The sequence below is a fragment of the Alkalihalobacillus sp. BA299 genome (assembly GCF_017745675.1).
GTDB lineage: Bacteria > Bacillota > Bacilli > Bacillales > Bacillaceae_F > Alkalihalobacterium.
Map to the genome: position 1 here is coordinate 1 of NZ_JAFLJM010000015.1, position 115,343 is coordinate 115,343.

Genomic DNA, 115,343 nt, shown 5'->3' on the forward strand with positions numbered 1-115,343 from the left:
TTTTTAATTCTGCATCTTTGTCTGGACGATCTAAATGCTTTACATAGTAATAGTATGTACTACGTGGAATATCTGCCAACTTTATAAGTGCTTTCACCGAGAATTCATTCCTTAGTTCATAGACTACTTTCGCTTTGTCTTGTTTGGTGATTTTTCCTTGTTTTGAACTAAGGCATTCAACTTTTTTAAATAAGCATTCTCCATCCGTAGTTGTTCTATTTCTGCTTTTAGAGCTTCTAAAGATCCTTCTGTTGGTGCTACCTTTTTCTTCTTTTTATTATCTTCTTTCGTCATGAGTGTACGCTCCTTTTTCTTTGGTTCCAGGGCGTTCACTTCTCCTTTTTTGAAAAGGATCCTCCAAGTTCTAATCGTAGCTGGGGAGGGAATGTTAAAGATTACTGCCGTTTCATTTGGTGACGTCCCATTATCATTCATGTAATTGAGTACGTCTAGTTTAAACTGTGCTGTGTAATTTGTATAGGATTTCTTAGAAAGTCCCTCAATGCCATGATATTCAAATTGCTTAACCCAGTTCATAATCACACTTTCAGATGTCCCAATCGATCTCCCAATAGAAACAAAACTTTCTACACCCTCCAAATAGCGTGTAACTGCTGAAATTTTTTCCTCAAGGGTATATTTAGCCATAGAAAAACTGCACCTCCAATTGTTAGATAGTGTCCAACAATTGGGGTGCAGTTCAATTTATTCACATTGAACTGCAGTTCAATTCCAAGCGTTTTACTCTTATTCTGGATGAATCGTTGATAAAACAAGTAGGTTTATATATCAATATTTGTAAAAAATGCCAATATAAGTAAAAAAACGTGTTATAATGTTTTTATATTCGGAATACGAAATATATTTAGATAGTATTCCCAATGAACTAAAACAAGGAGATGGATTGAATTGACAAAGCGATTAGCTCGAACTGATGCACCAGTGGAACAAACGTGGGATTTACGTGATTTATTTTCTACTAATGAAGCGTGGGAAGCGGAGTTACATCAGCTGCCTGAAGAAATTAAAACGGTTACTCAATATAAGGGACGATTAGGTGAAGGTCCTGATGTATTACTTGCTTGTCTTAATGCTCAGGAGGAACTTTTACAACGAACGATCCGTTTCGCTACATATGCTCATTTAAATACGTCTGTAGATGGTACTAACCCTTTGTACCAAGCGAATGCAAGTCATGCTTCATCGACTGTCGCTTCGATCCATGCAGCATTATCTTTTGTGCAATCTGAAATTTTGGAGTTGCCTGAAGGTAAGATTGAAGAGTTTCTCGGTAAAGAAGAAGCACTTAGCACATATCGTAAAACATTAACTGAACTTCTAGAAACAAAACCCCACCGACTATCACCTGAAACCGAATCCGTATTAGCTTCGTTAGGTGAAGTGTTGGACGGCCCTTTTGCGATTTATTCACGAAGTAAATCTGCAGATATGCCGTTTGATCCAATCATTAATGAAAATGGAGACGAACAGCATGTCTCTCTCCCCTTATATGAAACTTTGTATGAGCAATCGTCAGATACAACTGAACGAAGAAAGGCGTACGCTTCATATACAAAGGCATTCAATCAATATAAAAACACATTTGCTACAACGTACGCAACCGAAGTTAAAAAACAAGTTGTCATGTCACGTGAACGGAACTATAAATCAGTAACAGATATGCTATTGCAACCTCAACAAGTAACATCAGAAATGTATCATAATATTTTAGATGTCATCCAAAGAGAATTAGCTCCACATATGAGACGTTTTGCAAAGCTCAAACAAAAGGTCTTGGGTCTTGATAAGATATACATGTGTGATTTAAAAGCACCACTTGATCCTGAATACAATCCGGATGTTACATACGATGAAGCAGCAAAAGAAGTGCTCGAAGCTTTAGAAGTTATGGGTCCAGAGTATATGGAAATTATGACAAAAGCGATCAATGAGCGCTGGGTTGACTACGCAGATACTGTTGGAAAACGAAGTGGAGCGTTCTGTTCAAGTCCGTATGGGGTTCATCCGTATATTTTAATGACTTGGGCAGGAAAAATGCGCTCTGCTTTTACGTTAGCACATGAATTAGGACATGCGGGTCATTTTGCGCTAGCTGGCCGGTATCAACGGTATCACAATACGCGACCTTCTTTGTATTTCATTGAAGCACCGTCTACTTTAAATGAAATGTTATTAAGTCATTCTTTATTAGCTAAATCTACTGACCCACGTAAGCGGTTAGCTGTGATCGTACAAGTGTTAGGTACGTATTATCACAACTATGTTACGCATCTGTTAGAAGGTGAAATGCAACGTCGCGTCTATGCTCATGCTGAAGCTGATAAGCCGATTACAGCCAACGTTCTATGTGATTTAAAAGGAGCAGTTCTTTCTGACTTCTGGGGAGATACGGTTGAAATAGACGAAGGGGCACGGCTTACTTGGATGCGTCAACCTCACTACTACATGGGCTTATATCCGTATACGTATGCCGCTGGATTAACGGCTTCAACAGCTGTAGCTCAAAAGATCCAAGAAGAGGGTCCAGTAACAGCTGAGCGTTGGCTCGACGTGTTAAAAGCTGGGGGAACTAAAAAGCCACTTGAATTAATGAAGCTGGCTGGAGTCGACATGTCAAGCCCAGAGCCAATTCGAAATACAGTAAAATTTATCGGGTCACTTATTGATGAATTAGAAAAAGGGTTTGAATAAAAAAGATACTAAAAGAAATATATACACTAATTACGTTTGGTGATTAGTATGGAAACATCAAATAAGGTAATGAATAGGGCTATAAATCACAATCGATTTATAGCCGTTATTTTATATTGGAAAATAACATATAGTCGATTTTACTGTTGAGTCAGTATCAATTTTTATTTACGAGTTACGCTGCTGTTTTCGTTGTATTTTTTCTAAAATACCATTTTAAAACGGTTGGAACAAACATAATGATGACCAGAATACGAGTAAGCTGCAGTGCGCTTACTATTGCTGGGTCTCCACCGACTATTGCAGCGGTTAGCACCATTTCAACAATACCACCAGGTGCCACACTTAAAACCGCTGTTGCGAAGTTAAGTGATGTAAAATGAGCGAGAACGGCACCTAATCCAAATGATGTTATGATTAGGAAAAGTGCAATACTAAAATAAACGAAACAGTACTTCCCTCCTAATTTTAAATCGGTAAAGGAAATGCTTTTACCAAGGCTAATACCAACTGCCATTTGAGCTGCAAGTAATACTAAGTTAGGTACGCTTGGGAGGGTTACAAAGCTGATGTTAATAAGTACAGTGGCAGCAAGTGGTCCAATGACGAACCCTGCTGGAATTTTATTTTGAACTAACATTCCAATAGCGATTGGAAGTATAAACCATAAATAAGACCACCTACTTGAAGCGATAACTTCTTGAACTACCTCTGTAGTTGGGATAGGGTTTTGTTCTGTCAAATAAAAGACAATCACAGTTGGAACGATAAAAAGAACCGTTAGTAGTCGGACGGTTTGAAAAATAATAACTAATGAAGGTTTTGCATTTAGTGATTCACTAGCAATGACCATTTCAGTTAAGCCACCTGGTATTGAACCGAATACACTTGTAATTTGGTCGACATTGATCCATTTCGTGACAACTGTACTTATAATAATACTTACACTAATGATTAGTATAGTGATGAGAAGGAAAGGTAAAAAATATGGTCCAATCGTAAGAAACGTTTCCGTTGTAAAATATAATCCGAAATATATACCAAGAATGCTCAATCCTGCGTTTTTAATAGGTTTTGGCCAATAGGCTTTACGTTTCGAAAACCCTTGCCAAAGCATGACAAAAGTTAACGGTCCTAACACCCACGGTAAGGGGAGGTTTGCAAGGCTAAACACGTACCCACCTAAGAAACCTAAAAAAGAGGTCTCTAACAACCGGTATAATCCTTTGTTGTTCATTATAAAGACTCCTTTAATTTTTTGGCTATAACGTAATTTTAACACATATTGATGATTTTAGCCTCTCGAAATATATTCAAAGTTGAACATTAGATTGATTTTTTAATTGATTATTAAGACAATCCGTTTCTAATTTGGATGTCATTTCCATAACATAGTATAATGCAATTAGAATTGCCTATAGGAAGAGTTGGTTTATAAATGAAATCGAAAATGGATTTGAGAATAACAAAATCTGAAATCAAAGATATGTTTTCTAATACAGTGTTTCGTAGAGGGCTAGTTTATTATAATGAAAATCGAGTAGTTGATTTATACTTTGATGCAGAGGAACAAGTATGGCATGCAACTGTAGTTGGTAGTGAGGAATACGATGTGGAAATTAGTATTAAAAAAAATAGGACAGTCATTGCCGATTGTAATTGTCCTGCTCATGCTAGTTATGGAGAATGTAAGCATAGTGTTGCCGTTTTAGTTAATTTAGCTGAACAAGGATCATTAATAGAAAGTGAAACGTTTTATCAAGAAGGACAAAAGCGGAAAATCTATAGAACAGCAAATGCCCTCATAGATTCCTTCACAAATTTACGTCCACTTGAAAAAAATGAGGTGACTTTACATACGAAGGAATTGTTGACGGTTGAATATTATTTAAAAATCCATAATTCTTATTCTTTACAAGATAAATACTTTTTTACACTTGAATTAAAGGTGGGGCCAAAAAGAGCTTATGTTGTAAAAAAGCTTGGTGAATTTTTAAAGCATATTCACGAACAAAAGTCATACTTCTTTACATCGAACTTTAGTTATGATCCATTTGATCATCAATTTGCTGCAAAGGATCAAAAAATATTAAAAATTCTTTATGACATGCATGAACAAGAACAATTGTATACGCGAATGTCATCTAATTATTGGTCTAAGACGTCAATCATAACTGACAGGGAGTTACTGATTGCTCCTTATATAGTAGATCATTTGTTTTCTACTTTTAAAGACACCAAAACGGATCTATTATATAGCAATGCACAAGGATCGTTCGAAAATGTGGCTATTCATCCTGATTTTCAGTTTCCTTCTTCAATTGAATTGTTAAAGGGAGATGAAAATGAGTTCATCATTGATTTTAGTAAACTACACGATATGTTTTATATGCAGATGTACGGGTATGTGTTCGACGAATTAAATTTATATAAACTAACAGAGGAACAGCAACTGTATATGAAAGAATTGGACGGATTTTTATCTCACCATCAATTATTGATTGCTAAAGATCAGATTGAACCGTTTGTTTCACATGTTGTTCCAAAATTAAATAAACTAACGACAATTCAAATGGATGCGACACTTAAAGATGAATTAATAAGTGTTCCGCTTCAGTCGTACGTTTATATTGATTATGATAACGAGAGAGTGATAGTAAAAGTAGAATATCATTATGGTGAAAACATCATCAATCCTTTTGAATTTAGAAACCAAAATGATCAGTTTGAAAATAAAATTATCATTCGAGATGTAGATAAAGAACAAAATGTCATGGACGTTATTGAAGGTTCATTGTTGAAAATTCATGGAAATGAATTATATGTAGACGGGGAAGCAGAGATTTACAACTTTCTTTTCCATACGCTTCCACTTTTTGAAAAGGAAGCTAATGTGTTTTTAACAAGTACAGCAAAAGCCTTGTTAGGTTTTGAACATTATGAACCAACAACATCGATCGATATTGATTCGAGTGGGAATTGGCTAGAAGTAAGCTTTAATCTTGAAGGCATTGATCAAGGGGCTGTACAGTCTATTTTACAAGCAGTTGTTGAGAAGAAACGATTTTATCGTTTACCAAATGGATCGTTCCTGTCGTTTGAAAACCAGTCGTTTCAACATATCGAGCAAATTTTTCGACAGTTGGATATTCAAAAAACACAGGTTGATGATGGTAAAGTAGAAATCCCGCTTTATCGTAGCATGCAAATTGAGCACATTATCGGACAAGATGAACAGTATAAAGCTAAATATAGTAAAGCATTTCGTAAACTCTTACAAAATTTGAAGCATCCAGACGAACTCGAGGTTCCATTACCTAACCATGTTCACGCTGAACTTCGTGATTACCAACAATTTGGGTTCCATTGGTTTAAAACATTAGCAACTTATCGTTTAGGTGGGATATTAGCTGATGATATGGGGTTAGGAAAAACATTGCAAAGTATTACGTTTCTTCTCTCAGAAAAAGAAGAAAATCGCTTACAGGCCCCTGCGCTTGTCGTTACCCCAGCCTCACTCATATATAATTGGAAGAGTGAATGTAATAAATTTGCACCTAGCTTACGAGTGATTGTTATCGATGGAACGCCGGAAGAAAGGAAACAGAAGCTTGAGGATTTAACCGAAGTGGATGTTTGTATTACTTCATATCCATTAGTCCGACAAGATTCTGAAATATATACCGAAAAAACATTTGATACGCTCGTACTAGATGAAGCTCAAGCAATAAAAAATCCACAAACGAAAACGTTCAAAGCAATTACGAAAATTCGTGCACCTAAGCGTTTTGCTCTAAGTGGAACACCGATTGAAAACTCAATCGAAGAGCTTTGGTCCATTTTTTACGTGTTACTTCCTGGTTTTTTTCCGAACAAGCAAGATTTTAGTAATTTAGAGCTAGAACACATTTCCAAAATGGTTAAACCGTTTATTTTACGACGAATGAAATCGGATGTATTAAAAGAATTACCAGATAAAATTGAAACGGTTCACATATCTGAGTTAACGAAAACGCAAAAAGAATTATATGTAGGGTATTTACAAAAGGTAAAACAAGAAACGTCAGAGATTTTACACACGGAAGGACTAAATAAAGGAAGAATTAAAATATTAGCGGCTTTGACGAGGTTGCGCCAGCTTTGTTGTCATCCGTCATTGTTTCTCGATAAGTACGAAGGCGGTTCAGGAAAACTTGAACAGCTCCTTGAATTTGTTCAAAATGCGATTGCTAATGGCAAACGAATTTTAATTTTTTCTCAATTTGCTTCTATGCTTAAAATGATTGAAGATCAAATGCAGCAAGAAGGCTATGAGTATTTTTATTTGGATGGGCAAACTCCTGGGAAGGATCGTGTCGAAATGGCAGAGCGGTTTAACAATGGGGAAAATAGCCTGTTCTTAATCTCATTAAAAGCAGGTGGAACAGGTTTAAATTTAACGGGAGCGGACACCGTTATTTTATATGACTTATGGTGGAACCCAGCTATTGAAGAACAAGCTGCTGGCAGAGCTCATCGAATTGGACAGAAAAGTGTCGTTCAAGTGATTAAAATGATTGCACAAGGTACAATTGAAGAAAAAATCTATGATATGCAACAAGCGAAGAAAGAACTCATTGAAAAGGTGATTCAACCAGGTGACACGATGCTGACAAGCTTAACAGAACAGGAGATTATGGAGTTACTTGGTTAATACTCGATTGAACGCTATAAAATTTCGTGAGGTGTAATTTATAGCTTACGAATATTCATGTAAGTAATTTGCAATCTGATTAAAGGAAACAAGGATGACTCAAAAACTAAGTGTCAGGCACCTTAATCACAAAATATAGTTGCTATAGAACATCGAGCAATCATTTTGTGTAAAAGGAAGGGGCAAAGACATTTATGAGTTACCCTTGTTTTTTTTTGTTTATTTAATGATATGGAGAAGCTAGTGATGAAGGTTTAAGTCTAGTCGAAATAAGGCATGAATGGATACCAGTTATATAAAATTATTCGGATATATACTATTTATTATTGTAATATAAAAATTTACTTTTCTGAATATAGGAAATAGCATTGTTTTAAATTGGACACTATGTAAAATAGGGATATACATTTGTGTTATTGACACGTACAAAATTGGAAGGAGATGTATTGAATGAAATTAATATTTAAATTAATCATCGGAATTATCGTCGGTATTATATTAGGGTTGATTGCCCCGGACCTAACCATTCGATTTTTAATTACTTTAAAAGTCCTGTTCGGTAGTTTTATAGGTTTTATAATCCCGTTTATTATTTTATTTTTTATTGCAAGTGGAGTAGCAGGATTAGGAAAAAGCTCGGGACGATTAGTTGGGATGACGGTTGGAACAGCGTACATTTCTACGATCTTGGCGGGGTTATTAGCTTTTATTATCGCTAGTATAATCGTTCCGCTTTTAGCACCAGAATCGGGTAATGTAACAGAGGGTACGGTAATTGAACCATTTCTTATACTAGAGTTGGCACCGATGATGGGGGTAGTAACCGCATTAGTAACTGCTTTTGTGTTTGGAATTGGTATTGCTAAAACGGAGGGAGAATGGTTAAAGAAGTTTTTTGATGAGGGAAAAACTATTATCGAGTTAGTGATCGCAAAAATTATTATTCCATTTCTCCCTGTTTATATCGCTGGTATTTTTGCTGAATTAGCAGCATCAGGAGAAGTGTTCGGTACATTAAAAGTGTTCGGTGTTGTATTAATCTTAGCCATTGTTACACATTGGGTCTGGTTAACTATTCAATATGTGGTTGCTGGTATTGTCGCTAAGAAAAACCCATTAATCTTATTAAAAAATATGCTACCGGCTTATTTTACAGGGATAGGCACGATGAGTAGTGCAGCTACGATTCCAGTTACCCTAAAATCAGTAAAGAACAACAAGGTCAAAGAAGAAATTGCAAACTTTGGTGTACCACTTTGTGCTACGATTCACTTATCGGGAAGTGTGATTACAATCGTTATGTGTGCCGTTGCAGTAATGGTATTATCACCTGATTTTATGCAACCTAATTTCGCGCAAATTTTACCTGTTGTATTCATGCTTGGATTAATAATGGTTGCAGCTCCAGGAGTACCAGGTGGAGCCATTATGGCAGCTTTAGGTGTACTCACATCGATGCTTGGATTTAATGAAGCTGCTATTGGATTAATGATTGCTCTTTATATGGCACAAGATAGTTTTGGTACAGCAACGAATGTCACTGGAGACGGGGCCATTAACGTGTTAATTGATCGATGGGCAAAGTAACTTTATAAATGATAGCTGACGAGTGTAGGTAATAAAATTTATTTCTATCTCGTTAGCTTTTTTTCATATTATCGATCATTTTGTGATTGCTCTTTTTCACCACTCAATTATTCTACACATAGCATAGAATCATGGAATAATTAGAACGGATATGAAGGAAGGGCTATCCAATGATGATTAATACAGAGGTAGTTTCAACGATTGAAAGTATTATAGAAAAGTTAAAAAAAGATCAAACATATGATGGTTCATGGAGATATTGTTTAGAAACCAATCCAGTGACAGACGTATATTTTATTATTTTATTACGCCTTTTAGAAATTGAAGAGGAAGAAGAACTGATCGAGCAACTTGTAAAGCGGATTAAAAGTATACAAGCAGGAAATGGTGCATGGAAACTTTATCATGATGGTGAAGGAGACTTAGATACAACGGTAGAAGCCTATTATGCGTTACTTTTCTCTGGTCTAAGTAACAGAGGTGATGAACACATGAAAAAGGCTGAGCAGTTTATCCGATCAAAAGGTGGGGTAGAAAAGATAACAAACTTATTTACACTGGTTTTACTTGCGATAACAGGTGAAATTCCTTGGCCGAAAAATCTCAAAATACCACCAGAGTTTATTCTCCTCCCGAACTGCTTTCCTATAAATAAATATGATTTGGTTGGCCATGCACGTATTCACTTTTTCCCGATTATGATTATGGCAAACCAAAAGTTTTCTATAAAAAATAAGTACACACCTAATATTCGTCATTTATATGTGAAAAAGAATTTTCCCAAAATGAATGCCTCATTATTTCATGTATTATTAAAATTAATAACTCTTCCAACGAAAGTAGTACCTCCTCTATCGAAGCATCTCTATAAAAAATCACTCCTTAAAGCTGAACAATATATGTTGAATCGAATCGAGCCGGATGGAACCGTATATGGCTTTGCCCCGGCAACAATATATTTGCTTTTTGCTTTGTTAGCAATCGGTTATAAAAAGCAATCACACATCATTTACCAGGCTATTTGTGGACTGAAATCACTAATATGTAACGCTCATTTACAAGTTTCAACGTCTACGGTTTGGGATACGGCTATAGCTAGTTTTAGTCTGCAAGAGGCAGATGTCAATTGTACAAATCCATTGATAACAAAAGCTAATACGTACCTAATTTCACGGCAACATGATATTCCTGGTGATTGGATCGTTCGCAATAAAAAAACTAAACCAGGCGGGTGGGCTTTCTCAGATATTAATACAATGTATCCAGATGTTGATGATACGGTTATCGTATTACGTGCGTTAAAAAGAAGTACACACATTGATCCTTTAATTACTCAGTCTTGGAATCGCGGTTTCAATTGGGTGTTATCTATGCAAAATGATGATGGTGGATGGCCGGCATTTGAAAAAAACATAGATAAATCATTCATAAAGTTTTTAGTTCCTTATGATGAAACAAAAGATTTTGCGAATGATCCTTCTACGAATGACCTAACGGGAAGAGTTCTTCAGTTCTTAGGCCATGATTGTGGAATGACTTTAAATCATCTCCGTATTAATAAAGCAGTCCGTTGGTTAAAAAAACAGCAAGAGAAAAATGGGTCGTGGTATGGGCGCTGGGGTATTTCATATATACATGGTACAAGTGCTGTTGTTTTAGGGTTAGTATCCGTCGGTGTTCCAATAGAAGACCCATCGATTAAGCGAGCATTCGAGTGGATGGTAAGTATTCAAAATAAGGATGGAGGCTGGGGAGAATCCTGTCGTAGTGATGTCAAAAAAAAATACGTCCCACTTAGATACAGTACTCCTACGCAAACAGCCTGGGCGTTAGAAATGCTAATTGAAGGCCATGATCAGCCTACACGAGACATCAATCGCGGTATTCGATATTTGATCCATTCACTTCAATCAAATGATTGGAAGACTGTTTACCCAACAGGAGGGGGAATACCTGGAAGGGTTTATTTTTACTATCATAGTTTAAATCATACGTGGGCGTTACTAACACTCGCTAAATATAAAAAGAAATATATTGAAAAGCAATAAAAAAATCATGAAATTTTCATTAATTGGTTTGATTTTCCGTATAAGAATACATTTCCCAGAGGAAAATAATTTAAGAAGTAATGCTATAGTAGGAGAATTGACACTTCTTAAACCGTATTAATATACAAAAGGCTAAATCACAGGGTGAGTATTATGAAACGGAAAAAAATAGGGAAAACTGGATCAATTTCTTCCTTAATCTCAAAAAAGAAAAGTGAGACGATCTACTACGTTGACGATAAATTAAATATTGGAGATACCTGTGTTTACGAAAGTTTGGAAAGCAATATTAGAAAAATGAATGAAGTGATGGGGAGAAGTCATGACCTCATAATGCGAGAATTACTAGTGAGTCAAAAACCTCCCATTAAAGGAGTCGTTTTTTATATCGCGGGGTTAGTTGATGAAAAGCTAGTCGGTGATTTTATTTTGAAAGCTTTAATTGAAGACCATATAAATCTGGAGGAACAAACGCTAACGTCGATGGAAGCTATACTAACCTCTATCAAAAATCAAGTACTTACGATAGCAAGCGTAAGTTCAATTAAAGATTGGAACAGGATTATCAATGCTTTACTTTCTGGAAAAACGATTCTTTTTATTGATGGAGTCAATCAAGCCATTATTGGAGGTACAAAAGGCGGAGAAAGGCGTTCAATCGAAGAACCAACTTCAGAAATAACGATTCGTGGACCGAAAGAGGGCTTTACTGAAGCCATTCAAACGAATATTTCACTTATTAGAAGGAGAATTAAAAGTCCTCACCTGCGGGTTGATATGATGCAGTTAGGGACAATTAGTCAAACGAATGTAGCGGTTGTTTATGTAGATGGTATTGTAAATGAAAAATTATTACAAGAAGTCAATGAAAGACTTGGCAGAATTGAAATTGATGAAATAACAAGTTCAGCAAATGTTGAAGAGCTAATACAGGATAGTACGTTTACAGTTTTTCCAACTATATTTAATACGGAGCGACCTGATATTGTCGCAAATACACTGTTAGAAGGAAGAGTGACTCTTGTTATCGATGGAACACCATTTGTCCTTATTGTACCGACAGGGTTTTCCCAATTCTTTAAAGCCGCAGAGGATTATTATCAACGATATGACTTATCAACACTCGTACGTATTTTAAGATATTTGGCCTTTAGTGCAGCTATGCTCGGTCCATCGATCTATATTGCTTTAATTACGTTTCATCAAGATTTAATTCCAACAACACTCGTTATTAGTTTAGCTGCTCAAAGAGAAGGTATTCCATTTCCAGCCTTAATTGAAGCACTCATTATGGAGATTACCTTTGAAGTTTTACGTGAAGCTGGAGTTCGAATGCCGCGTGCAATTGGACAAGCGGTATCAATCGTTGGGGCACTTGTAATTGGTCAAGCGGCTGTTCAAGCAGGTATTGTGTCAGCGGCTATGGTCATCGTTGTTGCCGGAACAGCGATCGCAAGTTTTACGACTCCTGCCTATAGTCTAGCCGTAGCTGGACGTATTTTAAGATTTGTTATGATGATACTAGCGGCAACGATGGGGTTGTACGGAATTATGCTAGGCCTTATTATTCTTGTTGCACATCTGAGTAGTTTAAGGTCGTTTGGCGTTCCATATTTAGCTCCGTTTGCACCATTAATTCTAGAAGATCAAAAGGACGGATTATTTCGTTTCCCACTATGGGCTAGAAGAAAACGCCCTCGACTAGTTAGTCAAAATAGAACAGTCCGAATGAAAGAAGGATTACGACCATCTCCTTCGAATGGAAAAGGTGATTCTAATGAAATCTAAATGGTATCTTTTATTAGGTTTTATAATCACATTCTTATTTTTATCAGGTTGTTGGAATGCAAAAGAACTAACGGAAATGTCACTTGTCTCTGCTGTAGGTATTGATAAAACGAAGGAAGAATATCGTGTATCATTTCAAATTATTAATGCTGGAGAAGTGGCGACAGGACAAGAAGGCGGGCAACGAAATGCAGCAACAACGATCGTTTATTCTTCAACTGGCAATACCATATTTGAAGCCATTCGAAAAACAACTCAAAAAGTGCCAAGGAAACTTTATTTCCCACACACAAATCTGATCGTAATAAGCGAGCAGTTTGCAAAAGAAGAAGGGATTGAAAAAGTGATTGACTGGTTTGAACGTGATCATGAGTTTAGGACAAATATTCAAGTGATCATTGCACGGGAAACAAAAGCAGAAGAAATATTAAAAATACAATCTCCAGTTGAACGAATATCAGCAAAAAAAATTACAACTGAACTTGAAACAACTGAAAAGGTTTGGGGAGAAAACCTCGTCATGGAAATCGATGATATTATTCAAGCGCTTATAAGTAAGGGAAAAGAAGTAGCGATGAGTGGCGTTAGAATTAGAGGTGATAAAAATTTTGGTGCAAAGGTTGAAAGTTTACAACAGTCATATCCTGCGGCTACTTTAGAAGTTAGTGGAACCGCAATCTTTAAAGATGGAAAATTGATCAGGTGGGTTGAAAATAAAGAGGCAAGAGGAACAAGCTGGATATTAGATAACATCCAAAGTACGATTGTTAACCTAGATTGTGACGGGCAAAAAGATGCGATAGCCATTGAAGTGATCCGTTCAAATACAAAAATTAATTCTTTGATTAAAAACGGTAAACCGACCATTCAAGTCATAATCAATGAGGAAGGAAATATCGGTGAAGCTAATTGTTCGTACGATTTTGAACAGCATAAAAATATTACTGAGTTGGAAAAACAACTAGAAGAGGAAATTAAAAGTGAAGCAATGAGGGCAATAGCGATTGCACAACAAGAAAAATCGGATTTTTTGGGGTTTGGAAATGTCATCCAAAGACAACATCCAAAACGTTGGAAAGAATATGAGAGTGAATGGCCAGATCTATTTTCAACGCTTGAAGTAGATGTTCAAGTTCACGCTTTTATTCGTAGAACAGGGATGCGATTTAATTCTTTTAGTGAGTAATTTTTTGATAGAAATGATAAGGAAAGGAGGTCCTCAGTGGAACAAGCAAAAATGAATGCATTTCAGATGTTTTCACTAATGGTTCTTTTTGAGTTGGGAAGCGCAATTGTTATAGCTATCGGCATAGATGCAAAGCAAGGAGCTTGGCTTGCGATTTTACTGAGTTTAAGTGCAGGCATGATGATGTTTTATGTTTATTTTTATTTATATAAACAATACCCAGATCAACCATTAACAGGATACCTTCAGCACATTTTAGGAAAATATATTGGGGGTCTGGTAGGAGTTCTCTACATGTTGTACTTTTTTTATATCGCAGCAAGAGTTTTACGTGACTTTGGGGACCTTCTGTTATCATCTACACTTGCTGAAACTCCTTTATTTGTTATTAATTTACTGATGATCTGTACGATCATGTATGTCATATATCTTGGCATTGAAGTATTAGCAAGGACAGGCGAATTTTATATATTATTATTACTATTACTCGGTTTTGTTGCGAATTTACTCATTCTTTTTTCTGGAATTATCGATGTAAAAAATTTACTTCCTATCTTAGGGGAAGGGTGGAAACCTATCATTCAAACTGCTTTTCCTGTCGGCTTTACTTTTCCATTTGGAGAAATTGTTGTTTTTTCGATGCTACTCCCTTATTTAAATAAACCAAAATCAGCTCTTAGAGTAGGTCTTACAGCGTTAGTTGTGAGCGGACTGACAATCGCGTTTAATACATCCTTAAACATAGCTGTACTCGGTGTAGATATTGCAAGCAGAACAACCTTTCCTCTCCTTACATCCGTTGGAAAAATTAGAGTGGGTGAATTTTTAGAGCGCTTGGATGCATTGGTCGTTATCACGCTAGTTATTGGAATGTTTTTTAAAATTGCTATCTTTATGTATGCGGGAATAATTGGCATTACAAAATTATTTAATGTCAATAACCATCAACATTTAGTCTTTCCTATAGGGATTATTATTTTGTTTAGCTCCCTTTCCATTGCGAGTAATTTTTCTGAGCATCTAGAGGAGGGTTTAAATATTGTCCCATATTATTTGCATTTACCTTTTCAAATTTATATTCCTTTATTGCTGTTTTTACTAACGCTAATACGAAAGAAGTTTTTAAAGCATAACTAATTTTTCTTTTTAGTAAAAAGTTTAAAATAATATTTTATTGGAATGGCAACTGAAATCATGATTAATATGACTAATATAGATAGTTCTCCAACATCCATCACCCAAAATGGATTACGAACATTGTTTATACTTTTGCTAAAAGGGATTCCTACAAATAGATCAATGAAAATAAGAAAAGCAGCCATTATGATTGAAAAGAAAACGAAAATCAAAATGATTTTAGTCATATCAGAAAACCTCAATTTTATGGATTTTTTGAACGATTAGTCATGAACCACTTTCCAATTATGATTGATAGTAGCTTCAACAACTTTTCTTTCTAAAATATAATTAGCGAGCAGTTCGGAAACATCAATTGGGATGTCTTGGACCACTTCTTTATTTTGAAACATCACATAGTCACCGCCTCCTCCAGCACGATAATTATTCATCACAACCTGATATTCCTTTGTAGGTTCAACCGGTTTTCCATTATAAAGAAGCAGAACAACTCTTTTTCCAAAAGGGCGAGATATATTGATCTCGTATTCAATGCCTTCCCACATATCGTAGTTATAGTGCTGTGGCTTAGGCGTTGTAAATTCTGGGTTTACTTTAATTTCTTTGCCGTTGAAATCGTCAAAGTAAGAAGCTGAACGTTCAAGAGCGTCTTTTATATCTTTTCCTGTAATTTTCAAAACCTTTAATGTGTTTGGGTAGATATAATTTGAGACAATATCCCTCATTGTCACTTTTGAATGTAAGCCAGGTGCTTCATCTGAAAATAAGGCGGTGTTTGATATATCTACTTTCGAAACGTCCATTTGTACTTTATTGATAAATTCAATTAGAGCATTATCCTTAGTACGAATTTCCATCGGATTACGAATTAACATATCTCCTTTAATTTGGCCTATCGGTTGATCTAGCCACTTTTGTGTTTTTTCTTCAAATATTTGTGTTAGTTGGAGTATTTTAGGGTCAGCTTTTGTTTTTTCATCGACTTTTATGATTTGAGCTGATTTTTCTAAAATCTGCCACTTGTCTCTTTGTTTTTCTAATATAATGTTAACTTTGCCTAATGCTTGCCCCTTATCACCAGGCTGAAGGATGGTGATATTATTGACTTCTCCTGTAAGGAAACGGTGCTGGTGTCCTGTTAAAAGCACATCAATTCCTTCAACCTCTTGACACAACTGATACCCTTGATTTTCACCTGTGAGGTGTTCAGTAACTTCTCCCGTAGTAAGGTTACGTTCAAACCCACCATGATAAGACACAATTAATACATCTACTTTTTCCTTTCTTCGTAAAAACGGCACCCATTTTTGTGCTGTTTGAATAACGCTCTCGAAGGACAAATCTTTAATATGATTTGGGTTTTCCCAATTGGGGATGTAGCTTGTTGTTAAACCTAATATGCCAACTTTTAAATCATGATCAAAATGCCTAATGGTATAGGGTTTGCCGTAATAGGGTTCTTTCGTTCCTTTATTTAAAATATTAGCGGAAATCCATGGGAATTGAGAATCACGAATCGATTTTTGTAAAATTTCCTGACCGTAATTAAATTCATGATTTCCAAGGACTGCTGCATCATATCCCATAGCGTTTAAAACAGAAATAACGGGATTTGTACCTTCACTATTAACTCGAGCATAGTAGTAGGTAAGCGGTGTTCCTTGAATGACATCACCGTTATCTATAAGAATTGTGTGTGATATGTTTTTGGCTTTTTGTTGTTTTATTAGCGTAGATAGTTTGGCTAATCCGAGAATTGCAGGCTCATTATTACCATAATTGATAGGAAGAATATGACCGTGTACATCGCTTGTTTCAAGAATAGAGAGGGTTACTTTTTCTGACATTAAGCTTCTTCCTTTCATAACTATTGTACCGCTTTTCATGAGTTTACCATTTAGTTTTATTTTTTTCACGAAATTCCATAATATCTTTAATAATTTCAATATGTAATGAAGCCCATGCTTTTTCGCGATAATGGAGTAAAATAAAAATAAGAGCAAAAAGAGTGAAGAAAGTAAGAAACAAAAAAATAAAATAAATATTATTGTCTGCCACCTTTTGAATTTGCTTTGAAAAAATTAATCCAAGCCAAGGTAAAATTGAAATTAGTACTGGGATCATGCCACTACCGTTTTGTTCTTTAATCATGCGATAATGTATGAGCTTTAATTCGTTAAGAGGAAGGGTTTCATAGAAGGTTTGGATCGTATTAATTTCATTAATTTCGCTTAAATTATGAATAGTTTGCTTTTTAGCAATTATATTTTTTATTTTTTTGTAAAATTTATGGGCGTCCCCGCGAAACTGTTCCATCAGTTTAGTTCCTCCTCACCTTTAGAACGTTTTTTAGTTAGTCTTTTGAAAAGTGAAGATTTTATGCCTTCTTGAGAAAACATTAGTCAGACGACAATAAATCGTATAAAATAACAAATAGATATCATCCTGATAGGCAAATGATAGCAGAGTGATTGGTGATCATAATTATTATTGGAGGTGGAGTGGTTGAGTGAAGAAAATAGAGTTCAATTAAATGTTAGAATAAGTAAAGAAACAGCAAATCGATTTGATGAGATTGTCGAGTATTACCAAGAAAACACTAAGCTTGGAAGAGTATACAAAGGTGATGTATTAACAGATATTATTGAAAAATCGTATCAAATCATGCAAAAACAGAAAGCTTTAAATAAATAAATGTAACTTATTGTAATGGAGTGGAATTCTCGTTTACATATTATGGTGGGCATCTACTAAAGCTTTTATGAATAAGTTTAGAATTGAAAATGGGAATAGAAGAAAGGAAGGCTGTCATGGAAATTACTGGACATTCGGTTGAAAAGCTTCAAGATACAACGGGTATTTTATTAGGAGACCGATATGAATTCCACCTGGACATTGAGGTACCAGAGGATGATGAACTGTATCAAGAAAAAGGGTTGTATTTACGTGTAATCTTTGCTGTTACGCAAAATGAAAGTCATATTGCACAATATCAATTTTATGAAAAAGGAACAAATGAATACATCGATTTTGCTTTAGAAGAGGATGAGAAAGAAATCATTAGTAATTATTGTAAACAACACATCGGGTAGGATGATTACTTTTAGCATAAGAATAAATTATTACTACAGAATAAGTAAAGTGAATAAAAGCATAACTTTATGAAGGATTAAACAAAGCAGGCAACCAAGCGATGTCTGCTTTTTATTGTGTTTTGGTTATTTATTCAATAAATGTAATCTCGCCCCTCTGAATACATGACATTTATCATGTGTTATACATGACATGTATGACTACAAAGCATGAAAGAAAACCATTATTCTAGAATTACAAATGAAAAAGTGGAAGGGAATTAAAAAATAATGGCAAACCAAAAACACAATCAATTAAGAAAACAAATTGCACCATATGAAAAGTCAAATACTAAGGAAAGTGTTTGGCAACTAATAAATACACTGGTACCATTTTTTGCCCTATGGATCCTTGCATATGTTAGTCTTTCTGTTTCCTATCTTCTTACTTTCGTGATATGTGCAGTTGCGGCTGGCTTTTTAGTACGGATCTTTATCATTTTCCATGATTGTTGTCATCAGTCATTTTTTAAAAATCGTCGAGTAAATCAAATTATCGGGACCATTACTGGTGTTATGACATTTTGTCCTTATGAACAATGGAAGCATAGTCATTCCGTACATCACGCAACGAGTAGTAATTTAAATAAACGAGGTACTGGGGATGTCTGGGTACTCACTGTAGATGAATATAATGCTTCTTCTTTTTGGAGAAAGTTAGCGTATCGATTATATCGCAATCCGTTTGTCATGTTTGTGTTAGGTCCAATTTATATATTTTTAATTGATTACCGATTTAATGAGAAAGATGCGCGAATGAAAGAACGATTGAACACGTATTTAACCAACTTATTAATTGTAGTAACGATCGCCATTTTATGTTGGACGATCGGTTGGCAAGCGTTTCTTTTAATTCAAGGTCCAATTTTCTTAATTTCAGGATCTATAGGAATTTGGTTATTTTATGTCCAACACCAATTCGAGGATTCATATTTTGAAAACGAGGAAGAGTGGGATTATGTCAAAGCTGCATTAGAAGGCAGCTCATATTATAAATTACCAAAAGTATTGCAGTGGTTAACAGGTAATATTGGGTTTCATCACATTCACCACTTAAGTCCGCGAGTTCCAAACTATAAACTTGAAGAAGTTCATAATAACCACCAAGCTTTACAAGAAGTACAAACGATTACGATTGGTTCAAGTTTAAAATCCCTTCGTTTTCGACTTTGGGATGAGAAAAACAAAAAGTTTATAGGATTTAAAGATCTTAAAAATGAACAGGTGAAACCAGTAGTTAAAAGGACAACTGTCTCAGCTTCGATGAAATCTGACTTATAAGGTTTTGCATTCTAGTTGCCTCTCTTTTTTACGAGTATTTACGTATTGTAGAAAAGTAGAGGCTACTTTTTTATTACCCCGATCTATTTATTGTTTGTTTACTGGAAACTTATGCTAAAATATCGAGGATGACACAATGGTTAAAAGAGGTTTCAGCATGTTAAAAAAGTTTAAGAACTTACAAAAAAATTCAGCGATATCTCCTTATATTTGGAGTATCTTTAGTATATTACCGTTTTATTTTATTTTTCAATCTTCATCGACGCTGGAAATTATTGCAGGGATTACACTTACGATAGTATTTTTTATCGCATATCGGTTTGCGTTTATGTCTAAAAAATGGCCTGTTTATGTTTGGACATGTATTTTAATCGCGATATCGATAACGATGACGATAGTGTTCCAATTTATTTATTTTGCTTTCTACATTGCATATTATAACGGAAATATTAAAAATCGAATTGCTTTTTTAACGTTATATATAATTCATTTAGTATTTACGACAATATCGATTAATTATAATATCGTTATTTTGAAAGATGATTTATTTTTAACACAATTGCCGTTCATCATTATTGTTTGGATCAGTGTTATTCTTCTTCCGTTCAACATATATAATCGTAAAAAGCAAGATCAGTTGGAAGAGAAGCTTGAAGATGCCAATAAACGAATAGCTGAGCTAGTCAAACAAGAAGAACGACAGCGGATCGCTCGTGATCTACATGATACGCTCGGACAGAAGCTATCACTCATTGGCTTAAAAAGTGATTTGGCTAGGAAATTGATTGATAAAGACCCAGGGCAAGCTAGAGATGAATTACTGGACGTACAACAAACTGCGAGAACGGCATTAAATGAAGTCCGGAAAATGGTCTCGCAAATGCGTGGGATTCGTATAAAAGAAGAGCTTGTACACGTGAAGCAAATTCTTAAAGCCGCACAAATTAAATTTGTCTATGATGAAGAAGTTCAATTAACAAATGTATCACTATTTATTGAGAACATTCTAAGTATGTGTATAAAAGAATCCATAACAAATGTCGTAAAACATAGTCAAGCTTCGACTTGCCAAATCTCAATCATTCAAAACTCTAATGAAATTTGCATTATAGTTAAAGACGATGGAATTGGGATTAATGAAGATCAAGACCTTTATAAAGGAAGTGGACTTCAAGGAATGAAGGAACGCCTTGAGTTTGTTAACGGGATTCTAGAAATCGAATCTAGTCATGGAACGACGATTAAGATGAGAGTGCCAAATGTGATTAAGGAGTCGGATAAGGAGGGTCCTTTATGATTCGAATTGTCATCGCTGAAGATCAGCGAATGTTATTAGGTGCATTAGGTTCATTACTTAATTTAGAAGATGATATGGAAGTCATTGGCAAGGCTTCAAATGGGCAAGAAGCGATTTCGCTTGTCGATGCACTTATGCCTGATGTTTGTATTATGGATATTGAAATGCCAGAAAAAAGTGGACTTGAGGCTGCGGAAGAACTGAAGGGATTGCAATGCAAAGTCATCATATTAACGACGTTTGCTCGTTCTGGATATTTTCAACGGGCATTAAAAGCGGGAGTAAGTGGATATTTGTTAAAAGACAGTCCTAGTGAGGAGTTAGCAAGTTCGATTCGAAGCGTTATGGATGGAAAACGTGTATATGCTCCGGAACTAATAGATGATTTATATAGTGAAGAAAACCCACTGACTGAGCGAGAAAAGGCTGTGTTAGAACTTATTGCTGATGGGAAAAATACAAAAGAAATTGCTGAAGAACTGAATATTAAAGCTGGAACGGTACGAAATTACATTTCTACGATTTTAGATAAACTTGATGTGAAAAACCGAATTGAAGCAATAACTCAATCCAAAGAAAAAGGCTGGTTTAAATAAAAGGCTCTTCACGCTTTACGTGAAGCTTTAAAAATGGTCCAAAAAGCAATAAGGTTTACGAAGACAGCCAAATAAAAAAAGGATCGCTCTAATCCATTAGCGCGATCCCTTTTTTTATACAATAACATCATTTTAAAGTTATCTCTGGACAGAAAAGGTGTCATTTTTATTACTGTCTAGCTAAATTTGTCTAATAAATAAACAATTCAAAGTATATATTTGTATATTTTTCATACACTTTTCTTCCATTCAAAACATAGATAAAAGATTTTAATAAAGCAGAAGGGTATTCTATTAGGTGATTTAGTTAATTGCTATCTATTATTATTTTTGGCATAATTTTTGCAATTCTCATTTTTATAGATAGATCAAGGTTATTTTCAAAGCGTAACGCAAAGTGTAGATAGTCGATGGTCTTCAAAATAATGATTAAATGAGGGGATAGTGTATATGCAAAAGTTAGTTCATTTTGATAAAGCGGATGGGGTGGCTACTGTTACAATAGATAACCCACCAATGAATGTATTAAGTAGTCAGGTGATAAGAGAATTAGGCGAAGTTTTCTCTTCTATTTCAGAAGATCCAGAAGTGATTACTGTTATTTTAACAGGGGCAGGTCAACGTGCTTTCATGGCAGGTGCAGACATTAAAGAATTTCCTCAATGGTTACATATGAGTAAAGAGGAATTAAAAGAAGTAAACTTACAATCTCATAAAGTCTTAAACCAAATCGATGATATGGAAAAACCTACAATTGCCATGTTAAATGGCATTACATTTGGTGGAGGTTGTGAGCTTGCATTAACGTGTGATATTCGCATTGCTGAAGATCATGCGCAAATTGGCTTGCCTGAAGTGAAATTAGGCCTTTTCCCGGGTGGTGGAGGTACGCAACGTTTACCGAGACTTGTTGGCGAAGCGAAAGCAAAGGAATTAATGTTCTTAGGAGACCCACTCTCAGCACAAGAAGCGAAAGAGATCGGTTTAGTGAATAAAGTCGTTGCTACTGGAGAAGGAATGGCAGCAGCACAACAAATGGCTCAAAGAATCGCTAGTTATTCATTGCAAGCACTAACTCGTATAAAAAAAGCAGTAAATGAAGGGATGGAACTTGAATTTAATGAGGCGATTGACCTTGAAGCAGAATACTTCGCGGGTGTTTTCCAAACAGAAGATGTAAAAGAGGGTGTTCAAGCATTTCTAGATAAGCGCTCACCAAACTTTAAGCATCGCTAAAAGAAAGCATCCTAAGCATGTAGTTTAGTTATACGATTGACTCGATTTTAGCTAACTTACAAATTCTAATAATTGGAGGACATTGGATATGATACAGAACAAACCAATACATCTACAAAAATATACAACAAAAGTCAAAGAAGGTATTTATCAAATCGTCCTTCCTACTCCTTTTCCTGTAGGACCAGTAAATGTGTATTTAATTGAAGGGGAAGTCTTAACTTTAGTAGATACGGGGCCTAAGACGGAAGAAGCTTGGGAAATACTTTTAAGGGGTATAAACGAAGCGGGTTATCAATTAAAAGATATACAGCAAATTCTCATTACTCATCACCATATCGACCATTGTGGCCTTCTTGAACGTGTAAGAAAGATAGCGGGTGCCAAAACGCTTGGACATCCATTACTTGCAAAATATATTGAGAAAGACCAAACGTTTAATCATTACCGCACTCATTTTTTTTATGAGTTTTCTCGCGAATGTAATGTCCCCCCTGAATATCAACACCATTATGCTAGGCAGTTAGAATATATGCAATCTCTAATGGAACCAAGTCAAGTTGATATTAAATTAGCGCATAGACAACAAGTTCCAGGGCTAAAAGAATGGGAAGTGCTATATACACCTGGCCATTCACAAGATCACTTGTCTATTTATCGAAAACGAGATGGAGTTTTTCTCGGTGGTGACCACATTATCGAACATATTTCTTCAAATGCATTAATTGAACCACCATTTGATCCATCTAACGAACGACCAATGACATTAGTCCAATATCGAACGGCGTTGGAGATGTGTGCAGATGAAAAGATAGAGATAGTTTTTTCAGGACACGGTGAGTCCGTTACGAATCATCGAGAATTAATTCATAATCGGTTAAAGAGTAACTGGGAGAGAACAGAAAATATACGTAACCTACTCAAAGATGGACCGAAAACGGTATATGAACTTACTACACTACTTTTTCCTACAATATTTCAAAAAGAATTGGATTTAACTTTATCAGAAACAATGGGCCATCTTGATCTTTTAAAGCTCGTTCATCAAGTAAATGTACAAAAACGAGATGGGATATCTATTTATTCAATCGAAAGTAATGAAAGGTGATTTTGAAAATCAAAAATGCTTTAGGGTAAATTCCTACAAGTACGGCAGTGTTATATTCAAGACGCATCCGACATAAAAAGGGGGTGGACTTTTTGTTGGAAACGACTATGCAAGCGATCCGATTATTTTTTGAGCGGAAATTAGCAGGTGCGAAAAATGTACAAATTTGTGATTTCCAACAACCGTCAGCAGGGTGGTCAGATGAAGCATTTACTTTTTCTGTTACATGGGAAATGAACGGGGAAGCGCATCATAAGGGATACGCGATCCGTAAACAAAACAAAGGTGGTTTAATGACAGACTATCAAAATTCGTACCGTCATTATAAGCTATTAGATCGGCTAAGTCAGAATAGTAAATTACCAATTCCACGGGTTTATTGGTATGAAACGGATGAGTCAATAATAGGGGGTTCTTTTTTTGTCATGGATAAGCTACCTGGTAAAAGCTATGTTCCTTGGTCAAAAGAAGGGAAACAATTTTTTAAACAAGCTCATGACGATGGAAAGATTCCATTACAGTTTGTTCGATATTTAGCAGATCTACATCTTATTGATTATAAGCAAATAGGTCTCGCTGAAGACTTAGAAGAGCCTGTAGGGGAATACGGCTATATTGATAGAAAAATAAATGAATTTGAAGAAATGTATTATAAGTATCAAATTAGTCCTGATCCGATTATGGTCGATGCTCTTGAATGGTTAAAAAAAAATAAGCCTGCGGCACAACGATTTTCAGTTGTACACGGAGATTACAGATCGGGAAACCTTTTATATCTTAACAATAGTATTACTGGAATTTTAGACTGGGAAGCAACGGAAATTGGTGATCCTATGGCAGATGTTGCCTATGTATGTACTAAGTCTAATCGAATGGACTCTCCACTATTAAACTATTTATTAGATAAAGACATGTTTCTTGAGAAGTATAGTGAATTTACAGGACTGTCGATTAATGAAAAAGTGCTCCATTATTACGAAGTCTTTCACCAATTGCGGTTTGTTCTCATTTCTCAATCAGCGGGAACTGACTTTGCTAAATTAAAAACAAAAGATCTCCGCATGGCAAGACAAGGATTCCGTTGGCCTTTAATGCGAGGGATGCTAGCAGAATTACTAGGCTACTAGGGGGTACATACATGTTAGATAAATCACTAACGATCCGTACGGTAAACGATGTATTAAAGGAAGTCATCATCCCAAATATAAATAATAGCATGGCAAAAGAACAAGCAATTGCGATCATTTCCGTACTTAAAAATGTAGATATGCACTCCGTTCAAAACGTAGGACCAAAAAAACAGCTAGTCGAACATATCCAAGAAACATTAAATGAAATGATTTTAAAAATAATAAATGACAAGCTTTCTTCAAGAATGGAAAGCATTGTGGGACAATTTAAAGATGAATTAATCAAAATAGAACGATTCGATGACGTTACTGAAAAATGTAATCGATTAAATGAATTACAATGTAACCTTATACGCTCCTTGTATGAAGAAAGTACTTATAACACCGAAGTTGAAAAGCTATATATCTTACCGTTACGAAAAAAATTTAGAGAGCAATTAATGATTGAGATGGCTCTTGTTCGGTAATGATAAAATATTTGCAAAAGCATTCCCTAATCAAAACTGTCCTTAAAGATATAATCGATATCTTAAAGAGCAGTTTTTTTGTTGTAATTATTTGATTATTCTTACAAGTAGTATGGTAAAATGGGGAATAATGAAATAGAAGTAATATGCATTGTACGGTTCAAATGAGCATTTTTGTGAAGGAGTAGATTAAATTGAATTCAGTAAAAAAGGTCATGACTCCAGTTAATGAGTGTCTATCTCCTAATAACACCCTAAATGAAGCGATTAATTTTATGAAAAAAACGAAATGGAATACTGTACCAGTTACTGATTCAACAGGAAAATTAATAGGTGTTTTTACTCGGAGTGCTCTCTATCAAATGTTGCTATTAGAATTAGATCAAAAGACTATGATCGGTAATTTTATAAAAGAAGATATTGGGACAGTAACACTTGATACAACATCTGAACAATTAGAAAAAATAATTGAAAATAGTGAAGTGGGAACAGGGGTTGTGATTGATGATAGCGAAAAGCCGATCGGTCTAATTACGACATCTTCAGCTGTTTTAAGCTTTTTACAAAGTACGCGTTTTTTAAAAAGACAGTTAGAAACGATTTTACAAACTTCTAACTTAGGTGCCTTATTGACAGATGAACGAGGTAAAGTTATTTATGTAAATGAAAAATTGAATAACATGCTTAAGCAAACGAAAGAAGAGTTGCTTTTTAAAGATTTACAAGAAATCATTCCAAGTTGGAAAAGTTCAACTTCTGAAAAAGAAATTCACACTCGAGTAAAAATACAATCTGATTATTTTGTCGTCCGTTTGTCCAACTATAAAAGACCAAATGGTTCAAAAGGATATATTGCTCTTTTTCAAAATGTAAATGAGCTAGAGAATATGGCTCAAGAACTACAGTCCGTAAAAAAATGGAAAAGTATTCTCCAAACAGTAATTGATAACGCTTACGATGGCGTAGTCATGATTAATGAAGATAGTCAAATAATTTTTATAAGTCCCTCACTAATCGAATTATTTGAACTTAATGAGAAAACCATTGAAAATTCGCCTGTTAATGAAACCCTTCCTCACCTTGAATTAACACCAACTCTTAAAACGGGTGTTTCGGATATAAGTGATTTTATGGATGTTAAAGGAATTAATTACATCGTCCATCGCATACCTGTCTACCAAGATGATCAAATCATCGGAGTCATCGGTAAAATTGTCTATCGTCAATTACATGAAGTAAGAGAACGTTTTAGGAGATATGAAAATATAGAAAAGAAAATGCATGTTTCTACTAGAAAGACAGAAACATCAAGGTTTACATTTAAAGAAATTCTTTCTCAGGATTCTCAGATGGAAAAATTAATGCGAAGTGGTATTAAAGCTGCAAAAGGTCGTACAACGATTTTAATTCGTGGAGAAAGTGGCACAGGAAAAGAACTGTTTGCACATGCGATTCATAGTTCAAGCTCATGCGGACAAGGTCCATTTATTACGGTCAATTGTGCTGCTATACCAGAACATTTATTAGAATCTGAGTTTTTCGGGTATGAAGAAGGAGCATTTACTGGAGCTAAACAAAAAGGGAAAATGGGCAAGTTTGACTTAGCAAATGGAGGGACGCTGTTCCTTGATGAAGTCGGTGATATGTCTCTCCAACTTCAAGCTAAATTACTACGTGTACTACAAGAGAAAGAATTTTATAGAGTTGGGGGCACCGAGCGAATTGAGGTCAATGTTCGGATTATAGCAGCGACGAATCGTTCTCTTGAAGAAATGGTAGAGGCAGGTGAATTTCGGGAAGACTTATTTTATCGATTAAATGTAATTTCATTTGAAATTCCCCCACTTCGAAAGAGAAAGAAAGATATTTTATTATTAAGCGAAACATTTATCGAAGAATTAAATAAACAAAATGGAACGAGTATCATCGGGTGGGATCCGTTAGTTCAGCAGGCGATGATGGACTATGATTGGCCTGGGAACATTCGCGAGTTACGAAATGTATGGGAGCGAGCGATGATATTCGCTGAAAACGGTAATGTCCAACTTGTTGATTTACCCGACTATTTATTAAAAAAAGTCGGTTATGATTTATTTATAGAGGAAGAAGAATCGGGGTTTGCCGAACAATCGTTACTAGAAAAAGCGGAGCAAATAGCTATTCAAAAAGCGTTAATTAAATCTAAAGGAAACAAGAGTCAGGCATGTAAATTATTAGGGATAAGTCGTTCTGTCCTCTATGATAAATTGAAGAAGTATGAAACGATTGAAGTAAAGTAGATGGGAGTGGAATATAAAGCCAATTGTAAGCGCAGTCACGCAAAATTATTGTGCATATCTTTTTTATCCCGTTTAATTAACTCTAAGGACTCTCACTTCAAGGCAATACAAGGCAGTTTAACTGGGAGATAAGCGCTAGTAACAACCAATTATAAAGAACTGTGAGCAGTATTTAAACATATTTGATTTTTCAATTGTCTTGTTTTCAGACACTTTTATGAATTATGCGTTGTATAAGACTTAAATAGAGCGTTATAAAATATGGCATAGTTTTTGCAATAGAAAAAAATGTGATCGTCATATACGAAACAATATTTACTATTATAGGGGGAATGGAAATGCGTGAAGTTGTAATTGTAGAGGCAGTTCGAACACCTGTAGGAAAACGAAAAGGAGTTTTAAGTACAGTTCGTCCGGATGATATGGCTGCGAAAGTATTAAAAGAGCTAGTAAATCGTTCAGGAATTGACCCTGCTCTTGTTGAAGATGTCATTATGGGTTGTGTATCTCAAGTAGAAGAACAAGGGTTAAATATTGCACGTACAGCTGTATTACAGGCGGGTTTCCCTATCAGCGTTCCTGGTACAACCATTGATCGGCAATGTGGATCAGGTCAACAAGCTGTGCACTTTGCTACGCAGGCGATAGCAAGTGGAGACATGGAAATCGTCATTGCTGGTGGAGTGGAAAGTATGTCACGTATTCCAATGGGAGCAACCAGACAAAATTCCGACTGGAGTGAAGAATTAACATCACGATACGAGATGATTCACCAAGGATTATCAGCAGAGCGAATTAGTGAAAAGTGGGGATATAGCCGGAGCCAATTAGACGAGTTTGCATTAGAAAGTCACCGAAGAGCTCTCCAAGCACAAGAAGAAGGACGCTTTGACCGAGAAATTATGCCTTTTAAAGTTACACTTGAAGATGGAACAACGACGGTTGTGACCCAAGATGAAGGTCCGCGTAAAGGGACATCTCTTGAAAAATTAGCATCATTGAAACCTGCATTTACTGAAGATGGCGTCATTCATGCTGGAAATGCAAGCCAAATGAGCGATGGCTCTGCGGCGATTCTATTAATGTCTAAAGATAAAGCACTTGAACTCGGATTAAAACCACGCTTCCGAGTAGTAGCACGTCAAGTTGTAGGGTCAGATCCGACCTTAATGTTAACAGGTCCAATTGAAGCAACAAAACAAGTACTTAATAAAGCTGGTTTAACGATTGAAGATATTGACCTCTATGAAGTTAATGAAGCATTTGCACCAGTGCCGATGTGTTGGTTAGATGAAATTAAAGCAGACCCAGCTAAACTAAATTCAAATGGAGGAGCTATTGCCTTAGGACATCCATTAGGTGCTAGTGGGGCGCGTGTGATGATTACTCTTATGCACGAGTTAGAAAGAACAGGTGGACAATATGGTCTTCAAGCGATTTGTGAAGGCGGCGGAATGGCTAATGCAACAATCATTGAAAGAATTTAATTAATAGATTTATAGAAAATAAACGAATAAAGAAAAATGGATGAGAGGAGTTTTTTCGATGAATATATCAGAAACAATAGCACTCGTAACAGGTGGAGCTTCAGGTTTAGGGGAAGCAACGGTAAGAAATATTATCGAAAATGGCGGAAAAGCAGCAATTCTTGATTTGGCAGAAGAGAATGGAAAGCGCCTCGTTGAGGAATTAGGGGAAAATGTAATTTATGTAAAAACGAATGTAACGGATGAAGCAAGTGTCCAAAATGCATTAAATGAGACGGTACAAAAATTTGGTAGCTACAATGCGGTCGTTAATTGTGCGGGGATTGGACTTGCACAAAAAACAGTAAGTAGAAACAAAGCACATGATTTACAAGACTTTGTCAAAGTGATTAACATAAACCTTATTGGAACATTTAACGTCATTCGCTTAGCTGCGGAACAAATGGTTGTAAATGAACCGAATGATCAAGGTGAACGTGGAGTGATCATTAATACTGCTTCAGTTGCGGCATTTGATGGACAAATCGGTCAAGCAGCCTACAGTGCTTCTAAAGGCGGGATTGTTGGGATGACGTTACCAATCGCTCGTGATCTAGCGAAGAGTGGCATTCGTGTTGTAACGATTGCCCCAGGACTTTTTGAAACACCATTATTTAATACATTGTCTGAAGAAGCTAGAGTGGCATTAGGTAAGCAAGTCCCATTCCCATCGAGATTAGGTGTGCCAGCAGAATATGGTCAACTGGCTCAGGCGATTATAGAAAACCCAATGCTTAACGGAGAAACCATTCGCTTAGATGGTGCGATCCGTATGCAACCGAAATAACTAAGGTTGCAAAAATCGTAATGCTAATTTAATCACTAATATCTTAGGGGCAGCTCAAATGGTTATTGTTTGAGTTGGCCCTTAAAAAACATAGAGGGGTGATTTTTTTAATGACAAAACCTTACTTAACAGAAGAACATGAAATTTTTAGAAAATCATTAAGAAAATATTTAGAAAAAGAAGTGATTCCCTATGTAGAGGATTGGGAAGAAGCTAGACAAGTACCCAAAACATATTGGAAACAACTTGGAGAGCAAGGATTTTTATGTCCATGGCTAGATGAAGAATACAGTGGTATGAATGCAGACTTCGGTTATTCCGTTGTATTAACTGAAGAACTTGAAAAAATTTGTACGGGTATTGGTGGTCCAGGGCTTCATAATGATATTGTCATGCCTTATATTGATTCCTTTGGGTCGGACGAACAAAAGAAAAGGTGGTTACCTCGAAGTGTAACGGGCGAAATTATTTCATCGATTGCGATGACTGAACCAGGAACCGGTTCAGATTTAGCTGCAATTAAAACAACAGCTGTAAAAGACGGAGATCATTATGTAATAAATGGGGAAAAAACGTTTATCACGAACGGTTATTCGACGAATTTCATCGTTGTAGTTTGTAAAACAGACCCTAAAGCAAATCCTCCTCATAAAGGAATTAGCCTTATTGTCGTTGATACGATTGATGGGGAAGTTCCAGGTTTTAAAAAAGGGAAAAAGCTGAGAAAGGTTGGGCAGCATACAGCAGATACAGCTGAGTTAATATTTGAAGATGTAAGAGTTCCGGTTAAAAACTTATTAGGTGAAGAAGGAAAAGGATTTTATTACTTGATGGATAAATTGCAACAGGAACGGTTAATGGTTGCGATCCAATCGATTACCTCAGCAGAACGGATGTTAGAAATGACAATTGATTATGTGAAGCAACGAAAAGCCTTTGGTAAGTCAATCAGTCAATTTCAAAATACCCAATTTAAAATTGCGGAAATGGCAACAGAAGTACAATTAGGGCGTACGTTCGTAGACAGTTTGATTGTAAAACATATGGCAGGAGAAAACGTAGTTACTGAAGTGTCAATGGCTAAGTGGTGGATAACTGATATGGCCAAAAAGATGGCAGGAGATTGCATGCAATTACATGGTGGTTACGGCTATATGGAAGAATATGAGATTGCTAGAAGATATCGTGACATTCCAGTTGCGACAATTTATGCAGGTACAAATGAAATCATGAAACAGATAATTGCTAAAAACATGGGGTTATAATCCTCCTAGGGGAGATTAACGGTAAATAGTGTAAAACGCAGAAAAAAAGACGTAAGATTACTAACCTATAAATATAGAATATGAGGAATGGAGAGAGACCTATCTAACTGATAGTAAGGTGCTAGCTTATAGAAGCGCTTTTCTATCAATGGGATTAAAATAGGTATATAATAAAATAGGTAATGAAAAATTTCTTTTGTTTTAAAGGCTTATATGTTTAAATAAAAGTCTTTTTTTTCTTAGAAGTAACGGTTTGAAGAAGAACTTATTTATGAAGGAGGTGTTTTTAAAATGAAAGATATCCGTAAAGAACCGCAATATTTAATTTCAGATGCTGATAAGAAAAAGCTTATTAGCTTGTTGTGTATTTTACTTTTATTTTCAATAATGAATTCTACGATGTTTATGGTTTCTGTACCAGATATCGCGTTTTACTTTGACCTCTTACCATCGCAAGTAAGCTGGGTTGTGACTGGCTATATTATTTTATATTCGATTGGTGCTTTATTATACGGAAAGTTAGGAGATATTTTTCCAATCAAAAACCTTTTAACGATTGGAATTATTCTGTTTGTAATCGGTTCGATTGTTGGCTTCTTTTCTCCTATTTATTTAATGGTTGTTATTTCAAGAATGATTCAAGCATGTGGAGCTGCTGCAGTTATTGCTATTGTATTTGTCATTCCATCTCGGTATTTTCCGGAAGAAAAAGGACGAATTCTCGGTATTTTATCATCAGCAATGGCTTTTGGTGCCGGCTTAGGTCCAGTTTTGGGTGGATTTATTGCTGGTTTTTTAGATTGGCATTATATTTTTCTCTTTTCTTTTGTTGTTGTTTTAACACTACCTATGATCAGAGTTTTACTTCCTCAAGAAGAAAAGAAAAGTGGTAAGCCAGATATTATTGGAGCCATTTCAATGGCTTTTGGCGTTGCACTTTTTATTTTGTTTATTACTACGTTTAACTGGGTCTATTTACTATTAAGTAGTTGTATAACTGGCTTCTTTTTTTGGTGGATCTATCATTACAAGCAACCTTTAATAGTACCTTCTATGTTTAAAAATAAAGTTTTTCGATTGACCGTTTTAACTAGTTTTTTTGGGACATTAATTATGTTTAGTAATTTATTTGTTCTTCCGCTCTTACTAAGAGAGGTACATGGTCTTAGTACAGTACAAATAGGGTTAGTGCTGTTTCCTGGTGCAATACTGGGTGCGTTAGTTGGACGTTTAGCTGGTGGGTTTACGGATCGTTTTGGAAGTCATTTAGTCGGATATATTGCGATCATTTTAATAATGATAGGATCACTTTTGTTATCAAGTATTGTTGGTTTTGCACCGTGGGTTATAAGTTTAGTGTTTAGTATTAATTTTTTAGCGTTCCCAATATTTCAAACGTCAATGGCTAATTTAATTTCTACGGCTCTTCTAGATGAGCAAATGGGTGTTGGAATGGGTATCTATAATCTAGGAAATTTAATATCTGGTGCAATAGGTGGTGCCGTTATTGGAAGAATATTAGATTATTCAATAGTGGGTATTTCATTAAATCCGTTTATAGAAAGTATTGGAGTTATTGTTGTTTATAGTAATATTTTTGTTGGATTAGCTCTTTTAACACTATTGTTTGGTCTTTACTTCTACTTTTCTAATCGAAGACAACAAGCAGCAATCATTAAGCATCAGATGCAAAAATGTTAAAAAAAACGTAGGTTTATATTTACAACCTACGTTTTTTTTTAGTTCAATAATTAATGATAATAGTGAGTTGAATTCTACTAACATACGTTATTTGTATGTACTTTTTTTATGTATTTTTTGATATAACAGAAAATACGGAAAATTTAAAATGAAAAGAAGGGTTTATGAAGTAGACAGAGAATAAATATAAATAAAGTAAATAAGTTCCAACCATCTAGTCTTTAAAATAATGTTTTACTCGGTGTCCATTAAAAATTTATCAACTTAGGGGGAGAATATGGGTACGATTCGAAAAAGCGGAATTTACGAGAACATTAGTAAAAAAAGATGGGAATACTGGCTAGTGAAGAATCAAGATATAAAAATCATGGTGTCTTGGTTACAATGGGGTTCTTCAGAAGAAGAATATAAAAAGTGGGAGGAAGCTTGTCTCGTATCTAGAGCGGGATAATCGGATAGAGTATATTTAGGGGTGTTACTTATTTCTATAGGTAATGCTTCTTTTTTGCAGTTTTTACCAGGAAGTTACTACTGCCGTGGTAGTTAATTTTCCATCCTACATATGATAAAACTTGTTTTGCTTTCAATGAAAGCGTATTATGAATCAGTGTAGTGCTAATATGATTGAAACAAATATTGTTTATATTAATGACATAGAATGAGGTTTTTTTATGAGTAATCATAGCTTTAAACAGTATAATTTAAGTGCTGAAATTTCTAGAGCACTTATCCAATTGGAATATTTCCAACCGACTAACGTTCAACGTAAAGTCATTCCAGTTGCACTAAATCAAAAAGACCTAGTTGTAAAGTCACAAACTGGAAGTGGTAAGACAGCAGCATTTAGTATTCCTATCTGTGAATTAATTGATTGGGAAGAGAATAAGCCTCAAGCATTAATTCTGACGCCAACACGTGAGCTTGCGGCTCAGGTGAAAGAAGATATTACAAATATAGGTAGGTATAAGCGAATTAATGCTAATGCAATTTTCGGGAAACAATCTTTCGCCAGACAAAAACTAGAGTTAAAGCAAAAAACACATGTCGTCGTTGGAACCCCCGGCCGTGTGTTTGATCATATTCAAAAAGGAACACTTAACTTAGAGCGTTTAAATTATTTTGTAATTGATGAAGCAGACGAAATGTTAAATATGGGCTTCATCGATCAAGTTGAAGCGATTATCAATGAATTACCTAGATACCGTATAACGATGCTATTTTCTGCGACTTTACCACCTGATATTGAAAGCTTGTGTCAAAAATATATGCAAGACCCAATTTATATAGAAGTAACAGCATCAGGACTCACAACTAATGCTATTGACCACTTTCTAATAGAAGTAACTGAAGACGAAAAGCTAACGGTTTTAAAGGATGTAATGATTGTCGAAAATCCAGATAGTTGTATCATTTTTTGTAGTACTCAAGATCAAGTAGACGAGGTATTTAAGCATTTAAAACGTACTAGATATCCGAGTGAAAAAATCCATGGCGGGATGACACAAGAAGAGCGATTTTCAGTGATGAATGAATTTAAAAGAGGGAAGTTTCGTTATTTAGTAGCTACAAATGTAGCTGCAAGGGGTATTGACATCGAAAATATTACGCTTGTGATTAACTATGACTTACCATTAGAAAAAGAAAGCTATGTCCATCGAACAGGGAGGACGGGACGTGCTGGAAAAAAAGGTAAAGCGATTACATTTATAACAGCTAATGAGCAACAATACCTTATAGAAATTGAGCAATATATTGGTTTTGAAATTCAAAAAGTGCCTGCTCCTCCGAAAGAAGAGGTAACTCGAAAAAAGGCTGCTTTTGAACGAAAACTAAAAGATCAACCGCTTCTTAAAAAAGATAAAAGCGAAAATTTCAATAAAGAAATCATGAAGCTTTATTTTAATGGTGGGAAGAAAAAGAAGATAAGAGCTGTAGACTTTGTCGGGACGATTGCGAAAATAAACGGTGTCACGGTTAATGATATTGGGGTAATTACGATCCAAGAAAATGCTTCATTTATAGATATATTAAATGGAAAAGGTCCGTTAGTCTTAAAGGCAATGAAAAATAAGACGATTAAAGGTAAGCAATTAAAAGTGCACCAAGCAAAAGAACAATAGATGCAGTTTTATAAATTTCTAATCATTAGGCAGGGATATACTTCACTGCAACGAAATGTTAATATATACCGTACATTTCAGGAGGGGTTCAAAGTTAAGCATTCAACCTCCTTAATAAGAGTAGTACTTTATATAATCGGCTTCACTTAAGTATAATGGAATGGGAGGGAAGCAGATGACCAAAAAATATTTTACACTAAAAGAAGCTAATGAATTACTACCATTATTAGAACAAGAATTAGTTACGTTACAACAACTACAAAAAAACTTCCAAACGAAATTAAAACAATTAAATGAACTTAACGCAAATAAAAAACGAAGTGACGAAGTGAGAATATTTACGTTGGAAAGTGAATTAGAATTTCTAGAAATGGAAGCACAGCTCCATTTACGTAATATACAGTCAAGAGGAGTTCAGTTAAAAGGGGTCGATTTAGGATTACTTGACTTCCCAGCATTATTAAACGGAGAAGAAGTATTACTTTGTTGGAAACAAGGAGAACCCGAAATTAGTCATTATCACGGGGAATATGAAGGATTTGCGGGGAGAAAACCGCTAAAATAATATAGTCTGAATACTTTGAATGGAGGTGGTACAATGGAATTGACAGCGATTCTTGGAGCTAGCTATGATAGCTTAATCGAAGCTAAAGTTGATAAAAGTCCTGATGAAATAGTTGTTACCGAAAACAATGAAACGTTTTATATCGTTTCAAAAAGTGATTATGAACAAAAGCTTGCAGGCTTAAACTATAAGATCGTCGTAAACACAGGAGAGTAAATTACTCTCTTGTTTTTTTCTAAACTGATATATTGTATGAGGAGATGATTATATGCTTTCTCCAACTCCACCGATAATTGGGATCACTAGTACGGTTGAAAATCATAATAATATTCCGTCTGTCCATGTGCATGAGAAATATATTCGAGCCGTCATCCTTGCAGGAGGAGTACCGGTTGTTATTCCAATAGGTCCAAAGGAAATGGTTAAAGAATGGGTTGCTATTTGTGATGGTTTTATTTTTAGTAGTGGCGAAGATGTTGACCCTTATTACTTTGGGGCTGATCCCCATCCTAAAGTACTTAAAACGAATGGGAAACGTGATAAAATGGAAATCGAACTCGTCAAACAAGCTCAAAGCAAGCTAAAGCCTATTCTAGCGATTTGTAGAGGTATTTCTATTTTAAATGTTGCTTTTGGAGGGACACTCGTCCAAGATATTGAAGCTAACAACCCTAAGGCAATTAAGCATTTTCAGTTAGCCGAAAGACCTGAGGCGACTCATCAAATTGAAATCGTTAAGGATAGTTGGTTGCACGGGGTCATTAATCGCCAAAAGATACATGTAAATAGTATGCATCACCAGGCGATCAATACGTTAGCTCCTAATTTAAAAACAGTTGCTACTGCCCCAGATGGAATCATCGAAGCTATAGAAGGGGTCGACGTATCTTTTATGGTTGGTATCCAATGGCATCCAGAGGAAATGGCTGTAGAGGACCCAAGTATGCTTGAGTTATTTAAAGCGTTTATTGTTGAATGTTCCAATAGAATGAAGTGACATGGTGAATATTATTACGGACCTAAATTTTGATGTGAGGATGTGATCGGAAATTTGAAGCAACAAAAATCATATGTCTGGTATGCTAGCTATGGATCGAATTTAAGTAAGGATCGATTTTTATGTTACATAAAAGGCGGGAAGCCAGAAGGTTCTGAAAAAGTGGAAGTAGGTTGTAGAGATCAGTCGCTTCCTATTAAAGAAAAGTCTCATAGGATGCAATACCCCTTATATTTTGCAAAAGAATCAAGACGATGGCAAAAGCAAGGTGTCGCATTCATTGGGCTTACAAAAAATGAAAAGTATTGTACATACAGTCGTAAGTATTTAATTACAGAAGAGCAATTTTTCGACGTCGTTAAACAGGAAAACAATGGTGTAGAATTAAATTTCGATTTCGATGAAGTAAAGCAAAATCGCTATCAGACACTAAGAAAAACATGGTATGGAACGATCTTATATGTTGGAGAAGAAGAAGGTTATCCTATTTTTACATTTACAGCCGATTGGGATTTAAATGTTCCTTTTAATAAACCATCTCAAGAATATTTAAGTATGATTATTGAAGGCTTAAAGCGAAATGTAAAGCTGAGTAATTCAGACATCATCCAGTATTTAATTTCGAAGCCCGGGGTTACGGGATATTATAGTCACTCCGAATTAGAACAGTTAATCATTTAGAAAGAAAGTGCCGCGGATAAGTGGTGCTTTTTTATTTACTGACCTTATTCATAAAAAGAAGGAAAATAAGTTCATAAAATTGAATATAAATTAAATAATTAAAATTATTTTCAGATTAATATTTGATATAGGCAGCTTTCGTAAACTTTGTTGCTTTTGGACCGTTTTTTGAAAATAAAGTAGCCTTTTCAAGACAAATTCATTTGTCTGAATAGCTATTTTATTTTCAAAACCTTCACGCTATGCGTGAAGAGCCAAGCATTCGCTTGGCTTACGGTCCAAAAGCGAAAAGCAACAATCTTTGAGAAAAGAGCCTTGATATAAAAATAATTATGAAAAATAGGGGGGATATAGTGACAGTCATTCCTAAACCGGCCTCAACGGTCATATTAATAGATGATATATCTAGAGTCTATTTAACGAAAAGGCCGAAAACGATGAAATTTTTAGGTGGATTTTATGTATTTCCAGGTGGTACCGTTGAACAAGCTGACAACATTGTAGAAAATAAGTACATTATGAATTGTGTTCCTCATGATGTATTTAGTGGAGCTCACTATGTAGCTGCGGCAAGAGAGTTGTTTGAAGAAGTAGGTGTTTTTCTTGGTACTACCAGTGAAGGTGTACCGATACAAATTCCAGAAAATACTGCAGATGAATATCGTCAACTTCTTATTAATAGGGAGATTTCTTTTTTAGACATATTAAAATATGAAGGATGTTTGCTTGATTTTGAAAAATTACAGTATTTTGGTAACCGATTAACTCCAAAAGGGAGTCCGTTTCGTTTTGATACTCGTTTTTTTCTCGCCAGACTCCCTAAAGGTCAATCGCCCAAACCGGATTCCCATGAAATTGCTGATGCTTTTTGGATTACTCCAGAGGATGCTTTATTATCGCATCAAAAAGGAGAGTTATCCATGGTGTCACCAACGGTTGTTTCTCTACGTACGTTACTCGATCATCAAAAAGGAGCCCCGTTAATGATGCCCGAGAGACAGAAAAAATAAAAATTCCCTAATTGCTGAGTGAATAAACAGAGTTCTGTTGCAACACAATTCCTTCTTTTATTAATTTAATAAGATGAGCTTCCGTTGTTTTAGTTGCTACGTGAAAAACACTAGGATGTATCGTATTTTCATAGATTTTTTCTGTTAATTGAGTTGCTGTTAAATAAACGTGGTCTTTAAGCAGCGACTTAATTTGTTTTTCTCGCTTTAGCCGGCGGTTTAGAACGAAATCAATTTGTTCATAAGGGTGTAAAACCCAGTCGCCATGACCAGGTCCAATCTTAGTTAGTTTCAATTGATTTAATCGCTTTAAAGTATAAATATAATCACTCATGTCTCCATCAGGTGGACCTATCCAGGTTGTACCCTCAGCAACAATATTGTCCCCAGCTAAAAGAATTTGTTCGGAAGGGATATAAAGGTTTAACTGACCTGCTGTATGCCCTGGACCATGAATAACGATCATCTCCATATCAGCTACTTTAAAGGATTCTCCATTTTGTAGGAATGAGATATTTTTTACTGGAGAAATAGCATTCATAATAGCTTCTTCTTCACTTCGATGACAATAAATAGTCAGCGGCCAGTCCATGAACTGACGAACACCAGGTGCATGATCACGGTGGGAATGAGTGAGAATAATAGACGTCGGCTGAGCTAATCCTGTGTTTTCGATAACAGCTTCAATTTCTTTTCTCGTTTCCAGCCGGTCATAGCCTGCATCGACTAATACACACTCCTCTTTATTTCCAATTAAATAGCAATTTGTTGTTGTATGTGGATATAAGGTTGGAGTTGGTACAGGAATCCGAATGACTTTTACAGGATGTTCACTTCGCATAGGCACCCTCCTTTCATTTAAATGACTAAAAAATAATATAGAACTTTATTCTTCTTTAATTATCATTTTCCTTCTATATGCACAAACAATACGGATGCAAAATAGAAAATGCAACTCACTTTGTATTCAATGAATTGAGTTGACAAGTAGAACGGACGTGATAAGATTGTAATATTAATAAAATAATCTCTACATATTGTTTTAGCCACTAGGGGGGCCATTTATGGCTGAGATTAAAGTATGTCTTTAAGACCCTTTGAACCTGAACTATGTAATCGTAGCGTAGGAAAGTGGACATCTTTTTATAAGCTATTTAACATTTTAGTTATAATTGATGACTGCTTTCAAATTTGGAAGCAGTCTTATTTTAATTTAAACGTGGTAATGGGAGTGTCAACATTGATAACAGAGTATTTAGCATTAAAAAAAGAATTGGTTGACTTTATTATGAAACCAGATTCTACTGATAACGAATTTAATACGATGGCGCTAAAAGTGTTTCAGTTTCAATATGAGTATAATCAGCCTTTTCGTAAATTTTGTCGAAAACGTCGCGTGTCACCTAGGACAGTAAAGTATTTTACAGATATTCCACCTGTCCCTATTGATGCATTTAAACTAACAACTCTATCCTCGTTTCCAATTGAAGAAACAGAATCTCTTTTTATGACAAGTGGTACAACCAATCCAGAAAAACGGGGGAAAAATTATCATCGAGATTTAGAAATTTATGATTTATCGATGAAAGTACATTTCAAATCCTTTGTCATGCCTGATCTTGATAAAATGAAAATGTTTATTCTATTTCCAAAGGAAAGTGAGTTACCTAACTCATCCTTAGCGCATTATTTACATATTGCTAAAGAACATTTTGGTACTGAAGAAAGTAAATATGCCATGTCTAGTAACGGTTTTGAATTCGGATCCTTTATTGAACAATTGCAGTTTGCGGAAAAAAATGAAGAGCCTATTTTATTAATTGGTGCAACATTTTCTTTTATTCATTTATTAGATGAATGTAAAAAGAAAAACATTTCTTTTAACCTACCTCCTAACAGTCGAATGATGGATACGGGTGGAGCAAAAGGACGCTCACGAGAATTGGACCCTAAGCAGTTTAAACAAGAAATGTGTCAATTGTTTTCACTGCCAGTAGAAATGTGCGTAAATATGTATGGTATGACAGAGTTAAGCTCGCAGTTTTATGACCGGAATTTATATGATTATTTTGAGCAACAACAAATCAGTACTTTAAAAAAAGCCCCTCACTGGGTAAGAACGCTCGTTCTAGACATTGAACGAATGGAAGAGAAGACAAAGGGTGAAAAAGGAATAATTGTTCATTATGATCTGGCAAATATTAATTCAGTTATGAGTATTCTCACTGAGGATGTTGGGATTCATGAAGAAGGAGGATTTCAATTATTAGGACGAGCTAAAGGAGCTGAAGCTAAAGGGTGTTCTCTAGCTGTAGAACAATTCTTAGCCTCATCGCAGAGATCCAGAGGAGAACAGTGATGTCAACAAGCTTTTCATGTTTCCATATCCCAGATCAATGTCAACACTTACTTAACGAAGTTCCTATTAAAACATTAACATTTGAAAATCATGGGGAAAGTGTAGAAATACTAGTTCCTGAACTTGTTCCAGAAACAATTAACAATATTATGGATGTATTAACGGTTCAACAAAAAAATTATATACAACAGCTTAAAACTAATGAAGTAATCGACATCATTAATGAGGCTATACACAGGTGGTTAGATCCTAGCTATGAATTACGACAAATGGCCGAGTCCATGCTTCCGATAATTACTGGGTACGATCACGATATGGTTCGCTTATTTTTAAGTCGTTATTTACGGCAATTTCGTAAAGAAAAATTGCTGCGAATGATCGATGAGGATTTTCCCAACCCTCTCGTATTAGATGAATTTCGGCCACGCACATCCGGTGGCTTATACAGAGCATATGGACCTGAGATTATCACTCATATTTTTTCTGGAAATGTACCTGCTTTGCCACTTTGGAGTTTAACTGCGGGCCTATTGTTGAAATCAGCAACATTAGGTAAGGTTTCTTCCTCGGAGCCGTTATTTCCAGTATTATTTGCTAAAACAATAAAAGAAGTTGATCCCAAGCTGGCAGAAAGTATAGCGATTTTATCGTGGAAGGGCGGTGATGAAGCTTTAGAAAAGGTTAGCTTTTCTAGGGCTTCGGCTGTTATTGCTTATGGAGGGAAGGAGACGATTGAGTCAATAAAACAGAACGTTCCGTCTCACGTTAGCTTCCATGCTCATGGACATAAGGTTAGTTTTGGCGTGGTTACAAAAGAATGTTTAACAGCTACAAAGGGCTGGCATACTGCTAAATTAGCAGCTTATGATGCATCGTGGTTTGACCAGCAAGGGTGTCTATCACCACATGTATTTTTTATAGAACATGGTGGAGCGTTTTCACCAAGAGATTTTGCTCAAATGCTTGCAAATGAAATGGAAAACTTTCAATATAAGCATCCTCGTTCTTCTTTAACTGCAGAGGAGCATCATGCAATTGTGAAGCTACGATCAACGATAGAGTTTGAAAGCTTTGAAGGTGCACAAGTGGAGATGATAAAGAGTGAACATGATACAGCATGGACAGTTGTTTATCGTGAAATACGGGAGAATAAAGAGGATAATATTTTTCCGTTTTCTCCACTTAATCGGTTTATAACAGTCATTGCGGTAGACAATTTTGAACAGATAAAGCCGTATATTAAGGAGATAAAGGGCTTTATTCAAACTGTTGGGGTAGGGTGTTCGCCACAAAAGTTTTCTTCAATGATTAACTTTTTAGGAGAATGTGGCGTCAATCGAATTTCTGCAATAGGATCTATGCCACATCCTCAGCCGGGTTGGCACCATGACGGGCGCTTCCATCTAGCTGATTTGGTTCGCTTTTGTGATGTTGAAGCTTCCCTTGAAGGACAGATGGATGAATTCGATCCTGATAGAGAGTAAGAGGAGAGTCAAATATGACAAGGATGATTGATTGTCAGCAGGTAAAAATGCAATTTAAAGGAAATCTAGATCCTATCCTAACGAATATTAATTTACAAGTTCAGGAAGGAGACTTTGTTAGTATTATCGGAAAAAGTGGAAGTGGAAAAACAACATTATTACAGATGATTGGCGGTTTACTAGAACCGACAGCAGGGGAAGTGAAAGTGAACGGAACGTTAATACAAGAGCCGATTGATGAAATAACATATGTATTCCAAAAGCCCGTTTTATTAGAGTGGCGCAATATACTTGAAAATGTTCTGATGCCACTTGAATTAAAAAGGCGTCTAACGAAAACGGATATCGAACAGGCGAGAGAGGTTATTAATATAGTAGGATTAGCTAGCCATGAAAATAAATACCCTCATGAGTTATCAGGTGGAATGATGTCTAGAGTTACTTTAGCTAGAGCGTTACTTTCTCAACCGAAAGTTTTATTAATGGACGAGCCATTTTCAGCTTTAGATGCAATGACTAAGGAGCAACTTCAAATAGAATTAATGGAGCTATCCAACCGGTTTTCCACGACGGTTTTATTTATAACCCATGATATTACAGAAGCTGTGTACTTATCTGATCGGGTTGTGCTTTTAGGTGATCAGCCGGCGCAAGTCATTAATGAATTCTCAATCCCTTTTCCTAGACCGAGGCCAAAAGAGTTGAAGTTCGATGTAGCTTTCACAAAAATAATAAAAGAAATTCACGAGCAAGTTGAAGTGAACGGCGGGGCTACATGATGAAAAAAACACAGTTTTATTCAGTGATATTATTCATCATGGTGATCGGTTTTTGGGAAGCAATTGTCCATTTTAAGAGGATTTCAAAGTTGATTCTACCAGCCCCTTCAGACATTGTGGTAAATCTTTTACACCATTTTCAAAGTGGGTACTTTTATCCTCATATTATGGTAACTTCAATTGAAGTTTTTGGTGGATTTTTTGTAGGAGCAGTCCTTGGTATTGGGTTAGGGTTTATTGTCGCTCAATCAAAAATCGCTCAGGAAATTTTACAGCCCTACATCATCGCTTCTCAAGCAATGCCCAAGCTTGCTTTAGCACCTCTGCTTGTTCTTTGGTTCGGGTTTGGATATACGCCTAAAATTGTGATCGTAGCACTTGTTTGTTTTTTTCCGTTATTTGAAAGTACAGTCACAGGTCTTTCATACGTAAGTCGAGAAAAATTAGCTTTATTTCGCTCATTACGAGCAACCTCTTTTCAAACGTTAATTAAACTCCGATTACCGACGGCGATGCCTTATATTTTTTCTGGCTTGCGTGTAGCTGTCGTGTTAAGTGTCGTAGGGGCTGTTGTAAGTGAGTTTATCGGTGCAAATAAAGGCTTAGGCGCACTGATTATTGCTTCACAAGGAATGTTAGATACGACGTTAATGTTTTCCGTTTTTATTTTACTTACTGTAAAAGGCCTTTTATTATATCAAATCATTTATTGGATTGAAGCAATTTTTTTTAAAAAGTATATGTTTTCTAGGGGGAAACTGAAATGAAAAAATTTATAAAAAAACTAAGTTCAGCATTTTTGCTGACTGCACTTACACTAAGTGCTGCAGGTTGTGGTGGAGCAAATGACGAAGGACAAGAAGGTGTCCAAGAAAATGAAGGAGTAGCAGAAGAGCAAAAGATTGAAAAAGTAAGAATGGCATCTTGGAGTCAACCAATTGTTGAACAAAGCAACCTATATTTAGCAGAGGAAAAAGGGTGGTTTGAAGAAGCTGGTCTTGAATTTGAATATATTCCTGGTGCAGGCGGTGGTGATGCAGTCCGTAATATTATTGCTGGCAATGCTGATATTGCATTTGCGAATGTCGAGGCCATTCTATTAGCACTTGAGCAAGGAGAAGAATTACGTGTAATTTATAATATTTATCCTAAAAATGTATTTAACCTCGTATCACTGAAGGAGAGCAATATTCAAACTATGGAAGATTTACGAGGAAAAGATGTAGGCGTGTATAGTCTCGCTAGTGGAACCTATCAAAATCTCCTCGTTTTACTTCATCAGGCTGGTATGACGAAGGAAGATGTAAATATTGTTGAGGCTGGAGTATTAAATTTCGGACCATTAATGAATCATCAGGTTGTAGCAACAGCAGCAACAGATACAGGTTTATTTGATGCCAAACAAAAAGGATTAGGAGAAGTAGATGTTATTGAAGTAAAGGATGTGTTAAATACTCCAGCTGATGTTTTTGTCGTGACTGAAAAAGTATTCCAGGAAAAACAAGATATGCTCATTCGATTCTTACAAGTATATCGTGATAGTGTAGCTTATACGATGGAGCATCCTGAAGAAGCAGCTGAAGCGGCTGTAGCAACAGCGATCGATGGACAGGATGTAGAAAGAAATGTAGAAATTATTAAAATCCGTAATCAAACGTCTACTAATGAAGATATGAAAGAAAAAGGGCTAGGCTGGTTAGATCTTGAAATTCTAAAGGAAGTAGAAAGTACGTACTATGATTTAGGCCTGCTTAATGATAGAGTAAATATTGATCAAATTACGACAAATGAACTCGTACAGCAACTAAGATAGGTGATTGTTATGGATACACAATTACAACAAAAAGTTGTTCTTATTACAGGTGCAAGTCGAGGGATAGGGGCTGTACTTGCAAAAAGCTTTGCTGAACAAGGTGCAACGGTTGTCATTAATTATGTGAAGAGTAAAGAAAAAGCGGAAATGCTTGCAGATGAACTAATGGAGCAATATGATGTTGAAGCTTACGCTGTACAAGGTGATGTAACAGTAGAATCGGACATGAAAGCAATGATTGCTGAGGTTCTCTTGGAGTTTGATACGATTGATATTGTTGTTAATAATGCATTACATGCCTATACATTTGATCCTGAAAAACGTAAAATGGCTTGGGAGCTAGAATGGGAAGATTATCAGCGTCAGCTTGATGGAGCTTTAAAAGGAACCTATAATGTTTGTAAATATGTTATTCCGATTATGAAACAAAAAAGTGCTGGTCGAATCATTAATATGGTAAGTAACCTAGTATACCGCCCAGTCGTTCCTTATCATGATTATAATACGGCAAAGGGAGCAGTTCTTTCTTATTCTCAAAATTTAGCTGTTGATTTAGGTAGTTTTGGGATAAATGTTAACTGTGTTGCTCCAGGGTTAGTCTATCCCACTGATGCTAGTCGTTCAACAAAAGAAGAAATAAAAGAACTCATTAAATCCCAAACCCCATTACATCGCATTGCAAAACCTGAAGATGTTGTCGGAAGTGTTTTATACTTTGCTAGTAGTTGGTCATCATTTGTCACTGGGCAATGTATTGTTGTTGATGGGGGTTTCGTAATAAGATAAAATTGTATTTGATATTTATGAAAGTATTAGCCCATTCATTTTATGGCAAACTAATGGTATTCACGTTAGTAAGTGTGAGGAGGGTGAAACCTGAAGTACGAAGAAATAGAATCAATTGGAGCTAGTATGTATTACAAACCAATTGAAGTTGTAAGCTTAAAAGGTATTACAGTTTCATTACTAGCTTCAGGAGATGGAACAGAAGTGATTCACCACCATATTCAAAAAGGTAGTCAATGGTATTTAAATCCTGAAGAAGGGTGGACCGCGCTAGAATGCTTTTACATTTTAAAGGGCGAACTATCATGGTCTTCACCAAAAGGTGAGAAATCTTTAACAGCTGGAATGACATTTTCTGCAGAACCAATTAAACAACCGGTTGCTTTTAAGGCGGTAATTGATACAGAATTTATGTATGTTTCTTCTCAACCTGTGTTCCAGTATTATAGTTATGCGATTAATGATAAGAAAAACCTTGCTGTCTTAGTCGAAGAAAAAGATGGATATACGGCTGATCATTGTTATCGCATTAAAGATTATTCCTTAATGATAGCTGAGGAGATAAATTTACCTCAAGAAAAAATGTATATTCTAAATCTTGGATCTTTCTTACACGATATCGGGAAGGTCAAGGTTCCTGATTCGATCTTAAATAAACCAGGGAAACTAACGGAAGAAGAATTTGAGATCATCAAAAGGCACACGATTTATGGCTATGAATTGTTGAAGGAATCAGAATTACCTGACTTAAGGAAAGCTGCATTTATTCCGCTGGAACACCATGAACGCTTTGATGGGAAAGGCTATCCTTATGGTTTAAAAGGAGATCAAATTTCAATTGAGGCGGCAATTGTTTCTGTTGTCGATGCTTTTGATGCAATGACGACAGACCGAATTTATCGAAAAGCATTGACAAAGCGTGAAGCATTTGCTGAAATAATAAGAAATAGGGGAAAAATGTTTCATCCATTAGTCGTTGACGCTTTTATCAAACTCATAAAATAAAAATGTTTAAGGAGAGGTTCTACAATTGAAAAAAGTAAAAGTTTTTATTATGACGGGATTACTTATAGGAGCTTTCTCTTCAACAGCATTTGCAGAACATAATCCAGAGGCAGATAAAACAATAAATATTAGTACAGGAGCTAAGTTGAACGACATCCCTGCAAAGAGTGCTGACACTACAGAGGATGTAACCAAAGTTATTGGTGAAAATATGGACAAGCTTTCACGCGATTATTCTTATATTTATATTCAAGTAGACGATCAATATATCGCAATTATTGATCCGCCTGCTGTAGGATATTAGTCATTGTAACAATTGTATACTTTCAGCAAGAAAAGTGGACCGATAAATAAACCGGTCCATTATTTTTTATACCAAAATACAGGAGTATAAACCCCTGTTATTGTTTAGAATTTTGACGACCTGTTGGTGATATGGCTTTTTCAAGCTCTTCTTTTGCTAACGTATTGTCTGAAGTCATAGCCTCGTTATAGGGGTTTCCTTTTTGGCTACCATTTTTTGTATTCATTCGTTTTTTATCATTTGTCAAAGTCATTCACTCCTCAATTTTTATTGTTCTTAGATAGCATGTGAGATCGAACACATATTTATGCTTATCTACAAATTAAAGTTACGAAATTACTGGGGCTATAAAAGGCAAAATTGTAATTAGTGTGTAAGTCTTTTTATTCTCTATTTTGTAAAAAAACGTTTTACTGATAGTCAAGGGAAATAGGTGATATAATGAGAATTGTAACGGCTGCAGAAATGTATAATATTGATGCATACACCGTTTATTGAAAATATTCCACGCACCCTTAAATGGATTAAATGAAGATATTTGTGTAGGAAAGGAGCAAGATTTTGATTACATATAAAGAACTTCATCATGTCAGTTTACCTGTTACAAACCTAGAGAAGTCGAAAAAATTTTATAGTGAAGTATTAGGGTTAGAAGAAATTGATAGGCCTAATTTTGATTTCTCAGGTGCATGGTATCGAGTAGGAAACCAACAAATTCATTTGATTGATTTTCCAGCTACCCAGGTATTGAGAAAAGATCAAGAAATCAATACGAGAGAAGCTCATTTTGCATTAAGAGTCATTGATTACTTTTCAACTTTAGAGTGGTTAAAATCTCAAAATGTTCTATTCAAAGAAAATCGTTATAGTAAAAGTGGCTTTGCCCAAATCTTTTGTTGTGACCCTGACGGCCATATTATTGAGTTAAATGTCGATCAAAAAGAATTGGAATAGATTTTGTTAAAAGACAACGAGACAACTACAAGAAGGGACGTCCTGTCATGGCCGTCTCTTTTATTTTTATAGATGATTATTATTTTCAGATTCTTGAGCATCAAGGATTAATTCTAACAACTTCAGCCTTTTTTTATTACTCACTTGCTTCAACCTTCTATTCCAAAAATTATCAGAATCTACACGGTGAACAAAGACTATGTTTTTTTCTGGGATGATATCAATGGATTGACCATATCTACCTATAGCAGAATAGAGTCCTAATTCACTGAATTCTCCTTTATCAGCAACCCACCACATATAACCATATCCATAATCATCTGAATGGATAACAGGGGTTTGTACCGATGTACTTTTCTTGATCCATTCTTTTGGAATAATTTGTTTTCCATCCCATGATCCATTTTGAAGATATAATTGCCCAAACCTCGCCATATCTCTTACAGACATTCGAAAAAGATATGATGGATGGATTGATCTGCTTACCTCCATTTTATAAACCGTATCCTCCATTGTATAATCTTCCATTCCGATTGGAACAGCTATCTTATCTCTAAATTCAGTAAATAAATCACTATTCGTCTGCTCTTTAAAAATAGTTCCTAACACATTAAAATCCCAATTATTATAATAAAAATGGGTTCCTGGTAAATATAAACCACGCTCAGGTCTGGACCATCTCATCCATAACGATTCTTCACCTGCCGTCAAAAAAACCCCTGAACGAGATGTGAGTAAGTCAACAATTTTCGCTTTTTTTTCTTGTTCTGATAACAGAACATTGTCCATAATATTTAGATCTTTTAATGTGGAGTTGATATTGATATTCCCTTTTTCAACATGGATCCCGTACAATGCACTTAAAAAACTTTTCCTAATCGAATGAATATTGCTTTTTTTTGTAATATCTCCCCAAGAAACAAGAACTTTTCCATTATAAATCACCATTGCAGCGGTAGATCCCAAGGAATCGTAATATTTTTTTGCAGCCTTTAATCGTCTAGAAGACCAGCCCGCTTCCTCTGGTGTTTCATACTGTTCCCACGTCGATTTCATGTTCGTCAGTGTTGTATTTTTTGAACCTGTCAGATTGTAAAATAATATAAAAAAGATCCCAGAAAATATTAACAAATACCATTTCTTTTTACCGATCATAAAAATTCATCCTTATGTGATAAGTTTTAATCGATTGGATATTACATACGAACTTAACATATTTTGTGACTACTTTAAAGCTTTAGCATGCTTAGATATCTGAGAAAGTATGAGCTAATCAAAATAGAGAGTGCTGTGACACTCTCTATATAAAATCATGAACCATTTTTTAAGTTTTTTAATACAGGTGGCATTTTCTTATCAGTATCCTTTTCCTTTTTCTCACGCTTCGTATTATTGGTGTTAGCAGACCTAAATCTTGCTGCATCCATGCCGTCAATGATATTTGTCAAAATTTCAACCTCCTTTCGGGCATTAGTATCACCTTCTTTTTATTTTACATGTGATATTCATTACAGAAATATCGAATTGTGCCTCTTAGTTCATATTCAGTTCATTTTTGAATGGTACTATGCAAATGTAAAAATGTGTTATTCAAATATGTACATAGTAGATGGAGGTTAGTAAGGGGAATTTACGAAAAAACAAAGGACTCTTTTTTCCTTTTATGTTGTTATTAGCTTTAGTATTAGTTGGTTGTAATACTCAATCTACGAATTCTGTTGAAAAAGAAACTGAAGAAGCTATGTTTGGTGAGAGAAGATGCGATTATAGAAGCGAGAGTTACAAGGTTACGCCCTATTCTTATGACGATGCTAACGACTGTTTTAGCGATGGTACCTTTAGCAATCGGTATGGGTGAAGGAGCAGAGCTGCAAGCACCAATGGCAACTGTTATTGTATTTGGTCTGACTTTTTCAACAATTTGGGGTTATGACTATGACGGTGATGAAAGAACGGTTGATGTCCATATTAAACGTCTAAGGGAGCAGTTAGGATCTTTTCCAGATTTGACGATTACAACTGTCAGAGGTTAGGGTATCGCCTAGAGGAGAAATAATTGTTTAAAAAGAATCTCTACCTGCGTATTGTTGGAACATTTATAAGTGTAGTTATCATCAGTTTGTTTATCTCGTATTTAATTAATTCGTTGTTTTTCCACCGTGAAATTTTTATAGAAGAGGAAGTTACGAAAATTACAAAAGGTGTTGCTGAGATTGTTGAAATTACTCAAGAAAATAAAATTCCGGAACTATTGAAGACGTAAAAATATACAAGTATACTTAAATTTGGAAAAGGTTGAAGTTTATGCGGACCAGGACTTATTTGAACATGTTTGGTTAAATCTGATCACAAATGCGATTCGATATGCCGATGAAAATGGATCAATCGTTATTGAACTGAAGAAAATTGGAAATCAATTAACTGTATGTATAAAAGATTCAGGTAAAGGAATCCCAGAAGCAGCTATTCCTCATTTGTTTGAGCGGTTTTATAAAGTAGATAAAGCGCGATAACACAAAATTAAATTTTTTTAAAAAATATGTTGTAATAGTAATAGCATTATAATGTGCAAATGTGTTTTTAAAAAGGTAGAGGTGAAAAAAATGGACATCAAAAATATCGTTGTTGTCAGTCCAATGTATAATGAACTTAAAACGCTTATTACGAACAAAGGGATTCAGAAAAATTTTCGTTTTTTATCGGAAGAGAATTTTACTAAAAATGACTTACTTTGGGCCGACGCGTTTGTTTCTTTTAATACAAAGAAGGACTATGATTATAGTCAGGTTAAATGGGTACATTCCCTCGGTGCCGGTGTTGATCGCTTTTTATTTAAGAAGAAATGGAATGAGGAAGTATTATTAACGAGAACAATTTGTTCCTTTGGGCAACGAATTGCGGAATATTGCTTGAGTTATATTCTAAAAGATATCCAATTCCATGATGAATTTCAACAATTAAAAGTACATAAGCAATGGAAACCTAAAACTCCAAAGTTATTAAATGAACAAAAAGTAATGATCTATGGAACAGGAGAGATCGGTCAACAAACTGCTAAGATCCTTTCCTTATTAGGAGTACAAGTTTACGGTGTATCTTTAAGTGGGAAAGAAAAAGAATACTTTAAAGAGGTACTACCTGTTGAAGACCACTTTATCCGTTTAAGTGAGATCGATTTTATTATAAATACGTTACCTTTAACTGAAAAAACAGAAAAGCTTTTTGATGAAAAGGTTTTCAAAAACATAAACAATGTGGGATTTATCAACGTTGGAAGGGGCGCATCATTAGATGAAAAAGCTTTGTTAGATGCTCTTCATCATGAGCATGTAAGGTTTGCAGTCCTCGATGTATTTGCCGAAGAGCCGCTTCCAGAAAGTAACCCTTTATGGGAAAATCGAAAAGTTTTCATTACTCCGCACATATCAGCAGTAACAACACCTGATGAAGCTGTTGATTGTTTTATTGAAACATTAAGTTGTATTGAAGAAAATAAGCCACTTCATAATAAAGTAGATATAACAAAAGGTTTTTAATGGGAGACGGATTACTTTATAGTGAACGGAATACTATACTTGTAAAGGGTGACTCAAATGTCAGGCACCAAACGACTTATGAGTCACCCGATATAAGGGCTACAATGTTTTCTAACATTAAAATTGTGGTTCAAGAGGAGTGTTGGATAAAACGTAAAGCTAAAGCTCACGTTTTATCCAATTATTTGATTAATGCTTTGAATAGCTGTTTGTACCATATCACTGGTCACTTCACGATGGGTAACGAAACGTATAATACCATCATCAAAAGGTCCGGCTAGTATTCCAGCATCTTTTAATAACGTAAGAAATTGATCATTTGAAAGGCCAGATTTTTTAATATTACAAAGAATAATATTTGTTTCGACATTTGGAACACATACATTTAACCCTGGGATCTGAGTTAATCCTTCAGCGAGCAGCTTAGCATTCGTATGATCTTCTGCTAATCGACTGACCATGTTTTCTAACGCGATGATTCCTGGTGCTGCGAGTACTCCAACTTGTCGTAATCCTCCTCCTAGGCGTTTTCTCCATTTGCGAGCTTCTTTTATAAACGATTTACTACCAGCTAAAATAGAGCCGACTGGAGCTGAAAGTCCTTTTGAGAGACACACCTGAACGGTATCTACATACTGTGTAAATTTTGAGGCTGAAACACCAGTTGCTACAGCGGCATTAAACAACCTTGCACCATCGAGATGGACGGGAATATCTTTATCTTTAGCTATTTCATATATAGATTTCATTGTATCAATAGGAACAATTCTTCCTCCTGCTTTGTTATGGGTATTTTCCAAACAAATTAAACCAGAGTAAGGATAGTGAATGTCATCACCGCGAATCGCTTTTTTAACTGCTAGTGGATCCATCGCTCCATTTAGTCCTTGTAGCGGTCTTGTTTGAATACCAGCTAAGGCAGAAGCAGCACCACCCTCATATAAAAAGATGTGGGATTCAGCTTCCAAAATAACTTCATCACCTGGTGCACAGTGTGTTAATATCGCAATTTGGTTTCCTTGTGTACCACTAGTAACAAATAGTGCATCTTCTTTTCCTAGTATCTGGGCTGCTAGTGCTTCCAAACGATTGACGGTTGGATCTTCACCATACACATCATCGCCAACCTTGGCATTAAACATTGCCTCTCTCATTTCTTCTGTTGGTTTTGTCACCGTATCACTGCGAAAATCGATAAAGTTCATAACATTCTCTCCTATGTCATTGATATAGATCTTTAAACAGCAGATCCTGTTGCGAAACCGCTATGTAAAATAAGATCCCACAATACTAAAGGGGTGGGATCTTACATTTAAAGTTAACATTAATTTTATTTTTATAAAAGTAATATGGTACTCACATTCTAGTGTTTACAAAAAGCAACCTAATTGTCAATTTAAATTTAATTACTATATTAAAAAGTTTTTTATAGGAGTATTATAAGGAATAACAAATCATTTTAATGTAATCCTATTCACTTATTATTTAGCTAGGTTTAATTTTGTTTTTGGTTGTTAACCGAGTAAAATATAACTGATATTTGCAAATGTGGACACACTATTTTGAGAATAGGTAAATTGAGAATGTGCTAAAATCATGAGTCATAGATTTTGTTAAAAGAATAAGAAAGCATATTAATTATAACGATAATGTAGGAGGTTGTTTACGACTTGAAACCAAAATTCGCAAAAGAATCGAAAGTAATAAAAACACATTTAGTATTACCAAATGAAACAAATAACCACAGTACATTATTTGGTGGTATTTTAATGAGAAATGTTGATGAAGTAGCATCCATCAGTGCAAGGTTACATTGTCGGACAGATGTTGTGACAGCTTCAACAGATTCTGTCGATTTTTTAAACCCGATTTATCAAACGGATGCTGTTTCACTAGAATCTTTTGTTACATGGACAGGTAAAACTTCAATGGAGATATTCGTAAAAATCATCGCAGAGGATTTTAATACTGGGAAGAGAAGAATGGCAGCAACCGCATTTCTTACGTTTGTCAGTCTTGGTGAAGACGGGAAACCAACGGCTGTTCCAGAAGTAATACCCGAAACGGAAGAAGAAAAACAGCTTAATAAGACCGGCTTAGAGCGTGCAAAAATTCGTATTGGACGAAGAAAGCAAAGTAAAGAGCTAGCAGAGTTTTTAACAATAAATAAGCCTTGGGAGTAATAAAACATTCAATAGAAGATTATTAAAAGAAACATCCCTTATCTTTTTTGATAGGGGATGTTTCCTTACTTTTAATAGTGAAGTAAGGATGGGGCTATAGAATTGGACTTATTTAAATACGACAAATTTCTATCGGACAAGCGGGGTATGATGGACAATTGCATATGCAGCGTAATTCATTCAATTTTTTAATCGTAATTTGTCCGTTTCTTATTGATAAAATCCCATCTTCTCTCCAAATGTTTAAAAAACGATTAACACTTTCTCTTGTAGCACCAATGAATTCAGCAATATCAGTATTCGTAAGTTTTATGTCCAATAGAATACCTTGTTCTGTAGTAACACCATACGAATTACTCATCCGGATTAAAGTTGATGCAAGAGCCCCTGCTTTTCCATTAAGTAACAGATCATGTAATTTGGACTGTTCTTTCTGATTAATAAAGCCAAGCCAATTCATAAATCCTATAGCAAAATTTCCGAATTGAGCTAAGAGATTTTCTAATTCTTTAATTTTAACAACACCAATTTCAACATCTTCAACTAGTTCTGCATTATAACGATGTTTTTTTTCACCATAGCCGCCAAACTCACCTAAGAGGTGCCCACTTCCCATAATCGATAAAATTAATTCTTTTCCTTCGCTAGTTGTTTTTTTTAATTTAATTAATCCTGATCGGATGTAATATAATTCGTTTGCATCATCGCCCTCCCAAAATAAATGAGTAGGCGCTTTTATTGATACAGGTTTCATGATATTTTTTAGTGTATCTAAATGATCTTCAGTTAAAAAATCATTAATTTTACCCGAAAATGTCTGGGGTTGTTTTGTACAAACGTTCATTTCTTTCAAAGGGTATGCATTCATTGATATATACCTCCGTTTAATTTTTCCTTATATTTATTTTGCCATTTATACAACTTTAATAAAATCGGTGGATTCCCTGAAACACGTTCTTAAATCCCCTTAAAGTTATATGGTGAATGCTCCCCAAATTATCTTTCCTCTCAACTGTCTTTTTTTAATTGATTTTCTATACTACGAAATAACATCTGATTTTCAAGATGAATGTGTTGTAATATACCGTTTTCTAATGATTTTAATCGCTTAAACGTCAGTTGATACGTCATACAAGTTTCTGTAAGCAAGTAATCATTTGTCATTTTTCTCATCTCCATTAAATGGTTACATGTTATATCATGTTCGTTCTTTAGTTCAGCCATCATAGTTTTTAGTTTGGTTTTATTTATAAGTGCGGGGTTTGATTCAAATACTTTAATAGTAGGAAATACTTCGGATTCTTCCTTTAACGCATGTTCTATTAGTTCTAATTTAAGTATTTGATATTTCTCACTTAAGCAAACTAGTTCTTTATGATTGGCACCGTAGATGTTTTTAATTTTCACAATATACTTATTTAAAGTTTGAAGTTCATTATAAAGAAAAGAATGATGCTTGATCAGGATATTATCAATTGTTTTAGAGTATGAATTAAAATTTATTTTCCAATTTTCATTATCTACTATTGATGACTGGGTATCCAAATAAAGTTGATTTAATTTAATTAATAACTCATTTTCAGCCAAGTTTTTCATAATGAACTCCCCGTTTCGTATTTTCGCTTATATTCATTATGGTATTTTAATAGAGAGCCTATTACCGTGATAATTATCACAAGTACTTTATCCCTTAACCTTAATTTAAAATGACTTATAAAAATTTTATGTCAAGTTATTTTACAGGAACCCTTAAAGCTTATTTTATATATGTCATAATGTTAGCAATCATATAGAAAGTAGGGGCTTCAATTGATGAATAAGGGAAGTTTATCGGCGTTAATTATGTCAACATTAGCTATGATAGCAAGTTTTACAGTTTGGGTTGTCATGACACCTGTGGTATCTCACCTAGATGAAGTTTTACAGCTTAGTACGATTGAAAAGAGTGTTCTTGTAGCAACTCCGGTATTATTAGGATCGATCATGAGAATTCCTATGGGGATTTTGACAGATCGTTATGGAGGAAAGAAAATTTATACCGGAACGATGTTATTTTTAGCATTTCCATTAGTTGCAGCAGGGTTTGTTCATTCTTATCATCTTCTTTTACTTGTTGCATTTTTTATAGGGTTTGCTGGTACAACATTTGCAATCGCAATTACTTTTGTATCAAAGTGGTTTCCGTCTGAAAAGCAAGGGCTAGCTTTAGGAATTGTTGGATTGGGTAATTTTGGTACCGCAATTGCTAGCTTTAGTCTCCCTTCAATTATTAATGTTGTTGGTGTAAGTTGGACGTTTTGGGGCTTAGCGCTCATGATGATTGCCATGGCTGCGATTTTCTGGTTTGGAACTAGCGAATACTCAAGCTCAAAAAATGTGGCTACACTAAAAAGTGCATTATCAGTTACGAAACATAAAGAAACTTGGTTATTATCTTTGTATTACTTTTTAACGTTTGGAGGCTTTGTTGCTTTTAGTGTTTACTTACCGACATTGTTACAAGATATATTTAATTTAACTCCAGTAGAAGCGGGCATAAAAACAGCTGGATTTATTACAATTGCAACATTTATTCGTCCGGTTGGAGGATATTTAGGAGATCGTCTGGGTTCGGAGAAAATTTTAACAGCGATCTTTGTTGGTACAGCCATATGTTCATTAATTATTGCTTTTTCTATCGATCACTTTATTTTGTTTTCTGTTGGCTGTTTACTTGTAGCATTTTTATTTGGGATTGGGAACGGTGCGATTTTTAAACTTGTTCCGCAAATATCTTCAGGAAATACAGGGGCTGTTACAGGAGTCGTAGGTGCAGTCGGTGGAGTTGGAGGTTTTTTTCCGCCAATAATGCTTGGTATAGTGATGGATTTAACAGGAACTTATTTTCTCGGATTTTTATTTTTAAGTTGCTTTGCGGTAGTTTGCTTTATCGCCCATCAATTATTCATTCGCAGTACGCAAAAAGAAAAAACATATAAAACAGAACAGCAAGGAGCATAATCAACAGTTTAAATATATAAAAGGTTCACCGGTCATTTTATACGGTAAACCTTTTTTTACTACTTAAAACTAATAAATAAATAGTCAATCAGAATTCTATGTCAACACATCTGACATACTTGCAGACTTTTTCATGCAATGTTAGATAGGATAGTACTGATGTATATTTAATAGCGGTAAGTTTATAAGGACTTATAGCGAATAACAAATGCCAATATAAAATAGAGGATTTAATACTTGATTTGGAGGGTTTCTAAAATGGGGAGAGAAAAACTAGTCTTAATTGGAAATGGTATGGCAGGGATCAATTGCATTGAGGAAATCTTAAAAAATCAACCTGATAAATTTGAAATAACGGTTTTTGGGAGTGAACCACATTTCAATTATAATCGAATTCTATTATCTACCGTCTTACAGGGAGCAACCAAGGTTGAAGATATCACTATAAATGGTAGAGGTTGGTACGATGAAAATAATATTCAACTGTTTACTAGTGAGGCGGTTACAAAGGTTGAATTAGATAAAAAAGTTGTAATTACTGAACATAATAGAAAAGTAGCTTACGATAAATTAATATTTGCTACAGGCTCTGTACCGTTTGTTTTACCGATACCAGGAACGGATAAAGAAGGGGTAATTAACTTCCGGACGATAGAGGATTGTCAGAAGATGATTGAACTTTCTAAAAAGCATAAAAAAGCAGCTGTGATTGGAGGTGGCCTATTAGGGCTTGAGGCAGCAAGAGGATTGCTTAATCTTGGAATGGAAGTCGATGTCGTTCATATTGCTCCATTTTTAATGGAAAGACAATTAGACGAAACAGCTGCCAAAATGCTTCAATCGGAGCTTGAAGGTCAAGGAATGAACTTCTTGTTAGAAAAAGTAACAGAAGAAATAATTGGCGAATCACGTGTTGAAGGATTACGTTTTAATGATGGAACGATTTTGGAAGCAGATGTTGTAATTATGGCCGTTGGGGTCAGACCTAATGTCCAAATGGCTAAAGATAGCGGAATTGAAACGAACCGTGCCATTGTTGTTAATGACTTTTTACAAACGAATGTCCCTAATATATATGCAGTTGGGGAATGCGTTGAGCATCGTGGAATGGTGTATGGGCTTGTGAAACCGTTATATGAACAGGGAAGGGTATTAGCTAAACACATCTGTGAGCTAGAGACAGATGGATATGCTGGGTCGACCCTGTCCACTCAATTGAAAATTTCAGGTGTAGATGTGTTTTCTGTTGGTGATTTTATTGGTGATGAAACAACTAAATCAATTACTCAGCATGACCAAGTTGCAGGAAACTATAAAAAAGTTGTTTTGAAAGATGACAAAATAATTGGGGCTGTTTTATTTGGTGATACAAAAGCGGGCAAGCGATTACTAGATATAATTAACAAACAAAAGGTGATCACAGATGACGAAAAAACGTTCATTTTACAACCTTCTGACCCCAACATTTTCCAAGTAGCTTCTATGGAACAAAGCGATCTTATTTGTAACTGTAATGGTGTTACAAAGGGAGCGATCATTGAAGCATGCCAATTACAAGGGTTAAATTCTTTAGACGAAATAAAGAACTGTACAAAAGCCTCCAGTGCTTGTGGTGGCTGTAAACCTTTAGTAACTGATCTATTAGCTTATATTCAAAGTGAAGAATTTGATGAAGTGATTGAAAAAGAAGTCCTTTGTTCTTGTACAACGTTATCGGATGAAGAAATTGTCGCACAAATGCAATTACGTAATTTAAAGTCTGTAAATGAGGTAATGGATAAACTAGGTTGGATGAATAAGCAAGGTTGCTCCACCTGTGTTCCTGCTCTTCAATATTATTTAGGTATGATTTATCCAGAGTATGAAGTGAAACAAGAATCACTTTTTATTAATGAGAGAATGAATGCAACGCTTCAAAGTGATGGCTCCTTTTCTATTACTCCACAAATGTATGGTGGCTTAACAAACTCAGAGGAGCTAAGAAAAATTGCAGATGTCGTTGACCAATATCAAATTCCTCAAGTAGCCGTTACAAGTGAACAAAGAGTTACATTAATGGGTATTAAGGAAAAAGACCTGGAGTCCATTTGGAGTGAATTGGATCTCCCACTAAGTAGTACGTATGGCCATACTGTCCAAAATATTAAAACATGTATTGGTGAAACTGTATGTACATGTGAAAAAGACCAAGCTCTTCATTTAGCGATGGAATTAGAGAAGAAAACGGATTATTTATCCACCCCGTATCGAGTAAAAATGGGTGTGTCCGCTTGTATGCATAATGGAGCAGGATCAACGACAAAGGATATTGGTGTGATTCAGTTTGAACGAGGCTGGGAAATTTATGTTGGCGGCAGCAGTGGACGAAATGTTCGTCCAGGTCAGTTATTATGTGTTGCTGAAACCAAACTAGAAGCCTATGAAATTATTATTGGATTTATTCAATATTACCGTGAAACCGCGAAATACGCAGAAAGGTCTTGGGAGTGGATTGATCGAGTCAATCTATTACATGTAAGAGAAGTATTATTTGATAGTGAATTGAGACAACAACTGATGGCTCGATTAGAACATGATACTACTCAACATAAAAGAGTCTTAGCAAAAAACGTGTAGAACAAACTAGTAAAGGATGGTCCAAATGACAGAAATGTTATTAAGATATTTTAGAACAAAGCAGCAAGAAGTCCAAACAGAGAAGGTTCATGATACACAGTGCCCCTTTTGTAGTATGCAATGTAAGATGGAGCTTATCGAACAATCATCGGTTACGAGAAAAAAGTATTTAACCGTTGGGAAAGATAACCCGACTTCAGAAGGGCGTTTGTGTATTAAAGGATTAAATGCTCACCAGCATGCATTGCATAAAGAACGAATTAAGCATCCTTTATTAAAAGTAGATGGTGAATTTAAACAGATCTCTTGGAAAGAAGCGCTCGAACTCATTAAGGAAAAGTTCACAGAGATCCAAGCAAACTATGGAAAAGATGCTTTGTCTATATATGGAAGTGCGACGATTACAAATGAAGAAGCTTATTTACTTGGTAAATTTGCTCGGGTCGCATTGCAGACAAAGTACATTGATTATAATGGGCGCTTATGTATGTCATCTGCTGCTTCTGCAGCTGCACAAACATTTGGAATGGACCGTGGGTTTACAAATAGCATTAAGGAGATTCCTCATTCAAGATGTCTAGTGCTAGCTGGAACGAATATTGCTGAATGTCAGCCTACGATAATGCCTTACTTCGAGAATGCAAAGGAAAATGGTTCATTTATTATTGCAATTGATCCTAGAGAAACAGCGACTACGCAAATGGCAGATTTGCACTTGAAAGTAAAGCCTGGAATGGATGCGGCTTTAGCAAATGGTTTATTAAAAGTGATCATTGAAGAAGGACTAATTGATGAAACATTTATTGAAAAACGTGTAAATGGATTTGATGAGGTAAAAGACTATGTAACGAGCTTAGATTTAAATGAAATTGCTGATATTACAGGAGTTCCAGTAGATCACATCATCAAGGCAGCGACTGTTTTTGGAAAAGAAGAATCTGGGATGATTTTTACTGCTAGAGGTATCGAACAACAAACAGACGGGTCTACAACTGTCCGAAATTTCCTCAATATTTTACTCGCTACAGGAAAAATCGGTAAGAAATATTCTGGTTTTGGTGCGGTAACAGGACAGGGAAATGGTCAAGGTGCAAGGGAACATGGTCAAAAAGCGGATCAGTTACCAGGATATCGTTCTATTGAAAATGAGGAGCATCGGAAGTACATTGCTAGCATTTGGGGAATTGATGAAAAGGAATTACCTCGTAAAGGAGTGTCTGCCTTTGAGATGATTCAAAAAATGGATGAAGGGGAAATCAAAGGATTATTTCTCATGTGCTCTAATCCAGTTGTTTCAAACCCGAGCGCAGAGTTTGTGAAACAAGCCATCGAGAAATTAGACTTCTTTGTCGCAGTGGATATGTTTGTTTCAGAGACTGCTAGGCTAGCAGATTTGATATTACCAACTACTTCTTACTTAGAAACACCTGGTACAATGACAAATGTTGAAGGAAGAGTCACATTACGAGAAGCAAGCTTTCCGGTTCGTGGTGAGGCCAAACATGACTGGGAGATTATCTGTGAGGTTGCAGAAGCACTTGGCAAGGGAAAATACTTCTCGTTTGCTTCTCCGGAAGAGATTTTTAATGAATTAAGAGAGGCGACTCGTGGGGGAATTGCCGATTATTCAGGGATCACTTATGAGCGTCTTAGAAAGGAAAAAGGAATCTTATGGCCTTGTCCAGATGAGGACCACCCAGGAACAGAAAGGTTATTTCTACAGGAGTTTGCTCATGCGGATGGTAAGGCGTTAATGGCTGTCGTATCGAATACTCCAGAAGTTCCAAAAGAAACGCCGAATGACGAATTTCCATTATATTTAACGACAGGTCGAGTCATGTCTCATTATTTAACAGGGGTTCAAACAAGAAAAAGCTCGACGCTAGCTGCGAGAGATTTCGAATCTTACATGGAAATCCATCCATCAACAGCAGAAAAGTATCAAATAATGGATAATGTACTAGTAAAAATTGAATCAAAAAGAGGTAGCATTGTCGTAAGAAGCAAATGGTCACCAACCATTCGAAAAGATACTGTATTTGTTCCTTTTCACTGGGCTGAAAGTCAAAACGTGAATCGACTTGTTTCTAAGAAACTCGATCCAACCTGTAGAATGCCGGGATTTAAAGTAAGTGCAGTTAAAATTAGTCCAATTGAGAGCTAATTTGATAACTCTCAAATACATCTATATTTGTTATAAAGAAAAAGTAGGATACTAGTTCTAGTTTAAAAGCTCTCCAGTTATGGAAGAGCTTTTTTTTCTAGGTAAACACACATAAAGGTCGGATTGAATATAATATCAAAAAATACGAAGGAAGAGTGATATACATGAAAAAGTTAATTGTGTCGTTACTCTTTAGTCTACTTTTTTCTTCCTTATTTGTTGGGTGTTCATCTTCCGGTGGCAATGAGGAAGTGAAGGTAGCTGAAGTAACACGTTCTATTTTTTATGCACCGTTGTATGCTGCTATTTCTAATGGTTACTTTGAAGATGAGGGGATTGACATTAACCTTACAACAACGTGGGGTGGTGACAATACTATGACAACATTATTATCCGGGGGAGCTGATATTGCGCTAGTCGGTGCAGAAACTTCGATTTATGTTTATGCTCAACAAGCAGATGACCCTGCGATAAACTTCGCTAAATTGACAGCAACTGATGGAACATTCTTAGTTTCACGCGAAAAGATGGATAATTTCGAGTGGGACGATTTAAAAGGGAGTACATTTTTAGGGCAGCGTCGAGGTGGAATGCCACAAATGGTAGGGGAGCATGTTCTAAAGCTGCATGGTATTGATCCACATAAGGACTTAAATTTAATACAAAACATTGATTTTGGGAATATTCCTAGTGCATTTGCTTCAGGTACGGGAGATTTCGTCCAATTATTTGAACCGCAAGCAACAATGTTTGAAAGGGAAGGGATTGGTCATGTCGTAAAATCTTTTGGAACGGAGTCTGGAACAGTTCCTTATACCGTGTTTATGGCAAAACAAAGCTATATTACAAAAAATGAAGATACAGTAGAACGGTTTACAAGGGCTCTATATCGAGCGCAGCAGTGGGTACAAAGTCAGCCAGTTGAAGAAGTTGCAATAGCGATTGAACCGTTTTTTGAAGACACGTCACTTGAAATTATTGAGCAGGTGATTGATCGTTACAAGTCGCAAGGTTCTTACTCACCGACACCACTTCTCGGAGAAGATGCGTGGAACAATTTACAAGATATTATGGATAATGCTGGTGAGTTGCCAGAGCGTGTCGACTATGAACAGTTAGTTAACACAACGATTGCTAACCGAGTTTTACAATAACTTCCATTTCTCCGTATTACGATAAATGTGAGTAATACGGAGATTGGTTCGTTGTTTAAATATGAGATAGGCGGTGGATAACGTATGGCTTATGTATCATTAAAACATATTGACCTTACGTATTTATCAAAAGAGAGAGCAACAACAGCGTTAGAAGGCATTAATCTTTCTATTGAAAAAGGAGAGTTTATTTCGATCATTGGACCAAGCGGCTGTGGAAAAACGACTCTTTTATCCATCATTGGAGGCATCTTAACCCCAACAGCAGGTGATGTTTCAATTGAAGGATTGTCTGTGACTGACCAAAAAACAATTACTGGATATATGCTTCAGCAAGATTATTTATTTCCTTGGCTTACGATTGAGGAAAACATTATTATCGGATTAAAAATTATGGGAAAGCTCACTGATAAAACGCAGGACTATGCGTTGTCGCTTTTGGAGCAAATGGGTTTAGATGAGAAGCGAAAGGAATATCCCAGTCAACTTTCAGGTGGTATGAGACAGCGTGTCGCACTCGTTCGGATGCTCGCGACTAAACCAAAAGTGATGTTATTAGATGAGCCTTTTTCAGCGCTTGATTATCAAACGAAATTGCGATTAGAGGATTTAGTATTTGAAACATTAAAGCAGCAAGGAAAAACAGCTGTCCTTGTCACACATGACATTGGGGAAGCCATTGCTATGAGCGACCGTATTGTTCTACTGTCGGCTAAGCCAGGAAGAATTTATAAAATTTTTGAAGTGCCAGAGGAACTTCGTCTTTTACTTCCTTTTCAAGTAAGAAATGCCACGCAATATAATGAACTCTTTCAATGTATATGGAAGGAGTTGGAAACAATTGAAACGTAATATATCAAAGCTACACGAACAATTTTTACAGAAAAAAAAGAAAGAACGATTTCATGTTTTATTGTGTCAATTATTAATGGTTTTTGCATTTTTTACTTTATGGGAAATCGCATCGAGACTTCGCTGGATTGATCCCTTATTATTTAGTATGCCTTCGAGAATTGGAAAATTGTTTGTTGCGCGTATCTCGGATGGGAGCTTGTTCCTCCATACATCTGTTACTTTATTTGAGACAATATTAGGCTTTTTATTAGGAACAATTTTTGGAACATTACTTGCTGCGATTCTTTGGTGGTCTCCATTTGTATCAAGAGTGCTTGATCCTTTTTTAGTCGTATTAAATTCTATGCCCAAAATTGCGCTCGGTCCGATTTTGATAGTTGGTCTCGGCCCTAGTTTTGCCTCGATTGTTGCAATGGGAATACTCATTTCTCTTATTATTACAACGATTGTCGTCTACACAGCATTCAAAGAAGTCGACAGTAATTACGTAAAAGTAATGCAGACATTCGGAGCATCGAAACCACAGATTTTCAAAACTGTTATTTTACCAGCTTCCTTCCCTACTATCATTTCGACGTTAAAAGTGAATGTCGGTCTAGCATGGGTAGGAGTTATAGTCGGTGAGTTTTTAGTGTCAAAGCAAGGACTAGGATATCTTATTATTTATGGCTTCCAAGTATTTAATTTCACGCTTGTCTTAATGAGTTTGTTCGTTATCGCCATTTTAGCTACAGTTATGTATCAACTAGTCGAATTAATTGAAAAAAAGCTAATAAAACATCATTAATTAAAATTAAAGAAGGCATCGACCAATTTTGTTGTCAATGCCTTCTTTATGATGATTTAACGTCGACTTCGTTCTTCATCAAATAAATCTTTATTATTTTGAGTTCGTTGGATGAGTTGGTTTCGGTCAAAATCCCCTAAAGGTGCTTCAGGATCAACATGAATAAACTCCTCATTTCTATTATATTTAGAATGTTTTTGTTTTCCTAATGATTTATAGCTAATATGAACTTCTTCTAGATATTCAGGTATATCTTCTACTGAAGATGACAGCTTCATGCTGAAGAGCCAAGTTTCGAGTTTATAAGTTCCTCTTGCAGTAATTTGACACAGGTCTTCAAGAGATTGAACCAATTCACTTAAGCAATCTAATCCGTTCCTTAGCATCACAATACCTTTTTCTTTAGCTTTTTGAAGGGAGTGTTCCAACCTATACCAATTATCTTGATAGTGAAATTCAATAAAACAACTATTGCGATCCCAATTGTAATTGAAATCTTCAATCTTTAAGCGCTTCATTACCGAAATAAGCTTTCTTTCACATATATGCTGCTCTTTATGAGGCATCCATTTGAACATACCATACACCTTCCTTGTTTGAGGATTGTATTGTAATCGTGGTTCCTATATACATGTCTTCTACAAAATAATTGAATTTCCTGTTATGACCATTTTACATTTATCGACAATATTTGGTGGCATAGGAAAGTTGTTTTGTACATTTCTTTTTATAAAATCTTTGGAATGGGAATATTCCAATGAAAATTTAACCAACTTATAACATAAATAGGTTTTTTCACTTGAAGAAAGTTTAACTTTTTTAAAGGATTAAAGAGTATAAGAAAAAACACTGATTATCGCTATGGTTGCGGCAAATCGTGTTTTTCTAAGAAGGAAGGTTTTGGTATGAAACAAAATCATCAGTATCCTCCAGCACAAGGTTTATATGACCCTTCATATGAACATGAAGCATGTGGTATTGGACTAATTGCTAATATTAAAGGAAGAAAAACACATGAAATCGTACAATCCGCAGTAAAAATCCTTTGTAATCTTGAACATCGTGGTGGACAAGGGGCAGACACAAGTACTGGAGATGGAGCAGGAATTATGACCCAAATTCCTCATAAGTTCTTTAAACGAGAATGTGAAAAGGAAGACATCGATCTCCCAGATCCTGGACAATATGGGGTTGGTATGATCTTTTTGTCTCCAGATCCGAAAATAAGAAAAAACACTCAAAAAAGGCTTGGGCAAATTGTAGAGGAAGAGGGACAAAAGGTGCTTGGATGGAGAACAGTCCCTCTTAATGATGCGTTTCTTGGCAAACAGGCAACTGAAACGAAGCCGATTATTCGACAAATATTTATTGCACGGAGTCCAAACATTTCTGACATTATGGACTTTGAACGGAAGTTATATATCATTCGAAGAAGAGCAGAGAAAGAAATCCGTGGTGCAAAAGAGTCAGACTATTTTTATACTGCTAGTCTTTCAACAACTACTATTGTATATAAGGGCATGCTAATTCCGGAGCAGATTGATACATTTTATATTGATTTAAACAATCCTGATTATAAAACAGCAATGGCCCTTGTTCATTCGCGTTTTAGTACAAATACCTTTCCAAGCTGGGAAAGATCTCATCCAAATCGATATGTCATCCATAATGGTGAATTTAATACGTTAAAAGGTAATGTAAACTGGATGCGTGCACGCGAAGTATTATGTGAATCAGAGTATTTTAGTGAAGAGGATTTAAATAAGGTGCTTCCTGTGATAGATGAAGAAGGCAGCGATTCATCCATGTTTGATAATTGTTTTGAATTTTTAAGATTGTCTGGACGTTCCCTAGCGCATACTGCGATGATGATGATTCCTGAACCATGGATTAATGACGAAACAATGGATGAAAACAAGCGTAGCTTTTATGAGTATCATAGTTGTCTTATGGAACCATGGGATGGTCCTGCGGCAGTTGTTTATACAGATGGTAAACAAATTGGAGCTTGTCTTGATCGGAATGGATTAAGACCTGCAAGGTATTACTTAACAAAGGATGATCATATTATTTTTTCATCAGAGGTCGGTGTGCTTGATATTCCGCCTGAAGATATCGTTAGTAAGGAGCGTTTAGAGCCAGGAAAAATGCTGCTTGTAGATTTAGAGGAAGGCCGTATTGTTCCTGATGAAGAAATAAAACAGCAAATTTCTACTGAAAAACCCTATCAAGATTGGCTTTCTCAACAATTATTGCATATAGATGACCTTCCTGAAGTTACGGGGCATAAGGTCAATGAAGATCTAAATATCCAGGAACAACAACTGGCATTCGGTTACACAAACGAGGAAAGAGCAAAAGTTTTAAAGCCTATGGTGACAGATGGGATAGATCCAGTTGGATCAATGGGTAACGATACACCACTTGCTGTTCTTTCGAAAAAGCCACAGTTACTATACAACTATTTTAAGCAATTATTTGCTCAGGTCACGAATCCGCCAATAGATGCTATTCGTGAAAAATTGGTAACTGATGTATCAACAACGATTGGAGCCGAAGGAAATCTTGTCGATCCACAGCCTGAAAGCTGTCGAAGGATTCGTTTACACACCCCGATTTTATTTGATCATCAGTTTGAAAAGCTGGCTAATAATCCTTATGAAGATTTTAAAGTAGAACGGTTATCCATATTATTTGATATTGATGATGGAACGTTAAATCCAAAGGAGATTTTAGATCAACTTTTTCGAAAAGCTGATGAAGCAATTCAAAAAGGAGCAAAGTTAATTATTTTAACAGATCGTGGTGTGAACAAAGATAAAGCAGCTATTCCAGCATTACTTGCTGCATCAGGTCTACATCATTATTTAATTAGAACCGGAACTCGGACAAAGGTCAGCATTATTGTAGAATCTGGAGAACCAAGAGTTGTTCACCATTTTGCCTGCCTACTTGGTTACGGGGTTGATGCGATTTATCCTTACCTTGCATATCAGATTTTACACCACATGATTAAGTACGATGAATTACATGACACTTCATATCAAGAGGCGGTCAGTCGCTATATTGAGGCTGCGACAAAAGGTGTCCTTAAAGTATTATCCAAAATGGGAATATCGACAATTCAAAGCTATAGAGGTGCGCAAATATTTGAAGCGATTGGAATTCATATAGATGTGATTGATAAATATTTTAGTCGAACAGCTTCACGGATAGGCGGCATTGATCTTGATATGATATTTAAAGAAGCCATATTGCGCCATCATCGTGGGTTTAAGAGTAAAGTTAAATACCTTGAAGACGGGGACGAATTTCAATGGCGAAAAAATGGAGAAGATCATCAATACAATCCACACACGGTTCATTTATTACAACAGGCCTGTCGTACTGGTAATGAGGAGCTGTATAAACAATATTCTAAATTGTTGACTAATCATGATACGAATTTACAATCAATCCGTGGTTTACTAAAGTTTAAAGATGTTCAGAAGCCAGTTCCACTTGAAGAAGTTGAAGCCGTTGAGAGTATTTTTAAACGGTTTAAAACAGGAGCTATGTCGTATGGATCAATCAGTGAGGAAGCACATGAAAGTCTAGCCATTGCTATGAATCGGATTGGTGGGAGAAGTAATTCAGGAGAAGGTGGCGAAAAGGTAGAACGATTTTCACCAGATCCAAATAATGATTTGCGCAGAAGTGCAATTAAACAAGTTGCTTCGGGGCGTTTTGGTGTAAATAGTCACTATTTAGTTAATTCGGATGAAATCCAAATAAAAATTGCTCAAGGTGCAAAACCAGGTGAGGGTGGACATTTACCTGGGAAAAAGGTTTATCCATGGATTGCTGAAGTGAGAAGATCTACACCAGGGGTTGGGCTTATTTCACCACCTCCACATCATGATATTTATTCGATTGAAGATCTAGCTGAGTTAATTTTAAATTTAAAAAATGCTAATCCAACTGCAAGAATTAGTGTAAAGTTAGTTTCTGCTGTTGGAGTTGGTACAGTTGCTGCAGGTGTCGCAAAAGGACGAGCGGATCTTGTTTTAATCAGCGGATTTGATGGCGGGACAGGTGCTGCGCCGAGAACAAGCATTACACATACTGGCTTGCCCTGGGAAATTGGTCTTGCAGAAACACATCAAACATTAATCTTAAATCAATTGCGTAACCGAATTGTTGTCGAGGCAGACGGGAAAATGATGACAGGACGAGACGTTGTAATCGCTGCTTTACTAGGAGCGGAGGAGTTTGGTTTTGCAACTGCTCCACTTGTAGTCCTTGGCTGTATTTATATGCGGGTTTGCCATTTAGATACATGTCCTGTTGGTGTTGCTACACAAAATCCTGAATTACGAAAAAAGTTCACTGGAGAACCTGAGCATATCGTTAATTTTATGACGTTTGTTGCAAACGAAGTTCGTGAAATTATGGCAGAGCTTGGATTTAGATCAATTAATGAAATGATTGGCCGTACCGATGTATTAGAGGTAAATAAGGCCATAGATCACTGGAAGACAAAAGGTATTGATTTAACACCCCTTTTTCATCAGCCTAATCTTCCAGAAAACACAAATGTATATGCAACGGAACAGCAGTATCATGGGATTGAAAAGTCTCTTGATAAACAAGAGTTAATTCCTTTGTGTGAACCAGCATTAGAAAATAAAGAACCAGTAAAAGCTTCTTTACCGATTTTAAATATTCATCGGTCGGTAGGGACTCTCCTTGGAAGTGAGATTTCCAAGAAATATGGGCTTGATGGTTTACCTGAAGATACGATCAGGTTGAAATTTTCAGGTGCAGCTGGGCAAAGCTTTGGGGCATTTGTTCCTAAAGGAATGACGCTTCTTCTTGAAGGGGATACAAATGATTATGTTGGGAAAGGTTTATCAGGTGGGAAAATAATTGTTTATCCTCCACGCCATTCCACTTTCGTTCCAGAAAAAAATATTATAAGTGGTAACGTAGCCTTTTACGGTGCGACTGCAGGGGAAGGGTATATTCGTGGAGTTGCAGGCGAGCGTTTTTGTGTTCGAAATAGTGGAGCAAATGTAGTCGTTGAAGGTGTAGGTGATCATGGCTGTGAATATATGACAGGCGGTCGAGTCATTATTCTCGGGCCAACTGGAAGGAATTTTGCAGCTGGAATGTCAGGTGGAGTTGCTTATGTATTATGTAATGAAGGAGATAACTTTGAGAATAAATGTAACCAAGAAATGATCTCGCTAGAATCTTTAACAGATCAGGAGGAAGCTGAGGTCGTAAAATCATTAATCCAAAATCATGCGGATTATACAAACAGTACAGTAGCAAAGCGCATTCTGGATCATTGGGATGACTTTTTATTAAGATTCATAAAAGTTATTCCAAAAGATTATCGTGAAATGGAGCATTCAATCAGTCGTCATATGAGCTCAGGATTAACTCGTAAAGAAGCATCGATACAAGCATTTGAAGAGGCTAAAATTGCCGTAAATGAGCGGAAATAAAAGAAAAAAAGGAGGGAAAACCTTGGGAAAAATTACTGGGTTTATGGAATATGACCGTAAACCGTGGCCAGAGCGTGACCCAAGGGGTCGTATAAAAGATTGGAACGATTATACGATCCCGCTAGATGAAAATGAGCTTAAACATCAAGCAGCACGCTGCATGGATTGCGGAATACCGACCTGTCATATGGGTACAGAATTAAATGGGTTAACATCGGGATGTCCCGTTTATCATTTAATTCCCGAATGGAATGATCTAGTCTACGAAGATCAATGGAAGGAAGCTTTAGATCGTGAATTAAAAATGAATAACTTTCCTGAATTTACAGGGATCGCTTGTCCTGCGCCATGTGAAGGCGCGTGTGTTTTAGGGATTAATGAACCACCTGTTGCTATTCGGACTATTGAGCGAGCAATTATTGAAAAAGGGTTTGAAGAAGGGTGGGTTACTCCTAACCCACCTAAACAACGAACAGGAAAACATGTAGCGATCGTTGGTTCGGGTCCAGCAGGTTTGGCCTGTGCTGATCAATTGAACAAGGTTGGCCATCACGTTACTGTATTTGAGCGAGATGATCGTCCTGGTGGTTTACTTACTTACGGGATACCTGAAATGAAGCTTCCATATTCGATTGTAGATAGACGAATTTCTATATTGAAAGAAGAAGGAATTACCTTTACGGTAAGTACAGAAATAGGAACGGACTATCCATTTGATCAACTGAAAGAGGATTTTGATGCAGTCGTCCTTTGTTGCGGAGCTACTGAGCCCCGCCCTGTACAAGCAGAAGGAGAAAATTTAAAAGGAATCCATTATGCAATGGACTTTTTACATGCGAATACGAAAAGCTTACTCAATTCTGAGCATCAAGACGGCAATTATATATCAGCGAAAGATAAAGATGTTATTGTCATTGGTGGAGGGGATACTGGGACGGACTGTATTGCTACCTCGATGAGACATCAATGTAGGAGTTTAGTTCAATTCGATATTTATCCGAAAAAATCAGAAACAAGACAAGACGATAATCCATGGCCAGAGTGGCCGATTATTCATCGGATGGAATATGGTCATAAGGAAGCAGCTGCAGTTTTCGGAGAGGAACCGAAAGCCTATGCCGTAATGACAAAGAAGTTTGTCGGTGATCATGAGGGTCATGTAAAAGAGGTGCATACCGTTAATGTTAAAACATACATTGACGAAAATGGAAATAAACAGCGAAAAGAAATTCCTGGTACTGAAAAGGTTTGGCCAGCTCAGCTCGTCCTTCTTGCAATTGGATTCACTGGACCTGAAAAGAACATTTTGCAAAAATTTGGCGTTGAAGCAGATCAATTTTCTAATGCTAAAGCACAATATGGGGAATTCAAGACCAATATTGAGGGAGTGTTTGCTGCAGGTGATGTACGACGAGGACAAAGTTTAATCGTATGGGCAATAAATGAGGGACGCGGAGCAGCGAGAGAATGTGACCGTTACTTAATGGGGGAAACGGACTTACCCTAATCTCGTCCTTGCTTAATAATTTGGGAGGCCTTGGCTTCCCTTATTTTTTTGGTTTATAAAACAAATAGAGCAATGCACATACTATAGAAACCAACGCTTATAAAAGAAAAGGGGATCACATGTGCATGAATTTAATGAAATCTTTATTCAGATCTTAATATTACTCGCTATCGGTGTTGGCGTGTCAATGATTTCGAACGTCTTTAAACAACCGTATAGTGTAGCCTTAGTCGTCGTTGGGGTCATTATAGGTACTTTACAATTACCTGTGCTTGACCATGCGAAAGAATTTATTACACATTCAACCGTTTTTCAAGTCGTTGTCATTTCTATTTTTTTACCTACTTTATTAGGGGAAGCAACGTTAAAGTTAAAGTTTACAGAAGTAGGGAAACATAAGCTCCCAATTTTATCTCTTGCGCTTGGCGGGACATTTGTTTCATTCCTACTTATTGGTATTGCAGTGTATTTCCTTTTGGAATTACCGCTACCCGTTGCTTTTACCTTTGCAGCATTAATGAGCGCTACCGATCCAATTAGCGTATTGTCGATTTTTAAAAGATTAGGGGTTCCTAAAAAGCTCACAACCGTCATCGAAGGAGAATCGTTAATAAATGATGAATAGCTGTCGTTTTATTTATGATTGCCTCCACCTATTTATTATCGTATATGGAAATGGGCTGGGTTGGCCTTGGCAGTGGTATCGTTTTATTTTTCAAATTTGCATTAGGCGGTCTCATTGTCGGTGCGGCATTTGGATTGATTGCATCCTATATCATTAAAACGATTGATGATTATCCTTTTGAAATTACGATCTCATTACTCGTTTTTTTTGGAAGCTTCTTTACAGCTGAACTTATTCATGTTAGTGGGGTGATTTCGGTTGTCACAGCTGGGTTGATTTTTGGAAATTTTGGTGGTGCCATTGGCATGAGTGATGTTACAAAATTAAATATTAATAGCTTTTGGGAAGTAATAGCATTTATTGCCAATTCACTTATTTTCTTAATGGTTGGTCTAGAGGTTAATCGTATTGATTTAACAGGTAAATGGGGAATGATTCTAATAGCGATTATAATCGTTATTTTATCGAGGAGTATTTCCGTATATGCTAGTTTGCTTTTAGTAAAAACCGTTCCTCTGAAATATAAACATATTTTAAATTGGGGAGGATTAAAAGGGAGTTTATCAATTGCTTTAGCATTGAGTTTACCTTATGACTTTACAGGGAGGGATGATGTATTAGTCCTTGCTTTAAGTGTTGTCCTGTTTTCCTTAATCGGTCAAGGCTTAACGATTAAACCGCTCATCATGAAACTCGGAATAATTAGCAATGATGAAAGAATTATTGAGTATGAAACGATGATTGCGCAAATGTATCGTTACCAAAAAGCAATCGCCTCATGGGGGGAAATGAAGGAGAATTCATTTTTATCTGATCAGGTATACATGGAGTTAAAAAATAAATACGAAACTAAAAGAGATGAACTGCAAAAACAACTTGAATATCTATATGAACAATGCCCAGAAATTAAAGAAAGCCAAGTTAGACGTGCTGAGCGAAATTCCTTGTATACAGAATATCAAGCGATTAAGGATTTAATAAATCGAGAAATTATTTCAGGCTCTGTTGGTAAAAAACATAAACAAGAGTTAATCGATAAAATAGAAGACATTGAATCGTATTAAAAGGAGAGATAATGATTTACGAAAATATCATAAAAAAAATTTATGAACTACCTTTAAAATATATATTTTTTATTTTTTGAAGGCTGAGATATACTAAATTTAATTAAAAATTTAAAATTATCAAAAAAAGGAGGTGAAAGTTAGCTGGTGTCAAATAAGAAAAAGAACTTAGACATTATTAAACATTTGCAAGATCATCGTTCGATAAGACAATTTACAAATGAAAAAATACCGAAGGAAGACATTGAGCAAATTATTCTAAGTGCTCAAGCTGCCCCATCCTCGAGTCATGGTCAAGCATATTCTGTTATCTGCGTAACCGAAGAAGAAAAAAAGTCAAAATTAGCAGAATACGCTGGTGGTCAACAACAAGTTGAAAACTGCTCCCATTTTTTTGTTTTTTGCGCAGACCTTCATCGATTAGAAAAAATTGCTCGTCGATCAAATATAAACATGAAAGAACCTTTAGATAGTACAGAAATGTTTTTAATTGCAACAGTAGATGCAACAATAGTTGCACAAAATACCGCTGTTGCAGCAGAAGCGCTTGGTTTAGGAATTGTTTATATTGGTGGATTGAGAAATAATCCAGATAAAGTGAGTGATTTGTTAAAGTTACCATATCGTTGTTACCCCGTTTTTGGGATGTGTATTGGTTACCCTGATTCGAAGAACATTCCAGAAAAGAAACCAAGGTTACCTCATAAGGCTGTTTTCTATAAAAATGAATATCTGAATTTCGAGAAAACGCTTACGTATATTGAAGAATATGACGAAATAATGAAAACTTATTATGAAAAAAGAACGAACGGAAAACGAAGTGACACTTGGTCTGAAACGATGATTGACAAAAGGAAAATCCCCAGAAGACTTCATCTAAAGTCATTTTTAAAGGATAGGGGATTTCCTCTAATTTAGTTAGTAATGTAACAAAAGTTATTAGTAGTTACGAACATTTTTTGTAGAGGGAGAGCCATTTTTATGAGAATGTTTGAATATCAAGCTAAATCACTTTTTAAGCTAGAAGGTCTAAGTGTCCCTAAGTCCACGGTATTATATAAAAAATCTGATATTCCTAAGGCGATTGATGAAATCGGATTACCGCTTTTTTTGAAGGTACAGACTTTAATAGGTGGGAGGGGAAAGGCTGGGGGAATTCAAGTTGTTTATACTAAAGATGAAGTTGAACAATTTTATGAGAGAATGATAGGGACTTTTATAAATGGAAAAAAGGTGGAATCAATCTTAGCTGAAAAAATGGTTCAATTTGATACGGAATATTATCTCAGTTTTATATTTGACTCACCAAATAGAGAAATTAAAATGCTATTTTCAACTAGTGGCGGTGTAGATATAGAGGAAAACATTTCTAACCTTTTTGTCCATGAAATTCAAAATAAACATCACTTTGATAAATTTAAAATTATAGAAATCCTTTCACGAGCAAGCATACCAAAAGAGTGTTGGAATCAGTTCATCTTAACGATAAATAAACTATATGAACTATTTTTGAAATATGATTGTACATTATTAGAAATTAACCCATTTGTAATGACTCCTAATAAAGAAATCAAAATTCTAGATGTCCATTTATACATTGATGACAATGCAATCCCTCGACAAGATGTAGCAAAAGAAATTGTAGAAAAAATGCCAACCATATACCCTCAATTATGGTACAAAATCAAGCATGGATTCGATTTAGTAACATTAAACTCGAAAGGAACTGTAGGTCTTCTTTCAACAGGGGCAGGATTAACAATGGCTATCATTGATGAATTACAAAGCCGTAATATAGAGCCAATTAATTTTTCGGATGTTCGCTCAGGACAATTAAAAGGGGACGCTACTCGTTTAATTCTTATTTTAAAAGAGTTAAAAGACAAAAAGAATTTATCATGTATTTTTGTCAGTATTTTTGCAGGAATTACTGATTTGGCTGAGTTTGCTAAGCTTTTATTAGAAGCAAAAAAGCAAGTAGCCCTACCAGATAAAGTGAACTGGGTGATCCGGTTAGAAGGTAATAATTTTGAACAGGCGAAAGTCATTTTAGAAAGTGAAAAATTGTTTGTTACAAATAGCTTAGAGGATGCCTTAGAAAGGGTCAATCAGGAGGTAAAGGGGGTTAAAAATCGTTGAGTGTGTTAATTAATGAAAAAACTCGTGTTTTAGTTCAAGGTCTAACAAGTAATACTGCTAAAAATCATGCATTAAATATGGTTCAAAACAATACAAAAATCATCGCAGGTGTCGTACCTACAAAAGGAGGAACTTTTACAGAAGGCTGGCCAATTTATGACACGGTGAGACAGACCATTGAACATCACGATATTGATCTTTCCCTTATTTATGCGCCCCCAAAATATGCTGCTGAAGCCATAATTGAAAGTATTGAAGCTGAAATTAATCTAATTGTATGTGTGACAGAGGGAATTCCCCTTAACGATATGTTAGATGTATATAATCGATTAATAAATTCAAAGTCAATTTTGGTAGGTCCATGTTCGCCAGGTCTTACATCGCCTGGAAAGTCGAAAGTAGGATTTATTCCCGATAAGGTTTGTTTACCTGGGAATGTTGGAGTAATAGGCAAAAGTGGAACATTAACCTATGAAATTTGTTATCAGCTTAGGAAAAATGGATTAGGTCAATCGACGATCATTGGAATAGGTGGGGACCCAATTAAGGGACTTACTTTTAGGGATGCCATTGAATTATTTGAACACGATAATGAAACAGACATTATTGTAATGGTTGGCGAAATTGGTGGTAGAGATGAAGAAATAGCTGCTGAATATGTAAATACATTTGGGTCAAAACCAGTCATTGCTTATATAGCAGGAAAAACGGCCCCAGAGGATGTACAAATGGGACATGCGGGAGCAATGATCTCACATAACCAAGGGGGATATGAAGGAAAAGTTAAAGCTCTGAAAGAAAACGGGATACACGTAGCACACTCTGTAACCGATGTTTCAAAACTGATAAAACAATTACAAGTTTAATAATAATGATGGATTTTGAAAGCGTTAACAAAACCGAGTTTTTACAAAAATGACTAGTAAGGGGAGGCATTATGGCTATGCTTGAAACAAACACCTCTGTTTCGGATGAACAGAAAATGTTAGTCAAAACGGTACGAGAGATTACGGAAAAAGAATTTAAGCCAAAAGCTGCTGAACTAACTGACACAGGAGAATTTCCCTTTGAAAATATGAAAGTATTAGGAGAACTCGGATTATTAGGGATTTCGATTCCGGAAGAATACGGGGGCTCAGAAGGCACTGTGATGGATGCAGTTCTTATCCTTGAAGAGATTGCCAAAGGCTGTTATATCACTGCGATGGCAGTGCTAGGCGAAATTGGTGTCCAATCAAAAGCGATTGTAGCCTATGGATCTGAGGCGATAAAACAAAAGTATCTACCAAGTATCGCTAAAGGCCAAACGACGTTAGCTATTTGTATTACAGAACCAAATACAGGGTCAGACGCAGCGAATATGACTACAAATGCAGTTGACCAGGGGGATCATTTTGTTGTCAATGGTGTAAAAACGATGATTAGTAGAGCAGATGTTGCGGACCTATTTTTAATGTTTACACGTTTTGAAGGGACACCAGGACATAAAGGAATCGGCTGCATACTAATTGATAAAGGTACGCCAGGTCTGCATATTAAGCAAGGTTTTAAAACAATGGGTGGTGAGTACTTATGGGAGGTGGTTCTAGAGGATTGTATTGTTCTTAAAGAAAATCTATTAGTACTAGAAGACGGGTTTAAAAAGTTAATGACTGCATTTAATACTCAAAGGTGTTTAAATGCTTCAATATGCCTTGGCCTCGCTGAGGGAGCATTTAATGAAGCATTAAGCTACACGAAAGAAAGAGAACAGTTTGGACAACCGATTGCCGACTTCCAAGGTATCCAATGGATGCTATCTGAAATGTATGTAGATATTGAGGCGAGTAAAGCTCTCCTATATCGTGCTGCTAGAAATGCGGGCCGTGGTTTCCCTGATAAGCTTGAAGCTTCAATTGCAAAATTTCATACCAATGAAATGGCCATTAGGGTAACAAATCAAGCGTTGCAACTACATGGCGGCTATGGATATACAAAGGAATATCCTGTTGAACGAATGGTCCGTGGTGCCAGATTTGGAGCAATTGGCGGTGGAACTTCACAGGTACAAAAAAACTTAATTGCAAGAGAACTATTAAAATCAAAAAGAGTGTTTTAAGTATAAAGAATTTATAAAACACATATTATGGGTCTTCATTATTTAAGTAAGAAAATTAAAGGGGGAATATTTAATGTTGAAAAAAGTATTGCTTCCGAGCTTAGTCTTACTATTAATGTCTATTTTACTTATTGGATGTGGTTCTGAACCTACGAATGAAACACAAAATGAAACTCCTAACGAAGAGACACCTCAAAATTCCGGTAATGAGCAAGCGCAAGAAGACGTATCCACAGATGATTATCCTAATGAGCCTCTTAATATTATCATCCCTTTTTCTCCAGGTGTAGCTGGTGACACATTTGTACGAACGTTTGCAAGAGCTGCTGAAAGTTATCTTGGGCAAAATATAGTTCCGATTAATCGTGATGGTGGAAGCGGTATGATTGGCGTAGTTGAAGCATTAAATGCTGACCCTGATGGATATACAATCGTATATCAAAGTTCAACATTACCTTATAAACTAGCAGCAGGAGAGGCCCCTTTTGAAACTTCTGATTTAGTTGCTATTTCAACCATTAATGCTGACTACCAAGTACTAGCAGTAAGAGACGATAGTCCTTTTGAAACATTTGAAGATTTTAAAAAATATGCTGAAGAGAACCCTGGTAAATTAAATATTTCTGGTTCGGGAAGTAAAGGAACAAATCATGTTCTTTACATGAAAATGGTAGAAGGAGCAGGAATCGAAGCTAACTATGTTACCTATGCTGGTGGAAGTCAGTCACTAACAGCTGTCCTAGGCGGGGAAGTTGATGCATTAGTAGGCTCAAGCTCAGTCGTTAACCAATATGTAGATACAGGTGAGGTTCGCATTCTAGCCGTAACAGGAAATGAACGAGCTGAAAACCGTCCAGATATCCCAACATTTAAAGAACTAGGGGTTACAAATATTGAAGATGAATTTATTTGGAGAGGTTTCTTCGGACATAAAGATATTCCACAAGAAAGGCTAGAAAAATTAAATGAAATTATCGGGCAAGCAATCCAAGATCCAATTTGGTTAGAATACATGGAAGCACAAAACCAAATGAACTTCTATAAAGATGCAACAGAAGCAACCGACTTTTTTAATAACTTCACTGAAGATGCAAAAGTCATTTTTGAAAATCTTGAATAATATTTCCTTCTGGGGGATTGGCTTTCCAATTCCCCCTCTCACAACTATAAGAATGGAGGGGAAAGATTTGAGTTATAAAATCGCGTCATACGTTTCCTTTTTATTTTTTGGTATTATAGGAGTTTGGTTTTATACCTCTTCATTAGCTTTGCCGACAGTAACGAGAGGAATGGGGCCAGGTTATTTTCCTAAAGCGATAAGTATTTTAATTATTATTACATGTATCGTTGGGATTTTTACAACATTCAGAAAAACGGATGAACGGGTAGAGCTACCAAATATTAAGTATATGGTCTCAATGACGGTATTAACGATTCTATTTGTTTTTATTTGGGCAAAGACGGGGATTTTTTACCTCTCCTCATTTATTTTAGTATTTATTCTATTGTATATGTTTAATCAAACAAAACATTCAATGAAGAAGGTCCTGAATTCTCTGACCATATCAATCATTATCATTCTTTCTATTTATGTAATCTTTGATTATTTACTTAATGTTAGATTTTAGTGGATTCGGGAGGTATTAAATGGATATTATAACTCTTGATTTATCAATGTTATTTACTTTTGAAAATCTATTATTCATTATTTTTGGTACACTTTTTGGACTTTTAGCTGGAGCTTTGCCAGGACTTGGGGCAACAATATCGATTGCATTATTATTACCGCTTACTTACAGTATGTCACCTATAGCAGCCATTTTGATGTTGGTAGCTGTTTACCAAGCAGCAGAGTATGGCGGGTCTATATCATCCATCATCCTAGGGGTGCCAGGTACACCGGCTGCTGTTGCAACCGCTATTGATGGAAATGCATTATCAAAGAAGGGATTTCCGGGAAAGGCGTTAGGTTATTCAATTACAGCATCATTCATAGGTGGACTGATAGGTAGTATTATTTTAATGTTACTTGCATTGCCATTATCTAAATTAACCATTCAGTTTGGAGCCTCCGAATTTTTTTTACTAGGTATATTAGGTTTAGTTTGTGTCGTTAGTCTAAGTTCTAAAGATATCCCTAAAAGTATCATCTCTGTTCTATTAGGCTTAATTATAGGAATGATCGGAATGGATGTGTTAACAGGTGCAACGCGATTTACGGCCGGCAGTATGTATCTAATGGAAGGGTTTCCTTTAATCCCATTACTTGTCGGGATGTTTGCCATTTCAGAAATATTAATGATGTTAACGGATGAGCTTCAAAAACGATATGTTAATGATACAAAAAATATTAAAACAAAAATTACATGGCAAGAGTTCAAAGGGATTAGAAATAATACCGCAAAGGGTTCTATCATTGGAGCACTGGCGGGTGTTATTCCTGGTTTAGGCGCAGGTCCAGCCTCATGGATAGCATATACAGAAGCAAAGAGGACGTCAAAAAATCCAGAAAATTTCGGGAAAGGGGAGCCAAATGGAATTGCAGCCCCTGAATCAGCAAATAATGCAGTGGTTGGTGGTGCCCTAGTCCCTTTATTAACGTTAGGAATTCCAGGATCTCCAGCGACAGCTGTAATTTTGGGCGCATTCCTTATCCATGGTATTCAACCAGGTCCTCGCGTATTTAATGAAGACCCAAATTTAATCTATAGTATATTTATAGGTTTTATGATTACGGCCTTTGTAATGTATATATTAGGAAAATATACAACATCTTTATTTGCTAGAGTACTAACTATTCCTAATTACGTACTTCTCCCAATTATAACAATGGTAGCTTTAATCGGTGCCTATGTAGCAAGAGGATCTATTTTTGATGTTTGGGTTGCAATTGGTGCAGGTATAGTCGCCTTCTTTATGAGAAATTTAGATTATTCCTTACCGGCATTCATTTTGGCATTTGTATTAAGTCCATTAATAGAAGAAAGTTTACGACGTGCCCTATTACTCTCGGATGGCAGCTTTAGTATTTTTTTTACAAGAGGATATAGCATTGTAATCATTATTCTAATAGTAGCTTTAATAGGTAGTAAGATTCTTGGCACACTGAAAAAGAAAAACGTACCTAAGGACCCAGAAGATATGAATGTGACATAACAATAATGAGGTGAAAAAATGAAATTTTTGAAAAAACAGCTTGAAGACGGAATGTTAACTATCACTTTAAATGACCCCGAACGAAACAATCCTTTAAGTTATCAGTTATGTACGGAGTTAATTACTGTCTTAAAAAAGGCAGAAAATGATTCAGATATAAAAGTCATTATATTAACAGGTCAAGGAAAGTCTTTTTCTGCTGGTGCAGATATTAGAGAGTTTACAGAAGGACTCGAGCAGTCAAGTGTTAGGTTGTATGAAAACGGGAGGGCAGCAACTGCAGAATTATTTTGCTTAGGTGCAAAATATACTAAACCTATCATTGGTGCAATTAATGGCTACGCACTTGGTGGCGGATTTGGTTTAGCATGTCTTTGCCATGTTGCGTTCGCATCAGAAAAAGCAAAGTTTGGATTAACTGAAATTAATATTGGTTTATTCCCTATGGTTGTTTTACCAGTAGTACGAAAAATAATTGGGGAGCGTAAAGCTTTGGAGTTAAGTTTATCTGCAGAAATTTTAAAAGCAAATGAAGCATGTAAACTTGGTGTAATCAATTATGTAGTACCACATGATCATTTGCTTCAAGAGGTGAAAGCGTTCGCAAAAAAGATCGTTAAAAGAAGTCCAGCAGCAATTAAAATAGGGTTAACTGCATTCAATGAAACACATCTTATGGAAAGTAATAGAGCGATTAATTATTTGAACTCGTTACGAGTTGTAAATTATAAGAGTAGTGATTTGTATGAAGGAGCAAAAGCTTTTTTAGAAAAAAGAGAAGCTAATTGGACTGGAGAATGATCTAACCTATTGATGTTTTCTTTCTTTGATAAAATCTACAAACACTTTAACAACAGATAAGCTCAAGTCATTTGTACGGTAAAACATGGAAAGCTTTCTAAATATCGCTTTGTTTTTAGGTGTTTTTAGGTCATGGATGTACAATCCATTATCATTGTTATTTAACATATAGCGTGGAATAATTCCATACCCTAAACCAGTAAGTACCATTTCTCTACAGGCTGCTAGTTTATCTACTTCCATAATGATTAAAGGTGGTTGTGAAAACCAATCCTTCCACCAATTTTCTATTAAAAATTTTAGATCTGGATCTGTTTTATAGTCAATCCTAGGTAGGTTTGGGAGATCACTAAAATTAATAGGATCTTTTGATATTAGACATACTGGATCTTCCTCAATAATAACTTTTGGTCCATTCCAATCATAGTTCCCTCGAATAATACCAATGTGTATTTCTTCGTCGAGGAATGACTTTAAAATTTCATTACTCCACCCTGTTTTCACAATAATTTGTACATCGGGGTAAAGTTTCATGAAATCTTTTAAGATAACAGGTAACTTAAAAAGAGCATAGTTACTAGAGACGCCAATTCTAAGTTCCCCTGTTACCGTGTTATTAATCTCGGACAAACGGTCTCTTAATTGACGTAAATAACCGGTCATACTTCTAGCATAGTCAACAATATATTCACCTTCTTTTGTAAGGTGTAAGCCTTTTTTACCCCTAGTAAAAATTTTAATCGAGAACTCTTCTTCGATTTGTTGAATTCGATAGCTTAAAGCTGGTTGAGAAATATGTAGTTTTTCAGCAGCTTTTGTTATATTACTCGTTTCATTAAGGGTTAATAGTATTGACCAATCTTTATCATTCATGATGAAGAAACCTCCCAACTATAAAATTTTTTTAGTGTAGTACAAAAAAATATATATTTTATTTATTAATAATACCATAATAAAATAATTTTGAAAGTTCAGAAATCGAAGAATGTTAAAAGATTTATAGAAAGGTTAAATAAAACCACCCAAAATTATAGAAAGTGAGGGAATGGAATATGAGACTAGGTGAAGCAATCGTAAAAAAGTTAAAGGTCGCAGGAGTTGATACTGCATTTGGAATACCAGGTGGTGGTACATCTAGTGACTTATTATGTTTAATGGATGAACAAAACATGAAGTTTGTTTTAACCCAAAATGAAACAACAGCAGCGATTATGGCAAGTGTAGTAGGAGAAGTAACAAAAACACCTGGAATATGTGTGACGGATTTAGGACCCGGAGCTTTGCAAATGTCAACCGGCTTGGCATATGCATTATTAGATAGAGCACCGATGATCGCATTAACTGATCGCTATGGAGCGCAAAATGTAGATTATGCCCTGCGTCAAAAAATTTCACATATAGAAGCTTTCAAGCCTGTTACGAAATTAACGAGCACAATTTCTGATAATAACTGGAATCATATGTTAAATCGAGGCTTTACAGTAGCGACAACGCCAAATTATGGTCCTGTCCACTTTGATGTACCGAATGACCTCGTGAAAAAAGAAGTTTCAGATGAGAATTTAACAGTAAACTTATTCGAGCAACAAATGACAGCCGATGAAAAAAATTTAAATAAAATGAAAGAAAAGATTAAGAAGGCGAACTATCCAATAGCAATTGTAGGGTTAGGAATTAATACAGGAAATGGCCAACAATATGAAAGGCTAAAATCATTTATTTCTAAATTACAAATACCTGTATACAAAACCGCAAAAGCTAAAGGGACCATTTCTGATAGTGATGAATTATCATTAGGTGTATTTATGGGTGGGAAGTTAGAAGCTAAAATAATGGAAAAATGTGACCTTATCATTGCAATTGGTCTAGACCCTGTTGAATTACTACCAAAAAAATGGGCATATCCACAGCCTATCGTTTCAATTAGTCACCTTCCTAATGTTGAAGAAATGTATTCTCCAGAATTGGAGGCTATCGGTGACATTGGCATTAGTCTTAGTTTACTAGAAAGCAGTGTCTCCGACTGTTCTAATAGGTGGACGACTCAGGATGTATCTAATTACCGAGAGTATGTGTACCGAACGTTGGAAACAGACGTGGAAGGATTAACAGCTAATGACGTTGTTCTTATATCTCAAGAAATCTTACCTAGAGATGTGTTAATGACAACGGATGTAGGGGCTAGTAAATTGATCGTTTCCCAGCTTTGGAATGCAGACCACCCCCAATCTTTCTTTATCTCTAACGGTCTTGCAACTATGGGATTTGCATTACCAGCTGCAATGGCACTTCAACATGTTTATCCTCATAAAATGGTTGCTTCCTTAACAGGTGATGGCGGATTTATGATGAGAATGAATGATATTGCAACCGCAGTACAAAACGAGTGGCCCGTCATTCAAATTGTATTTTCTGATAAGCGATTAAGTTTAATGGATGTAAAACAAATTAGTAAAGGTTATAAAAGTACGAACGGAAATGGGTTTGTGGCTCCTGATTATGTGAAATTTGCCGAAAGTTTTGGTGCGAATGGCTGGTGTGTAGAAACGAAGGATGAATTAAGAGCTGCATTAAATGATGCGATTAAAATGAATAACCGAATGCCAAGGATTATTGAAGCAAAGATTAACCCTGATGCTTATCACGGACAATTTAATGCGATAAGAGAATTGTAAGGAGGGTAACCGTGATTATTAAAAATAAAATTGTTTGTATGGATACATTGTCTGAAAAAATGAAATTTTTACTTAAAAAATATGTACCTGAAAATAGTGAGCTTATCTTTTGCGAGAATGACCAAGAAACGGAAGAACACATTGCATCGGCTAAAGTTTTGTTGACATTTACTAAAGGTATTTCAAAAGAATGGATCAAAAAAGCAGACGCTTGTAAATGGATTCAAAAATTAGGAGCTGGGGTTAATAATATAGACATTGATGAAGCATCCAAAAGGGGAATTCTAGTTGCGAACGCAAAAGGTATGAATTCCAGGTCAGTAGCAGAGCACGCTGTCTTATTAATGTTATCTGTTTTTAAACATTTAATTCCCGCACATAATGGAATTGTTTATCACGGTGAATGGTTAAAAACAGGCTTAAGAGATTTTTCTTATGAGCTATCAAATAAAAAAGTTGGTTTAATAGGATTAGGAGATATCGGTAAACATGTTGCGAATTTAGTAAAAGGATTTGGATGTCAAGTTTTTTACTATGATATTGCTAGGTTATCTCCTGAAAAAGAAGAAGATCTAGAAATTACCTTTCTAGATATGGATACAATTTTAAAATCGACTGATGTTGTTTCATTACATGTGCCTTTAACAAAAGAAACCTACCATTTAATAAATAAAGAACGACTTTCTTTGATGAAGGAAACAGCCATCCTTATCAACACTTGCCGTGGTGGAGTAATCGACGAGAATTCCTTATATGAAGCTTTGGTAAACCGAAAAATTCTTGGTGCTGGTATTGACGTCTTTGCGCATGAGCCTGTTAGTCAACATCACAAGTTAGCTTCGTTGGAGAATGTAGTATTAACACCACATATTGGTGGAGGAACTGTAGAGGCGATGGAGGCAGTAATCAAGAAATCATGTTCAAATATAAACTCTTTTCTAATCAACAACCACTATGAAAATATAAACGATGTCATAAATATTGAAAAAATAAACAAAGTAAACCATTAATAGCAAGTAAATTTTTTCGGATGTTAAGAGTGTTCATTTAGGTTGAAAAGAGTTTACGCAATGAAAACGATAATGAATACGGTTACGGCAATAATACTAAGGTAGGTGTTTAAGTATTGGAAAAATCATACTCCATTTATAATACGGATTACATTCAACTTGGAAGGCAAGTCTTAAATCAATTAAATGTACCTTCTCGTCATGCGGAAATTGTTATGGAGAACTTATTAGATTCAGATAAAAAAGGAATATATACACATGGATTTTATCGTTTAGATACGTATATTCAGCAAATTAAGAGAGGAAATATTAATCCCAATCCAAAGATCACAAAAGTTAAAGACCATTTAAATATAAAACTACTTGACGGTGATGATGGGTTTGGTTATGTTGTCAGTCAATATGCGATGGAAGAGGCTATAGCTATTAGTGAAAATAGAGGAGTAGGTGTTGTAGGTGTAAGAAAAAGCAATCACTTTGGAGCTGCAGCATATTATGCTGAAATGGCTGCTATGAGGAATCAAATTGGTATTGTTATGACAAATGCCTCACCTGCTATTGCACCGACAGGCAGCTTGAAGCCTGTATTAGGTAATAATCCATGGTCAATCTCTATTCCTACCCATTTAGGTTATCCAATTACTCTTGATATAGCAAATAGTGTATCAGCCAGAGGGAAAATCCGTCTTAAAGCATTAAATGGGGAATCAATTCCATTAGGCTGGGCATTAAATGAGAACGGTGAACCAACAACAGATGCAGAGGAAGCATTAAAAGGTGTTATTTTACCAATTGGTGATTATAAAGGTTATGGAATTACCTTGATGATCGATATTTTAACAGGGGTTCTTACGGGAGCAAAGTTTGGTAATCAAGTTCCGCTAGTCGACCAAGACGGGAAACGGAATAACGGCCATCTTTTTATCTCTTTAGATATTAAAGCATTCATGGAATTAAGTGAATTTAAAGACCGAGTCGACGAACTTATAAAAATTGTAAAATCAGCTCCAAAGATTAGAGAAGAGATTGATATATTACTGCCAGGTGAAAGGGAATGGCAGACAAAGCTTAGTCAAGAACAAGACAAGGTAAAGCTCCCAGAACGAATATTTAACTTTATTCATGCTCTTTCTACGGAATATCATTTGCCATTACCGAAGAATGAGCTCCTAATCTAAATCCAATGTCTCTAAGTGAATAATCAAGTTAAATGGTATATACCTCTAAACGTGGTGAACGGACCACAGTTAGGTGGAGTAAAGATGAAGAACATTGTAATATATTGTATTTCAGCGATTTTCCTTTTGATTCCTGTTTCAGCAGTACGACCAATGACTTCTTTATTTGCAAATGATTTGAAGGCTTCTATGGTCGAAATTGGCTTTATCGTTGCTTGTTACTCGATTACTCCATTATTTATTGCTATTAGGGCGGGACGGTTTGTCGATCGAATAGGTGAAAAACTTCCGTTGATGGTAGGTTCGATCGGAATGACTATAGCCGTAGTTTTACCTTACTTTTTTCCATACTTGTTTATGTTATATATCTCACAATTAATATTAGGCGGTTCACAGCTGCTGGCCCTAGTAGCACTTCAAAACGGGGTAGGTCGTTCCGTACCAATAGAAAAGCGGGACAAAGCCATAGGAACTTTTAGTCTATGTGTATCTTTTGCGATGATGCTTGGGCCTTTAATAGGCGGCTACTCCGTTGAACATAATAGTTTTTCCATTTCATATTTACTTATATCTTTTTTTTCGATTGTACCATTGATTTTGAGCCTATTTATTATTTCTTCTAGATCAGAAGGAGAAAAGGAGCCTGCTGCGAAAGGTTTTAATAATGTATTAGATTTGCTCATTATTCCAGGCTTAAAACGGTCGATTATCGTAAGTATGATTATTTTAGCTGGTTTAGATATTTTTTATGTGTATTATCCATTATTCGCTACTTCCATTGGGTTAAGTCCATTACAAATTGGTTGGATTTTAACGATTCAAGCATTTGCAAGTATTATAACAAGACTTTTCATGCCTTTTCTAGTTTCGAAGTTTGGAAGGGTAAAAGTATTATATGTTTTTATGTTTTTTGGCGCGATCGCCTATGCTAGTATTGCTTTTTTTGAACATTTTGTAATTATTGCACTCCTTACTGTCATTCTTGGATTCGGATTAGGGATTACTCAGCCATTAACAACGATCATATCCTATAATCTAGCACCGAAAGGCCACACTGGCGAAGTACTCGGTTTAAGATTAGCAGGTAACAGACTTTCTCAGGTGATCATACCTTTGTTATTTGCCGGGTTAAGTAATTTTATCGGTTTAGGCTTCATTTTTATAATAAAAGCTATTGCTTTAGGGGGAGGAGCAATATTAGCAAAAGGCATCCAAGAGAAAGAAGATGAGGTACAAAATGAATATCGTGTAAATTGCAGTATTAAAAGTAAATGAGGTGGGCTGATGTGAAAATAGTGATTTTAGATGACTGGGAAAATATAACTGATAGTGTTGGAGACCTAGATAAGTTAAGGAAATTTGCAGATGTTTTGATTTATCATGATCAACCTACCGTAGGAACATTGAAAGAAAGGCTTCAATATGTTGATATTATAGTCCTTTTCCGAGAGCGAACGAAAATCACTAAAGAAATACTAGATGCTATGAATAATATTAAATTAATCGCACAAACAGGAACTGGTTTAGCACATCTTGATTTATACGAAATAAATAAACGAGGAATTCCGGTATCAACTACACCAGGTGGATCAATCGCTGCAATGACTGAACTTACATTTACGTTTATCTTGGCCTTAAGTAGAAATTTATTTAACTTAACAACACAGATGAAGGAAGGAGTCTGGCCGTTAACAGTCGGCTGTAATTTATCAAAAAAAACAATCGGGATAATTGGACTCGGAAAAATCGGTTCTTCGGTTGCTAATATAGCAAAAGCTTTTGGTATGCGTGTTATCGCCTGGGGCCCAACATTGACTCAAGAACGTGCTGCATCAGTAGGTGTTGAATATGTTAGTCTCGAGCAATTACTACAAGAAAGTCATTTTGTAACCGTACATTTACGATTAAATGAAAACACTAAACAATTACTAAACGCCAAACATTTTGAACTGATGCGAGAGGATGCCTATTTTATTAATACATCGAGAGGACAGATAATAAACGAGGACGCGTTGGTTGAGGCTTTACAAAAGCGATCAATTCGTGGAGCTGGGCTTGACGTTTTTACTAAAGAACCGTTAGAACCCAACCACCCTCTCCTTAAATTAGATAATGTAGTTTTATCACCTCATATTGGCTGGAAGACAGATGAGACATTTGACAATTTTATAAAAAGAACTGTCGAAAACATAGAAAGCTTTTATATATATAACAAACCAATAAATATTGCTAATCAGCAATATATCAAACAAGAATTGGAGGAAAAAAGGTGACATTTGAACTGAAAAATAATCCGATAAAAACGGCAATTCGTCAAGGAAAAACCTCCTTTGGGATTTATTTGGCTGCACCATCTCCGGTAATTGTAGAACTTGCTGGTTTAGCTGGTTTTGACTGGGTACGTTTTGACTGGGCACACTCCCCACTAGATTTATTTCAAATTGAGAATATGGTCAGAGCAGCAGAGTGCCGGGGCATAGCACCATTCATACGCTTAGAAAATGACCAGCAAAAAATTGCTAGTGTTTTAGAGATGGGTGTCATGGGAATTATTGTTCCAGATATATCGACTACAGAAGAGACAAAGGCAGTCGTTGCTGCAGCTAAATTTTCCCCAGTTGGCGATCGCGGCATGTTTTCATGTCCAAGAAAATCAGGTTACGGCATAATTGATGGTGCTGCCTTTAAGCAATGGACAAATGAGGAAGTGATGGTTGGGATTCAAATTGAAAGCATTCAAGCAATGGAAAATTTAGAAAGTATTCTAAGTGTTCCAGGAATTGATTTCGTGCTAAGTGGACGTGGTGATCTTTCTAATGCGTTAGGGGTTCCTGGACAAAAAAATCATCCGTCAGTGCTAGAAGCGGAGGAAAAGATATTTAAAATAGCTAAGTCAAAAGGGATTTCTATTTCACCACAACTTGATCCAACAGCCGAAGACTTTAATGAAATGGTTCATGAATGGATTGAAAAAGGGGCAAATGTAATTTCCTTTGGTCATGATCTAACATTAATCAGGAAATCGTTTGAAAATGTTGTTAAAGTAGCAAAGCAAGCTAACCAAAATTAATCTTCATAGGATCGTAACCCGTCTGCCTAAATTGAAAAAGGTGGATGTCATAAAAAAAACAAATCGATAATTTTTAAAGGGGCTGTCACAATGTCGAATAAGTATAAAATGTTTATTGATGGAGAATGGGTGGATAGTTCAACAAATGAAAGATTGGAAACGGTTAACCCTTATAATCAAGAAGTATGGGCAACGATTCCACAAGCATCTAATAAGGATATAGATGATTCAATTTCAGCAGCAAGAACAGCCTTTGAAACGATATGGAAAAAGATCAGCGGAGCGGAACGGGCAAATATGATGGTAAAGCTGGCTGACCTATTAGATCAAGAGGCTGAAAGAATGTCAATTCTTGAAACGACAGACAATGGAAAATTAATTCGTGAAACAAAAAATCAAATGCATTTTTCTGCTAAAGGTTATCGTTTTTTTGCCGGCCTCACCGATAAGATATATGGTGAGGTTATCCCCCTTGAAAACCAAGATTTATTTGATTATACCCGCCGAGAACCGCTTGGAGTAGCCGTATTAATTACTTCCTGGAATTCACCAATTTCTCTTTTAACTAATAAACTAGCACCAGCACTAGCAGCTGGAAATACAGTTGTCATTAAACCTTCTGAGCATGCTAGTGTTACAACTTTAGAGCTTGGCAAATTGGTCGAGAAGGCTGGCTTCCCACCTGGAGTGGTAAATATCATTACTGGTGATGGCAGGGTAGGAGACTATCTTACAAAACATCCTAATATCAACAAAATAAGTTTTACAGGTGGCACTGAAACCGGAAAGAGAATTTCGAGAAATGCTAGCGAAAATTTAGTTCCGGTTACCCTTGAACTTGGTGGTAAATCACCGAATATTATCTTCGAAGATGCTGAAATTGATCGAGCAGTAACGGGTGCTGTTGCAGGAATATTTGCTGCTTCGGGACAAACTTGTATTGCGGGTTCAAGATTATTAGTTCACAGGCCCATCTATAATCAGGTTTTAACAAAACTAGTAGAAAAAGCAAAAACGATCAAATTAGGAAATCCTTTGGATCCTACTACCGAAATGGGACCTGCCGCAAATGAAGCTCAATATAGTAGGATTCTTTCTATGATCGAGGCTGGAAAGGAGAGTGGTGCAGATCTTGTTCTCGGTGGAAACGAAGTTAATGGGGAAGGCTTAGAAAAAGGGTATTTTGTTCCGCCAACCATCTTCGCCAATGTAGAAAACTCTATGTCTATTGCTCAAGAGGAAATATTTGGTCCAGTTCTAAGTGTTATTCCCTTTAAGGACGAAGATGAGGTTTTACAGCTGGCCAATGAAAGCAAATTTGGCTTAGCTTCCGGTGTATGGACAACAGATATGAGAAAGGTTCATCGTCTTTCACGGGAAATTCAAGCTGGGACAGTTTGGATTAATACTTATCGAACCGCAGCCCCTTCCGCACCTTTTGGCGGAGTGAAAATGAGCGGGTATGGAAGAGAGCGTTGTATACAGGCAATCCATGATTATACAAGGATTAAAAATGTAATGATCAATTATGCAGAAGATGATAGAGACCCTTTCTCCATGCAAACCAAATAAATATCTAATAAATCATAGTTCGAATTAAACAGCCATTCCTACAAATTACTGGAATGGCTAGTTTTATTGAAAAAATTGATATATTAGTAGACCGGGCATAAACCTTTAACATTATTAATACCTAAATACCTAGATCGTCTTGGGCGACTTATTAAATATTTTAGCTGATTCCTCAAGAAAACTAACAAATGGGTTTGAAAAACTGGATACTCCAAAAAATAAAATCCTTACTTCTAGTGGAAAAGCGTCCCGAATCGACATATAAAATTTTTTTATCCTTTTAATAAAATAACCGTATTTTATTTATTACAATTCACATTTTATAATATTCTTATAATTCTAAAAATAAATAGGAGGATTTTATGAATATTAATCAAGGATTAGAAACGGATGTATTAATAGTAGGTGCAGGTAATGCTGCAATGTGTGCTGCTTTGTCGGCACGGGAAAAAGGAGTGAAAGTAACGGTACTAGAAAGATCCCCTAAAAAAGAACGAGGAGGTAACAGTACATTTACTGCTGGTGCAATTCGTTTTGCATATAACGGTATCGAAGATTTAAAGAAAGTTGTAACGGATTTAACGGATGAAGAAATTGCAAATACAGACTTTGGTACTTATACAGAAGAACAATTCTTTGATGACATGTGTCGTGTTACACAGTATCGTACAAATCCTGAGTTAGCGGATATCCTTGTTAGTGAAAGTTTAAATACAATGATTTGGATGCGGTCTAAGAAAATACGCTTTGCACCAATATATGGACGACAAGCTTTTAAAGTAGATGGAAAGTTTAAGTTCTGGGGGGGATTAACTGTTGAAGCAGTTGGTGGTGGTCCAGGTTTAGTAGATTCACTTCACGAAACTGCTGAACGTGAGGGTATTGAAGTTTTATATAATGCTCAAGCAATTGAACTCCTTCATGATGATAACGGTGTACATGGTGTACGAGCCAAAATAAAAGGTAAATCAACTGAAATCAACGCAAAATCTGTTATTTTAGCTGCTGGTGGTTTCCAAGCGAACTCCGAAATGCGTACCCGATACCTAGGTCCAGATTGGGAATTAGCTAAAGTCCGTGGTACAAAATACAATACTGGTGATGGTATTAAAATGGCATTAGATATTGGTGCTATGCCCTATGGACATTGGTCTGGTTCCCATGCAGTTGGTTGGGATCGTAACGCACCAGAATTTGGGGATTTAAGTGTAGGGGATGGATTTCAAAAGCATAGTTACCCATTTGGCATCATGATTAATGCAAATGGTGAACGTTTTGTTGATGAAGGAGCCGACTTCCGTAACTATACGTATGCAAAATATGGCCGAGTAATATTACAACAGCCAGGTCAGTTTGCATGGCAAATATTTGACCAAAAAGTTACTCACCTATTAAGAGATGAGTATCACATTAAACAAGTAACAAAGGTTAAGGCAAAAACATTAGAAGAGTTAGTTCAAAAATTGGATGGTGTGAATACAGAAGCTGCTTTAAAAAATATTAAGGAATATAACGACTCAATTAAAAAAGATGTCGAGTTCAATCCAAACATTAAAGATGGACGATGTACTAATGGATTGAATATTCCAAAATCAAACTGGGCTAATACAATCGAAGAGGGACCATTTGAAGCCTATGCGGTTACTTGTGGTATCACATTTACTTTCGGTGGATTGCGTATTAATCCACAAACGGAGGTTCAAGATACATCTGAAACTTCAATTCCAGGACTATATGCGGCAGGAGAATTAGTTGGTGGATTATTCTACTTCAACTATCCAGGTGGAACTGGTTTAATGGGTGGAGCAGTATTTGGCAAAATTGCAGGAGAACAAGCTGCTACATTTGCTTTAAAAGAACTTAATCACGCGTAGGTTTTCCCTCTTCATAAATTAGGATAAAGTATAACTCAGTCTTATAAAATTAAGTCTTATCTATAAAGGAGGAAACGAAGTGAAGATCCTTGTTTTACTAAAACAAACGTTCGATACTGAAGAATCAATTTTAATTGAAAATGGAGAAATCAGTGAAGAGGGCGTAAAGTTTATTATTAATCCGTATGATGAATATGCTGTTGAGGAAGCAGTTACATTAAAGGAAGAACATGGCGGAGAAGTCACTGCAATTTCATTAGGACCTGATCGTGTCCAGGAAGCTCTACGCACATCCCTAGCAATGGGAGTAGATAAGGCCATTCATATTAATGATGAAGAACTGTTTGGTGATGAGTTGAAAATTGCAAAGGTTCTGGCTGCTGTTATTAAAGACCAGGAATTTGATATTATTCTAGGCGGATATATGGCAGTAGACGATGGTTCAGCTCAGGTTGGCCCTCGTGTAGCGGAAGAATTAGATATTCCACACCTTTCTACAGTAGTTAATTTAAAGATAGAAGATAATAAAGCTATAGTAGATAGAGATGTTGAAGGAAATACGGAGAAAATTGAAGTAGAGCTGCCAGTATTGATCACTGCACAACAAGGTTTGAACGAACCCCGTTACCCAGCATTAACCTCTATTATGAAAGCAAAGAGAAAACCATATGTAGAAATAGAGGAAGATGATATCCAATTACCAGAAGGATTAGCCAGTAAAACTGAATTGGTAGAACAATTCCTTCCTCCAAAAAAAGAGGGAGGTAAGATCTTAGAAGGTGAGATTACAAATCAAGTTAAAGAAGTTGTACAGTTGCTTAAAATTAAAGAAAAGGTAGTTTAGTTGTTTGAATGAAGGAGGAGAAGCCTAATGTCGAGAAACATATTAGTTTTTGTGGAAACGAAAGGTCAAAAACTACGTAATGTTACGTTAGAGGCGCTTTCGGCAGCACAACAAGTGGCTGATGGCGGCACAATTCAGGCAGTCCTATTAGGGACAGATTTTGAGAAGGATGTACCAAAAATCCTCGCAGAATATGGTGCCAACCAGATTTATTCTGTCAAAGACGAGCAATTAAATCAATATACTAGTGAAGCCTATTCACAAGCATTTGTTCAAGTGGTTGAAGAACTAAAACCAGATGTTATATTATGCGGTCATACTGCAATTGGAAGGGACTTTTCACCACGTGTTGCAGCTAAACTTAATCTTGGAATGATTTCTGATATTACTAAAATTGATCTTAATGGCGATGAGTTGGTGTTTACTCGCCCTATCTATTCTGGAAAGGCATTTGCAAAAAAACGTGTAATCAAAGATACCATTTATGCAACTATTCGACCTAACAACATTACAATAATAAAGCCTGAAAAATCGAAAAATGCTAATATAATAAATCTTCACGTTTCTATTAAGCCACTACGAACAATTGTTAGAGAAGTTTTAACAAGTGCTACTGGTGGAGTAGATTTAACAGAAGCAAAAGTTGTTGTTTCTGGTGGTCGAGGTGTTAAGAGTGCAAAAGGATTTGAACCGTTAAAAGAATTAGCAAGCGTCCTTGGTGGTGCAATTGGTGCATCAAGGGGAGCATGTGACCAAGATTACTGTGATTATTCAATGCAAATTGGTCAAACAGGTAAGGTAGTTACTCCTGATTTGTATATTGCTTGTGGAATTTCTGGAGCCATTCAACATTTAGCAGGTATGTCAAATTCAAAAGTTATCCTAGCAATTAATAAAGATCCAGAAGCTCCAATTTTTAAAGTAGCGGATTATGGAATTGTTGGAGACTTATTTGAAGTGGTTCCTTTACTTACAGAAGAGTTTAAAAAGCTAATTGAAGAAGTAACGGTTTGATTTTCTTGTCACCATTTAAACTTCCAAAATACCACTTTAATGTATAATTAATTTTATTGGCTCTTCTAGCTATCCATGGGGTATTAATGAAAAACTCGTTGATAAAGGTACTTTAATAATTAATTTTACTGTGGGCTATAGAGTCATAAATTAGCCTTTCACCCTATTAAAAAATTATTGTAGCCGTCTTAAAATAATATGGCGGCTCCTTTTATACTCTGCTTCCTCATCAACATGAATAATTGAAAAATATAGTATTGAGAAAGAAACCCACGAAAATATCCTTACTTTAAAGATGGATTAAAGTGATAGTTCAACTGTAATTTAGGGTGGTTTAGCTATAGATGTATTTTTATTAAAGCGTAATTTTATCGACTAACCATTTTATTCCTAATGCAAGTGCAATGTAAATTGGAAATGAGTATATATGTTTCCAATAATTCATTTCATAAAATTCGAGCCAAATCATTAGTGGTTCACCGATAAAGGAAAAAATAAGAGATGCGACAACCATAGCCCAAAAGAAAGATTTCCAACTCTTAAAATATTGATAAACCACCATATATATTACAGGGAAAATTGTTAAATCAGCTGGAAACATAGGAGGATAAATAGGTATTAAGGTATGAGGGTATGACCATAAATGAAAATTCCAGCCTATAATATCTAGGAAAGTGGCAAGTAAAGTAATCAATAGTCCATATAAAACAATTGCTGTACTGCGGGATCGATCGAATACTTTCCACCAAATAAACCATGGTATAATCGTGAGTGCTAAGAGCAACCACCAATCCCAGCCAAATAGATCATGCTTTATCCAATGCTCCTGGAGCAGTTCAGTAAATTTTTTTTGCACTTTGTCTATTTCCTCGTGGGAAGGATGTATGTTATTCCCCATTTGCTATCCCTTTCTTGTTAATCAAACTTATCTTTTAATTTTATATTTTCTTATTTAGGTAATAATTATTCCACTACATCCTGTTGCCTTAACTAACTTTCATGTATCTTGTCAATCGCTTTTTGTTACGTAATAATAGTAAAAGGCGTTTTATAAGAAGTTAATTTGATCAGAAACTAATAGGTGTTTTTTTTATTAGGCTTTTCACTATTATTGGTAAAATCTAACCATTTCTTTGGAATTTATGAAATTTAGAGGATGTATTTTTATGAAGGGTAGACCTATATTTAAGTTACAGACAACGATTATTTTGCTTGTTTGTAGTGTCGTAATTTTGGCTATGTTTGTTACCCATATATTGATCGGTGCTACGGTTACAAATGATGCACAAAACAATTTAGAAGAAAAAGCAATGATCATTGCGCGTACTGTTGCAAAAACACCAACGGTAATTGAAGGGATGAGCGGTGTAAGACCAGAACAAGAAATCCAAGAATATGTAGAAGAAATCCGACAAACAACAAATGTGAATTTTATTGTTGTGTTTGATATGAATGGAATTCGAAAATCACACCCCGACCCAAGTAAAATCGGACAGCATTTTGTCGGGGGCGATGAAAGGAATGTGCTAAGAGGAGAAGAGCATATTTCTATAGCTCGAGGTACGTTAGGCTTATCACTCAGAGCTTTTACACCGATATATTCTCCTACGGGGGTACAATTAGGTGCAGTATCAGTAGGCATATCACTAGAAAATGTAAAGGATACAGTTGCTAAAAGTAGAAACATCATATACATTGGGGGTATCTTTGGTACATTAATTGGAATAGTTGGGGCTATTTTATTAGCCGTACGGATTAAAAAAATATTATTTGGTTTAGAGCCCCAAGCGATTGCAAGAGTATTAGAAGAGAGAAATGCTATGCTTCAGTCCATGTTTGAAGGGGTAGTTGCTGTTGATCAAAATGGATCTATTACATTAGCCAATGGCAAAGCACGAAAGTTGTTTCATCAAGCCAATTTAAGGGGGGACCCTGTTGGTCAAAAGGTGGACAACTATATAGAAAGCATACAGCTAAGTAAGGTTGTGTCAACAGGGAAATCGATGTTTAACAGGGAAACTGAAATGAATGGATTACACTTATTAGTAAACTGTGTACCGTTATATGTTAACGGGGAAATTGTTGGGGCGATTGCAACGTTTCGTGATAAAACCGAAGTGAAAGTTTTAGCTGAGCAACTAACAGGTGCACGTATGTACGCTAGTGCTCTTCGTGCCCAAACACACGAATTCATGAATAAACTGCAAGTCATTCTTGGAATGGTTCATATGAAGTTTTACGATAGAATAAGTCCTTACATCAATCAAATTACAAACCATTATCAAGAGGAGATCGGTTTTATCTTAAGGAGAATAAAGGATCCGGTATTGGCAGGTTTTATACTTGCGAAAATGAGTTATGCCAGGGAACAGGGAATAGAACTAACCTTATCCGAAGATTCCATGATCCCTGAACCAAAAAATCAAGACTTAACACATGAAATTGTAAAAATTCTCGGCAATTTAATTGACAATTCGATTGATGCTTTAGAAGGAAGTAATAAAAAATCTATACATGTCCTGTTAGCTTATCATGAAAAACAAGAGTTATTAACGATTAACGTAAGTGATACAGGGTCTGGTATGAGTGAAACATTAAAGAAGAAAATCTTCGAGCAGGGATTTTCAACCAAAGAAGAAGATAGAGGCTACGGTTTATATATACTCCAGCATAGTCTAGAAAACTTAAACGGACAGTTAAATATTAGCTCTGAAGAGAATGTTGGAACAACTTTTCATATTACAATACCCTATAAGAGCAAGGATGAATAAAAGATGATTAATGTACTAATCGTTGAAGACGATCCGATGGTAGCTGAATTTAACAAGTTGTATCTTGAACAAATGGAAGGTTTTTCTCTAGTTTCAGTCGCTTCAACTTCTAAAGAAGCCCTCGAGCTAATCGATCAAAAAAAATATGACCTTATTTTGCTTGATATTTATATGCCTGGAATGAATGGGTTAGAGTTTCTAACAGAAATAAGAAAGCTCGAAAAAGCGATTGATGTGATTATTATTTCTGCAGCTAACGATAAACTAAGTATAGAAAAGGCTTTAAGAAATGGGGCTGTTGATTACTTAATAAAGCCTTTTAATTTCGAACGTTTTCAAGAGGCATTAAATAGATATCGAAACGAAAAAATACAGATGGAGGATCATGAAACTTTTAATCAAGTAGAGTTGGATCGTTTTATATTTCATAAGCAAAACGATGCAACACCACAAAAGCAGTTACCAAAAGGACTTACAAGAAATACGTTGAATACTATTTGGAATATGATTTTGGAAATGAAAGACCAATCGTTTACTACAGAAGAACTTGGTACTCGTGTTGGAATATCTAGAGTATCAATTAGGAAATACTTAGCCTTTTTACATGAAATTGGTGTTATTAACGAAGAGATTGTTTACGGATCTGTCGGTAGACCACTCAACCAGTATACATATAATCCATCAAAAAGCAGTTTAATAAAACACTATTTGTAAGCGTGCTAGCATGCTTACTTTTTTTATTTACAAAATGATTTATTAAATTAAATAAGCTTATACTCTATTTTCAAATAATTTAGAATAGACAACAAGACGTCACAAAATCTACTAAAAAATTCACACCATTGTTGTAATTCATCTATTAGTTTAAATTTTAATGAAATTTATCAATTAATGAAAACGGTGTCAAAACAGTATGCGAGATGTCTCTCACTTTAGTTAAATAGTTAATGCTCGTTAAAACATATGATTTGAAAGGGTGAACATAAATGGAAAAGTCAATCATGAAAAAAGCTTGGAACATGAGTTGGGATGCACATTATAAAGTAAAGCAGCTCTTAACTTTTTCAACTGCAAGAAAGTTAGAACAGAAATCAGCAGTAAGTAATAAGGATATTACTAATAAAACAGGAACAGGTGATGGGAAACAACCAAGCTATCAGACCTCTCAACTCATAGGTCTAATTTTAGGACCCTTGCTATTTGCATTAACAATGTTGTTTTTTGCACCAGAGGGGTTGAATGATAGTGCAAAAGCAGTATTAGCAACTACATTATGGGTTGCAGTATGGTGGATTACAGAAGCGATTCCTATTCCGGCAACGTCGCTGTTACCTCTCATTTTATTACCAATTACCGAGGCAGTTGGCGGGGGAGATGTTGCATCATCATATGGGAACCCGATTATCTTTCTGTTTTTAGGTGGGTTTTTAATTGCTCTAGCGATGGAAAAATGGAATTTACACAAACGTATTGCAGTTATTATCGTATCAATCATCGGGATAAGTCCTAAACGAATTATTCTAGGTTTCATGTTGGCAACAGGTTTTTTATCAATGTGGGTTTCCAATACCGCAGCAGTTATGATGATGATTCCAATCGGAACAGCGATTACGTATCAAGCGGTACAGAATTCAAGGAATTCATTAGGAGAAGGTTCAATCAAAACCTTTGAAAAGGCTGTCATTTTCGGGATTGGGTTTTCTGGTACCATTGGTGGATTTGGAACTTTAATCGGAACACCTCCAAATATCATATTAGCAGGGACAGTACAAGCGCTATATGGTGTAGATATCTCTTTTGCAACATGGTTGTTCTTTGCAGCACCTATTGTCGTTATCTTACTATTCGCTTCTTGGTATTTTCTTGTAAATATTGCTTTCCCTGTTAAGATGAAAGAACTTCCTGGCGGGAAAGAAATAATTAATCAAGAACGAGTAAACTTAGGGAAAATGAGCTTTGAGGAAAAAGCGGTACTAGCTGTGTTTGTATTTGCAGCATTTATGTGGATTTCAAGGTCCTTTTTATGGGACGGTGTCATTCCAGGTATTAGTGATGCAATGATTGCTGTATGTGCTGGTATTCTATTATTTTTAATTCCGTCAAAGAATACAAGTGGTAAATTATTAGAATGGGACGTATCAGCAAAGCTTCCGTGGGGTGTTTTGTTACTATTCGGTGGAGGTTTAGCCATTGCAACGGGATTTAAAGAAACTGGTTTGGATGCCTGGATTGGGCAACAGTTAACTATAATAGATGGTCTTAACTTTATTTTAATGATTATTATAATAACTGCTTTTGTATTATTCTTAACTGAAATTACGTCAAATACTGCGACTGCTACAATGATCTTACCAATATTAGCTGGTCTTGCTCTTGCTATTAATGTACATCCATTTGCACTTATGGTTCCAGCAGCAATGGCAGCAAACTGTGCGTTTATGTTACCAGTTGGAACACCACCAAATGCTATCATATATGCCACAGAAAGAATTACAATTTCTGAAATGGTAAAAAGCGGATTCTGGCTTAATATATTTGCGACAATCTTGATTGTTCTTGCTGTATACTTTATTTTACCTGTCATTATGGGCATTGACCTTACTAACTTCCCAACGGAATTCAAATAAGAAATAGTAACGGTTATCCGTTAAACGATTAGGAAAGGAAGAGATTAGCACACATAGGTGTACAAATCTCTTCCTTTTTTACATTTACTATAATAACAGAAAAAGTATTGTAACAATTTACAATTAATGATAATATACTTATTGAAATAAAGTGTAACACATATATTGATTATAACTATAATTGTATAACACATTTAAGTTAATTGTTTATTCTAATTAAAGGCTAATCTAGTAAATTATCAAAAGATATTTAAGTAACGAAACTAGTTTGCTAATGGATACTAAAATAGAAAAGAATAGGAGAGGACATGTGAATAAGAAGCCAATTGTCTATGTAATTTCTGACTCCGTTGGAGAAACAGCGGAGTTGATGGTAAAAGCAGTTGCCTCTCAATTTAATGGAGGAGAAGTTGAGATCCAGCGTATATCTAATGTCGATAATATTACCGCTCTTAATAATACGATTACAGCCGCTAAGTACAGTCATTCGATCATTGCCTATACGATAGTCATTCCATCTTTAAAGGAATATCTTGACAAGAGGACAAAAGAGGAAGGAATTATTGCCATTGATTTAATGAATCCACTTATGGAAGCCTTTGCCCGTACATTTAATAAAGAACCTAAACGAGAACCAAGGCTAATGAGAAAATTGGATGATAACTACTTCAGAAGAGTGGAAGCCATTGAATTCGCTGTTAAATATGATGATGGTCAAGAAATGCGAGGGATAAACCGTGCTGATATTGTATTAATTGGAGTATCCAGAACATCAAAGACACCGCTTTCCATGTATTTGGCTCATAAGGGCTATAAAGTGGCAAATGTGCCTTTGGTGCCAGAAGTCCCCCCTCCTGATGGACTGTTTGAAATTCAGAAAAATAAATGTGTTGGTTTGGTGATAGCACCAGATAAACTCAATGAAATTCGTAAAGAACGATTAAAAAATTTAGGCTTAAACACGCTTGCAAAATATGCAGATTTAGAGCGAATCCTCCTAGAATTGGACTATGCTGAAAACATTATGAAACGTATAGGCTGTCCAGTCATTAATGTCTCAAATAAAGCTGTAGAAGAAACCGCGGATTTGATATTAGCGATGTTAAAAATGAAAGGAGCATCTGTTCATGAATAAATTTGTTTATATGTTTGATGAGGGGAATGGCAATCAAAAGGAACTTTTAGGAGGCAAGGGGGCGAACCTTGCAGAAATGACTAGAATTGGGTTGCCAGTTCCATATGGGTTCACGATTTCAACGGAGGCATGCAATGCTTATTATGATACGGGAAAAGCCATTCCAGCTGAAATCGAGACTCAAGTATTGAAAGCTCTTAAGAACTTGGAACAAAAAACAGGGAAAAGACTTGGAGACTCGTCAAATCCGTTACTTGTTTCTGTTCGTTCTGGTGCTGTGCATTCGATGCCGGGAATGATGGATACTATATTAAATCTTGGCATGAATGATGAGACGGTGGTGGGGATGGCAGAGCTTACAAATAATGCACGTTTTGCCTATGACTCTTACCGCCGGTTTATTCAAATGTTCAGTGATGTTGTTCTTAAGGTCGATAGTTTTTACTTTGAACAGCTCTTAGAAGAAGTTAGAGATGAAAAAGGGTATCGTTCTGATCCTGAAATGTCTGCTGAAGATTGGCAAGAAGTAATCCAAGGCTACAAAAAAATTGTTCAGAAACATGCAAGAAGGGTATTTCCTGAAAATCCACTGGAGCAATTGTACTTATCGATCAGTGCTGTATTCGATTCTTGGAATAACCAACGTGCTGTGGTGTACCGCCGCCTTCAAAAAATCCCTGGTCATCTTGGAACGGCAGTAAACATTCAAAGCATGGTCTTTGGAAATATGGGTAACGATTCTGGAACGGGAGTTGCTTTTACGAGAAACCCTTCTACAGGGGAAGCAAAACTATATGGAGAATATTTGATCAACGCTCAAGGAGAAGATGTTGTTGCTGGGATTCGTACCCCGCAGCCAATCGTGACACTCCAAAATGAAATGCCCGAAGTCTATCAACAATTTGTTGAAACTTGCAATCTTCTAGAACAACACTATCAAGATATGCAAGATATTGAGTTTACCGTAGAGAGCGGAAAGCTTTTTATTCTTCAAACGCGTACTGGTAAAAGAACGGCTCAGGCGGCTATTCGAATTGCAGTTGAATTAATGAAGGATAATATTATTAGCAAGGAAGAAGCCATCTTGCGTGTAGACCCGGATCAGCTGAACCAGCTGCTCCATCGTAGAATAGATGACTCTTTTAAACGAACAGCATTAGCAAAAGGTTTGCCGGCTTCACCAGGTGCAGCAACAGGGAAAGTCGTATTTGATGCCGACGATGCGGAAAGAATAGCGAAAGAGGAACAAAAGGTTATTCTTGTACGCCCAGAAACGACTCCGGATGATATTCACGGAATTGTTGCTGCCGAAGCAACGGTAACTAGCCGTGGAGGAATGACAAGCCACGCAGCTGTTGTTGCAAGAGGGATGGGAAAAGCTTGTATTTGCGGGTGTGAAGCATTAAATATTGATATAGCACTAAAGCAATTTAAAGTTGGGGATACAGTCGTAAAAGAAGGCGATATTATTACAATTGATGGATCAACAGGGGAAATCTTCTTAGGGGAGACACCGATGATTGAACCGCAGCTTTCCGATGAGTTTCAATTATTGCTTACTTGGGCTGATGATATAAGAAAACTTGGTGTAAGAGCAAATGCTGACAATCCAGAAGATGCAAAAAAGGCAATTGAATTTGGAGCTAGCGGGATCGGCCTATGCCGTACAGAACATATGTTCATGGATGCAACTCGTATTCCAATCGTTCAAGAGATGATTCTGGCGGATACATTTGAAGATCGTGAAACCGCCCTTAGTAAGCTTTTGCCAATGCAACAAGAGGATTTTGAGGGGATTTTTGAAGTGATGCAGGGACATCCTGTCACGATCCGCTTATTAGATCCTCCTCTTCATGAGTTCTTGCCAGACAAAGATGAGTTATTGGTCGAGGTGACAAAGCTTCAGCTGACAGAGCCAAATTCTAAAAAATTGTTAGATAAGGAACAGTTGTTAAGGAAAGTACGCCAATTACATGAATTCAATCCAATGCTGGGTCACCGTGGTTGCCGACTTGGAATGTCCTATCCGGAAATTTATGTTATGCAAGCAAAAGCAATCTTTTATGCAATCGCTAAAGTAACTGCTAAAGGAATTGACGTAAAACCAGAAATCATGATCCCATTAGTAGGCCATGTCAATGAGTTAAAACAAATGCGGCAATTGGTTATCCATGCTGGTGAACAAGTAAAAGAAGAAATAGGTATTAAATTGGATTATCTTATTGGAACGATGATAGAAGTTCCCCGGGCAGCCTTAACAGCGGATGAAATTGCAGAGGAAGCAGACTTTTTCTCCTTTGGAACAAATGATTTAACACAAACAACATTTGGATATAGTCGTGATGATGCAGAAGGTAAATTCCTTCAAGCTTATATTGAAAACAAAGTTTTACCTGAAAACCCATTCGCTTCTCTTGACCAACAAGGAGTGGGGAAACTGGTACAAACAGGTGTTCAACTAGGCAGAGCCACAAAGCCAAACTTAAAAACAGGAATATGCGGGGAACATGGTGGAGAGAAAAACTCTATTCAATTCTGTCATAATGTTGGATTGGATTATGTAAGCTGTTCACCATACCGCGTACCTCTAGCACGTCTTGCAGCTGCTCAAGCAACGCTTGAAAACGAACAAAAACAGCCTATAAATGTACTTCAAACGTAAAAATAAACAAATAGAAGTTGCCTTCAATGGGGCAGCTTCTTTTCATTATCAACATGTTGAAGAAGGGATTTCCTCCTGCGGACATCTTACACATTCATTGATATCGAGTAATCTGTATAGGCGAATAGGTGAATTAAATGGTATAATATACTAAAACAGAAATAGAGGTTTAAAATGAGTGGAGAAAGAAAGCCAGAAGATTACTTGCATCTGCTAGCAGAACATTCTGAGGACTACATAAAAAACTTAAAGGCAGGGTATACATCAACTAATAAAGAATTAAGTGAAAAATTAATATGGAAAAACATGTGCAAGTACATTGGACAAAACATCAGAACTCTAGCATTTTGGGTAAAGTTAGTTATCCCTTTTGTAACGGGGGGAACACTTTGGATCCCTTTTTATCCGTTTAATGTCATGACAACAGAGGGTAAAGTCATAATATCAGGATTAATAGTTGTAGCGACTATTCTTTACTGGAGAAAAGCTACAATAAATTTAATGCGACAGCCAAGCAATAAAGATTTTTTTAACTTAGGTGCATACGAGAAGTATAACAAAGAAGAATTTGATGCGTTTTCACTTCTAATTAGTGATGGTCATTTTTCATTTAAAAAGATAAAAGATGATTTAAAAACTCCTTCCATTAGTCAAAAGCACAATGAAATAACAGATGCCAGGATAGAGGAACAAAAAATTTTCCTTCGATATTTAACGGAAACGATCAGACAAAAAGATAAAGAAATTACTAAATTGAATATAGAGATAAAAGAATTAAACGCCAATATTAAAAAGCATGAATCGTCCAATGAAGAGGTAAAAGAGGAAATTGATAACTTAATGAAGACGATTCGTTCCTTAGAAAAGGAAAAAGAAATTTACACTAGGATTGTTGATAATACACAGAAGAATCTGCAAATGTTTGCTGACAAGGATTTTAGTAGTGATGTTTTAGATGATTTGCAATTTGATTATCATTTCTCTATATATGAATTTCAAGTAGATAAAAGTTTTAAGTATATAACGAGTAAAGGACCAAATAAACATCTTCTCCCTAAAGAAATTAAACATTCAGAAAGAAATAACACTATTATCAAAGCAAATAAACGAAAAGGAGAAACCACTCATGGAGACGAAGAAATTGTAAAGGTCATTCCTGTCTCTGAAACTAAGGTTATGGCTGTTCAATTGCATTTAACCGATGAACAGATTGATATATTAAATGACGACTTGCACCATTTGAATAAAACTACTAGAATTAATATAGAGGCAACATTCAGATTATTTTGGGTATGCCTCTTGATACAGCAATCAGTAAATGAACTAAAAACCAACTTAAAAGGAGCTGAGAACGAATGAGTAAATTAAAGGCTACCTTGAATTTCAATAAAAGTTTAGAAGAAATGATCCGGGAAGAACGTGAAGAAAGTAAGAAACGAAATGAAGCAGCGATTGAAAGGGCTAGAAGCGTCAGAGGTAAGATATATTCACCCAACAAGAAAAGCAGAGTAAAAACAGTGGGCTAGGAGTCATTACTCCTAGCCTTTAATTTTGTTACCAATCGATTTACCCGGCTAGTTATCTCCTGACTTCTTCTTGCACTAAATTGACGTTCTTCTTCAATCATCATTTCTAGTGGTCTCTTATCTATCATCGCTTTTAATTTTTTCTTATATCCGATGTTAATCCCACCTTTTTTTATGATTCGTTCAAATGTATGTCATATTGCATTATTTTATGCAGAATCTGTCATTTATAAACATTTTTTTACTGTTGACCTGCTACTTTATTTATTAACAGTCGTTGGATTGACGAAAACTATTGGACATTCAGGGACCGCTTTTTATGATGAAGTAGGTGTAAAATAGCTAATGAAATAGGGGAAGAGGTGGTTAAACTAGAAGATTACCCTCTAAAATAAAGATGAGTAAAATGGATATTATAATTATTTCTGTTTGGATTGGACTAACATTGCCAATTAGGTTCGAGTTAGTTAAGAGCGTTAATGAGGGTTCATATAATATCTTTGTCTGGAGGGTTTGATGATTCTGGTGTCTTTACAGAGAAACTCTCTGCTAGGCGGGTATCCTAGCTAAGAATGCATTACAACCAATTGTGTTAATTCTGTTGTCAAAAAACCCTTCCATATAGGAGGGTTTTAATCATAGTACTTTTGATTTAATGTCCTCAATAAAATAGTAATTAGGCTTAACTGCACCACGATTATGTAGTTCATGAAATAAATTACGATATTGAAGGAATGTTAATTTTTCTTGTATGTATTTAAGTTGAACGTAATCTAATAACTCGTTAACATTTGAGGGCTTTTCTTTTTTATAAAGCATGAAGCTGTTTGTCAATTCTTCAATAGTCATAAATAAATAACCCCTTTCGATGATAGCGCTTACAAATAATTATAACACAGAAAGTTCCGAATCCCCTTTTTTAGAAAATTCATACTTTAATGGGGTTTGGATATTTGGAGGTATCATATTATTTTATTCTCTATATTTGTCAATAAAGTCACTTTTAAAAAATAAGCAATAATTGTATGGGATAATTTGATTAATGAGTGCAATTGATCCTAAAGAGACTTTTAAGGAAGCGTTGGTTGACTTAGTATCAGATTTAATTGGGTGGCAAGTTCCTGGTGTTTTTTCTGGAATAAAAGCTTGGTTATTGTTTATTTGGTTTAAAATGTTAATTTTAGTTTTATTGGGTGGTTTACTTTTTATATTAGGTTTGTTCTAATTCAAAAGAAGAGTATAGACTATTTTTCGTTGCAGAAAAAATAACTAGTATTGGAGGAGTGCAATTAGTGTTTGCGGATTTCAATGAACAAATAACATACGATACTGTTACGGGAGTGGGTTATATATTTTTAACCGCCCATACGGTTACGGTTATGGAAGAGGTTTTGCCTTAATTGTTGTGCTGTTTATCTTACTCATTATCATAGGCGCTTCTGCTATAAAATACTAGATTATAGAGAGGTGACTTACAATGCTATTTCTTTAGCGTGTAGGTCACCTCTTTATATAATTACGAATAAAAAGCCTTCATAAAAAATCTTAAAAATAGGACACTCACTATACCAAATGCTTTGATATAACATACATTAGTTAGTGAATAAGGCAAGACCATTTAATTAAGAAGTGAGGGAGGTAGTATAGGTATGTCTTGTGAGTATTATTACAATATATGTAGTAAAAATATAGGTGCAGAAGTTGAAATAAGAGATCGTCACGGAAAAGTTTATGTTGGACAAATTGAACGAGTAGATCGTGAACGTGTTTTTCTTCGGACTGTAGGTCCATCACATGGACACGGGCATGGAATGTACTTTTTTGCAGCAGCAGCATTAACCGCAATTGCATTAGTATCAATCGTAGCTTTCAGGTTCCGTCGAAGACCATTTTTCTATTAACTATAATATAAAATGTTAATATAGAGGATGTGCTCTTGGTATGCAGAAGAAAGAGTCATTTTTAGTACCCTTTAAAACCCAAAATTTAATCTTTAGAGATCTTACAATGGATGATAAAAACGACATTTATTGTCTTTATTCTGACCCTAATGTTTTGATGTTAGACCAAAGTGAACCTTTTAAAGATCTATTAGAGGCTGAAGAATTGGTTCGGAATTTCAAGGAATCTAATCAGAGTTATACCAGTATAAGTTGGGGAATTGAATTAAAAGAAACAAATAAGATCATAGGAACTTGTGGCTTCAAAAAGTGGGATAGACTATCACAGCATGCAGAAATCGGCGGTAATATTTCAAGTAAAGAATGGGGTAAAGGTTTTGGAAAGGAAACGTTAATGTTTCTAATGGAATACGGATTTACAAAAATGTATTTAAATAAAATTTATGCATATACAAATGTTAAAAATCGTAGTGTTATTAAATTAATGAATAAAAATGGATTCCTGCAAGAGGGAATTCTTCGTGAACATCAGTTCCTAGGGGAAGAATACAACGATGTATTAGTCTTTTCAATACTAAAAAAGGAATATAACCAAGGGCAAAACCTCTTTCGCAAATAGTTGTACTGTTTCATACAGTACAACTATTTGTTTTTCAGTATGTATTCATTTCATCACTGATCATACTGATGAATCAAAGTGCCTATACATTCCCAAATCATAATGAATATTATATAGGGTTAACTAGACTAATATAAAACATAATAAAATTAAGGACTCAACTTAAAATACCAAACAAGTTAAACAAGATCTTGAAAGGCTAGGTATTTTTGCAAAAAAATCCTTAACTGTTTCATTCCCTAATGTCCCGGAGGAATTTTTACCTTCATTTGTACGCGGAGTCATTGATGGTGATGGTTGGGTTGATAATGAAGGTTATTGTATGAATGTAACAACTAGTAGTAAATGGTAGTAAAAAATAGGATTTAGTATATAAAAGATTTAAACTTACAGTAGGCATGTAAGTTTTTTATTTTTTATTCTAGTTTACATAATATATATTATAGGAAGTCAAAAACAAAAAAGGTAATATATCTCAAAACTTAAGTAAACTCAAAATAGTGAGACGAAAATAGAAAATTTATTTTACTAATTTATGTTCTTCTACAAACAAAACCATCCAATTTCAATATTTAATATTGAAATTGGATGGTTTTGTTGAATTGTAATTATTAGATTTGTATGATTTATTTACTTTGTTTTTCTTCTTCAGAAATAACTTCTTCATACCAATAGTCTAAAACTTTTGCGTCTAAAACTTTTGATTGTACATATTTAGCTTGTTTTTCTGTAAAGGCTTGGCTCCAGTCTATGTCTAGTTCTTGAGCAATCTTTACTACTGTTAATAATTCTTGCCATGCTACATATCGTTTGTACCAAAAAAATTGTGGTTGCTCACTCATGTATGGGTATAAATCGTCGAATTCAGTGTGTTTACAATCAATTGTTCGTTCGAATTGCACTTTTGCTGTTTCAATTTTCTGAATAAAGAAATTGGACATCTCTTGTTTCATCATATTTATCACCTACATCTATTATTTTTTAATGGCAAGACATTGTAATAAAACTTAACTATAATATTACTCTATCATAAAGATGTGTCTGTATCCAGTAACTTCTTCTATAGTTTACATAATATTATTATGTAATACAAAATAATTCTTATATATTAGGTGCTTTCTAGCATAATTTTTGTTATATGTTGTCTTTCATTTAGATTTTTGCTTCACTTCTGTTTTAGTTCCTCTTCATCATTATTTCTTATTTCAAGTTTAATTTGGTTAGTTAAGTAATAAATGCCGAAAAAAAATGATGAGTAATTTACTCATCATTTTTTGGTTCGGTACTAACAATTTGCCATATTTGGTTAACTTCCCCATCTGTCGAGCTGTCTATAACAAAAGAACCGTTACTGTAGCGGTCATTTGGTCTTAAATGAGCTACCTCAACAAACGCTTTTGCGTTATTTTTTGTTAAGAGTATGATTTGTTCGGCATCTGATACTTTTTCAATACCGACAATTCGATGCGGCTGACTTTTTAATTCACGTAACATAACGAGTCCTCGTTTTGCTCGTGTAGACTTATCAAATTCAGTGATCGACATCTTCTTGACAGCTCCACGTTGTGTAGCGATAAAGAAATAAACATCGTCATTTAAATTAAATGTGTATCCATTTACTACATAATCGTCTTTTTTCAAGTTAATCCCTTTAACTCCAGCTGCTCGTTGCCCTACGATACTTACTTCCTCTTCTCCAAACCATAGTCCATATCCTTGATTTGTTCCCAAGAAGATCTCCGTGGTTCCGTTCGTTAGATGTACATTGACAACTTCATCCGCTTCTTTAAGCTTCACAGCAACAAGTGGCTTTGTAAAACGCTGTGCTTTATATAATGATAATTGGCTTCGTTTCACCATTCCATTTTTCGTTATAAATAATAAGTATTCGTCTTCACTAAAGTCTTTGATAATCATTGAATGTAGAATTTCATCTTGACGGTCTAAACCAGAAACAAGATTAGCTACATGTTGACCGTTGTCTTTCCAACGTATGTCTGGGAGTTGATGTACAGGTAAATGCAAATAGTTTCCTAGCTTTGTGAAGATTAGGAGTGTATCTATCGTATTTGTATAATAATGGCCAATTACATAGTCTTCTTCTTTCATTCCAGGTGGTTCACTGTTGGAAGCTGCGTAAGAACGAAGGCTTGTTCGTTTTACATAACCTTCCTTTGTAACAGTGACAATGACATCTTCAGCTGGGACGAGAACCTCAAGGTCAATTTTAATTTCTTCTACGTCTTTTTTTATAATCGTTCTTCGTTCATCAGCAAATTTGTTCTTGATTTGTAGTAAATCTTTTTTTATGACACTGATTAATTTGGCTTCACTTTTTAGAATACCTTCTAATCGATTAATTTGTTTCACTAATTCATCTGCTTCTTTTTGTAATGTTGTAATATCTGTATTTGTTAAGCGATAAAGTTGTAACGTCACGATTGCTTCTGCTTGAGGTTCGGTGAACTCAAATCGTTCTATGATGTTATCTTTTGCATCACGCTTATCTTTAGAGGAGCGGATTGTTGTAATTACTTCATCTAGTATTGAGATTGCTTTAATCAGACCTTCAACGATATGAGCACGTTCTTGAGCTTTACGTAGTTCATATTTGGACCTACGCGTAATCACTTCTTTTTGATGGGAAACATAAGCTTGCAGCATTTCTTTTAGACCTAGTAATTGAGGTCGTTTATTGTGAATGGCAACCATATTGAAGCTATACGTCACTTGTAAGTCTGTATTTTTATATAAATAGTTTAAAATCGCTTCTGCACTTGCGTCTTTTTTTAGTTCAACGACAATGCGAAGACCCGTTCGGTCTGTTTCGTCTCGTACTTCAGCAATACCGTCAACTTTTTTATCAAACCGAAGCTCGTCCATTTTTTTCACAAGATTTGCTTTAATGATTTCGTATGGTATTTCTGTTATAACAATTTGTTGACGACCGCCTTTGAGCTCTTCAATTTCGGTTTTTGCCCGCAGTACGACTTTCCCTTTTCCAGTTTGGTAGGCTTGTTTTATACCGTCAATTCCTTGTGCGATACCGCCTGTTGGAAAATCAGGGCCCTTCACAAATTCCATTAGGTCATCTAGACTCGCAAGTGGATTTTCCATTAAATGAATAGCACCATCAATCACTTCTCCTAGGTGATGAGGGGGAATATCAGTCGCGTATCCGGCGGAAATCCCAGTTGAACCGTTGACCAGTAAATTAGGAAACATTGATGGTAATACGACAGGCTCCTCCTGTGTATCATCGAAATTTGGAATAAAATCAACTGTTTCTTTATCAATGTCACGTAAAAGTTCTGAGGCAATTGATGATAACCTGGCCTCAGTATAACGCATAGCTGCTGGTGGATCCCCATCAATCGATCCATTATTTCCGTGCATTTCAACTAGAAGGTTTCGGAGCTTCCAATCCTGACTCATTCGGATCATCGCATCGTACACCGACGTATCACCGTGTGGATGGTAATTACCGATAACATTACCAACAGTCTTCGCTGCTTTTCGGAAAGGTTTATCCGCCAAGTTTCCTTCACGATACATCGCATATAAAATTCGGCGTTGTACAGGTTTTAATCCATCACGCACATCTGGCAGCGCACGATCTTGGATAATGTATTTACTGTAGCGACCAAAGCGATCGCCAATGACTTCTTCTAGTGGTAGGTCTAAGTAGCGCTCTGTCTGTGCCAATTTAATCCTCCTTCGTTACCATAATATTTTCGTTTTCTAATATATTAGTATCCTCTTCTAAGCCAAATGCAACGTGAGACTCGATCCATTTACGTCGTGGTTCTACTTTGTCTCCCATTAGCGTCGATACCCGTTTTTCCGCACGAGCAATATCATCAATTTTTACGCGAATAAGCGTTCGTGTTTCCGGATCCATTGTCGTTTCCCACAATTGGGTAGCATTCATCTCACCAAGACCTTTGTAACGCTGGATCGTATAGCCTTTACCAATCTTTTTTATTGCTTTTTGCAATTCATCTTCATCCCAGGCATATTCAAGGACTTCCTTCTTACCTGTACCCTTACTTACCTTGTATAGTGGGGGGAGTGCGATATACACTTTTCCAGCCTCAACGAGTGGCTTCATATAACGATAAAAGAAAGTTAATAGTAATACTTGAATGTGAGCCCCGTCAGTATCGGCATCTGTCATAATGACGACTTTATCATAGTTAATATCTTCAATTGAGAAGTCAGCACCGACTCCAGCACCTATCGCATGGATAATCGTACGAATTTCTTCGTTTTTCATAATGTCATCTAATTTCGCTTTTTCTGTGTTTATTACTTTCCCGCGTAGTGGTAGGATCGCTTGGAATTTCCGGTCTCGTCCTTGCTTTGCAGACCCTCCTGCTGAGTCTCCCTCGACTAAGTAAAGTTCGTTTCGACTTGGGTTCTTCGATTGTGCTGGAGTTAATTTTCCGCTAAGGAGAACGTCTTTTTTCTTGCTCTTTTTGCCGCTTCTTGCTTCTTCACGCGCTTTTCGTGCCGCTTCGCGCGCTTGTGCAGCTTTAATCGCTTTTTTAATAAGCATCGTACTTAAATCTGGGTTTTCCTCAAAGAAATAAGCGAGTTTTTCAGAGACAAGCGCATCAACAGCTGAACGAGCATCCGCTGTTCCTAATTTCCCTTTCGTTTGTCCTTCAAATTGTAGCTTTTCTTCCGGTACTCGAACCGAGATAATTGCAGTAAACCCTTCGCGAATATCTGAACCATCTAAGTTTTTGTCTCGTTCTTTTAGTAATTTTGCTTTACGTGCATACTCATTAAAGGCTCGAGTCATCGCCGTTTTTGCCCCTGCTTCATGCGTTCCACCGTCTTTTGTTCGGACATTGTTAACGAAAGATAATACGTTTTCGGTATAGGCGTCATTAAATTGAAACGCAAACTCGATATCAATCCCGTTTTGTTCTCCATTAAAAAAAATAACAGGCATCAATGTTTCTTTATCTTCATTTAGATATTCCACAAATGCTTCAATTCCGGTTTCATAATGGAAAGCTTCAGTTGCCTCTTTGTCTTTTCGTTCATCAACTAATTCTATTTTCAGCCCTTTGAGCAAGAAGGCTGCTTCTCTTAATCGTTCAGTTAACGTTTCAAAATTAAAGGTCGTTACACTGAATATCGTAGGATCTGGTTTGAAGTGAATTTTCGTTCCTGTTTTCTTTGTTGTTCCGACTTTTTCTAATGTCGTAACAGGCTTTCCTCCGTGCTCAAAGCGTTGACGATAGATCTTCCCATCTCGTTTAATTTCGACGACGAGCCATTCAGATAAAGCATTAACAACTGAAGCACCTACCCCGTGAAGTCCACCACTTGTTGCATAACCGCCCTGGCCAAATTTTCCTCCAGCATGTAAGACCGTAAGAATGACTTCAGGTGTTGGTTTGCCCATTTTATGCATCCCCGTAGGCATACCACGACCATCATCAATTACACTAATGGAGTTATCTTTATGTACCGTAACTTTTATATAATCACCGTAGCCTGCAAGTGCTTCGTCTACAGCGTTATCTACAATTTCATAAACTAAATGATGTAATCCGCGACTGTCAGTACTACCAATGTACATTCCAGGGCGTTTTCGGACGGCATCTAAGCCTTCTAGTACCTGTATGGCATCATCATTGTATTCTAATTTCTGTTTAGTCGCCAATTGAAAGCTCCTTTCCCTCGCTCATATTCATTTTTTTCTTTGTCTATAGAATAGAACTATAACCTAAAACAAGGAAAAAATCTAATTTCTCCTTAAACAATATATCACAAAAGAACATCTGTTTCTTTGTATATTTTGTACTTAATCGCGTTTTTCCTGCTTTTTATTGAAAAATGTTCGTGCAGTATATTTTATCTAGTAAAAGAAAGTCCTTAACTTTTACTATCGTTAAGGACTTTACGTAACTATTTTGTTAACGCATGCTCCACTTTAATACATCGATCCATAATCGTCTTCACACCATGTTCCGTTAAAAATTCATAAGCTTGTTCATTTTGAAGTCCGAGTTGTGCCCAGTATACATCTGGCTTAATTTCAACGGCTTCTTTCGCTACATCGAGGAGATGCTCACTTCTTCTAAACACATTGACAATATCAACATGACCGTCAATATCTTTTAAACTTCCGACTGCCTTTACTCCGAGTATTTCTTCTCCCACAGCTGCTGGGTTAACAGGGATGATCTCGTATCCTGCACTTTGCATCGCCTCAGAAACCATATAAGAAGTTCTTTCCGTGTTTGTGGATAAGCCAACAACTGCAATCCGCTTACTACGTTTTAAGATTTCTCCGATTTCAGTGCGACTAGGATTTTCAATCGCCATATATAATCACTCCTTTGTATTCCCTTTTATCATACGATATGTTTTCATCTCTCATACATTCAGCGTAATCTACAAAATTCCTGCTCTTTTTTCATATTTTTTACTTGAAAAGAAATAATAAATAATTAAAGGTACTATTTTAAAACGATAGCAATTAGCACTATAGTGAGGTGAAATAATGATCCGACTACAGACAAAACTATTACAGCTACGATCAAGCTTTTTGTTTTTACCTAGCTTTTATAGTGTTATTGCTATCGTTCTCTCCTTTATCTTTATTCAATTGGACTATCACCTTTTTTATTCAACACGAATAGGAACTAAAATCCCTGCTATTTTTTTCACGGATTTAGAATTAGCACAAACATTATTAGGTACAATTTCAGCTTCTTTGTTAACGATGACTACAATTTCCTTTTCAACAATTATGGTCGTACTCACTACCTATCTATCACAATTTTCTCCACGAACACTACAAAACTTTGTCAATGATCATCATACTCAGCGCATACTAGGTGTGTTCATTAGTGGGTTTATTTTTTCAATCGTTACGCTTTTATTAATGCGAGAAAAAGACGGGTTATCGTTATTTTTTTCTCCTACCGTTGCTGTTATTTATGCGATGGTTTGTGTAGGGTTTTTCGTGTTTTTTATTCACCACGTTTCACTTTGGATCCAAGTGAGTAATTTAATTCACCAAATCTCGATGAATACAATCGAATCGATCCATAAAAATTATCAGGATAAGCAAGTGGCACATCACGATGCCCCGTGGGATGATTGGGAAAGTGCTGAGATCAAACAAAAAGAACCTTTGTTCGCTTATGTGAGTGATCCTGGTTATTTACAAATAATTGATCATCAACCCCTTATTGAACAAGCAAAGCAGGACGATGTCATTATTGAAATGAGGTTTCAACTAGGCGATTATGTTGATAAGTACACTCCATTTCTGCATATTTGGCCGCTTACAAAAAAAATAAATCCCCAAAAATATTTGTCGTATTTTCATTTTGGGAATGAGCGAGCAATTGTACAGGATGTTGATTTTGGTTTAACAAAGTTGGTCGAAATTTGCTTGAAAGCGTTATCACCAGGGATTAATGATCCTAATACTGCTATTTCTTGTATTAATGAACTTGGTAAGGTATTAACTGTCTTAGGTCAAAAAAATATCGAGCGTTGTTTTTATAATGATGACAATCGAGCACTTCGATTGATGTTAAAGCAACAGCATTTCCGCGATTATCTATACCGTTCCTTCTATCAAGTGCGTCACTATGCAAATGATGATGTTTCTGTATTATCAGCGATACTTGAAGCGTTAAATGTTGTCGCTTCTTACAACGATAACGATGTAAAAAAAGAGATTAAACGTTTTTCAGATTACATCGTTGAGGGTATGAATGAGAAAACGTTTTTGTCGTTAGATGAACAGTATTTACATAAAAAATTGGAGGAGCTTGCCTTACATACAAAAACAGATCATCATGCAAAGCACGAGATTTAATGATAAATCTCGTGCTTTGCA

Annotated in this window: 101 protein-coding genes, 2 pseudogenes and 1 riboswitch; of the genes and pseudogenes, 83 read left to right on the plus strand and 20 right to left on the minus strand. The window is 35.8% G+C overall.

Annotated elements, in window-relative coordinates:
• Positions 1–648, minus strand: a pseudogene (locus tag J0N78_RS18150) (transposase); the annotation flags it as partial.
• A gap of 261 nt (positions 649–909) precedes the next feature.
• Here J0N78_RS18150 and pepF point away from each other — a divergent pair.
• Entirely contained in the window at positions 910–2,712 is a 1,803-nt protein-coding gene (gene pepF / locus J0N78_RS18155; RefSeq protein ID WP_209124521.1) for an oligoendopeptidase F, read from the plus strand.
• 175 nt (positions 2,713–2,887) lie between these two features.
• On the opposite strand, the gene J0N78_RS18160 is transcribed toward pepF, so the two are convergent.
• Positions 2,888–3,949 (minus strand): AbrB family transcriptional regulator, encoded by a 1,062-nt coding sequence (locus tag J0N78_RS18160; RefSeq protein WP_209124522.1) that lies wholly within the window; start codon positions 3,947–3,949, stop codon positions 2,888–2,890.
• Positions 3,950–4,150: 201 nt separating this feature from the next.
• Here J0N78_RS18160 and J0N78_RS18165 point away from each other — a divergent pair, with 201 nt between their 5' ends.
• The 6 genes from J0N78_RS18165 (at position 4,151) to J0N78_RS18190 (ending at position 15,151) form a co-directional block, all read left to right on the plus strand.
• Complete coding sequence (locus J0N78_RS18165) at positions 4,151–7,405, plus strand: DEAD/DEAH box helicase (RefSeq protein WP_247747414.1); 3,255 nt, start codon at positions 4,151–4,153, stop codon at positions 7,403–7,405.
• 450 nt (positions 7,406–7,855) lie between these two features.
• Positions 7,856–8,992 carry a dicarboxylate/amino acid:cation symporter gene (locus tag J0N78_RS18170; protein ID WP_209124523.1) on the plus strand — a complete coding sequence of 379 codons (1,137 nt, stop codon included), beginning with the start codon at positions 7,856–7,858 and terminating at the stop codon, positions 8,990–8,992.
• Between the two features lie 170 nt (positions 8,993–9,162).
• On the plus strand, positions 9,163–11,040 hold the full coding sequence (gene shc, locus J0N78_RS18175; protein ID WP_247747415.1) for a squalene--hopene cyclase: 1,878 nt from the start codon (positions 9,163–9,165) through the stop codon (positions 11,038–11,040).
• A 153-nt stretch (positions 11,041–11,193) separates the two neighbouring features.
• Positions 11,194–12,828 carry a spore germination protein gene (locus tag J0N78_RS18180; RefSeq protein WP_247747416.1) on the plus strand — a complete coding sequence of 545 codons (1,635 nt, stop codon included), beginning with the start codon at positions 11,194–11,196 and terminating at the stop codon, positions 12,826–12,828.
• On the plus strand, positions 12,818–14,014 hold the full coding sequence (locus J0N78_RS18185; RefSeq protein WP_209124524.1) for a Ger(x)C family spore germination protein: 1,197 nt from the start codon (positions 12,818–12,820) through the stop codon (positions 14,012–14,014). Before J0N78_RS18180 ends, J0N78_RS18185 begins: the two co-directional genes overlap by 11 nt.
• A gap of 36 nt (positions 14,015–14,050) precedes the next feature.
• Positions 14,051–15,151, plus strand: coding sequence for a GerAB/ArcD/ProY family transporter (locus tag J0N78_RS18190; RefSeq protein ID WP_209124525.1), 1,101 nt, complete (start codon positions 14,051–14,053; stop codon positions 15,149–15,151).
• Here J0N78_RS18190 and J0N78_RS18195 read toward each other — a convergent pair.
• From J0N78_RS18195 to J0N78_RS18205, 3 genes are read right to left on the minus strand one after another with little or no spacing between them, the layout of a single operon-like run.
• Positions 15,148–15,378 carry a YczF family membrane protein gene (locus tag J0N78_RS18195; RefSeq protein ID WP_209124526.1) on the minus strand — a complete coding sequence of 77 codons (231 nt, stop codon included), beginning with the start codon at positions 15,376–15,378 and terminating at the stop codon, positions 15,148–15,150. The genes J0N78_RS18190 and J0N78_RS18195 overlap by 4 nt on opposite strands.
• A 36-nt stretch (positions 15,379–15,414) precedes the next feature.
• Positions 15,415–17,016 (minus strand): bifunctional metallophosphatase/5'-nucleotidase, encoded by a 1,602-nt coding sequence (locus J0N78_RS18200; protein WP_374193930.1) that lies wholly within the window; start codon positions 17,014–17,016, stop codon positions 15,415–15,417.
• A 25-nt stretch (positions 17,017–17,041) separates the two neighbouring features.
• Positions 17,042–17,467 carry a hypothetical protein gene (locus tag J0N78_RS18205; RefSeq protein ID WP_209124527.1) on the minus strand — a complete coding sequence of 142 codons (426 nt, stop codon included), beginning with the start codon at positions 17,465–17,467 and terminating at the stop codon, positions 17,042–17,044.
• A gap of 189 nt (positions 17,468–17,656) precedes the next feature.
• Here J0N78_RS18205 and J0N78_RS18210 point away from each other — a divergent pair, with 189 nt between their 5' ends.
• From J0N78_RS18210 to J0N78_RS18310, 21 genes are all read left to right on the plus strand, one after another.
• Positions 17,657–17,845, plus strand: coding sequence for a hypothetical protein (locus J0N78_RS18210; RefSeq protein WP_209124528.1), 189 nt, complete (start codon positions 17,657–17,659; stop codon positions 17,843–17,845).
• Positions 17,846–17,961: 116 nt separating this feature from the next.
• On the plus strand, positions 17,962–18,243 hold the full coding sequence (locus J0N78_RS18215) for a DUF6509 family protein (protein ID WP_209124529.1): 282 nt from the start codon (positions 17,962–17,964) through the stop codon (positions 18,241–18,243).
• Between the two features lie 270 nt (positions 18,244–18,513).
• Positions 18,514–19,563: a Delta(5) desaturase DesA gene (gene desA, locus J0N78_RS18220; protein ID WP_209124530.1), complete on the plus strand. Its 1,050-nt coding sequence runs from the start codon at positions 18,514–18,516 to the stop codon at positions 19,561–19,563.
• 157 nt (positions 19,564–19,720) lie between these two features.
• Positions 19,721–20,860 carry a sensor histidine kinase gene (locus J0N78_RS18225; RefSeq protein WP_209124531.1) on the plus strand — a complete coding sequence of 380 codons (1,140 nt, stop codon included), beginning with the start codon at positions 19,721–19,723 and terminating at the stop codon, positions 20,858–20,860.
• Positions 20,857–21,456: a response regulator transcription factor gene (locus J0N78_RS18230; protein ID WP_209124532.1), complete on the plus strand. Its 600-nt coding sequence runs from the start codon at positions 20,857–20,859 to the stop codon at positions 21,454–21,456. Before J0N78_RS18225 ends, J0N78_RS18230 begins: the two co-directional genes overlap by 4 nt.
• Positions 21,457–21,900: 444 nt before the next feature.
• Positions 21,901–22,692, plus strand: a complete 792-nt coding sequence (locus tag J0N78_RS18235) for an enoyl-CoA hydratase (RefSeq protein WP_209124533.1) — start codon at positions 21,901–21,903, stop codon at positions 22,690–22,692.
• Positions 22,693–22,780: 88 nt separating this feature from the next.
• Positions 22,781–23,800 carry an MBL fold metallo-hydrolase gene (locus tag J0N78_RS18240; RefSeq protein WP_209124534.1) on the plus strand — a complete coding sequence of 340 codons (1,020 nt, stop codon included), beginning with the start codon at positions 22,781–22,783 and terminating at the stop codon, positions 23,798–23,800.
• 92 nt (positions 23,801–23,892) lie between these two features.
• Positions 23,893–24,927: a phosphotransferase family protein gene (locus tag J0N78_RS18245; RefSeq protein WP_209124535.1), complete on the plus strand. Its 1,035-nt coding sequence runs from the start codon at positions 23,893–23,895 to the stop codon at positions 24,925–24,927.
• Positions 24,928–24,938: 11 nt separating this feature from the next.
• Entirely contained in the window at positions 24,939–25,397 is a 459-nt protein-coding gene (locus J0N78_RS18250) for a hypothetical protein (RefSeq protein WP_209124536.1), read from the plus strand.
• A gap of 194 nt (positions 25,398–25,591) precedes the next feature.
• Positions 25,592–27,676, plus strand: a complete 2,085-nt coding sequence (locus J0N78_RS18255; RefSeq protein WP_209124537.1) for a sigma-54-dependent Fis family transcriptional regulator — start codon at positions 25,592–25,594, stop codon at positions 27,674–27,676.
• 338 nt (positions 27,677–28,014) lie between these two features.
• Positions 28,015–29,163 (plus strand): thiolase family protein, encoded by a 1,149-nt coding sequence (locus tag J0N78_RS18260; RefSeq protein ID WP_209124538.1) that lies wholly within the window; start codon positions 28,015–28,017, stop codon positions 29,161–29,163.
• A gap of 58 nt (positions 29,164–29,221) precedes the next feature.
• Positions 29,222–29,989, plus strand: a complete 768-nt coding sequence (locus J0N78_RS18265) for a 3-hydroxyacyl-CoA dehydrogenase (RefSeq protein ID WP_209124539.1) — start codon at positions 29,222–29,224, stop codon at positions 29,987–29,989.
• Between the two features lie 110 nt (positions 29,990–30,099).
• Positions 30,100–31,254, plus strand: a complete 1,155-nt coding sequence (locus J0N78_RS18270; protein ID WP_209124540.1) for an acyl-CoA dehydrogenase family protein — start codon at positions 30,100–30,102, stop codon at positions 31,252–31,254.
• Positions 31,255–31,545: 291 nt separating this feature from the next.
• A complete protein-coding gene (locus J0N78_RS18275) occupies positions 31,546–32,955 on the plus strand; it encodes an MFS transporter (protein WP_209124541.1) in 1,410 nt (469 codons plus the stop codon).
• A 277-nt stretch (positions 32,956–33,232) separates the two neighbouring features.
• Positions 33,233–33,406 carry a hypothetical protein gene (locus J0N78_RS18280; protein ID WP_209124542.1) on the plus strand — a complete coding sequence of 58 codons (174 nt, stop codon included), beginning with the start codon at positions 33,233–33,235 and terminating at the stop codon, positions 33,404–33,406.
• 220 nt (positions 33,407–33,626) lie between these two features.
• The gene (locus J0N78_RS18285) at positions 33,627–35,075 is read left to right on the plus strand and encodes a DEAD/DEAH box helicase (RefSeq protein WP_209124543.1); all 1,449 of its coding nucleotides are present in this window, start codon (positions 33,627–33,629) and stop codon (positions 35,073–35,075) included.
• A 175-nt stretch (positions 35,076–35,250) separates the two neighbouring features.
• Positions 35,251–35,640 (plus strand): DUF2203 domain-containing protein, encoded by a 390-nt coding sequence (locus tag J0N78_RS18290; protein ID WP_209124544.1) that lies wholly within the window; start codon positions 35,251–35,253, stop codon positions 35,638–35,640.
• 33 nt (positions 35,641–35,673) lie between these two features.
• Positions 35,674–35,856: a hypothetical protein gene (locus tag J0N78_RS18295; protein ID WP_209124545.1), complete on the plus strand. Its 183-nt coding sequence runs from the start codon at positions 35,674–35,676 to the stop codon at positions 35,854–35,856.
• Between the two features lie 52 nt (positions 35,857–35,908).
• A complete protein-coding gene (locus J0N78_RS18300) occupies positions 35,909–36,637 on the plus strand; it encodes a gamma-glutamyl-gamma-aminobutyrate hydrolase family protein (protein WP_209124546.1) in 729 nt (242 codons plus the stop codon).
• A 54-nt stretch (positions 36,638–36,691) separates the two neighbouring features.
• Positions 36,692–37,318, plus strand: a complete 627-nt coding sequence (locus J0N78_RS18305; protein ID WP_209124547.1) for a hypothetical protein — start codon at positions 36,692–36,694, stop codon at positions 37,316–37,318.
• 353 nt (positions 37,319–37,671) lie between these two features.
• Positions 37,672–38,328, plus strand: coding sequence for an NUDIX hydrolase (locus J0N78_RS18310; RefSeq protein WP_209124548.1), 657 nt, complete (start codon positions 37,672–37,674; stop codon positions 38,326–38,328).
• Between the two features lie 7 nt (positions 38,329–38,335).
• Here J0N78_RS18310 and J0N78_RS18315 read toward each other — a convergent pair whose 3' ends face one another.
• A complete protein-coding gene (locus tag J0N78_RS18315) occupies positions 38,336–39,169 on the minus strand; it encodes an MBL fold metallo-hydrolase (RefSeq protein WP_209124549.1) in 834 nt (277 codons plus the stop codon).
• Positions 39,170–39,369: 200 nt separating this feature from the next.
• A riboswitch (TPP riboswitch) is annotated at positions 39,370–39,475 on the plus strand.
• Positions 39,476–39,568: 93 nt separating this feature from the next.
• On the opposite strand from J0N78_RS18315, the gene J0N78_RS18320 reads away from it, so the two are divergent.
• From J0N78_RS18320 to J0N78_RS18355, 8 genes are all read left to right on the plus strand, one after another.
• A complete protein-coding gene (locus J0N78_RS18320; RefSeq protein ID WP_247747419.1) occupies positions 39,569–40,687 on the plus strand; it encodes a LuxE/PaaK family acyltransferase in 1,119 nt (372 codons plus the stop codon).
• Positions 40,687–42,171 (plus strand): acyl-CoA reductase, encoded by a 1,485-nt coding sequence (locus J0N78_RS18325; protein ID WP_209124551.1) that lies wholly within the window; start codon positions 40,687–40,689, stop codon positions 42,169–42,171. Before J0N78_RS18320 ends, J0N78_RS18325 begins: the two co-directional genes overlap by 1 nt.
• A gap of 14 nt (positions 42,172–42,185) precedes the next feature.
• On the plus strand, positions 42,186–42,950 hold the full coding sequence (locus J0N78_RS18330; RefSeq protein ID WP_209124552.1) for an ABC transporter ATP-binding protein: 765 nt from the start codon (positions 42,186–42,188) through the stop codon (positions 42,948–42,950).
• On the plus strand, positions 42,947–43,717 hold the full coding sequence (locus tag J0N78_RS18335) for an ABC transporter permease (RefSeq protein WP_247747420.1): 771 nt from the start codon (positions 42,947–42,949) through the stop codon (positions 43,715–43,717). The genes J0N78_RS18330 and J0N78_RS18335 overlap by 4 nt, the downstream gene beginning before the upstream one ends.
• Positions 43,714–44,763: an ABC transporter substrate-binding protein gene (locus J0N78_RS18340; protein WP_209124553.1), complete on the plus strand. Its 1,050-nt coding sequence runs from the start codon at positions 43,714–43,716 to the stop codon at positions 44,761–44,763. Before J0N78_RS18335 ends, J0N78_RS18340 begins: the two co-directional genes overlap by 4 nt.
• Before the next feature lie 9 nt (positions 44,764–44,772).
• Positions 44,773–45,549, plus strand: coding sequence for an SDR family oxidoreductase (locus tag J0N78_RS18345; RefSeq protein WP_209124554.1), 777 nt, complete (start codon positions 44,773–44,775; stop codon positions 45,547–45,549).
• Positions 45,550–45,675: 126 nt separating this feature from the next.
• Positions 45,676–46,554: an HD-GYP domain-containing protein gene (locus J0N78_RS18350; RefSeq protein WP_209124555.1), complete on the plus strand. Its 879-nt coding sequence runs from the start codon at positions 45,676–45,678 to the stop codon at positions 46,552–46,554.
• A 25-nt stretch (positions 46,555–46,579) separates the two neighbouring features.
• Positions 46,580–46,858, plus strand: coding sequence for a hypothetical protein (locus J0N78_RS18355; RefSeq protein WP_209124556.1), 279 nt, complete (start codon positions 46,580–46,582; stop codon positions 46,856–46,858).
• Positions 46,859–46,955: 97 nt separating this feature from the next.
• Here J0N78_RS18355 and J0N78_RS18360 read toward each other — a convergent pair whose 3' ends face one another.
• Entirely contained in the window at positions 46,956–47,105 is a 150-nt protein-coding gene (locus tag J0N78_RS18360) for a hypothetical protein (protein WP_209124652.1), read from the minus strand.
• Positions 47,106–47,419: 314 nt separating this feature from the next.
• Here J0N78_RS18360 and J0N78_RS18365 point away from each other — a divergent pair, with 314 nt between their 5' ends.
• Complete coding sequence (locus J0N78_RS18365; RefSeq protein ID WP_209124557.1) at positions 47,420–47,812, plus strand: VOC family protein; 393 nt, start codon at positions 47,420–47,422, stop codon at positions 47,810–47,812.
• A 66-nt stretch (positions 47,813–47,878) separates the two neighbouring features.
• Here the strand turns inward: J0N78_RS18365 and J0N78_RS18370 are convergent, their stop codons facing one another.
• On the minus strand, positions 47,879–48,967 hold the full coding sequence (locus J0N78_RS18370) for a serine hydrolase domain-containing protein (RefSeq protein ID WP_209124558.1): 1,089 nt from the start codon (positions 48,965–48,967) through the stop codon (positions 47,879–47,881).
• A gap of 155 nt (positions 48,968–49,122) precedes the next feature.
• A complete protein-coding gene (locus tag J0N78_RS18375; protein WP_209124559.1) occupies positions 49,123–49,260 on the minus strand; it encodes a hypothetical protein in 138 nt (45 codons plus the stop codon).
• A 303-nt stretch (positions 49,261–49,563) separates the two neighbouring features.
• On the opposite strand from J0N78_RS18375, the pseudogene J0N78_RS26550 reads away from it, so the two are divergent.
• From J0N78_RS26550 to J0N78_RS18395, 5 genes and pseudogenes are all read left to right on the plus strand, one after another.
• Positions 49,564–49,737 (plus strand): annotated as a pseudogene (locus J0N78_RS26550) (efflux RND transporter permease subunit); the annotation flags it as partial.
• Positions 49,738–49,779: 42 nt separating this feature from the next.
• On the plus strand, positions 49,780–49,845 hold the full coding sequence (locus tag J0N78_RS26555; RefSeq protein WP_374193931.1) for a hypothetical protein: 66 nt from the start codon (positions 49,780–49,782) through the stop codon (positions 49,843–49,845).
• A 23-nt stretch (positions 49,846–49,868) separates the two neighbouring features.
• Positions 49,869–50,075, plus strand: a complete 207-nt coding sequence (locus tag J0N78_RS18385; protein ID WP_209124560.1) for a hypothetical protein — start codon at positions 49,869–49,871, stop codon at positions 50,073–50,075.
• Positions 50,076–50,097: 22 nt separating this feature from the next.
• The gene (locus tag J0N78_RS18390; RefSeq protein ID WP_209124561.1) at positions 50,098–50,325 is read left to right on the plus strand and encodes an ATP-binding protein; all 228 of its coding nucleotides are present in this window, start codon (positions 50,098–50,100) and stop codon (positions 50,323–50,325) included.
• 90 nt (positions 50,326–50,415) lie between these two features.
• On the plus strand, positions 50,416–51,348 hold the full coding sequence (locus J0N78_RS18395) for a D-2-hydroxyacid dehydrogenase (RefSeq protein WP_209124562.1): 933 nt from the start codon (positions 50,416–50,418) through the stop codon (positions 51,346–51,348).
• A 173-nt stretch (positions 51,349–51,521) separates the two neighbouring features.
• Here J0N78_RS18395 and ltaE read toward each other — a convergent pair whose 3' ends face one another.
• On the minus strand, positions 51,522–52,553 hold the full coding sequence (gene ltaE, locus J0N78_RS18400) for a low-specificity L-threonine aldolase (RefSeq protein ID WP_209124563.1): 1,032 nt from the start codon (positions 52,551–52,553) through the stop codon (positions 51,522–51,524).
• Between the two features lie 465 nt (positions 52,554–53,018).
• Here ltaE and J0N78_RS18405 point away from each other — a divergent pair, with 465 nt between their 5' ends.
• Entirely contained in the window at positions 53,019–53,531 is a 513-nt protein-coding gene (locus tag J0N78_RS18405) for an acyl-CoA thioesterase (protein ID WP_209124564.1), read from the plus strand.
• Positions 53,532–53,643: 112 nt separating this feature from the next.
• On the opposite strand, the gene J0N78_RS18410 is transcribed toward J0N78_RS18405, so the two are convergent.
• Both J0N78_RS18410 and J0N78_RS18415 read right to left on the minus strand, forming a co-directional pair.
• The gene (locus J0N78_RS18410; protein ID WP_209124565.1) at positions 53,644–54,399 is read right to left on the minus strand and encodes a Crp/Fnr family transcriptional regulator; all 756 of its coding nucleotides are present in this window, start codon (positions 54,397–54,399) and stop codon (positions 53,644–53,646) included.
• A 140-nt stretch (positions 54,400–54,539) separates the two neighbouring features.
• Complete coding sequence (locus J0N78_RS18415; RefSeq protein WP_209124566.1) at positions 54,540–55,127, minus strand: hemerythrin domain-containing protein; 588 nt, start codon at positions 55,125–55,127, stop codon at positions 54,540–54,542.
• A 216-nt stretch (positions 55,128–55,343) separates the two neighbouring features.
• On the opposite strand from J0N78_RS18415, the gene J0N78_RS18420 reads away from it, so the two are divergent.
• The 6 genes from J0N78_RS18420 (at position 55,344) to J0N78_RS18445 (ending at position 64,107) form a co-directional block, all read left to right on the plus strand.
• Positions 55,344–56,531, plus strand: a complete 1,188-nt coding sequence (locus tag J0N78_RS18420; RefSeq protein WP_209124568.1) for an MFS transporter — start codon at positions 55,344–55,346, stop codon at positions 56,529–56,531.
• Positions 56,532–56,789: 258 nt separating this feature from the next.
• Positions 56,790–59,147 (plus strand): nitrite reductase large subunit NirB, encoded by a 2,358-nt coding sequence (gene nirB / locus J0N78_RS18425; protein WP_209124569.1) that lies wholly within the window; start codon positions 56,790–56,792, stop codon positions 59,145–59,147.
• A gap of 25 nt (positions 59,148–59,172) precedes the next feature.
• Complete coding sequence (gene nasC, locus J0N78_RS18430; protein ID WP_209124570.1) at positions 59,173–61,311, plus strand: assimilatory nitrate reductase catalytic subunit NasC; 2,139 nt, start codon at positions 59,173–59,175, stop codon at positions 61,309–61,311.
• Positions 61,312–61,475: 164 nt separating this feature from the next.
• Positions 61,476–62,465, plus strand: coding sequence for an ABC transporter substrate-binding protein (locus J0N78_RS18435; RefSeq protein ID WP_209124571.1), 990 nt, complete (start codon positions 61,476–61,478; stop codon positions 62,463–62,465).
• Positions 62,466–62,549: 84 nt separating this feature from the next.
• Positions 62,550–63,317, plus strand: a complete 768-nt coding sequence (locus J0N78_RS18440; RefSeq protein ID WP_209124572.1) for an ABC transporter ATP-binding protein — start codon at positions 62,550–62,552, stop codon at positions 63,315–63,317.
• Positions 63,268–64,107, plus strand: coding sequence for an ABC transporter permease (locus tag J0N78_RS18445; RefSeq protein ID WP_209124649.1), 840 nt, complete (start codon positions 63,268–63,270; stop codon positions 64,105–64,107). The genes J0N78_RS18440 and J0N78_RS18445 overlap by 50 nt, the downstream gene beginning before the upstream one ends.
• A 56-nt stretch (positions 64,108–64,163) precedes the next feature.
• Here J0N78_RS18445 and J0N78_RS18450 read toward each other — a convergent pair whose 3' ends face one another.
• A complete protein-coding gene (locus J0N78_RS18450; RefSeq protein ID WP_209124573.1) occupies positions 64,164–64,685 on the minus strand; it encodes a hypothetical protein in 522 nt (173 codons plus the stop codon).
• Positions 64,686–65,012: 327 nt separating this feature from the next.
• Between J0N78_RS18450 and gltB the strand changes: the two genes are divergently transcribed.
• The 12 genes from gltB (at position 65,013) to J0N78_RS18505 (ending at position 80,989) form a co-directional block, all read left to right on the plus strand.
• Entirely contained in the window at positions 65,013–69,599 is a 4,587-nt protein-coding gene (gene gltB, locus J0N78_RS18455) for a glutamate synthase large subunit (RefSeq protein WP_209124574.1), read from the plus strand.
• Between the two features lie 22 nt (positions 69,600–69,621).
• Complete coding sequence (locus J0N78_RS18460; protein WP_209124575.1) at positions 69,622–71,106, plus strand: glutamate synthase subunit beta; 1,485 nt, start codon at positions 69,622–69,624, stop codon at positions 71,104–71,106.
• 121 nt (positions 71,107–71,227) lie between these two features.
• Positions 71,228–71,731, plus strand: coding sequence for a cation:proton antiporter domain-containing protein (locus J0N78_RS26400; protein WP_307794969.1), 504 nt, complete (start codon positions 71,228–71,230; stop codon positions 71,729–71,731).
• Between the two features lie 14 nt (positions 71,732–71,745).
• A complete protein-coding gene (locus tag J0N78_RS26405; protein WP_307794970.1) occupies positions 71,746–72,795 on the plus strand; it encodes a cation:proton antiporter in 1,050 nt (349 codons plus the stop codon).
• Between the two features lie 147 nt (positions 72,796–72,942).
• Positions 72,943–73,713 (plus strand): oxygen-insensitive NADPH nitroreductase, encoded by a 771-nt coding sequence (gene nfsA / locus J0N78_RS18470; protein WP_307794971.1) that lies wholly within the window; start codon positions 72,943–72,945, stop codon positions 73,711–73,713.
• 63 nt (positions 73,714–73,776) lie between these two features.
• Positions 73,777–74,934, plus strand: coding sequence for an ATP-grasp domain-containing protein (locus J0N78_RS18475; protein ID WP_209124576.1), 1,158 nt, complete (start codon positions 73,777–73,779; stop codon positions 74,932–74,934).
• A gap of 2 nt (positions 74,935–74,936) precedes the next feature.
• The gene (gene sucD, locus J0N78_RS18480; RefSeq protein ID WP_307794973.1) at positions 74,937–75,800 is read left to right on the plus strand and encodes a succinate--CoA ligase subunit alpha; all 864 of its coding nucleotides are present in this window, start codon (positions 74,937–74,939) and stop codon (positions 75,798–75,800) included.
• 71 nt (positions 75,801–75,871) lie between these two features.
• The gene (locus J0N78_RS18485) at positions 75,872–77,032 is read left to right on the plus strand and encodes an acyl-CoA dehydrogenase family protein (RefSeq protein WP_209124578.1); all 1,161 of its coding nucleotides are present in this window, start codon (positions 75,872–75,874) and stop codon (positions 77,030–77,032) included.
• A gap of 73 nt (positions 77,033–77,105) precedes the next feature.
• On the plus strand, positions 77,106–78,152 hold the full coding sequence (locus tag J0N78_RS18490; protein WP_209124581.1) for a Bug family tripartite tricarboxylate transporter substrate binding protein: 1,047 nt from the start codon (positions 77,106–77,108) through the stop codon (positions 78,150–78,152).
• A gap of 67 nt (positions 78,153–78,219) precedes the next feature.
• Positions 78,220–78,660: a tripartite tricarboxylate transporter TctB family protein gene (locus tag J0N78_RS18495; protein ID WP_209124583.1), complete on the plus strand. Its 441-nt coding sequence runs from the start codon at positions 78,220–78,222 to the stop codon at positions 78,658–78,660.
• A 19-nt stretch (positions 78,661–78,679) separates the two neighbouring features.
• The gene (locus J0N78_RS18500) at positions 78,680–80,188 is read left to right on the plus strand and encodes a tripartite tricarboxylate transporter permease (protein ID WP_209124586.1); all 1,509 of its coding nucleotides are present in this window, start codon (positions 78,680–78,682) and stop codon (positions 80,186–80,188) included.
• Positions 80,189–80,206: 18 nt separating this feature from the next.
• Positions 80,207–80,989, plus strand: a complete 783-nt coding sequence (locus J0N78_RS18505; protein WP_209124587.1) for an enoyl-CoA hydratase/isomerase family protein — start codon at positions 80,207–80,209, stop codon at positions 80,987–80,989.
• A 6-nt stretch (positions 80,990–80,995) separates the two neighbouring features.
• On the opposite strand, the gene J0N78_RS18510 is transcribed toward J0N78_RS18505, so the two are convergent.
• A complete protein-coding gene (locus J0N78_RS18510) occupies positions 80,996–81,862 on the minus strand; it encodes a LysR family transcriptional regulator (protein WP_209124588.1) in 867 nt (288 codons plus the stop codon).
• Between the two features lie 179 nt (positions 81,863–82,041).
• Between J0N78_RS18510 and J0N78_RS18515 the strand changes: the two genes are divergently transcribed.
• The 10 genes from J0N78_RS18515 to J0N78_RS18560 all read left to right on the plus strand — a co-directional run bounded on the left by J0N78_RS18515 (position 82,042) and on the right by J0N78_RS18560 (position 94,226).
• On the plus strand, positions 82,042–83,664 hold the full coding sequence (locus J0N78_RS18515) for a thiamine pyrophosphate-binding protein (RefSeq protein WP_209124589.1): 1,623 nt from the start codon (positions 82,042–82,044) through the stop codon (positions 83,662–83,664).
• An 11-nt stretch (positions 83,665–83,675) separates the two neighbouring features.
• Positions 83,676–84,674 (plus strand): 2-hydroxyacid dehydrogenase, encoded by a 999-nt coding sequence (locus tag J0N78_RS18520; protein ID WP_209124590.1) that lies wholly within the window; start codon positions 83,676–83,678, stop codon positions 84,672–84,674.
• 116 nt (positions 84,675–84,790) lie between these two features.
• A complete protein-coding gene (locus J0N78_RS18525) occupies positions 84,791–85,852 on the plus strand; it encodes an Ldh family oxidoreductase (protein WP_209124592.1) in 1,062 nt (353 codons plus the stop codon).
• 84 nt (positions 85,853–85,936) lie between these two features.
• Positions 85,937–87,127 carry an MFS transporter gene (locus tag J0N78_RS18530; protein WP_209124594.1) on the plus strand — a complete coding sequence of 397 codons (1,191 nt, stop codon included), beginning with the start codon at positions 85,937–85,939 and terminating at the stop codon, positions 87,125–87,127.
• An 11-nt stretch (positions 87,128–87,138) separates the two neighbouring features.
• Positions 87,139–88,125, plus strand: a complete 987-nt coding sequence (locus tag J0N78_RS18535; RefSeq protein ID WP_209124596.1) for a D-2-hydroxyacid dehydrogenase family protein — start codon at positions 87,139–87,141, stop codon at positions 88,123–88,125.
• Entirely contained in the window at positions 88,122–88,922 is an 801-nt protein-coding gene (locus tag J0N78_RS18540) for an HpcH/HpaI aldolase family protein (RefSeq protein ID WP_209124597.1), read from the plus strand. Before J0N78_RS18535 ends, J0N78_RS18540 begins: the two co-directional genes overlap by 4 nt.
• Positions 88,923–89,012: 90 nt before the next feature.
• Positions 89,013–90,494, plus strand: a complete 1,482-nt coding sequence (locus J0N78_RS18545; protein WP_209124599.1) for an aldehyde dehydrogenase — start codon at positions 89,013–89,015, stop codon at positions 90,492–90,494.
• Positions 90,495–90,856: 362 nt separating this feature from the next.
• Positions 90,857–92,368, plus strand: a complete 1,512-nt coding sequence (gene tcuA, locus J0N78_RS18550; RefSeq protein WP_209124601.1) for an FAD-dependent tricarballylate dehydrogenase TcuA — start codon at positions 90,857–90,859, stop codon at positions 92,366–92,368.
• A gap of 79 nt (positions 92,369–92,447) precedes the next feature.
• Complete coding sequence (locus tag J0N78_RS18555) at positions 92,448–93,212, plus strand: electron transfer flavoprotein subunit beta/FixA family protein (protein ID WP_209124603.1); 765 nt, start codon at positions 92,448–92,450, stop codon at positions 93,210–93,212.
• Positions 93,213–93,239: 27 nt separating this feature from the next.
• Entirely contained in the window at positions 93,240–94,226 is a 987-nt protein-coding gene (locus J0N78_RS18560) for an electron transfer flavoprotein subunit alpha/FixB family protein (protein ID WP_209124604.1), read from the plus strand.
• Between the two features lie 355 nt (positions 94,227–94,581).
• On the opposite strand, the gene J0N78_RS18565 is transcribed toward J0N78_RS18560, so the two are convergent.
• The gene (locus J0N78_RS18565) at positions 94,582–95,124 is read right to left on the minus strand and encodes a CBO0543 family protein (protein ID WP_209124606.1); all 543 of its coding nucleotides are present in this window, start codon (positions 95,122–95,124) and stop codon (positions 94,582–94,584) included.
• Between the two features lie 268 nt (positions 95,125–95,392).
• Between J0N78_RS18565 and dcuS the strand changes: the two genes are divergently transcribed.
• From dcuS to J0N78_RS18600, 7 genes are all read left to right on the plus strand, one after another.
• A complete protein-coding gene (gene dcuS / locus J0N78_RS18570; protein WP_209124608.1) occupies positions 95,393–96,997 on the plus strand; it encodes a DcuS/MalK family sensor histidine kinase in 1,605 nt (534 codons plus the stop codon).
• A gap of 3 nt (positions 96,998–97,000) precedes the next feature.
• Entirely contained in the window at positions 97,001–97,711 is a 711-nt protein-coding gene (locus J0N78_RS18575; RefSeq protein ID WP_209124609.1) for a response regulator, read from the plus strand.
• 272 nt (positions 97,712–97,983) lie between these two features.
• The gene (locus tag J0N78_RS18580) at positions 97,984–99,624 is read left to right on the plus strand and encodes an SLC13 family permease (protein ID WP_209124610.1); all 1,641 of its coding nucleotides are present in this window, start codon (positions 97,984–97,986) and stop codon (positions 99,622–99,624) included.
• A 310-nt stretch (positions 99,625–99,934) separates the two neighbouring features.
• On the plus strand, positions 99,935–100,759 hold the full coding sequence (locus J0N78_RS18585) for a pyruvate, water dikinase regulatory protein (RefSeq protein WP_209124611.1): 825 nt from the start codon (positions 99,935–99,937) through the stop codon (positions 100,757–100,759).
• Complete coding sequence (gene ppdK, locus J0N78_RS18590) at positions 100,752–103,421, plus strand: pyruvate, phosphate dikinase (RefSeq protein WP_209124612.1); 2,670 nt, start codon at positions 100,752–100,754, stop codon at positions 103,419–103,421. Before J0N78_RS18585 ends, ppdK begins: the two co-directional genes overlap by 8 nt.
• Before the next feature lie 174 nt (positions 103,422–103,595).
• Positions 103,596–104,780 carry a hypothetical protein gene (locus J0N78_RS18595; protein WP_209124613.1) on the plus strand — a complete coding sequence of 395 codons (1,185 nt, stop codon included), beginning with the start codon at positions 103,596–103,598 and terminating at the stop codon, positions 104,778–104,780.
• Positions 104,777–104,947 (plus strand): hypothetical protein, encoded by a 171-nt coding sequence (locus tag J0N78_RS18600; RefSeq protein ID WP_209124614.1) that lies wholly within the window; start codon positions 104,777–104,779, stop codon positions 104,945–104,947. The genes J0N78_RS18595 and J0N78_RS18600 overlap by 4 nt, the downstream gene beginning before the upstream one ends.
• 636 nt (positions 104,948–105,583) lie before the next feature.
• Here J0N78_RS18600 and yppF read toward each other — a convergent pair.
• Positions 105,584–105,796, minus strand: a complete 213-nt coding sequence (yppF, locus tag J0N78_RS18605) for a YppF family protein (RefSeq protein ID WP_209124615.1) — start codon at positions 105,794–105,796, stop codon at positions 105,584–105,586.
• 193 nt (positions 105,797–105,989) lie between these two features.
• On the opposite strand from yppF, the gene J0N78_RS18610 reads away from it, so the two are divergent.
• The 4 genes from J0N78_RS18610 (at position 105,990) to J0N78_RS18625 (ending at position 107,467) form a co-directional block, all read left to right on the plus strand.
• Entirely contained in the window at positions 105,990–106,172 is a 183-nt protein-coding gene (locus tag J0N78_RS18610) for a hypothetical protein (RefSeq protein WP_209124616.1), read from the plus strand.
• 126 nt (positions 106,173–106,298) lie between these two features.
• Entirely contained in the window at positions 106,299–106,403 is a 105-nt protein-coding gene (locus J0N78_RS18615; protein WP_307794974.1) for a YjcZ family sporulation protein, read from the plus strand.
• 193 nt (positions 106,404–106,596) lie between these two features.
• A complete protein-coding gene (locus J0N78_RS18620) occupies positions 106,597–106,848 on the plus strand; it encodes a hypothetical protein (RefSeq protein ID WP_209124618.1) in 252 nt (83 codons plus the stop codon).
• Positions 106,849–106,888: 40 nt separating this feature from the next.
• Positions 106,889–107,467 (plus strand): GNAT family N-acetyltransferase, encoded by a 579-nt coding sequence (locus J0N78_RS18625; protein ID WP_209124620.1) that lies wholly within the window; start codon positions 106,889–106,891, stop codon positions 107,465–107,467.
• A gap of 626 nt (positions 107,468–108,093) precedes the next feature.
• Here the strand turns inward: J0N78_RS18625 and J0N78_RS18630 are convergent.
• The 4 genes from J0N78_RS18630 to J0N78_RS18645 all read right to left on the minus strand — a co-directional run bounded on the left by J0N78_RS18630 (position 108,094) and on the right by J0N78_RS18645 (position 113,812).
• Entirely contained in the window at positions 108,094–108,423 is a 330-nt protein-coding gene (locus tag J0N78_RS18630) for a hypothetical protein (protein WP_209124622.1), read from the minus strand.
• Positions 108,424–108,727: 304 nt separating this feature from the next.
• Entirely contained in the window at positions 108,728–111,172 is a 2,445-nt protein-coding gene (parC, locus tag J0N78_RS18635) for a DNA topoisomerase IV subunit A (protein WP_209124624.1), read from the minus strand.
• A gap of 1 nt (position 111,173) precedes the next feature.
• Complete coding sequence (gene parE, locus J0N78_RS18640; protein WP_209124626.1) at positions 111,174–113,147, minus strand: DNA topoisomerase IV subunit B; 1,974 nt, start codon at positions 113,145–113,147, stop codon at positions 111,174–111,176.
• Between the two features lie 245 nt (positions 113,148–113,392).
• Complete coding sequence (locus J0N78_RS18645; protein WP_209124627.1) at positions 113,393–113,812, minus strand: CoA-binding protein; 420 nt, start codon at positions 113,810–113,812, stop codon at positions 113,393–113,395.
• Positions 113,813–113,990: 178 nt separating this feature from the next.
• Between J0N78_RS18645 and J0N78_RS18650 the strand changes: the two genes are divergently transcribed.
• Positions 113,991–115,322: a DUF2254 domain-containing protein gene (locus J0N78_RS18650; RefSeq protein ID WP_209124628.1), complete on the plus strand. Its 1,332-nt coding sequence runs from the start codon at positions 113,991–113,993 to the stop codon at positions 115,320–115,322.
• Positions 115,323–115,343 lie beyond the last annotated feature (21 nt).

Coding starts and splice junctions, on each gene's coding strand:
- J0N78_RS18515 (WP_209124589.1), top strand. CDS start 82,042: ATGAGACTAGGTGAAGCAATCGTAAAAAAGTTAAAGGTCGCAGGAGTT.
- J0N78_RS18580 (WP_209124610.1), top strand. CDS start 97,984: ATGGAAAAGTCAATCATGAAAAAAGCTTGGAACATGAGTTGGGATGCA.
- J0N78_RS18230 (WP_209124532.1), top strand. CDS start 20,857: ATGATTCGAATTGTCATCGCTGAAGATCAGCGAATGTTATTAGGTGCA.
- J0N78_RS18195 (WP_209124526.1), bottom strand. CDS start 15,378: ATGACTAAAATCATTTTGATTTTCGTTTTCTTTTCAATCATAATGGCT.
- J0N78_RS18505 (WP_209124587.1), top strand. CDS start 80,207: ATGAAATTTTTGAAAAAACAGCTTGAAGACGGAATGTTAACTATCACT.
- J0N78_RS18545 (WP_209124599.1), top strand. CDS start 89,013: ATGTCGAATAAGTATAAAATGTTTATTGATGGAGAATGGGTGGATAGT.
- J0N78_RS18410 (WP_209124565.1), bottom strand. CDS start 54,399: ATGAATGCATACCCTTTGAAAGAAATGAACGTTTGTACAAAACAACCC.
- J0N78_RS18285 (WP_209124543.1), top strand. CDS start 33,627: ATGAGTAATCATAGCTTTAAACAGTATAATTTAAGTGCTGAAATTTCT.
- desA (WP_209124530.1), top strand. CDS start 18,514: ATGGCAAACCAAAAACACAATCAATTAAGAAAACAAATTGCACCATAT.
- ppdK (WP_209124612.1), top strand. CDS start 100,752: ATGAATAAATTTGTTTATATGTTTGATGAGGGGAATGGCAATCAAAAG.
- J0N78_RS18225 (WP_209124531.1), top strand. CDS start 19,721: ATGTTAAAAAAGTTTAAGAACTTACAAAAAAATTCAGCGATATCTCCT.
- J0N78_RS18280 (WP_209124542.1), top strand. CDS start 33,233: ATGGGTACGATTCGAAAAAGCGGAATTTACGAGAACATTAGTAAAAAA.
- J0N78_RS18260 (WP_209124538.1), top strand. CDS start 28,015: ATGCGTGAAGTTGTAATTGTAGAGGCAGTTCGAACACCTGTAGGAAAA.
- J0N78_RS18485 (WP_209124578.1), top strand. CDS start 75,872: ATGGCTATGCTTGAAACAAACACCTCTGTTTCGGATGAACAGAAAATG.
- J0N78_RS18325 (WP_209124551.1), top strand. CDS start 40,687: ATGTCAACAAGCTTTTCATGTTTCCATATCCCAGATCAATGTCAACAC.
- J0N78_RS18560 (WP_209124604.1), top strand. CDS start 93,240: ATGTCGAGAAACATATTAGTTTTTGTGGAAACGAAAGGTCAAAAACTA.
- J0N78_RS18530 (WP_209124594.1), top strand. CDS start 85,937: ATGAAGAACATTGTAATATATTGTATTTCAGCGATTTTCCTTTTGATT.
- J0N78_RS18340 (WP_209124553.1), top strand. CDS start 43,714: ATGAAAAAATTTATAAAAAAACTAAGTTCAGCATTTTTGCTGACTGCA.
- J0N78_RS18345 (WP_209124554.1), top strand. CDS start 44,773: ATGGATACACAATTACAACAAAAAGTTGTTCTTATTACAGGTGCAAGT.
- J0N78_RS18395 (WP_209124562.1), top strand. CDS start 50,416: ATGGACATCAAAAATATCGTTGTTGTCAGTCCAATGTATAATGAACTT.
- J0N78_RS18445 (WP_209124649.1), top strand. CDS start 63,268: ATGAACTCTTTCAATGTATATGGAAGGAGTTGGAAACAATTGAAACGT.
- J0N78_RS18500 (WP_209124586.1), top strand. CDS start 78,680: ATGGATATTATAACTCTTGATTTATCAATGTTATTTACTTTTGAAAAT.
- J0N78_RS18415 (WP_209124566.1), bottom strand. CDS start 55,127: ATGAAAAACTTGGCTGAAAATGAGTTATTAATTAAATTAAATCAACTT.
- J0N78_RS18205 (WP_209124527.1), bottom strand. CDS start 17,467: ATGGAACAGTTTCGCGGGGACGCCCATAAATTTTACAAAAAAATAAAA.
- nirB (WP_209124569.1), top strand. CDS start 56,790: ATGGGGAGAGAAAAACTAGTCTTAATTGGAAATGGTATGGCAGGGATC.
- J0N78_RS18450 (WP_209124573.1), bottom strand. CDS start 64,685: ATGTTCAAATGGATGCCTCATAAAGAGCAGCATATATGTGAAAGAAAG.
- shc (WP_247747415.1), top strand. CDS start 9,163: ATGATGATTAATACAGAGGTAGTTTCAACGATTGAAAGTATTATAGAA.
- J0N78_RS18370 (WP_209124558.1), bottom strand. CDS start 48,967: ATGATCGGTAAAAAGAAATGGTATTTGTTAATATTTTCTGGGATCTTT.
- J0N78_RS18250 (WP_209124536.1), top strand. CDS start 24,939: ATGTTAGATAAATCACTAACGATCCGTACGGTAAACGATGTATTAAAG.
- J0N78_RS18440 (WP_209124572.1), top strand. CDS start 62,550: ATGGCTTATGTATCATTAAAACATATTGACCTTACGTATTTATCAAAA.
- J0N78_RS18180 (WP_247747416.1), top strand. CDS start 11,194: ATGAAACGGAAAAAAATAGGGAAAACTGGATCAATTTCTTCCTTAATC.
- tcuA (WP_209124601.1), top strand. CDS start 90,857: ATGAATATTAATCAAGGATTAGAAACGGATGTATTAATAGTAGGTGCA.
- J0N78_RS18300 (WP_209124546.1), top strand. CDS start 35,909: ATGCTTTCTCCAACTCCACCGATAATTGGGATCACTAGTACGGTTGAA.
- J0N78_RS18650 (WP_209124628.1), top strand. CDS start 113,991: ATGATCCGACTACAGACAAAACTATTACAGCTACGATCAAGCTTTTTG.
- J0N78_RS18435 (WP_209124571.1), top strand. CDS start 61,476: ATGAAAAAGTTAATTGTGTCGTTACTCTTTAGTCTACTTTTTTCTTCC.
- J0N78_RS18335 (WP_247747420.1), top strand. CDS start 42,947: ATGATGAAAAAAACACAGTTTTATTCAGTGATATTATTCATCATGGTG.
- J0N78_RS18170 (WP_209124523.1), top strand. CDS start 7,856: ATGAAATTAATATTTAAATTAATCATCGGAATTATCGTCGGTATTATA.
- J0N78_RS18270 (WP_209124540.1), top strand. CDS start 30,100: ATGACAAAACCTTACTTAACAGAAGAACATGAAATTTTTAGAAAATCA.
- J0N78_RS18200 (WP_374193930.1), bottom strand. CDS start 17,016: ATGAAAGGAAGAAGCTTAATGTCAGAAAAAGTAACCCTCTCTATTCTT.
- J0N78_RS18630 (WP_209124622.1), bottom strand. CDS start 108,423: ATGATGAAACAAGAGATGTCCAATTTCTTTATTCAGAAAATTGAAACA.
- J0N78_RS26405 (WP_307794970.1), top strand. CDS start 71,746: ATGATTGCCTCCACCTATTTATTATCGTATATGGAAATGGGCTGGGTT.
- yppF (WP_209124615.1), bottom strand. CDS start 105,796: ATGACTATTGAAGAATTGACAAACAGCTTCATGCTTTATAAAAAAGAA.
- J0N78_RS18475 (WP_209124576.1), top strand. CDS start 73,777: ATGAGAATGTTTGAATATCAAGCTAAATCACTTTTTAAGCTAGAAGGT.
- J0N78_RS18645 (WP_209124627.1), bottom strand. CDS start 113,812: ATGGCGATTGAAAATCCTAGTCGCACTGAAATCGGAGAAATCTTAAAA.
- J0N78_RS18625 (WP_209124620.1), top strand. CDS start 106,889: ATGCAGAAGAAAGAGTCATTTTTAGTACCCTTTAAAACCCAAAATTTA.
- dcuS (WP_209124608.1), top strand. CDS start 95,393: ATGAAGGGTAGACCTATATTTAAGTTACAGACAACGATTATTTTGCTT.
- J0N78_RS18215 (WP_209124529.1), top strand. CDS start 17,962: ATGGAAATTACTGGACATTCGGTTGAAAAGCTTCAAGATACAACGGGT.
- J0N78_RS18265 (WP_209124539.1), top strand. CDS start 29,222: ATGAATATATCAGAAACAATAGCACTCGTAACAGGTGGAGCTTCAGGT.
- J0N78_RS18350 (WP_209124555.1), top strand. CDS start 45,676: ATGTATTACAAACCAATTGAAGTTGTAAGCTTAAAAGGTATTACAGTT.
- J0N78_RS18565 (WP_209124606.1), bottom strand. CDS start 95,124: ATGGGGAATAACATACATCCTTCCCACGAGGAAATAGACAAAGTGCAA.
- J0N78_RS18185 (WP_209124524.1), top strand. CDS start 12,818: ATGAAATCTAAATGGTATCTTTTATTAGGTTTTATAATCACATTCTTA.
- J0N78_RS18290 (WP_209124544.1), top strand. CDS start 35,251: ATGACCAAAAAATATTTTACACTAAAAGAAGCTAATGAATTACTACCA.
- J0N78_RS18600 (WP_209124614.1), top strand. CDS start 104,777: ATGAGTAAATTAAAGGCTACCTTGAATTTCAATAAAAGTTTAGAAGAA.
- J0N78_RS18610 (WP_209124616.1), top strand. CDS start 105,990: ATGAGTGCAATTGATCCTAAAGAGACTTTTAAGGAAGCGTTGGTTGAC.
- J0N78_RS18165 (WP_247747414.1), top strand. CDS start 4,151: ATGAAATCGAAAATGGATTTGAGAATAACAAAATCTGAAATCAAAGAT.
- J0N78_RS18510 (WP_209124588.1), bottom strand. CDS start 81,862: ATGAATGATAAAGATTGGTCAATACTATTAACCCTTAATGAAACGAGT.
- J0N78_RS18620 (WP_209124618.1), top strand. CDS start 106,597: ATGTCTTGTGAGTATTATTACAATATATGTAGTAAAAATATAGGTGCA.
- J0N78_RS18315 (WP_209124549.1), bottom strand. CDS start 39,169: ATGCGAAGTGAACATCCTGTAAAAGTCATTCGGATTCCTGTACCAACT.
- gltB (WP_209124574.1), top strand. CDS start 65,013: ATGAAACAAAATCATCAGTATCCTCCAGCACAAGGTTTATATGACCCT.
- J0N78_RS18330 (WP_209124552.1), top strand. CDS start 42,186: ATGACAAGGATGATTGATTGTCAGCAGGTAAAAATGCAATTTAAAGGA.
- J0N78_RS18160 (WP_209124522.1), bottom strand. CDS start 3,949: ATGAACAACAAAGGATTATACCGGTTGTTAGAGACCTCTTTTTTAGGT.
- J0N78_RS18575 (WP_209124609.1), top strand. CDS start 97,001: ATGATTAATGTACTAATCGTTGAAGACGATCCGATGGTAGCTGAATTT.
- J0N78_RS18595 (WP_209124613.1), top strand. CDS start 103,596: ATGAGTGGAGAAAGAAAGCCAGAAGATTACTTGCATCTGCTAGCAGAA.
- J0N78_RS18490 (WP_209124581.1), top strand. CDS start 77,106: ATGTTGAAAAAAGTATTGCTTCCGAGCTTAGTCTTACTATTAATGTCT.
- ltaE (WP_209124563.1), bottom strand. CDS start 52,553: ATGAACTTTATCGATTTTCGCAGTGATACGGTGACAAAACCAACAGAA.
- J0N78_RS18420 (WP_209124568.1), top strand. CDS start 55,344: ATGAATAAGGGAAGTTTATCGGCGTTAATTATGTCAACATTAGCTATG.
- nasC (WP_209124570.1), top strand. CDS start 59,173: ATGACAGAAATGTTATTAAGATATTTTAGAACAAAGCAGCAAGAAGTC.
- J0N78_RS18275 (WP_209124541.1), top strand. CDS start 31,546: ATGAAAGATATCCGTAAAGAACCGCAATATTTAATTTCAGATGCTGAT.
- J0N78_RS18295 (WP_209124545.1), top strand. CDS start 35,674: ATGGAATTGACAGCGATTCTTGGAGCTAGCTATGATAGCTTAATCGAA.
- J0N78_RS18240 (WP_209124534.1), top strand. CDS start 22,781: ATGATACAGAACAAACCAATACATCTACAAAAATATACAACAAAAGTC.